The 115,343-nt window shown below is 36.5% G+C and carries 89 protein-coding genes and 1 other annotated feature (1 of these 90 running past the window's edge); of the genes, 75 read left to right on the top strand and 14 right to left on the bottom strand.

The features are described 5' to 3' along the window. Positions 1-1,899: the 3' portion of a glycosyl hydrolase family 95 catalytic domain-containing protein gene (locus tag ACTJJ9_RS03825; protein WP_145580598.1), read on the top strand. The gene continues 456 nt to the left of window position 1, outside the view; 1,899 of the gene's 2,355 nt are visible here — the last part of the coding sequence; its start codon lies beyond the left edge, outside the window; the stop codon is at positions 1,897-1,899. 33 nt (positions 1,900-1,932) lie between these two features. Then, positions 1,933-2,664 (top strand): DUF624 domain-containing protein, encoded by a 732-nt coding sequence (locus tag ACTJJ9_RS03820; RefSeq protein WP_145580597.1) that lies wholly within the window; start codon positions 1,933-1,935, stop codon positions 2,662-2,664. Positions 2,665-2,795: 131 nt separating this feature from the next. Here ACTJJ9_RS03820 and ACTJJ9_RS03815 read toward each other — a convergent pair whose 3' ends face one another. Then, positions 2,796-4,589 carry a BlaR1 family beta-lactam sensor/signal transducer gene (locus tag ACTJJ9_RS03815; RefSeq protein WP_145580596.1) on the bottom strand — a complete coding sequence of 598 codons (1,794 nt, stop codon included), beginning with the start codon at positions 4,587-4,589 and terminating at the stop codon, positions 2,796-2,798. Between the two features lies 1 nt (position 4,590). Beyond that, positions 4,591-4,977 carry a BlaI/MecI/CopY family transcriptional regulator gene (locus ACTJJ9_RS03810; protein WP_145580595.1) on the bottom strand — a complete coding sequence of 129 codons (387 nt, stop codon included), beginning with the start codon at positions 4,975-4,977 and terminating at the stop codon, positions 4,591-4,593. A 253-nt stretch (positions 4,978-5,230) separates the two neighbouring features. On the opposite strand from ACTJJ9_RS03810, the gene ACTJJ9_RS03805 reads away from it, so the two are divergent. The 15 genes from ACTJJ9_RS03805 (at position 5,231) to ACTJJ9_RS03735 (ending at position 30,547) form a co-directional block, all read left to right on the top strand. Then, entirely contained in the window at positions 5,231-7,234 is a 2,004-nt protein-coding gene (locus ACTJJ9_RS03805; RefSeq protein ID WP_222124765.1) for a penicillin-binding transpeptidase domain-containing protein, read from the top strand. A gap of 68 nt (positions 7,235-7,302) precedes the next feature. Next, a complete protein-coding gene (locus tag ACTJJ9_RS03800) occupies positions 7,303-9,363 on the top strand; it encodes a peptidoglycan D,D-transpeptidase FtsI family protein (protein ID WP_145580594.1) in 2,061 nt (686 codons plus the stop codon). Positions 9,364-9,742: 379 nt separating this feature from the next. Continuing rightward, positions 9,743-12,538 (top strand): glycoside hydrolase family 3 protein, encoded by a 2,796-nt coding sequence (locus tag ACTJJ9_RS03795; protein ID WP_145580593.1) that lies wholly within the window; start codon positions 9,743-9,745, stop codon positions 12,536-12,538. 426 nt (positions 12,539-12,964) lie between these two features. Continuing rightward, positions 12,965-14,758 (top strand): sensor histidine kinase, encoded by a 1,794-nt coding sequence (locus tag ACTJJ9_RS03790; protein ID WP_440768471.1) that lies wholly within the window; start codon positions 12,965-12,967, stop codon positions 14,756-14,758. A gap of 2 nt (positions 14,759-14,760) precedes the next feature. Further along, positions 14,761-16,275 carry a response regulator transcription factor gene (locus ACTJJ9_RS03785; RefSeq protein ID WP_186324101.1) on the top strand — a complete coding sequence of 505 codons (1,515 nt, stop codon included), beginning with the start codon at positions 14,761-14,763 and terminating at the stop codon, positions 16,273-16,275. A gap of 466 nt (positions 16,276-16,741) precedes the next feature. Further along, on the top strand, positions 16,742-17,671 hold the full coding sequence (locus ACTJJ9_RS03780; RefSeq protein ID WP_440768474.1) for an ABC transporter permease: 930 nt from the start codon (positions 16,742-16,744) through the stop codon (positions 17,669-17,671). Positions 17,672-17,687: 16 nt separating this feature from the next. Then, entirely contained in the window at positions 17,688-18,599 is a 912-nt protein-coding gene (locus tag ACTJJ9_RS03775) for a carbohydrate ABC transporter permease (protein WP_145580590.1), read from the top strand. A gap of 152 nt (positions 18,600-18,751) precedes the next feature. After that, entirely contained in the window at positions 18,752-20,422 is a 1,671-nt protein-coding gene (locus tag ACTJJ9_RS03770) for an ABC transporter substrate-binding protein (protein ID WP_145580589.1), read from the top strand. A gap of 232 nt (positions 20,423-20,654) precedes the next feature. After that, positions 20,655-21,332, top strand: coding sequence for a lysozyme inhibitor LprI family protein (locus ACTJJ9_RS03765; RefSeq protein WP_145580588.1), 678 nt, complete (start codon positions 20,655-20,657; stop codon positions 21,330-21,332). A 448-nt stretch (positions 21,333-21,780) separates the two neighbouring features. Beyond that, positions 21,781-23,583, top strand: a complete 1,803-nt coding sequence (locus ACTJJ9_RS03760; protein WP_255451775.1) for a sensor histidine kinase — start codon at positions 21,781-21,783, stop codon at positions 23,581-23,583. Position 23,584: 1 nt separating this feature from the next. Continuing rightward, positions 23,585-25,126: a response regulator transcription factor gene (locus ACTJJ9_RS03755; RefSeq protein ID WP_095298553.1), complete on the top strand. Its 1,542-nt coding sequence runs from the start codon at positions 23,585-23,587 to the stop codon at positions 25,124-25,126. 244 nt (positions 25,127-25,370) lie between these two features. Then, positions 25,371-26,342, top strand: a complete 972-nt coding sequence (locus tag ACTJJ9_RS03750) for an ABC transporter permease (RefSeq protein ID WP_095298555.1) — start codon at positions 25,371-25,373, stop codon at positions 26,340-26,342. 12 nt (positions 26,343-26,354) lie between these two features. Further along, complete coding sequence (locus ACTJJ9_RS03745) at positions 26,355-27,260, top strand: carbohydrate ABC transporter permease (protein ID WP_145580587.1); 906 nt, start codon at positions 26,355-26,357, stop codon at positions 27,258-27,260. 73 nt (positions 27,261-27,333) lie between these two features. Further along, entirely contained in the window at positions 27,334-29,010 is a 1,677-nt protein-coding gene (locus ACTJJ9_RS03740; protein ID WP_440768470.1) for an ABC transporter substrate-binding protein, read from the top strand. Between the two features lie 145 nt (positions 29,011-29,155). Continuing rightward, a complete protein-coding gene (locus ACTJJ9_RS03735; RefSeq protein ID WP_440768469.1) occupies positions 29,156-30,547 on the top strand; it encodes a glycosyl hydrolase in 1,392 nt (463 codons plus the stop codon). Between the two features lie 64 nt (positions 30,548-30,611). On the opposite strand, the gene ACTJJ9_RS03730 is transcribed toward ACTJJ9_RS03735, so the two are convergent. After that, a complete protein-coding gene (locus ACTJJ9_RS03730) occupies positions 30,612-31,463 on the bottom strand; it encodes a J domain-containing protein (RefSeq protein WP_145580585.1) in 852 nt (283 codons plus the stop codon). 453 nt (positions 31,464-31,916) lie between these two features. Between ACTJJ9_RS03730 and ACTJJ9_RS03725 the strand changes: the two genes are divergently transcribed. The 29 genes from ACTJJ9_RS03725 (at position 31,917) to ACTJJ9_RS03585 (ending at position 64,676) form a co-directional block, all read left to right on the top strand. Further along, positions 31,917-32,744, top strand: a complete 828-nt coding sequence (locus tag ACTJJ9_RS03725; protein ID WP_145580584.1) for an AraC family transcriptional regulator — start codon at positions 31,917-31,919, stop codon at positions 32,742-32,744. 121 nt (positions 32,745-32,865) lie between these two features. Further along, the gene (gene ybaK, locus ACTJJ9_RS03720; RefSeq protein WP_255451774.1) at positions 32,866-33,288 is read left to right on the top strand and encodes a Cys-tRNA(Pro) deacylase; all 423 of its coding nucleotides are present in this window, start codon (positions 32,866-32,868) and stop codon (positions 33,286-33,288) included. 514 nt (positions 33,289-33,802) lie between these two features. Next, on the top strand, positions 33,803-34,789 hold the full coding sequence (qoxA, locus tag ACTJJ9_RS03715) for a cytochrome aa3 quinol oxidase subunit II (protein WP_095298566.1): 987 nt from the start codon (positions 33,803-33,805) through the stop codon (positions 34,787-34,789). A gap of 17 nt (positions 34,790-34,806) precedes the next feature. Then, positions 34,807-36,765, top strand: a complete 1,959-nt coding sequence (gene qoxB / locus ACTJJ9_RS03710; protein WP_095298568.1) for a cytochrome aa3 quinol oxidase subunit I — start codon at positions 34,807-34,809, stop codon at positions 36,763-36,765. A gap of 4 nt (positions 36,766-36,769) precedes the next feature. Next, positions 36,770-37,387, top strand: coding sequence for a cytochrome aa3 quinol oxidase subunit III (qoxC, locus tag ACTJJ9_RS03705; RefSeq protein ID WP_095298570.1), 618 nt, complete (start codon positions 36,770-36,772; stop codon positions 37,385-37,387). Beyond that, positions 37,384-37,680 carry a cytochrome aa3 quinol oxidase subunit IV gene (gene qoxD, locus ACTJJ9_RS03700; RefSeq protein ID WP_145580583.1) on the top strand — a complete coding sequence of 99 codons (297 nt, stop codon included), beginning with the start codon at positions 37,384-37,386 and terminating at the stop codon, positions 37,678-37,680. The genes qoxC and qoxD overlap by 4 nt, the downstream gene beginning before the upstream one ends. Before the next feature lie 481 nt (positions 37,681-38,161). Beyond that, positions 38,162-39,472, top strand: a complete 1,311-nt coding sequence (locus ACTJJ9_RS03695; RefSeq protein WP_145580582.1) for an ABC transporter substrate-binding protein — start codon at positions 38,162-38,164, stop codon at positions 39,470-39,472. A 238-nt stretch (positions 39,473-39,710) separates the two neighbouring features. Then, positions 39,711-40,571, top strand: coding sequence for a carbohydrate ABC transporter permease (locus ACTJJ9_RS03690; RefSeq protein ID WP_095298604.1), 861 nt, complete (start codon positions 39,711-39,713; stop codon positions 40,569-40,571). Then, positions 40,571-41,386 (top strand): carbohydrate ABC transporter permease, encoded by an 816-nt coding sequence (locus tag ACTJJ9_RS03685; protein ID WP_095298576.1) that lies wholly within the window; start codon positions 40,571-40,573, stop codon positions 41,384-41,386. Before ACTJJ9_RS03690 ends, ACTJJ9_RS03685 begins: the two co-directional genes overlap by 1 nt. Before the next feature lie 321 nt (positions 41,387-41,707). Further along, entirely contained in the window at positions 41,708-42,733 is a 1,026-nt protein-coding gene (locus ACTJJ9_RS03680; protein WP_145580581.1) for a LacI family DNA-binding transcriptional regulator, read from the top strand. 35 nt (positions 42,734-42,768) lie between these two features. Further along, positions 42,769-44,448, top strand: coding sequence for a glycoside hydrolase family 13 protein (locus ACTJJ9_RS03675; RefSeq protein ID WP_145580580.1), 1,680 nt, complete (start codon positions 42,769-42,771; stop codon positions 44,446-44,448). Between the two features lie 172 nt (positions 44,449-44,620). Continuing rightward, positions 44,621-45,964 carry an MATE family efflux transporter gene (locus ACTJJ9_RS03670; protein ID WP_440768468.1) on the top strand — a complete coding sequence of 448 codons (1,344 nt, stop codon included), beginning with the start codon at positions 44,621-44,623 and terminating at the stop codon, positions 45,962-45,964. 151 nt (positions 45,965-46,115) lie between these two features. After that, positions 46,116-46,329: a binding site (T-box leader), on the top strand. A gap of 74 nt (positions 46,330-46,403) precedes the next feature. Beyond that, the gene (gene proB / locus ACTJJ9_RS03665) at positions 46,404-47,504 is read left to right on the top strand and encodes a glutamate 5-kinase (protein WP_145583964.1); all 1,101 of its coding nucleotides are present in this window, start codon (positions 46,404-46,406) and stop codon (positions 47,502-47,504) included. 16 nt (positions 47,505-47,520) lie between these two features. Continuing rightward, positions 47,521-48,768, top strand: a complete 1,248-nt coding sequence (locus ACTJJ9_RS03660) for a glutamate-5-semialdehyde dehydrogenase (protein WP_440768467.1) — start codon at positions 47,521-47,523, stop codon at positions 48,766-48,768. A 156-nt stretch (positions 48,769-48,924) separates the two neighbouring features. After that, entirely contained in the window at positions 48,925-49,632 is a 708-nt protein-coding gene (gene pxpB, locus ACTJJ9_RS03655; protein WP_440768466.1) for a 5-oxoprolinase subunit PxpB, read from the top strand. Positions 49,633-49,634: 2 nt separating this feature from the next. After that, entirely contained in the window at positions 49,635-50,663 is a 1,029-nt protein-coding gene (locus ACTJJ9_RS03650; RefSeq protein WP_440768465.1) for a biotin-dependent carboxyltransferase family protein, read from the top strand. Then, the gene (locus ACTJJ9_RS03645) at positions 50,650-51,405 is read left to right on the top strand and encodes a 5-oxoprolinase subunit PxpA (protein WP_440768464.1); all 756 of its coding nucleotides are present in this window, start codon (positions 50,650-50,652) and stop codon (positions 51,403-51,405) included. Before ACTJJ9_RS03650 ends, ACTJJ9_RS03645 begins: the two co-directional genes overlap by 14 nt. 69 nt (positions 51,406-51,474) lie before the next feature. Next, entirely contained in the window at positions 51,475-52,389 is a 915-nt protein-coding gene (locus tag ACTJJ9_RS03640; protein ID WP_440768463.1) for an AEC family transporter, read from the top strand. Positions 52,390-52,660: 271 nt separating this feature from the next. Further along, on the top strand, positions 52,661-54,058 hold the full coding sequence (locus tag ACTJJ9_RS03635; protein ID WP_440768462.1) for a sulfatase: 1,398 nt from the start codon (positions 52,661-52,663) through the stop codon (positions 54,056-54,058). A gap of 73 nt (positions 54,059-54,131) precedes the next feature. Next, a complete protein-coding gene (locus tag ACTJJ9_RS03630; RefSeq protein ID WP_174880975.1) occupies positions 54,132-55,631 on the top strand; it encodes an ABC transporter substrate-binding protein in 1,500 nt (499 codons plus the stop codon). A gap of 148 nt (positions 55,632-55,779) precedes the next feature. Then, on the top strand, positions 55,780-56,724 hold the full coding sequence (locus ACTJJ9_RS03625; protein WP_440768461.1) for a carbohydrate ABC transporter permease: 945 nt from the start codon (positions 55,780-55,782) through the stop codon (positions 56,722-56,724). A gap of 23 nt (positions 56,725-56,747) precedes the next feature. Continuing rightward, on the top strand, positions 56,748-57,575 hold the full coding sequence (locus tag ACTJJ9_RS03620; RefSeq protein WP_095298625.1) for a carbohydrate ABC transporter permease: 828 nt from the start codon (positions 56,748-56,750) through the stop codon (positions 57,573-57,575). Positions 57,576-57,756: 181 nt separating this feature from the next. Next, positions 57,757-58,122 carry a sensory rhodopsin transducer gene (locus ACTJJ9_RS03615; protein ID WP_440768460.1) on the top strand — a complete coding sequence of 122 codons (366 nt, stop codon included), beginning with the start codon at positions 57,757-57,759 and terminating at the stop codon, positions 58,120-58,122. 37 nt (positions 58,123-58,159) lie between these two features. Beyond that, positions 58,160-59,182, top strand: a complete 1,023-nt coding sequence (locus tag ACTJJ9_RS03610; RefSeq protein WP_440768459.1) for a Gfo/Idh/MocA family protein — start codon at positions 58,160-58,162, stop codon at positions 59,180-59,182. After that, complete coding sequence (locus ACTJJ9_RS03605; RefSeq protein WP_095298631.1) at positions 59,179-60,003, top strand: sugar phosphate isomerase/epimerase family protein; 825 nt, start codon at positions 59,179-59,181, stop codon at positions 60,001-60,003. Before ACTJJ9_RS03610 ends, ACTJJ9_RS03605 begins: the two co-directional genes overlap by 4 nt. 6 nt (positions 60,004-60,009) lie before the next feature. Beyond that, on the top strand, positions 60,010-61,395 hold the full coding sequence (locus ACTJJ9_RS03600; protein ID WP_440768458.1) for a sulfatase family protein: 1,386 nt from the start codon (positions 60,010-60,012) through the stop codon (positions 61,393-61,395). Between the two features lie 97 nt (positions 61,396-61,492). Beyond that, positions 61,493-62,491, top strand: a complete 999-nt coding sequence (locus ACTJJ9_RS03595; protein ID WP_440768457.1) for a Gfo/Idh/MocA family protein — start codon at positions 61,493-61,495, stop codon at positions 62,489-62,491. A 98-nt stretch (positions 62,492-62,589) separates the two neighbouring features. Continuing rightward, on the top strand, positions 62,590-63,501 hold the full coding sequence (locus tag ACTJJ9_RS03590; RefSeq protein WP_095298637.1) for an AraC family transcriptional regulator: 912 nt from the start codon (positions 62,590-62,592) through the stop codon (positions 63,499-63,501). A 407-nt stretch (positions 63,502-63,908) separates the two neighbouring features. Continuing rightward, on the top strand, positions 63,909-64,676 hold the full coding sequence (locus tag ACTJJ9_RS03585; RefSeq protein ID WP_440768456.1) for a MerR family transcriptional regulator: 768 nt from the start codon (positions 63,909-63,911) through the stop codon (positions 64,674-64,676). A gap of 40 nt (positions 64,677-64,716) precedes the next feature. On the opposite strand, the gene ACTJJ9_RS03580 is transcribed toward ACTJJ9_RS03585, so the two are convergent. The 3 genes from ACTJJ9_RS03580 to ACTJJ9_RS03570 all read right to left on the bottom strand — a co-directional run bounded on the left by ACTJJ9_RS03580 (position 64,717) and on the right by ACTJJ9_RS03570 (position 66,998). Next, positions 64,717-65,580: a DUF2268 domain-containing protein gene (locus ACTJJ9_RS03580; RefSeq protein WP_440768455.1), complete on the bottom strand. Its 864-nt coding sequence runs from the start codon at positions 65,578-65,580 to the stop codon at positions 64,717-64,719. 177 nt (positions 65,581-65,757) lie between these two features. Then, on the bottom strand, positions 65,758-66,552 hold the full coding sequence (locus ACTJJ9_RS03575; RefSeq protein WP_440768454.1) for a lysostaphin resistance A-like protein: 795 nt from the start codon (positions 66,550-66,552) through the stop codon (positions 65,758-65,760). 5 nt (positions 66,553-66,557) lie between these two features. Further along, the gene (locus ACTJJ9_RS03570) at positions 66,558-66,998 is read right to left on the bottom strand and encodes a hypothetical protein (RefSeq protein ID WP_095298645.1); all 441 of its coding nucleotides are present in this window, start codon (positions 66,996-66,998) and stop codon (positions 66,558-66,560) included. Between the two features lie 452 nt (positions 66,999-67,450). Between ACTJJ9_RS03570 and ACTJJ9_RS03565 the strand changes: the two genes are divergently transcribed. From ACTJJ9_RS03565 to ACTJJ9_RS03515, 11 genes are all read left to right on the top strand, one after another. After that, entirely contained in the window at positions 67,451-67,768 is a 318-nt protein-coding gene (locus ACTJJ9_RS03565; protein ID WP_095298649.1) for a hypothetical protein, read from the top strand. Beyond that, the gene (locus ACTJJ9_RS03560; protein WP_440768453.1) at positions 67,768-69,030 is read left to right on the top strand and encodes a glutathionylspermidine synthase family protein; all 1,263 of its coding nucleotides are present in this window, start codon (positions 67,768-67,770) and stop codon (positions 69,028-69,030) included. Before ACTJJ9_RS03565 ends, ACTJJ9_RS03560 begins: the two co-directional genes overlap by 1 nt. A 4-nt stretch (positions 69,031-69,034) precedes the next feature. Beyond that, positions 69,035-69,439 (top strand): DUF350 domain-containing protein, encoded by a 405-nt coding sequence (locus tag ACTJJ9_RS03555; RefSeq protein ID WP_145583927.1) that lies wholly within the window; start codon positions 69,035-69,037, stop codon positions 69,437-69,439. Between the two features lie 483 nt (positions 69,440-69,922). After that, positions 69,923-71,221 carry an ABC transporter substrate-binding protein gene (locus tag ACTJJ9_RS03550; RefSeq protein WP_440768452.1) on the top strand — a complete coding sequence of 433 codons (1,299 nt, stop codon included), beginning with the start codon at positions 69,923-69,925 and terminating at the stop codon, positions 71,219-71,221. Positions 71,222-71,291: 70 nt separating this feature from the next. Next, positions 71,292-72,266 (top strand): carbohydrate ABC transporter permease, encoded by a 975-nt coding sequence (locus tag ACTJJ9_RS03545; protein WP_095298656.1) that lies wholly within the window; start codon positions 71,292-71,294, stop codon positions 72,264-72,266. Next, positions 72,263-73,105, top strand: coding sequence for a carbohydrate ABC transporter permease (locus tag ACTJJ9_RS03540; protein WP_095298657.1), 843 nt, complete (start codon positions 72,263-72,265; stop codon positions 73,103-73,105). Before ACTJJ9_RS03545 ends, ACTJJ9_RS03540 begins: the two co-directional genes overlap by 4 nt. 524 nt (positions 73,106-73,629) lie before the next feature. Beyond that, positions 73,630-74,643, top strand: a complete 1,014-nt coding sequence (locus ACTJJ9_RS03535; protein ID WP_095298660.1) for a LacI family DNA-binding transcriptional regulator — start codon at positions 73,630-73,632, stop codon at positions 74,641-74,643. A gap of 202 nt (positions 74,644-74,845) precedes the next feature. Next, positions 74,846-76,189: a GH1 family beta-glucosidase gene (locus ACTJJ9_RS03530; protein ID WP_174880332.1), complete on the top strand. Its 1,344-nt coding sequence runs from the start codon at positions 74,846-74,848 to the stop codon at positions 76,187-76,189. Between the two features lie 306 nt (positions 76,190-76,495). Further along, positions 76,496-76,978, top strand: a complete 483-nt coding sequence (locus tag ACTJJ9_RS03525; protein WP_440768451.1) for a hypothetical protein — start codon at positions 76,496-76,498, stop codon at positions 76,976-76,978. A 487-nt stretch (positions 76,979-77,465) separates the two neighbouring features. After that, the gene (locus ACTJJ9_RS03520; protein WP_440768450.1) at positions 77,466-80,228 is read left to right on the top strand and encodes a dynamin family protein; all 2,763 of its coding nucleotides are present in this window, start codon (positions 77,466-77,468) and stop codon (positions 80,226-80,228) included. 206 nt (positions 80,229-80,434) lie between these two features. Next, positions 80,435-81,466: a SepM family pheromone-processing serine protease gene (locus tag ACTJJ9_RS03515; RefSeq protein ID WP_440768449.1), complete on the top strand. Its 1,032-nt coding sequence runs from the start codon at positions 80,435-80,437 to the stop codon at positions 81,464-81,466. Positions 81,467-81,663: 197 nt separating this feature from the next. Here the strand turns inward: ACTJJ9_RS03515 and ACTJJ9_RS03510 are convergent, their stop codons facing one another. The 4 genes from ACTJJ9_RS03510 to ACTJJ9_RS03495 form a co-directional block, all read right to left on the bottom strand. Further along, positions 81,664-82,761, bottom strand: coding sequence for a Gfo/Idh/MocA family protein (locus ACTJJ9_RS03510; RefSeq protein ID WP_145580693.1), 1,098 nt, complete (start codon positions 82,759-82,761; stop codon positions 81,664-81,666). A gap of 133 nt (positions 82,762-82,894) precedes the next feature. After that, positions 82,895-83,632, bottom strand: a complete 738-nt coding sequence (locus ACTJJ9_RS03505; RefSeq protein ID WP_145580694.1) for a ThuA domain-containing protein — start codon at positions 83,630-83,632, stop codon at positions 82,895-82,897. A 107-nt stretch (positions 83,633-83,739) separates the two neighbouring features. Continuing rightward, the gene (locus ACTJJ9_RS03500; RefSeq protein ID WP_095298673.1) at positions 83,740-84,900 is read right to left on the bottom strand and encodes a Gfo/Idh/MocA family protein; all 1,161 of its coding nucleotides are present in this window, start codon (positions 84,898-84,900) and stop codon (positions 83,740-83,742) included. A 14-nt stretch (positions 84,901-84,914) separates the two neighbouring features. Further along, positions 84,915-85,973: a LacI family DNA-binding transcriptional regulator gene (locus tag ACTJJ9_RS03495; RefSeq protein ID WP_145580695.1), complete on the bottom strand. Its 1,059-nt coding sequence runs from the start codon at positions 85,971-85,973 to the stop codon at positions 84,915-84,917. A 704-nt stretch (positions 85,974-86,677) separates the two neighbouring features. Between ACTJJ9_RS03495 and ACTJJ9_RS03490 the strand changes: the two genes are divergently transcribed. From ACTJJ9_RS03490 to ACTJJ9_RS03440, 11 genes are all read left to right on the top strand, one after another. After that, the gene (locus ACTJJ9_RS03490; protein ID WP_440768448.1) at positions 86,678-91,066 is read left to right on the top strand and encodes a fibronectin type III domain-containing protein; all 4,389 of its coding nucleotides are present in this window, start codon (positions 86,678-86,680) and stop codon (positions 91,064-91,066) included. 244 nt (positions 91,067-91,310) lie between these two features. Then, entirely contained in the window at positions 91,311-92,315 is a 1,005-nt protein-coding gene (locus ACTJJ9_RS03485; protein ID WP_440768447.1) for a LacI family DNA-binding transcriptional regulator, read from the top strand. Positions 92,316-92,575: 260 nt separating this feature from the next. Continuing rightward, the gene (locus ACTJJ9_RS03480) at positions 92,576-93,334 is read left to right on the top strand and encodes a sugar phosphate isomerase/epimerase family protein (protein ID WP_412964777.1); all 759 of its coding nucleotides are present in this window, start codon (positions 92,576-92,578) and stop codon (positions 93,332-93,334) included. 28 nt (positions 93,335-93,362) lie between these two features. Next, entirely contained in the window at positions 93,363-94,670 is a 1,308-nt protein-coding gene (locus tag ACTJJ9_RS03475) for an extracellular solute-binding protein (protein ID WP_440768446.1), read from the top strand. 223 nt (positions 94,671-94,893) lie between these two features. Next, the gene (locus ACTJJ9_RS03470) at positions 94,894-95,835 is read left to right on the top strand and encodes a carbohydrate ABC transporter permease (protein ID WP_145580698.1); all 942 of its coding nucleotides are present in this window, start codon (positions 94,894-94,896) and stop codon (positions 95,833-95,835) included. After that, positions 95,832-96,653 carry a carbohydrate ABC transporter permease gene (locus tag ACTJJ9_RS03465; RefSeq protein WP_412964779.1) on the top strand — a complete coding sequence of 274 codons (822 nt, stop codon included), beginning with the start codon at positions 95,832-95,834 and terminating at the stop codon, positions 96,651-96,653. Before ACTJJ9_RS03470 ends, ACTJJ9_RS03465 begins: the two co-directional genes overlap by 4 nt. A gap of 41 nt (positions 96,654-96,694) precedes the next feature. Beyond that, positions 96,695-97,729, top strand: coding sequence for a Gfo/Idh/MocA family protein (locus ACTJJ9_RS03460; protein WP_095298687.1), 1,035 nt, complete (start codon positions 96,695-96,697; stop codon positions 97,727-97,729). Between the two features lie 443 nt (positions 97,730-98,172). Beyond that, positions 98,173-98,865, top strand: a complete 693-nt coding sequence (locus ACTJJ9_RS03455) for a response regulator transcription factor (protein ID WP_095298689.1) — start codon at positions 98,173-98,175, stop codon at positions 98,863-98,865. After that, positions 98,843-101,056 (top strand): histidine kinase dimerization/phospho-acceptor domain-containing protein, encoded by a 2,214-nt coding sequence (locus ACTJJ9_RS03450; RefSeq protein WP_145580700.1) that lies wholly within the window; start codon positions 98,843-98,845, stop codon positions 101,054-101,056. The genes ACTJJ9_RS03455 and ACTJJ9_RS03450 overlap by 23 nt, the downstream gene beginning before the upstream one ends. Before the next feature lie 456 nt (positions 101,057-101,512). Next, on the top strand, positions 101,513-104,275 hold the full coding sequence (ppc, locus tag ACTJJ9_RS03445; protein WP_145580701.1) for a phosphoenolpyruvate carboxylase: 2,763 nt from the start codon (positions 101,513-101,515) through the stop codon (positions 104,273-104,275). A gap of 153 nt (positions 104,276-104,428) precedes the next feature. Then, complete coding sequence (locus ACTJJ9_RS03440; RefSeq protein WP_440768445.1) at positions 104,429-105,529, top strand: 5-methyltetrahydropteroyltriglutamate--homocysteine S-methyltransferase; 1,101 nt, start codon at positions 104,429-104,431, stop codon at positions 105,527-105,529. Positions 105,530-105,577: 48 nt separating this feature from the next. Here ACTJJ9_RS03440 and ACTJJ9_RS03435 read toward each other — a convergent pair whose 3' ends face one another. Next, a complete protein-coding gene (locus tag ACTJJ9_RS03435; protein ID WP_095298697.1) occupies positions 105,578-106,042 on the bottom strand; it encodes an SRPBCC family protein in 465 nt (154 codons plus the stop codon). Positions 106,043-106,310: 268 nt separating this feature from the next. Here ACTJJ9_RS03435 and ACTJJ9_RS03430 point away from each other — a divergent pair, with 268 nt between their 5' ends. After that, complete coding sequence (locus ACTJJ9_RS03430; RefSeq protein WP_440768444.1) at positions 106,311-107,270, top strand: 2-hydroxyacid dehydrogenase; 960 nt, start codon at positions 106,311-106,313, stop codon at positions 107,268-107,270. A gap of 28 nt (positions 107,271-107,298) precedes the next feature. On the opposite strand, the gene ACTJJ9_RS03425 is transcribed toward ACTJJ9_RS03430, so the two are convergent. Next, complete coding sequence (locus ACTJJ9_RS03425) at positions 107,299-107,475, bottom strand: SE1832 family protein (protein WP_170944258.1); 177 nt, start codon at positions 107,473-107,475, stop codon at positions 107,299-107,301. A gap of 231 nt (positions 107,476-107,706) precedes the next feature. On the opposite strand from ACTJJ9_RS03425, the gene ACTJJ9_RS03420 reads away from it, so the two are divergent. From ACTJJ9_RS03420 to kduI, 4 genes are all read left to right on the top strand, one after another. Continuing rightward, positions 107,707-108,342, top strand: a complete 636-nt coding sequence (locus ACTJJ9_RS03420; RefSeq protein ID WP_095298700.1) for a bifunctional 4-hydroxy-2-oxoglutarate aldolase/2-dehydro-3-deoxy-phosphogluconate aldolase — start codon at positions 107,707-107,709, stop codon at positions 108,340-108,342. A 143-nt stretch (positions 108,343-108,485) separates the two neighbouring features. Further along, the gene (locus tag ACTJJ9_RS03415) at positions 108,486-109,250 is read left to right on the top strand and encodes a DeoR/GlpR family DNA-binding transcription regulator (protein WP_095298702.1); all 765 of its coding nucleotides are present in this window, start codon (positions 108,486-108,488) and stop codon (positions 109,248-109,250) included. A 140-nt stretch (positions 109,251-109,390) separates the two neighbouring features. Continuing rightward, the gene (gene kduD / locus ACTJJ9_RS03410; RefSeq protein WP_095298704.1) at positions 109,391-110,146 is read left to right on the top strand and encodes a 2-dehydro-3-deoxy-D-gluconate 5-dehydrogenase KduD; all 756 of its coding nucleotides are present in this window, start codon (positions 109,391-109,393) and stop codon (positions 110,144-110,146) included. Between the two features lie 214 nt (positions 110,147-110,360). After that, entirely contained in the window at positions 110,361-111,191 is an 831-nt protein-coding gene (kduI, locus tag ACTJJ9_RS03405) for a 5-dehydro-4-deoxy-D-glucuronate isomerase (RefSeq protein WP_095298706.1), read from the top strand. 473 nt (positions 111,192-111,664) lie between these two features. On the opposite strand, the gene ACTJJ9_RS03400 is transcribed toward kduI, so the two are convergent. Further along, the gene (locus tag ACTJJ9_RS03400) at positions 111,665-112,153 is read right to left on the bottom strand and encodes a GyrI-like domain-containing protein (protein ID WP_095298710.1); all 489 of its coding nucleotides are present in this window, start codon (positions 112,151-112,153) and stop codon (positions 111,665-111,667) included. A 109-nt stretch (positions 112,154-112,262) separates the two neighbouring features. After that, a complete protein-coding gene (locus tag ACTJJ9_RS03395) occupies positions 112,263-113,105 on the bottom strand; it encodes a helix-turn-helix domain-containing protein (protein ID WP_145580705.1) in 843 nt (280 codons plus the stop codon). Positions 113,106-113,228: 123 nt separating this feature from the next. Between ACTJJ9_RS03395 and ACTJJ9_RS03390 the strand changes: the two genes are divergently transcribed. After that, a complete protein-coding gene (locus ACTJJ9_RS03390; protein ID WP_145580706.1) occupies positions 113,229-114,224 on the top strand; it encodes a Gfo/Idh/MocA family protein in 996 nt (331 codons plus the stop codon). A gap of 18 nt (positions 114,225-114,242) precedes the next feature. Next, complete coding sequence (locus tag ACTJJ9_RS03385) at positions 114,243-115,184, top strand: aldo/keto reductase (protein ID WP_440768443.1); 942 nt, start codon at positions 114,243-114,245, stop codon at positions 115,182-115,184. The last annotated feature ends 159 nt before the right edge of the window (positions 115,185-115,343 follow it).

Genomic DNA, 115,343 nt, shown 5'->3' with positions numbered 1-115,343 from the left:
GGACGAAATCTTTTTGCATCACGTACAGATGGAGCAATAGTGATGTCCATCGTCTCTAGTAATACTATTCCTGAGCTATGCCTATCAGTTGAAAAAATCGACCATGAATTAATTGAAGCCACCTATAGCATCGAGGATACAACAATTAAAGGGCACCACACGTATAAACATGGCAACAATGGATATGAAAGCTTTGTCGAGATTGTTTGTCACGATGGTGATATTTCAAGTAATAAGCAGGGAATAACGATTAGAAATACGAAGGAAGTTTTACTTTTTATAAAGATTATTCCATTTGAACATCTTGATAAGACTCTATTAAATTCGAAGCAGCTCTTTCCGATTGAAAAAAGCTATTTACAGCTACTTAACAGGCATAAAGAAATTCATGGTGAAATGTTTCATCGTGTTGCAATCGATTTAAACGGAGGAAATCGGCGTTATTGGAGCTCAGAAGATTTATTTGAAGAAGTTCGGAAAACGAATCAGCTATCTCTTGCGTTAGTAGAAAAAATGTTCCATGCGGGAAGATATATGTTTATTTCAAGCTCAGGGCTGCGGCCACCTAATTTGCAAGGAATTTGGACGGGAACGTGGACACCTTCCTGGTCTTCTGACTATACATTAGATACAAATCTTCAATTAGCAATGGCATCGGTGTTTAGTGGGAATATGCTCGAGGGATTCAAACCATACGTTACATTATTGGAACGGTATTTGGATGATTTTAGATACAATGCAAAAAGAATGTTTGGCTGCCGTGGGATATTATCGGGAGTTCGCGCTTCTACCAGTGGAAAACATCTTCATTGGGGTGATTCAAGCTGGGGGAACCGCGAATGTGACACCTTTTTTGGTGCCTTTTGGACATGTGGTGCAGGCTGGCTAGCACATTTTTTATATGAATATTATTTATATACTGACGACAAGGCATTTTTACAAAATCATGTCGTCCCTTTCTTAAAGGAGGTTGTGCTCTTTTATGAAGACTTCCTTTATTTTGATGAAGCAGGGAAATATGTATTTAATCCGTCATATTCTGCTGAAAATGGAATCGCTGCGAATAGTACACAGGATATTGCTGTTGCCAAAGAGGTACTAACAAATCTTATCTCAGCATGTAAGGAGCTTAACATCGACAATGAGGAAATTCCGAAATGGGAGAAAATGCTTGAGCAATTACCTCCATATTTAATTAATGAGGAGGGGGCATTAAAAGAATGGGCTGTTTGGGATCATGGTGAAAATTATAACCATAGACATTATTCTCATCTTTATCCGATCTTTCAAAGCTATGAGTTTTCAGAAGAGAAGACACCTGAGCTTTGGAAGGCATCAAAGGTTGCTTTAGAGAAGAAGCTCGAGCATTGGCTCTACAATCCCCATACTGATACATCCTCACATGGACGCATGCATGCCGGGTTATCAGCAGCAAGGTTTGGAATGGGGGACACAGTCTGGGATATTTTACGAATGATGGCAGCTGGTGGTGCAATCTATCCGAGCATGATGACTGCTCATTATGATCATTATCATGTGTTTAATGTCGATGCGAATGGGGCGATTCCTGAATTAATTCATCAGTTGCTTTTATTTTCATTCCAAGGAAGGTTGGACGTATTACCAGCATTACCGGATGCGCTAATGCAAGGGAAGATTAACGGAACTTTATGCCGCGGCCAAATTTATGTTAATGAGCTTGCATGGGATTTGCAAGAGAAAAAGAAAATTGAGCTAACGATTACGTCTAAAAAGGACCAGGAGCTTTTAGTAAGAATAAAAAGAAATGAGCGATGGAACCTTATAGCAACGGAGCAAGCTTTTAAAGCTGAGGCTGGCTGGAAAGTCTCGCTTAATAAAAATAAACAAACAACTTTAACATGGATTAAAGAGGTTTAAAGGCAAAAATTCATAGATAAAGGTGGACATCCTATGGAAATGAACGGCTTGATGGGAGGATTTTATAAATTTTCTGTTGTATTTACTCGGCTAGTATTATTAAATATCATTTGGCTCATTTTTAATTTTCCAATCGTTTATCTTGTTCTTAGTTTAGTAGGCAGTGATTTTGGTAATCTACAAACAAGTGGCATATTAATCGGAATTCTAACTCCGTTTGTATTTTTCCCTGCAACCTCTGCAATGTATGGGGTAGCTAGAAAATGGGTTATGGGTGAGGGAGATATTTCAATTGTTCGTTCCTTTATGACATATTACAAGGAAAACTATAAAAGAAGTATTCTTGGAGGAATCGTTTTTGTCTTATTTTGGAGCGGATGGATTGTGAATTATTTGTTGTTTTTCGAGCAGCAATCAACTCTTTTTATCGTCATCTTTATTGTGATAACTTCATTCTTTTTTACATGGAACGCATATTATTTTTCATACATTGTTCATTTTGAATTGAAGTTTATTCCATCTTTAAAAAACTCATTTATCCTTACAGTTGGAAATCCATTTTCAACCGTAGGAGTTGCACTTATTAGTGGTGGAATTATTTATTTAAGCTCAAGGCTTACCTTTATTCTTCCATTGTGCATTGGATCGTTAAGTGCTTATTTTACATTCTTATATTTTCATAAGGTGATTCAAAAAACGATGAAAGTGTTAGAAATGATGGATCAAAAGCTAAACTTAAGTCAACATGAAAAAGCTATAGATTAGTAACAATAAAGAGGAAAGAAAAAAGCACTGTTAACGCAGTGCTTTTTTGAGCCTTTGGAAATGAAAATTTAAGAGCAAAATGCTGCACGTCCTGCTTGAATGATGCTAGCAGTTCTTTCCGATCATAGTCTTTAGTAGCTAGATGGATAAATTCCTTCCTGTTTCAATAGGTCTAGAGCAACTTTAGTTGCGGAGCTTCCGCCTGCTTGTTTATTCCCTTTAATATGAACAGCGAAGAAATACGTATTATCAGAGGTTTCAACGTAGCCTATAAACCAACCATCTATATGTTCACCATTCACAATAGATGTTCCCGTTTTCCCTGATAAAACACGTCCGTTTGCCTTATCTAACGTGATCGAATCTTTTACCGTTTTCAGATTCTTTTCATTAAAATTAAATGTATTATGGTAAAACTTACGCAATAAATCAACCTGCTCAACAGGAGATATTTTCAACGTGCCGTCAAGCCAAAAATTAGTAACTGAACTTGTGAAGTTTTCGTTTCCATAGTCCAATTTATCAAGGAAGCTATAGACTTTCTTTTTTCCAACCTGCTTGTCAAGCGTTTGAAAATACCATGAGGTTGATCGTTCCATAGCAGTAAATAAATCCTGATCTTGATTCCATTCCTCATACTGATAAGGAGTTCCATCCCATTGCAATTTAGTATCATCTCTCGCAATAACTCCAGTTTCTAAAGCTAATAAGGCACTATAAATTTTATATGTTGAATTCGGTGTGAACCTTGTCGTACTTTCCGCTTTATTGTGGATAGTATACGTATCCTTTTTTGAATCGTATAAAACAAACCCTCCGGTAAACTCGCCAAAAAGATTAGTATAATCCTTGTAAATAACATTTGTTTTCGTAAATGCATGATGCTCCTTATTAATAGCAAGAGCCGATAAGGAAGGAATGCTCATTACGATAATCGCTAGTACAAGGATGAAAATGAGAGCACTTTTTAGTTTAAGAATTTGTGACTCTGTTTTGAAATTGACGATATTTACGATGCGCTTTTTTACTTGTTTATATGAACTGCTCATTTCTGATACAGCCAGCAAGGAAGATGATTGCTGCTGGAGGGAAGCAAATTTTAAAATGACCTCTCCATATTTATATTGTGTTTCATTGTCAAGCGATTTTAAGACAGAGTAGTCACAATGAATTTCCATCTCAGTTTTCACTTCTTTTAAAAAATACCATACAAGTGGATTAAACCAATAGACAGCTCTTAATAGACAGATAAGATAGTTTACCAGCATGTCGCGATGCTTACAATGAAACAGCTCATGAAGCAAAATACATTTCAGCTCATCAGAAGAAAGCGATGAGCTATGCTTTGGTAAAACGATATAAGGTCGGACTAATCCAAAGGTTAATGGTGAGTGAACCAATGAGGAATATCCAAGGGTAACGTTTTTCTTAAAGCGAATTTCCTGCTTACACTCTTCAAAAATGGCAGATAACGCCTTATTGTTCACTTTTTGTAGCTCTTTTTTTATGGAATGAATTTTTCGATTGCTATAAAAGAGAGCGAATAACATGGCGATTATTCCAATAACCCAGATGATTAAAAAAATAGAATCGAACATTTGGAAAGGAGATTCGTTAATTGTCAACGAAAAGTCCTGAAGCCAATTCGTATTAGTACTAGCAGCTTGAGCTGTACTTTCTGACCCAGCATATCCAGATAAACGAGAAGGGCTCGTTTTTATCCATGAAAAAAAGCTGTCTACATGAAATAGCTTAAAGGGAACAAAAGGTATAAGCAGTATGAATAAGGAAAGAACACTAATGGAATACTGTGCTCTAACTGTTATTTGGCTTTTTCCGAATTTTTTAATGAATAGGATAATGCCAAAAATGATCGACAATAGAATATTACTAATCAAAAAGAGGGTAAAGAAAGAATCGCCCATGTTATTCCTGCTTTCTGTTTTTACGTTCTTCTAAAATTTGATACAATTCATTAATTTCATCATCTGATAACTTATCATTTTCTAAAAAGTTTAAAACCATTGAATTAAGAGCACCGTTGTAAAAACGATTTAAAAAGCTTCGACTTTCTACCTCTACATAATCACTTTCGGCTACATTTGGTGTATAAACAAAAACCCGACCTTCCTTATGATGATTTAATGCTCCTTTTTTAATTAATCTAAGCAGCATCGTTTGGATTGTTTTTGGGCTCCATTTACTTTTTTTTGATAGCTTTTCAATTACTTCATTCGTATTAATTGACGGGTGCTTCCATATTACTTTCATCACTTCTAATTCTGCTTCTGAAATTTGCGGTAAATTCTTCATATCAACCATCCTAAACTTACAAATGTAATAATTTTATTATATAGGGCGGAAAACATGTAGTCAACGTCGATAATAAGCTTCTAAAGCTCTTATGACAAATTAAAACTTACAAGTGTAAGAAAAAAGTATTGACTTTAAAACTTACACGTGTAATAATTTGAAAAAATTACATATGTAAGTTTTAGAGGTGAAGAAAAGTAAACTGTAGGACAGTTTTATTTTTCCCATGTCTTGCAAATAGGAGGTACCGTTAGTGAAAAAGAATAAGCTGTTTTTCGTACTGATATTGTTACCAATTTATATTGGGTTAATGGTGGGCTGTTCAACTGAAAATAAACAAAGCGAACTGTTTGAACGCTTTTCTAATCGATTATCAGAGCAGGATTTTCAAGAGCTATATACACTATTAGCGGCTGAATCGAAAGAATATATAACAGAAGAAGAGTTTGTTGCAAGATATACAACTATTTATTCAGGGATTGAAGCCAAGAATATTCGGGTTACAAATGTGGATATCGATAGTGAAGAAAACATCATTTCTTTTTCGATAGAGATGGAAACAGTAGCAGGAAAAGTATCTTTCTCAGATTATCGGCTTCCATTACAAAAAGAGGAGGGTGAATGGAAAATTGTCTGGGATGAGAGCTTGATTTTTCCGGCTATGAAGCAAGGGGATAAGGTTAAGGTAAGTAGTTTAAAAGCAATAAGAGGCAGTATTCTCGATCGAAATGGGATACCGCTAGCTATGGATGGAGATGTCAAAACAGTTGGAATTAATCCAGCTGTATTTGATGAAAGTAATCGAGAAAAAAAGATTATGGATTTGGCGGCTATTTTAGATATTAGTAAGGAATTTATTACGAAAAAGCTAGAGGAAAACACTAATCCGAATTATTTTGTTCCAATTGTCGATCTTCTAGTACAAGACGAAAGGTTAATAAAGCTTGAGCAAAGGCGGAGTGAAGGGATTTTTGTCAATGATAAAACATCAAGAGTGTATGTAAACCAGGAAGCCTTTGGCAGACTTGTTGGCTATGTTGGAAATATCAGTGCTGAGGAATTGGAAAAGCATAAGGATAAGGGCTATAAAAATACAGCCCTTATCGGAAAAGCAGGACTTGAGCAGGTTTACGAGGATAGTTTAAGAGGAATTGATGGCATTGAAATCTATATTGAACGAAATGGCGAAAAGATCGAAACGATTGCAAAGCAAGCTCCGAAAAACGGGCAGGACATTAAGTTAACAATTGACTCTAATCTGCAATCGACGATTTATGAGCATATGGATGGTGAAAAAGGATCAGCAGCAGCTGTTCATCCTAAAACAGGAGAGGTTCTTGCCCTTGTAAGCTCACCTTCCTATAACTCGAACAGGTATACAACCTATGTAACGAGAGAAGAGCAAAAAAGACGTGAAGCAATTGAGTATAAAGATGAAGCGAACCGCTTTAGCAAGCTGTATTCACCAGGTTCTGTGTTTAAGCTAATTACTGCAGCAGAAGGGCTCGAAAAAGGAGTGATCGATCCTAATCAGCAAATATCAATTCAAGGGCGCTCATGGCAAAAGGATCGTTCCTGGGGGAACTATAGCATTACGCGTGTTAATAGTCAGTCATCTGTCAATCTAAAAAATGCCGTAAAGTACTCCGACAATATTTACTTTGCAATGAGTGCACTTCAATTAGGAAGTGAACCGTTTATATCGGGCGCGAAAAAGTTTGGCATTGGCGAGGAATTGGAAATAGGTTATCCGTTAAGCAGAAGTCAAATTTCAAACAACGGAAAACTTGATGGTGAAATTCTTCTGGCAGATTCAGGATATGGTCAGGGAGAAGTGATGGTTACATCATTAAATATTGCGCTCATCTATAGTGCTTTATCAAATGATGGCAATATTATGGCACCATCACTCATTCAACAAGAAAACAAGATTGGGGTAATTTGGAAGGAGTCTGCGATTTCGGCTAAACATCTTCCTACGTTACAGCAGGCATTTTCTGCTGTTATACAAGAATCAGGTGGAACAGCAAGTACTGCCAATATTTCTGGTGTAAGCCTAGCAGGAAAAACAGGGACAGCAGAAATCAAAGCATCCCAGGATGATGAAAACGGTAGTGAAAATGGCTGGTTCGTTGCGACAGATATCGATTCATCTACAATATCGTTGGCAATCGTCCTTGAGGATGTAAAGGAAAAAGGCGGCAGTAGTGCAGCGGTACCAGTAGGTAAGGAAGCGCTGGTGGAATACTTTAAATGAAATTTTATTAGGACCGTTATCTTTCCCAAGATACAAGCTTGAAAGGATGTTAATTGGAGGGAACACATTTGACAGAACAATCACATGGATCTGAAACTCGTAAATTAAAAAAAACAAGATTTGTACGAATCAATGTTTTCTTTTTTCTCATTTTTTTGCTTTTTATAGCGCTAATTGTTCGGTTAGGATTTGTTCAAATTGTTCAGGGGGAGGAGTTTTCAAAGGAAGCTTCAAAGACTGAGGCAGCCTATGCAACTCTCCCAGCACCTAGAGGAAAAATGGTTGACCGTTATAATCGCGTTGTTGTCGATAATCAAAGTGTTCCTGCGATTACCTATACAGTTGATAAAGCAACGAAGACTGAAGATAAAATCAACACTGCCAAAAGGCTTGCAGAATTTATTAGCTTTGAACCGGAATTTTTAAAGAAAGAGTTAAAAGAACGTGATATAAGAGATTATTGGTTAGCAACAAACGCTGAAAAGGCTAAGAAGCTTCTTTCTAAAAAGGAAATAGAGCTTGAGCCAGCACAAACCTATAAGCTCCAAGTTGAAAGAGTGCCAGAAACAGAGATAACAAAAATAAAAGAAAATTTAGAACAGCAAGAGCTTGCATATATATACAAGCGTTTCTCATCAGGATATCAATATGAACCGCAAATTGTAAAATCAACAAGCTTAACAGAAGAGGAAGTTGCAACTGTTGCTGAGCATCTGGAGGAATTACCAGGAATCGATGTAATTACTGATTGGGATCGAATTTATCCATATGGAGAGTATTTAAAGTCGATCTTTGGTGGTTTAACGACACCTGAGCAAGGTATTCTTCAATCACGAGAGGATTATTATGTAGCAAGAGGCTATGCGAGAAATGATCGTGTTGGTAAAAGTTATTTAGAGTACCAATACGAGGATTACTTAAATCCAAGGAAAGCAAAAATAGAATACATTTCTGATAACACAGGGAAGATTGTTTCGAAAAAGGTGGTTGATGAAGGACAAAGGGGTCATGATTTAAAGCTATCATTTGATATGGAGCTACAAATGGCAGTAGAAAAGATTGTAGAGGAAGAGTTAGTATTGGCGAGTGGTAGTCATAAATTAATGGACCGTGCATTTGTCGTTATGATGGATCCGTCCCAAGGTGACGTGCTGGCAATGGTAGGTAAACAGCTTGACCCGAAAAATCGCAGCAATGTCCTTGATTTTGCATATGGTGCATTTTCAACACAATATGAAGCGGGTTCAACTGTAAAAGGTGCAACAGTTCTTTCAGGCTACCAGGATGGAATGCCACATGGACAAACATTTTATGATGCACCGATTTATTTAAAAGGAACACCAGAGAAGAAATCCTTTAGTGCATATCCATTAGGATTAATGACAGATTTAACCGCATTGCAGGAATCCTCAAACGTATACATGTTCTTTGTCGCGATGAAAATTGCTGATATCACATATGTGAAAAATGGACCATTTAATGCTAGTTTAGAAGATTTTCAAAAACTAAGAAATTATTTTGCCCAATTTGGCTTAGGCGTCCAAACGGGTATTGATTTACCGCAGGAATCATCTGGCTTGCAAAACCCACCAGATGAAGCGGGGAAGCTTTTAGATATTTCGATTGGACAATTTGACACATATACTCCATTGCAATTAGCACAATATGTCTCTGTTATCGCAAACGGTGGTTCACGTATTCAGCCGCGAATTGTCACAAGCATCCATGAACCTAGTGAAGATTCAGAGCTTGGACCAATTGCTGTTAACAAAGAAGCGGAAATATTAAACAGAGTGAATAATACAGCAAGTGATATTGAGAGAGTTCGCAAAGGATTTAAGCTTGTCGTTACATCTGGGACAGCGCAAGGAAGATTTTCTCATGATGTCGCCGGAAAAACAGGGACTTCTGAGACCGCGTATTATGGAGTAAATCGAAAGTATTGGGGTGTGGAGACAAATAATTTAAACTTTGTCGGCTACTATCCATCTGCAAATCCGGAAATTGCATTTAGTGTCGTAGTTCCGTGGGCTAGTAATGATAGTGATCCGATCAATAAAAGAATCGCGAATCGAGTTGTTGAAGCTTATGTTGACTTGCAAAAAAAATATGCGACTAATCAAGATTAATATCTAGATGATTGCGATGAGCCATTCTTCCTTGATGGAGAAGAGGATTATTATACTCAAATAAAGGAAGTAAAGCGATATTGGATGAATAACTTAGAAGAGGAATTGAAGCATTAACGTTATAAATCGACAACTCAATATACTAAAATGTAGAGAACTCGCCATATTTTTTACGGTGAGTTTTTTATTTTATAAATCAATTGTTATGTCAAAATGTTTGCCATCTTTTGTTCACCTTATTCTTAATTGGTTAGGTACGGTACTTTCTTATTAAACCTGAAAAAATGACCTGATTTTTCAGCTAATTCATTAGGTTTGAAAACGCTTCAACACCTCGTAGAATAGAAGTATTCACATTACGTAGAAAAGAGGTAGATTGATGAGCTCAACGACGAAAACCTACTTATTTCAAAATCCGGCGATGCCGTTAGAGGATCGACTCGATGATTTGGTTTCACAATTAACGTTAACAGAAAAAATAAATTTAATGTGTCAATATCAAGACGAAATTCCCCGGTTAGGCATAAGTAAATATAAGCATGGGACAGAAGGTGCTCACGGAGTAGCTTGGCTTGGAAAAGCAACGATCTTCCCGCAAAATATTGGACTTGGCTGTACATGGGATGAGGAATTAATGAAGGAAATCGGACAGGTCATTGGCGATGAAGCACGAATTTACTATCAAAAGGATCCAGAAAAAAATGGTCTTACAATTTGGGCACCAACCGTTGATATGGAAAGGGATCCTAGATGGGGAAGAACGGAAGAAGCGTATGGCGAGGACCCATATCTTACTGGGAAGCTAACAACAGAATTTATTAAAGGAATCCAAGGTGATCATCCAACCTATTTAAAAGCAGCTGCAACGTTAAAGCATTTTTTAGGAAATAATAATGAAGTTGATCGTGGCGAATGCTCCGCAACCATTGATCCGAGAAATATGCGTGAATATTATTTAAAGGCTTTTGAAAGACAAATTAAAGAAGGTAAGGTTCAATCCATTATGACCGCCTACAATGCGGTAAATGGCACTTTATGTAATATGAATCCTGATGTAAATGACATTCTTAAGCAGGAATGGGGCATGGATGGCTTTGTTGTGAGTGATGCTGGGGATGTATTAGGTTCTGTAAACGATCATAAATATGTTGAGTCATATGTAGAAGCTGTCGCTTTATCGATAAAAAACGGAATTGACAGTATTACAGATGATCAAGAGATTTCCTTACGGGCAATAAAGGATGCACTTGAGCAAGGATTGCTTGATGAAGCTGATCTCGATACTGCTTTAAAAAATACATTTCGCGTCCGTTTTCGCCTTGGAGAATTTGATCCTACAGACAAAAATCCTTATGCAAACGTTCCAGAGGATAAGCTTTGCTCACCTGAAAATAGCAGGCTTTCATTACAAGCTGCAAGAAAATCGATCGTTCTACTGAAGAATGAGCAAAATGTATTGCCGTTAAAAACAAAGAAAGTGGCAGTTATCGGACCACTTGCAAATGAGGTACTTACTGATTGGTATAGTGGTACACCTCCTTATACAGTTTCACCTTTAAAAGGAATTACCAAAAAGGTGCAAGGAGACGTCATTTATACAGATGGATGTGACAGAATTAAGCTTCGTTCAGCTACAACAGGAAAATATATTCAAGTGGAAGAGCATTCTCTTCATGTAAAACTAGGTGAGCCAGCAAATAATGCCTTAAGTATCTTTACACATAAAAATTGGGGATGGGGCAGTGAAACAATCCAGTCTGAACACAACGAGAAATATGTGACAGTTGACGAGCATGGAAGATTAACCGCAAGCTCTTTAGAAGCTAAGGGCTGGTTTGTAAAAGAAGTATTCAGTATGAATGAACGAAAAAACAATCAAATTCACTTATCATCCTGGGATCAACAACCGATTGGACTTGATGAAAATGGCTACTTGAATGTTTGTGAGCAGGAGAAGGATTACTTCATTAAGGAAGTCGTTGATAGTGGAATTGAAAGAGCGGTGGAAGCAGCAAAACAAGCAGAGACTGCAGTACTTTTTGTTGGAAATAATCCGTTTATAAACGGTAAGGAATGCATTGATCGACCGAATTTAAATTTACCACCTGATCAAGAAAAGCTAATTCAGGAAGTGTTAAAGGTAAATCCTAACACAGTCGTTGTCATTGTTGGAAGCTATCCATTTTCAATTAATTGGATAAAACAAAATGTGCCAGCCGTTCTTTACTCCTCACACGGTGGCCAGGAGCATGGGCAAGCGATCGCTGATGTTTTGTTTGGCGAATATAATCCTGCAGGAAGATTAAATATGACATGGTATCAATCTGCCGGACAGCTTCCGGATATAATGGATTACGATATTATTAAGGGAGAAAGAACGTATCAATACTTTAGAGGGAATGTTTTATACCCGTTTGGACATGGATTATCATATACAAGCTTCGATTATCAACATCTCATAATAAATGATACAGATAAAGAAAAAATCAAAATTTCAGCAACGATTATGAATACAGGTGAGGTAGATGGAGAAGAAGTTATTCAAATGTATATAGGCTGTAAAACATCACGTGTTAAGCGGCCAATTAAAACATTAAAGGGCTTTAAACGTGTCTACCTTCAAAAGGGTGAAAGGAAGGAAATTACTTTTGAATTAAATCGAGAAGAGCTTGCCTTTTGGGATGTTACAAGAGAGCGCTATTGTATTGAACAAGGAATCTATTCGATCATGGTTGGAGCATCCTCTGAAGCTATTTATTTAGAGACCGAAATTGAAATCGATGGTGAAGTCATTCCACCGAGAAATATTGCCGAAAAGATAAAGGCAATAAATTACGATGATTATCATCAAATTTATTTAGATGAATGTAAGGATGGCGGTACAAGTATTCGAAATAAAAAGGATGCGGGCTGGATTGCCTTGCATCAAGTTAACTGGGATCAATCATTTCAAACCTTTACAGCTCGAGTTGCAAATGGTGGCGAAAAGGCTTGTTTAGAAGTAAGAGCTAATACAGAAGATGGTCCTGTTATTAGTAAATGTGAGATTCCACAAACGGGCGGATTCCAAGCATGGACAACTGTTGAACAATCTATTACAAAAGGAATGGATGTTAAAAATATATTTATCGTTTTTAAGGGAAGCATACAATTATGCTGGTTCCAATTCTTATAAAATAGTACGAGACTGACCGATAAATGACTGATAAACCTGATTGTTCAATGAGGGTGTATTTGTCAGGTCAGTCTCTTTTTAGTGGCAGGCTATGTAAATTTTTATTGTTGATTTTAATGCACTGGGGATTGAACAGATACATGAGTCTCCTGCATAGAGAAGCTTGTCAATGGGATAGCCCCAGGCTTTCAAATACGAGAAGGCTCTAGGCCAGGCGGGTAGACCAAGCGGGGAAAGTGAATGCTTGAAGCGGAAATCAACAACCAAGCTTAACAGTTCCTAGTAGAAAAGGTACCTTTCACTAATTATGACATGAAAATGTGTAAAATATCATACAATATCTTTTTTTAATGGAGAAGGGTATCTAAGATATAATAATATTAATACATCTATTTGAAAGCGCTTACTATAAAGGAGTCTATATTTGTGGAAAAAAATTTTGCTTCAGTAATGATGAAAACAATTAATAGTATGAAATTACGTGACAAGCTTATGGTGACATTTATTGTTGTTGTGTTTATTCCTATCATGGTTGTCGGGATATTTTTAACCTATGAATTAAGAGACAATGCGGTAAAGGATGCGATTGAACAGTCAAAAATGAATGTTGAGCGTGTAAAAAAACGAACAGCAGAGGTTTTAAATGTACCAATCTATATTTCTAATAATCTTCAATTTGATCAAAAGCTAAGTAGTCTTGCAAATGGTTCATACAACACGACCTTTGAGGTTGTTGATGCATTTCAGGAGTATCAAGCCTTTGATTATTATCTCCATTATTATCCAGAGGTTGAAAATATTAAGCTATATATAAATAATCCAACGTTAATTAGTAATTGGGAAGTCATTCCGATAAATGAACAAGTAAGAGGCTTCCATTGGTATAGTAAATCAACTGAAGATCCAGCCTATAATCGTTGGTACTATCTTGAAGATGAAACGAAGAATAATAGGCAGTATTTAAGTTTAGTAAGAAGGATTAATTTTTTAGATTATAAAACATATGGGATTTTAGTTATGACCGTCAATCAACGTCAGCTTAATATGATTCTTCAACAGGAGCCATTTCTAACGATGATAGTCGATGAAAGCAATTATATTATCTCTGCAAATCAAACAGAACTTATTGGGAAAAGCATGTATGAAATTATCGACCCTATGCATTCGATTTCCGATGAACCAACGATTATTGAGGGAGACATTGATGGAGAACCCTCACAAATAATTATTGATAGCTTACAGCCTGAAATGAGTCAAAACCATCTTAAGATCATTTCAATTGTGACGGATAAACATATCGTAAAGGATGCTAATCGCCTAAGCTTGCTTGGAATTGTCGTTACATTCGCAGGTGTCGTATTCGCGATTGTTTTAATTGCTGCTGTCTCCTGGCTGTTATCAAAGCGTTTATCAAATTTAAGCCAAAATTTAGATCGGGTCTCAAAAGGGGATTTAACTGCAAGAATTGTTGTTGATGGTGATGATGAGATCGGGCAATTGTCAAAGCAATTTAATCAGATGGTTGAAAATATTCATCAATTAATCGAGCAAGTACAGGATGCGACACAGCAACGAAATTTGCTTGAAATCAGTCAGAAGGAGATAAAGCTGAAAATGATGGCAAGTCAAATTAATCCACATTTCCTATTTAATACACTTGAGTCGATTCGCATGAAGTCGTATATGAAGGGTGAAAAGGAAATTGCTATGGTTGTTAAGCAACTAGGGAAATTGATGAGAAAAAGTCTTGAGGTAGGTGGGAATACAATTCCGTTAAGTAGTGAAATCGAAATGGTTTGCTGCTATTTAGAAATACAAAAGTTTAGGTATGAAAACCGCCTGCATTATGAATTAGCGATTGATCCACTTTCTGAAAACATCCAAATCTATCCGCTGATCATTCAACCTTTAGTTGAAAATGCTGTTATTCATGGGTTAGAGGATAAAGAGGATGGTGGAACAGTTTATATAACAACAAGCGTTTCAGACAATGAGCTGACTGTCATTGTTGAAGATAATGGCTGTGGAATAAGTCAGGAAAAGTTAACGAGCATAAAAGAAATGCTAAATAATCCTAATGAATTAGATGGAAATCGAATCGGTCTTCTTAATGTTCATAATCGATTACGGCTAACATACGGAGAGGATAGTGGCTTGAGAATTTCTAGTATTGAGGGGAAAGGAACAAAAATCCAATTTACTCTTACTGCGGGGGGATGAACATGTATAAAGTGATCATTGTAGATGATGAACCGATGATTAGAAAAGGGTTAAGAGCAATTATACCTTGGAATGAATTAGGCTTTGAGGTAGTCGATATCGCCAAAAACGGACGAGATGGCTATGAAAAATATCAACAGCATTCACCAAATTTAATGATCGTTGATATTAAAATGCCAGAAATGAATGGGATCACATTACTTGAAAAAATAAGAGAGGAAAATGAATCCATCCATTTCATTATTTTAAGTGGATATGCAGAATTTGATTATGCTAAAAAAGCAATAGGCTGTAAATGTGATGGTTTTTTATTAAAGCCATTAGATGAGGAGGAACTTATTACACATTTAAAGGGGATTTTTCAAAAGCTACAAAATGAAAAACAGCTCTATCATTTATTGAACGAGGACAAGGGAAAAATGCGTGAGGAATTCATGCGAAAGCTCGTCCACTCGAAACATAGCGATATTGGAGAAGATGTAAAGAGGCTTGCAGATTACTATCAGGTAAGTTCTGATACGTATCAAACGGCGATTCTTACTATAAACGATGAGGAAATAAGCGCAAAGGTAAAGAGCATTGTAGAAGCATCAAAGCGAGGATTTGTTATTGAAAAAAGTGAATATTTGATCCTATTGTTTCTAGAGGATTTCCTCTCAAAGCATCGAACAAATATATCTTTCCACCAGCTAATTCTATTAATAAAGGAACAGCAATTATATGCTGCGATCGGGGATGCGGTCAATCGAATCGAAGACATTCCCCATTCATATCAGTCTGCACTAGCAATATTTGAAAGGAAATTTTTCTATCCAAAAGGAAAGCTGCTATCAAGCAAGGAGCTTAAGGCTACATTCCAAGTAAATGATGAGCAAGGTACTAAAATTTCAATTGATTCATATGTTGAGCGTTTATACTATTCGATGGACATCGTTAATATGACAGCATGTGAAAAAATTACAAATGAACTTTTTGAAGAGTTAAGCCATCACGATAATAGTGAACTGGACGTGAAAAAAATAATTTTTCACATATATACAAATACAATAAATAAGCTGCTCCTTGCCAATCCGGATTTAAAATCTTTGCATTCATTTATAACGAGTGCAGGAGATCTATTTGAGATGCAAAGCATTCCATGTATAAAGCAATACTTCCTTAAGCAAATACAACAAATTCTCTCTATGCTAGATAATGGAGAGACAGATGTTACATTAAAAAAACTAATTGATTTAATCCATAAGGAATATAATCAGAGCTTACGTTTGGAAACATTAGCTGATGTGTTCAATTATAATAGCGCTTATTTAGGTAAGCTTTTTAAAAACTATACAGGGGAATATTTTAATACGTACTTAGATAAGGTAAGGATTGAAAATGGAAAAAAACTATTAGAAAAGGGCTATAAAGTATATGAAGTTGCTGAAAAGGTTGGCTATGCTAATGTCGATTATTTTCATCGGAAATTTAAAAAATATGTTGGCGTTTCACCTTCATCATTTCGCAAAGAAGGGTAAGGAGGAGTTCCACAAATGGTCTGACTTTAAACAAAATAAGATGGAAATAGAGTCTGAACCTTTGACTATAGGTCAGGCTCTTTTTCTAGGTTATGTAAAAGAATATTGTTGATTGAAACGGGTGTGTATTCTCCTGTATAGAGAATCGTGTCAAAGGGAGCCCACAGGCACTTCTGCATAGAGCCCTAAGAGCCGACCACGGAACCGAATTCTTGCAGTGGAAATAAAAACAAAGTTTCAGAGCATTTTCGGAAATGATAAAGCAGCTTTTACCTAAAGATTAAATAAGTTTCATCGTGTATATAATCGGACACACGCCTGAATATCTGATTATTAATCTATAATTTTGACCTGATTTCTCTTAAAATCTATCAGGTATTGAAGTTTGCAAAACTTAGCTATCATAAAAGTACAGATATGGAGGGGGGATAACGTGGAAGTCATAAAAGAGAAAGCGCATTCAGAGATGGTAACACCAAAGAAAAAAAGAAGCTTTTGGCAGATTTTTAAGCAGCAAAAATATTTATATTTAATGTCACTGCCCTTTGTCATATGGGTGATTGTCTTTCATTATTTTCCGCTATGGGGCTGGACAATGGCGTTTCAAAATTATCGTCCAGGCTTAACGTTTTTTGAGCAGGAATGGGTTGGCTTTGAGCATTTCATTGCTTTATTCCAGGATGAGCGGTTTTATCTCGTATTACGAAATACCCTTGCGATGAGTATTATGGGATTACTTTTAGGATTTACAGTGCCGATCCTATTTGCAGTGCTATTAAATGAAGTTAGAAAAAAAGCGTTTAAAAGCATTGTTCAAACAGTCTCTTACTTACCGCATTTTGTGTCATGGGTCGTTGTTGCAGGTATTGTAACAAAAATGCTTTCAATCGATGGTGGAGTTGTAAATCAGCTCCTTACATCAACAGGGCTAGTCGATGAACCAATTCAATTTATGACAAAGGGAGAATGGTTTTGGATAATTGTCACTTTGTCTGATTTATGGAAGGAAATGGGCTGGAACTCGATTATTTTCCTTGCAGCAATGGCCGGGATTGATCCGCAATTGTACGAAGCGGCAAAGGTTGATGGGGCAAGCAGATGGAGACAAATCTGGCATATTACACTTCCAGGTATTAGACCAACGATTTTAGTTGTCCTTATTTTATCAATCGGTCATTTAATTACGATTGGCTTTGAAAAGCAATTTTTACTCGGTAATTCAACTGTTGTTGATTACTCAGAGGTTTTAGATTTATATGCGTTAAATTACGGGATCGGTTTAGGCAGATTTTCTTACGGAACCGCGATTGGAATTTTTAATTCACTTGTCAGTATTATTCTACTTTTCCTGGCAAATGGAATTTTCAAAAGGTTTACAAATCAAAGCGTAATGTAAGGGGGGGAGTATCGACATGAAGCAAAAATCAACAATTACGGCAAAATGGGACGATCGAATCTTTGATACTTGTAATTACATTTTCCTAACTCTCGTGTTTATCGTTACGCTTTACCCTTTTTTAAATGTACTTGCAATTTCTCTAAATGATTCAACAGATACAGTACGTGGTGGGATATACATTTGGCCACGAGAGTTTACACTTGATAATTATAAAGCGATTTTTGAATATGACTACTTAGTGACTGGCTTTTTCAATTCTGTTTTAAGAACTGTCATTGGAACAGCACTTGGTGTTTTATCTTCAGCAATGGTAGCCTTTACATTAAGCAGGGCAGATTTCCAAGGGAGAAAATTTGTTTCGACTATTCTTGTTTTAACATTATATTTCTCAGGTGGACTTATCCCAGGGTATATGCTAATGAGGGAGCTTTCATTAATCAATTCATTTTGGGTATATGTCCTACCTGGAATGGTCAATGCATTTAATATCATTATTGTTCGTTCATTTATGGATGGACTGCCATATTCGTTACAGGAATCAGCAAAGATTGATGGGGCAAATGATTTCTCCATATTTTGGAGAATTGTTTTACCTTTATGTACGCCTGTATTAGCAACGATTGCTCTATTTGTTGCTGTTGGTCAATGGAATTCATGGTTTGATACGTATCTTTATAATAGTTCAAATCCAAGCTTAACAACTTTACAATATGAGCTAATGAAAATATTACAAAACACGACTATGGGTGCCGCTGATGCAAACCAATTCAGAGGAACAACAGGGGAATCAGCAGCAGCAAAGGTTTCACCTGAATCAATTAAAATGGCCATTTCAATGGTAACGATTATCCCGATATTACTCGTTTATCCGTTTGTACAACGATTTTTTGTTCAAGGGATGACATTAGGTGCTGTAAAAAGCTAAGGTTTATGTGAAACAAAGTATGAGCAGCAGAAGAGAAGGTTCTACTAGGACTAACTTAAGCTTTTCCTGAAACAGATATAAACACTTGTAATGTTTGGTTAATCCAGGTATTCCTGTTAACAATAATAAAGGTATAGAGGGGAGAAATAACAATGAAAGGGAAATACACAAGAGTCACATTAAGCATGCTGTTAGCGCTCGTATTATTTCTAGCGGGATGTAACAGCAATGAAAAAACGGTAAAAGAAGATTCGAGCAGTAATTCAGACGAGCCTGTTACATTCACATTGTTTAGTGCTGATCCACATTCTCAATGGGATAATATGGAGAGCCCAGTTAGTAAAAAGGTAATTGAAGAAACTGGTGTAACCATTAATGCAGAATTTGATGTAAGTGGTGGCGAACAAAAAATTCCGTTAATGGCTGCTAGTGGTGAATATCCAGACTTTATTCTGCCAAAAGGCTCTGCTAGTACTTTAGTTGATGCGGGGGCATTAATAGACTTAACAGATTTAATTGAAAAGCATGCGCCGAATTTAAAAAAGATATATGGAGAATATATTGATCGATTAAAATGGAGTAAGGAGGATCCATCCATTTATATCCTGCCAACTTCAGCAGTTGATCATACGTATTGGGCACCAGGAAATGGCTTTATGCTTCAGCATGATGTTGTAAGAGATTTAGGCTACCCGGAAATTAGAACAGTGAAAGATTTTGAAAACGCAATCAAGGAATATATGAAAAAACATCCAACAATTGATGGACAGCCAACGGTTGGGTTATCTTTATTGGCTGATGATTGGAGAATCCAAATTTCGACAACAAATCCAGCATTTTATGCAACAGGTGCCTCTGATGATGGTGAATTCTACATTAATCCAGAAACACATGAAGCTACGATGCATTATCGCCGTCCAGAAGAAAAGGAGTACTTTAGATGGTTAAATCATATGAATGCTGAAGGATTACTTGATCCTGAAAGCTTTGTCCAAAAGTATGACCAATATTTAGCGAAAATTTCCTCAGGGCGAGTTCTTGGACTTATCGATACTGATTGGGAAGTAGCAGATGCACAACGCGCATTAAGAGAAGCAGGTAAAGAAGAAAGAATGCATGGTATGTATCCTGTAACCTTAACTGAAGAATATAAACACCATAATTTCCAAGACACTGGCTATCTCGGTGGCTGGGGAATTGGCATTAGCGTTGATTGTGAGGATCCAGTTCGTGCTATTAAGTTCTTAGACTTTTTAGCATCTGAGGAAGGACAAATTTTACAAAACTGGGGAATTGAAGGGGAAAACTACGAAATCGTTGATGGGAAACGTGTTATTCCTGAGGAAGAGATGAATGAACGGAATAATAATGCGAACTATGTAAAAGAAACAGGTGTCGGTGTATTAAAAGGCTTTGCTCCTTATTATGGTGATGGTGTGACTGATTCGACTGGTCAAACATATACAATTGCAAGTCCTGAGCAAATTAAAGATGCCTATACACAAACGGAAAAAGAAGTATTAAAAAATTACGGAGTTGAAATGTGGAAGGATTTATATCCACAAAAAGAAGAATTCCCTGTTAAGGAATGGGGAGCTGCTTTCAATATTCCAGTTGAAGCAGGGTCAGATTTAGAGTTAGTCATGCAAAAATGCTTAGATATTGTGAAAAAACGTATCCCAGAAGCAATCCTTGCAGACCCAGATGATTTTGATAAAGTATGGGATAAATTTATGAAAGACTTAGAGAAGGCTGGAGTTGAAGATGCCGAAAAGGCTTATACTGAGCTAGTAAAAGAACGTGTTGAGCTTTGGAATAAGTAAAAGTAGAAATCAAAGAGGATAATATCTTCTCAGATTGATGAAAAAAGGCATTAGGGAATGAGCGTATTCCCTAATGCCTTTTTTATTTTGTCATGATGATTTGATGTGGTATTAAGATGAAAAAAAGACAGGAAAATTATGTTAGAATATAAAAATGGGAATAATTGCTCATTTTCCGTTAAAGAGCAGGATCATTTATTCAAAAATAGATTACAGGAAAGGTAGTATTTTAATGAAAAAAAATCAAAAGTTTTTAATCGGAATGTCAACAGCCTTATTCGTTATATTGGCTGCTTGTGGAAACTCCTCTGCTGAGTCCAGTACCACATTAGAAAAACAAAAAGAAAATGAATCAATTCAACACACTGACGATGATTCTTTTAACTCAGAATCGACAGAAACTGATTCAAAAAACGATAAAACTAAAACAAATACGTCTGATACAAAAAATAATGTTACAAACAAAGTAGATAGTAATGATACAAATGATAATGTGGATACTCCAGACAATGAAAATAAAAAAGAAGAATTACCAAAAAACAATACAGTAAGTAAAAAGGAAGAATATGTTACAAAGCTAAATGACACGAAAAAGAAAACCGACGAGATGCGAGAGAACCCGTTAGATGACTCTACATACGCTTTGAAAAAAGTGGAAGGCGATAGATACGATATTTGGGATGGTTTATTAAATGAAATTTACGGAGTACTAGGGGAACAACTTCCATCAGAAGAGATGGAACAGCTAAGAGAAGAACAACGTGAATGGATAAATTATCGTGATAAGACAGCAAAAGAGGCATCTCTAAAATATGAAGGCGGTACGGAGGAACTTCTAGAATATGTTGCAGTAGAAAATAATCTTACTGAGGAAAGATGTTTTGAATTAGTTGAAAAATATATGAAATAATTTTTTATGTTTAAAAATGTATATATAGCAATGAAAGAAATAGAGGATGATCATTTCGATTATCCTTTTTTCGAACATTCATATATAAATCGCTTCACACTAGCTTGCAAAAATGATTTTTATTCCATGATACAGGCATTATGCCATAAAAAAATAGCATTATGATATTCTTATATTCATGCAATCATGGTAATTTAATTCTTATAACAAAGAAATTGAAATGTAAAAAGGGAGAACAAAAATGTAAGGGCATACATTTTTGTTGATGTTGCGTCGATTGAATTAATTTTATAAAGGTTGATTGGAGCAAAAGCGCGAGACTCCTAAGGGATAAAAGCAATGTAGTTTACGAAAACAGCCATCTTAAAAATAAGCTTAGAATAAAGAACTTAATGAGGACAATCACATGTTGATTGGAACTTATACTTTGATTCTCTAATCCAAAGGGGTGGTAAATATAAAGCTTTATAAAGTAAAAGAAAAATTAAATGATTTAAAGCTAAGGAATAAGTTAATTCTTTCTTTTATCGTTGTTGTGTTCATTCCCGTCATCATTGTCGGGGGATTTTTAACGAATGAGCTGAGGAAGTTAGCGTTAGTTGATGCAGAGCAAGAGGCTGTAGCAAATATGGAAAGGGTGAAACAGCGAACTTTAGAAGTCTTAAAAGTCCCTGTTTATATATCAAATAATCTTTTATATGATCAGCGGTTAGGACAAATTGTTAACACCGATTATGAAGATTTATATGACGTTGTCTTATCGTACCGCGATTATAATATTTTCCAGAGCTACCGAAGCATTTATAAAAATGAAATTAGAAACATAAAATTTTATACGGAAAACGAGACATTATTAAACAATTGGCAAATTGTCCCTGTGGATGAAAATGTCGAAAATTCCGATTGGTATCGCAATGCTAAAAACGGGAAAGGGTTAATTCGTTGGGATTATATTGAAGATGATACAAGCAATGGTAATAAATATTTAAGCCTAGTTAGAAAAATAGACTTTGTTGAATATGAAAAAAGCGGTGTACTAGTTATTCAATTAAATACGAAAATGTTTAACCTCATTTTATCGCAAGAATCGCAACCAACAATGATCGTTGATGATGATAATAATATTATTAGCTCTAATCAAAAGGATTTCATTGGGAACAAGCTGCAAAATATTATCGATTCACAAGAAATATTAGCGGGTAAAACCGGAACCTTTCAAGGGATGACTCAGGACGTTTCTACACATATTTTGGTTGATTCGATTCAGCTTGATAGTAGTGTAAACCATGTACGAATTATCTCACTTATTGCGGATAAAGAGATTGGACTTAATGCAAATATGTTTGGGAAAATGGGTCTTTTCGTTGTGACGATTAGCGTATGTATCGCATTGCTATTAATCTATTATATTTCAAAATTACTTTCAAATCGCCTCATTAGGTTAAGCTCTCAGATTGGCCAAGTAGGAAATGGCAATTTTAATACACATATTTTAATAGATGGAAAAGATGAAATTGGTCAGCTGTCTAAACAACTTGATCGAATGGTGAAAAATATTAAACAGCTTTTAAATGAAGTATATGAATCAAATCGACAAAAAAACCTTCTTGAAAGAAAGCAAAGTGAAATTAAATTTAAAATGCTAGCTAGTCAAATGAATCCTCATTTTGTTTTTAATGCATTAGAGTCGATACGAATGAAGGCACATATTCGAGGAGAACAGGAAATAGCACGAGCAGTAAAGCTACTTGGAAAATTAATCAGAAACAGCATTGAAGTTGGTTCACGAAATGTGAATCTTATTAGTGAAATAGAAGTAGTCCGTTCCTATCTTGAAATTCAAAAATTCCGTCATGGTGATCGATTGAATTATTTTATCGAAATTGACCCACAAACAAAGCAAATTCCGATTCCACCCCTTATTATTCAACCGTTAGTAGAAAATGCTGTCATCCATGGTGTTGAAAAAAAAGAATCAGGCGGAAGTGTCTATGTTAAGACACTTCTATGTGAAAAGGGTCTTCTTGTTGAAGTAACAGATAACGGCATTGGGATAAGTGAAGAAAGACAGCAGGAAATTTTCAAGGCGTTAAATGAACAAGAGGAAAAAGAGGGGATGAGGATAGGGTTAAGGAACATTCATCAAAGACTACAGCTTTCTTACGGTAAAGATGCAGGGCTGCATATTGAAAGTAAAAAGCATATTGGGACAAAGATTTACTTTATAATACCGACCTTTAGGAGGAGTTAGAATGTTGAAGGTTATGATTGTTGATGATGAACCAACGACCCTTCAAGGATTAGTCACCCTAATTCCTTGGGAAATATATGGGTTTGAAGTCGTTGGAACTGCTAGAAATGGGAACGATGCTTTAAATAAATTTCAGACACTTTTACCTGATGTGATGATTGTCGATATGATGATGCCAGGTATTACAGGAATTGAGCTTATTCGTAGGATACGAGAACAGAATTCTTCGGTTGTGATCATCATTTTAAGTGGGCATGCTGAGTTTGAATTTGCCCAACAAGCGATGAAGTATAATGTGAAAGGATATTTGCTAAAGCCTATCGATGAGGATGAGTTAATCCACCATTTGCAGGAAGTAGAAAAAACGGTTGAGGAGAATGATGAATATTTAGAGTTAAAGGTAAAGATGATCCAAGAAAAAAAGGAAGCGCTCCTCCTTGATGCGATTAAAGGAATAAACAGCTTAAAGCTAAATCAATTTCTTAAACATGATATGAAGTGGAACATGTGTAAGCTCCTGCTTGTAAAACCCTATGGCGACCTATATTATCTGAACGAATTTAAAGAAACATTCATCAATTGCTTTGAACAAACGAATAGTGGATTCGTATTCATATATGATTCAAAAATTGGAATTCTTCTCAATGCTGAACATATGCTTGCAAGGCAGGAGGAGCACCTCTTTGCTAAGGTTCAAAAAATTTGTCATGAACATATGACGAATTTTACAGCAGCAATATCGGAATCATTTGATGATATGGAATGCCTTCAGGAGGTATTTGAAAAAATTGTAGCGATAGCGGAGCGTCAATTTTTTTATCTGGAAGGTGTACTATTACATGAACGATTAAAACCGATTTTTGAAATAGAAAAGGATACATGTTCTGAAGAGGAAAAGCTTAATCTTCCATTATTCGTTGATAAGTTATTGTTAGCGATGGAGGTCGGAGATAAGCAAGCGATTAATCGAATCCTTACAGAAATTGCCCAACAATTCGTAAACAGGAACGCGTCAGAAAGTGAAATGAAAACGAATTTCATTCAAATCATTTCATCATTATTAAACAAGCTTATGTATGTTTATCAGGATATTCGTGAAACGATAGGGAATGTATTATCAAAGGTTTTCGAAATTGAGAAGCAACCAAATATTAGTAAGCTATTACTGTTCGCAAATGAATTACTATCAGAAATCATTGAAAAAATGGATGTAAATAATTCGAATATTTTAGTAAAAAAAATGATTAATTTAATTGAAAGCAATTATGAAAAAAACATTAAATTAGAAACATTAGCTGAAATACTGAACTATAATCGTGGGTATTTAGGGAAAATTTTCAAAAACGAGACAGGTGTGCATTTCAACACATATTTAGATAAAGTGCGAATTGAAAATGGGAAAAAATTATTGCTACAGGGGCTTAAAGTATACCAAGTTGCAGAACGAATTGGGTTTTCAAACGTTGACTATTTTCATAGTAAATTTAAAAAATATGTAGGCATGTCCCCTTCAAAATTTCGCAAGCACCATCAAATACAATGAATAGGCTTAATCGATAAAGCAAAAGTGTCGGTGTTTTCATCTGACACTTTTTTGTTAGCGGAAAATGGTTAGCATTGGTGAATTCTAGATTTAGTGCAATGTACAGCAATTTAAATTTCTATTTTAGAAAAAGTACAATTGATTTGTAAGCGTTTTCTAAATTTTTGTATGATTTTTGGTGACAATAGTTAGGTATTTTTTAAGTAATAATTCAAATACAATAAAGTTACAAGGAGGGGGATATATGGAGTTACAAAAACAGAAAGCGTTTCCAAGTGACGCTGTTGCGACGGAAAGGATAAATAAGCGTAGCTTTTGGAAGGTGTTTGCTAGTCAGAAAATTTTATATATGATGTCGCTTCCTTTTGTTGCATTAGTATTCGTTTTTAATTACTTGCCACTTTGGGGATGGACAATGGCCTTTCAAAATTTTAGACCGGGAAAGGCATTTCTTGAGCAGGAATGGGTTGGTTTTGAGCATTTTATTCAATTATTTACCGATGAACGTTTTTATATGGCTCTGCGAAATACATTGGCGATGAGTTTATTAGGATTAATCGTTGGATTCACAGTCCCAATTATCTTTGCCATTTTACTAAATGAAGTAAGGCACTCCGTTTTTAAACGGACAGTGCAAACTGTTACGTATTTACCACACTTTGTATCATGGGTAGTTGTAGCAGGAATCGTAACAAAAGTGCTCTCTACTGATGGCGGAATTGTGAATGATATTTTACTAGGCTTAGGTATTATAGATGAACCATTTCAATTTATGGCACAGGAAACATGGTTTTGGGGGATTGTAACGGTCTCTGATTTATGGAAGGAAATGGGCTGGAATGCAATTATCTTTTTAGCCGCCATTGCAGGTCTTGATCCTCAACTATATGAGGCAGCAAAGGTAGATGGTGCCGGAAGATTGAGAAGAATTTGGCATGTGACATTACCAGGGATTAGACCGACGATTTTAGTTGTTCTTATTTTAAATATTGGACATTTAGTTAGCATTGGCTTTGAAAAGCAAATGCTATTAGGAAATTCTCTAGTTGTTGATTACTCCGAGGTGCTAGATTTGTATGCGCTTAACTATGGGATTGGCTTAGGTCAGTTCTCGTACGGTACTGCAATCGGGATTTTTAATTCGGTCGTAAGTATTACATTATTATTCCTTGCAAACGGAATATTTAAGCGTTTTTCAAATCAAAGTGTCATGTAGGAGGTTGGAAGAATGAATAGAGTCGGAACGAAACGTTTAAGTAAAGATTTATTGTTTGATTTCCTTAACTATACATTGCTGACAGTTATTATGATTGTTACGCTTTATCCCTTTTTGAATGTGCTTGCGATCTCGCTAAATGATTCAACAGATACGGTTCGAGGTGGCATTCATATTTGGCCTCGTGAATTTACATTCAATAATTATTTGGAAATTGCAAAATACGATAATCTTGTTACAGGTTTTATGAACTCTGTATTACGGACTGTTATCGGAACAGTAATTGGAGTATTTGCACAGGCGATGGTTGCATTTACATTGAGCCGTGCTGATTTTCAGGGGAGAAAATTTGTCTCAACATTCATTGTGTTAACAATGTATTTTTCAGGTGGCCTTATTCCTGGGTATATGCTGATTCGTGATTTAGGGTTAATGAATTCATTTTGGGTTTATATTCTTCCTGGGCTAGTAAGTGCGTTTAACATTATCATTATACGTTCATTTATGGATGGGATTCCTTTTTCACTTCAGGAATCAGCAAAAATGGATGGGGCTAATGATTTCACGATTTTTTATCGGATTATCTTACCGCTTTGTAAGCCAGTATTAGCAACCATTGCACTGTTTGTTGCAGTCGGACAATGGAATAGCTGGTTTGATACGTATTTATATAACAGCATGAATGAAAGTTTAACAACGTTACAGTACGAGTTAATGAAGATTCTCGATAATACAACAGTTGGCGGTAATATTGATGCAAGTCAAATGAAGCCAAACGAAGCTGAAAGCAATCATGTATCACCAGATTCAATAAAAATGGCGATTACGATGGTAACTGTTATTCCAATTATGATGGTATATCCATTCGTTCAAAGATATTTCATCCAAGGGATGACATTAGGAGCTGTTAAACAATAATCATATGTTGGTGTCTACAGCTTAGGCTGTTTATACAATAAATCAGAGCATATAAAAGGGGAGGAATTCTTAAGTGAAGCCTTTAAACAAACTATTTAGCTTTCTGGTTTTCGCGGTCCTTATGACAGTTATGGTTGCTTGTAAAGATTCGAGTGAGGATGCTTCAACAAAACCTAAAAAGACATCTGATGAAGGGACACCGATTACGTTTACGGTCTTTGACTCAGATGCAAATAATGATTGGGAGAACATGGAAAGCCCAATAGGAAAAAAGATTACTGAGGACACTGGGGTAACACTTGATCCAGAATTTGATATTGATGGCGGTCAAACAAAGATCCCATTAATGGTTGCTAGCGGTGAATATCCAGATTTGATTACTTCAAAAGGGGCAAGCCAGCTAGTTGAAGCAGGAGCATTAATCGACCTTGCGCCACTTATTGAGGAGCATGCGCCTAATATTAAAAAAATGCTTGGTGATGAAATTGACCGTTTAAAATGGAGTAAAGAAGACCCATCCATCTATGTTTTGCCAAACACGGCAATTGACCACCAACCAATGACACCAGGCTTTGCAGCACTTGTACAACATGATGTTGTAAGAGAGCTTGGTTATCCTGAAATGAAAACGTTAGAGGATTTGGAAAATGCGTTAAGAGAATATTCTAAAAAACACCCTGAGATAGATGGTCAGCCGACAATTCCATTAACGTTGCAAACAGATGGCTGGCGCTTCCAAGCCTCTACATTAAATAGCGGATTTATGTTTACTGGTGCATCTGATGATGGCGAATATTATATTGATCCTGAAACATATGAGGCGACATTACATTACCGTCGTCCAGAGGAAAAAGAGGTCTTTAAATGGTATAACCATATGAACGCAGAAGGATTATTAGATCCGGAATCATTTGTTCAAAAAGAAGATCAATGGTTAGCGAAAATGTCATCTGGACGTGTGCTAGCAACGATAGCTCCAGATTACATGATTTATGATGCGCAAAATGCCTTACGTGATGCAGGTAAACTTGAAAGAATGTACGGTTTCTACCCAATTACATTAAGTGAGGAATTCAAGCATCACGCATATCAAAGCAATGGCTTCCAGGTTGGCTGGGGAATTGGAATTACAGTTGATTGTGAAGATCCAGTTCGTGCAATTAAATTCCTTGATTATTTAGTATCAGAAGAAACACAGATTATGCTCAACTGGGGTATCGAAGGTGTTCACCATGAAGTTGTTGATGGTAAGCGTGTTATCCCTGAAGAGGAATGGGAAAAGCGGAGAAATGACAAAGATTATTTAAAGAAAACAGGTATTGGCTATAATTTCCAACGATTTGCGCCACGATATGGTGATGGTGCACTTGATTCAACAGGGCAAACCTTTACCGTGAATACCCGTGAGCTTGCGATCGAAGGGTTAACAGATGTAGAAAAAGAAGTGCTAAAAAATTATGGTGTTGAGCTTTGGAAGGACTTATATCCAAGTGCAGATGATTTTCCAGTTAAGCCTTGGGGAGCAGCTTATAACTTAGCAATTCCAGCTGGCTCAAAGCTTGAGGTAGCAAATCAACGGATGCTTGATATTACATTTAAGCGGATACCTGAAGCGATATTGGCTGATCCAAATGAATTTGATGATGTATGGAAGAAGTATATGGATGATTTAGATAAAGCAGGAGTCGAGGAAGCAGAAGAGGAATTTTCGAAAATTGTTAAAGGTACTGTCGAATTATGGAATGAGTAAGTAGATGTTTTTTAGAAAGGGTTCTATTTTGGAACCCTTTCTCAATTTATCAAATGGTGATTTGGATAAAGCTTGCAGAAGTTTGTTTCAACTAAAATGGAGAAGCAATGATAAAACAGGCCAATCTAATATAAGAGGTGAGAAAATGAGCAATATCGAGACTAGTCATAATGTAAAAATGATTTTTCAGGCAGAAGAAGGAAGTTTATCAGGTGGATATATCTCAACTTCATTATCAGGTTTTTCGGGAAAAGGCTATGTTACTGGTCTACTGAATGAAGGAGATAGTCTTGAGGTTAAAGCAGACATTCCGAATGATGGTCAATATAAGCTTTTGATTAGACTTGCTTCAATGGAAGGGGAGAAGAGAAATTTTCTTTACATTGATGGTGATTGTTATGGACAATTTATATCTGAAAAAACGGATAGCTTCGAAGAATTAGAAATATGCACGCTCTTTTTTACGAAAGGGCTACATACAATAAAAATTGTTAAAGACTGGGGTGGAGTGGATATTGATTGCTTCATGATCACGTCTACAACACCTACCAATCATTACACCCCAACATTTCAGCTAGTGAATAAAGACTCATCTGCAGGTGCAAAAAAGTTAATGAATTTCTTTCGTGAGATATATGGTCAAAAAATCATTACAGGTCAGCATACAGCTGCTGCCCATGGACCAGAATTAGATCATATTAAAAAGGTGACAGGAAAGCTGCCGGCTTTAAGAGGATTTGATTTACTAAGCTATTCCTTTATGACCGATACAGAAGAACCTACAGACCATAAATTAATCGAAATTGAAGAAAATAAAGGATCGATTGAAAGTGCGATTGAATGGTCAACAAGATTTAATGGAATCGTGACGTTTTGCTGGCATTGGTATGCACCTACTGGAGGAAAGGATAAAACGTTTTATACCGAAAATACACAATTTGACTTGAACAAAGCGCTTATTCCCGGTACTACTGAATATGAAGCATTGCTTTCAGATATGGATGAAATTGCTCTGCAGCTAAAGAAATTAAAGGATGCCAACGTACCCGTTTTATGGAGACCACTTCATGAAGCTGATGGTGGATGGTTTTGGTGGGGAGCGAGTGGCCCGGAAGCCTATAAAAGTCTTTATAAATGGATGTTTGAGCGGTTTACAAAGGAACATCAATTAAACAATTTAATTTGGGTCTGGAATGCACCGAATAAAGAATGGTACCCAGGAGATGATTATGTAGATATTGCAGGTGTTGATACATATGTTCCAAACGGTGAGTATGGACCGTTAAAATGCCCATTTGACCACCTGCAAGCACTAATAAATAATCAAAAACCAATTGCCTTAACAGAAAACGGACCGATTCCAGATCCGGAAAAGCTCATTAAAAGCCGGACACCTTGGTTATGGTATATGCCGTGGTACGGAGATTTTGTTTTTAACGGATTAAGCACTAGTGAAGAGCAGCTGAAAAAGGTGTACGATCATCCGTATTGTCTCACCCTTGAAGATTTACAAAGTGTAAGTTTAAAAGAATCATAAGTGGCAAAAAGAGGCTGGCTCCTTGAGCCATCCTCTTTCTGCTTCTCATGTAATCTAGCTCAAGTTATTTTGCTAGTTTCTTCATTAACTCTACCGCATTCTCCTTGTTTTCTGCACCCTTTTTAATAGCAGCAACAATTTGTGTTTCCTTCATATCAAATCCTTTGAAGATGCTCATGTCTTCAATGATGATTCCGTATAATTGCTCTGTTTTGTCCTCTTCAGTACTGCTAAATACAAGCTTGCTACTATCTACAGCTTCTTTTATCGAAGGATCAACCTGATCGATAGGCTGAAATACATCTGCTGCAACGAGCCGTTCATAATTAGCATAATCCATTAAGAAGATATCTGAATTGTCCTCAACAAGAGTAACGACACTTTTTTGCTGACTCGCAACATCCATTGAATCATTGACCGTTAAAGGTGAGTAGTTCAAGTTGACTGTGACTCGTTCCCAATCAGGAAATTGCGCTAAAATATTGTCAGCAACAGGCGTTGTTTCATTGCTAATATTAAAATACTCTCCTAGTAATAAGACGCGTACGTTTTCAGGTGGAAGATTTTCTAATGCTTTCTTTTCCTGGTAATTTTCAACAATTGTAAAGATGATTGAACCTAAAACTGCCAAGAGTACGAGAACACCAACGATATGAAGCTTGTAATAATAAAAGAAATGCCCTACCTTTTTTTTAAAGCTCTGTTCTTCAACAGGTGTAACCGAACCGTATTGTCTAAAGGTTTTAATTGTATTGTATGCTGTCGTTATTTCGTCCATATTTAGATCATTATTTGAAGTTTGTTCAGTTAATAGAGCGCGATTTCGTCTTACCCATACCATATATTGCTTTTCAACTTCTTCATCACTAGCAGTCTCGGAAACTCCCAATATTTTATATGCTTCGTTTATGTCCACGAAAATGCTCACTCCTTCTACCTATTGTTGTTCATGCAGTGTTGATTGTATTTAAATAGTTTGTTAAATCTATATATGTATTATATAAGGTAATTCCCAGAAAGGTAAGCGATTTCACTGATTGTTAGTCTCGCCTAGTTTTTTTGAAAATTTTTTAAAGTAAGAAATGATAAAAATTTGTACAAAGTTTTGATGTCAATGCTCATTTCCAATATGTCTTTTGCTTGCCAGTGCTGAACGAGGCGCTTGTACTCTATTTAGTTCAAACCTATCAATTATTATAACATAGGTTGTTATATAGGATGGATTATAATTAAGGAGCTGACTTACTACTAGTCCACATTAATTTCTTTTTTTTAAAGTCGTTTGCTGTATCTACAAAATGATATAGATGAAAATATGCTATTTATTGTAAAATGCAAGATAATAAAAGGGTGATTGGGGGAGCTGTAGTTGATTCAATATATTTCAAAGAGCTTACCTACAAAAGACCTGTATCTTAATCAGTTCGGATTTGAACAGTGTTCACCAGGGCATTATTTTGGACCTGCGATACGGGACTATTATTTAATTCATTACATAACAAAAGGAAAGGGAAGCTTTCGTGTCGGCGAGCATCTGTATGAATTAAAACGAGGACAGGGTTTTTTAATATGTCCAGATGCTGTAACCTTTTATCAGGCTGATAAAAAAGACCCTTGGCATTATTATTGGGTAGGGTTTAATGGTGAAAAAGCAGCTCAGTTTTTAAAGGAAGCAAATTTATCCCAAGAGAATCCCATTTTATCTTATACGAAAGATGGATTTTTCGAAGAGCAATTTGAAAAAATGTGTAAGGTAAAAAATGTTGAAAAGAATGGTGAATTAATGGGGTTAGGCTATCTGTATATCCTTTTGTCAGCATTAATTGAGTGTAATACTAAACTAGATTCGTTAAAAACATCAGGAAATAAGAAAAAGGAATATGTGAAACAAGTTCTTGATTTCATTTGTACCAACTATGCTAGTAAGATTACCGTAACAGAAATTGCTTCTGTGATTGGTTTAAATCGAAGCTACTTGAGCTCAATTTTTAAAGAAACAACACAATTAAGTATTCAGGAATATATCGTGCATTATCGAATTTCGAAGGCAAAAGAGCTGCTTGATAAGAAGGAGCTATTGATAGGTGATATTTCACGTTCAGTCGGTTACACTGACCCATTATTGTTTTCAAAAATATTTAAAAAGGTGAATGGTGTATCACCTTTGAATTATCGGAAGAAGCAGCAAAAAACATAAGTGGAGGCTACTGCTAAGTCAATAGAACGCAAAAAAACTAGAAACTTTTAGTGTTCTGAAAGGATGACGTGATATGAAAGGGAAAACGAATGCGATGAGACTGCTTGATTCAAAATAGATCATGTATGAAATCATCACATATGAGGTTGATGATGGTGAAATAAATGGGGTAGCTGTCGGAAAAAAAATAAATAAGCCAGTTGATATGGTTTATAAAACACTTGTTGCTAGATGGGACAAGTCCATTTATGTCTTTGTTATTCCAGTCGCAGAGGAGCTTGATTTAAAAAAAGCGGCAAAGGCATCTGGAGAAAAAAGGCTCGAGATGGTAGCAGTTAAGGACCTTTTAAAAGAAACAGGCTACATAAGGGGAGGCTGTTCTCCGATCGGTATGAAAAAAATATATCCGACCTATATCGATAAACGAGCAGCATTATTGGAAAAAATCATTGTAAGCGGCGGAAAAATTGGATTTCAAATCGAATTGAGCCCTAATGATTTAGTAGGTGTTGTGAATGCAAAATATGTTGATTTAATAAAATAAAATTTATAATATTTTTCAGTTGCTAAATAGGCCAAAATATACGTTTGAAATATATGCAAGAATTTGTTCAAAAAAAGTTCATTTTGATTAAGAAAATGGTTTCTTTTGGGGACAGTCCCTCATCATTATTGCGAGGGATTTGCAGTTTCGAAGGAGCCATTTTTTTATTTGGCCAATTTTCCCAAACGAAAATAAAAGAAATAGTTTGTGATCTTTTTCACATTATGGTAATATACTTTTCTGGAAGGAGATTTTTTTCATCTAATGATATTAATGGTGAAAATAAAGGAATTCGAAACCAATTAATCTTCCAAACAATAAATTCTTTTCCAAATTTGTTGAGAATTTGTGAAGAAACTTCGTCTAAATTTCGAAAATTGGTGAAAAATTGCTGAAAAATAGTTTTCAAGAGTTTCGTTTTTCTATTCATTTGTTAATATATGTAGGTGATATAAATCTTACATGAAATTTTCTATTTGTATTATGACTTGTCTTGAAAGGATGGTGAACATAGATGTTCAAAAAAATGAAGCCATTTTTTATGTTAGTTACAGGGCTATTATTTGTTATGGTTTTAAGTGGATGTAGCGAAATGGCGATATTTGACCCGAAAGGTCCAAATGCAGAAACATTACGTGACTTAATTATGCTATCAATCTACTTCATGATTGGAATTATGGTAGTTGTTTACGTCTTGTTTACCTTTGTGATTGTGAAATTTAGAGACCGTAAAGGCAGAGGGGATAAAGATTATGAACCGAACATGCACGGTAGCACAAAATTGGAAATTATCTGGACAATAATTCCGATTATTATCGTTGTTCTGCTTTCTATTCCAACTGTTAAGGCGCTTTATGAATTAAAAGAGCCACCAAAAGAAACGGCTCATATTGAACCGATCGTTATTCATGCAACATCAGCTGACTGGAAGTGGATTTTCTCTTATCCTGAGGAGAATATTGAAACAGTTAACTATGTTAATGTTCCAGAGGATCGTCCTGTTCTCTTCAAAATTACATCTGCTGATTCAATGAGTTCATTTTGGGTACCGCAAATCGGTGGTCAAGTGTATGGAATGCCAGGAATGGTAAATGAACTATACTTACAAGCAGATGAGCCAGGAACATATGAAGGACGTAACTCAAACTTTACTGGTCAAGAAATGGCAGACCATGAGTTTGAATTCCATGCTCTTAAAGAAGATGAGTATGAAGCTTGGGTGAAGGATACCCAAGAAAATGGAGAAAAATTAACAGAAGAAACATACGAAAAATTAATGATACCTGGAACAGTTGACGAAATGACATTTTCATCAACACATTTAGATTTCGTTGATCATGGAATCGATTCAGGTGTATATGCATTAAAAGTTCGTGAGAAATACGGAATCGAACAAAATAAACATGGTCATGAAGAAAAGGTTGACCTAGATGAACTAGAGCCAGTAAAAGATGTAGAAACACATACAGACGATAGTTCTAGTCATCATCATCACCACTAAGAGGGGAGGAACTGCTCATGTTTGATTTTATAAAGGATAATTTAATCCTTAATGATCCAATGCTTATCGGAGCGAACATTTCCATTGTTTTAACAATGATTGCGATAGTGTTCATTCTTACTTATTTTAAAAAGTGGAAATGGCTTTGGACAGAATGGTTAACAACAGTTGACCATAAGAAAATTGGAATTATGTACATTATCGCGGCGGTTATTATGTTATTCCGTGGTGGTGTCGATGCATTATTAATGAGAGCTCAACTAACAGTTCCTAATAATGAATTTTTAACATCACAGCACTATAATGAAATTTTTACAACACATGGTACGATCATGATTATTTTCATGGCAATGCCATTTATTATGGGATTAATGAACGTTGTTATTCCACTCCAAATTGGAGCTAGAGACGTTGCATTCCCTTATTTGAACGCACTAAGCTTTTGGGCATTTTTCTTTGGAGCGATTCTTTTTAATATTTCCTTCGTGTTCGGTGGATCACCAGATGCAGGTTGGACGAACTATGCTCCATTAGCTATTGAAGGTAGCTCAGGGCCAGGTATTAACTATTACCTACTCGGTCTGCAAATATCTGGTATCGGAACGTTACTTACAGGTATTAACTTTATCGTAACAATTATTAAAATGCGTGCTCCAGGTATGACATTAATGAGAATGCCAATGTTTACTTGGACAGGATTAATTACAGCATTTATTATCGTGTTTGCATTCCCGGTATTAACTGTTACATTAGCCTTAATGACATTTGACCGATTGTTCGGCTCACATTTCTTTACAATGGCTGATGGTGGTATGCCGATGCTTTGGGCAAACCTATTCTGGATTTGGGGACATCCTGAAGTATATATCGTTATTTTACCAGCGTTTGGTATTTTCTCTGAAATCTTTGCAACATTTGCGAAGAAAACATTATTTGGTTATAAATCAATGGTTGTTTCAATCGTATCGATTTCATTCTTAAGTATGTTAGTTTGGGTTCACCACTTCTTTACAATGGGTGGCTCTGCTGCAGTTAACTCAGTGTTCTCGATTACGACGATGGCGATTGCGATTCCAACCGGTATTAAAATCTTTAACTGGTTATTAACCCTTTATAAAGGGAAAATTGAATTTACAGTTCCGATGTTATGGTCTGTAGGGTTTATTCCGACATTCCTTATCGGAGGGGTAACAGGGGTAATGCTTGGTATGGCAGCAGCTGACTTCCAATACCATAACAGTTACTTCCTAGTAGCTCACTTCCATTACACATTAATTTGTGGTACTGTATATGCTTGTTTTGCTGGATTCGTATTCTGGTATCCAAAAATGTTCGGTCATAAATTAAACGAACGATTAGGAAAATGGGTATTCTGGTTATTCAATATCGGATTTAATGTATGTTTCTTACCACAATTCTTATTAGGTTTCGACGGTATGCCAAGACGTATTTACACATACGGACCTGAAGATGGCTGGACTGGACTAAACGTTGTATCAACAATCGGTGGTCTCTTAATGGGTGTTGCCTTTATTATTCTTGTATATAACGTATACTACAGCTTCCGTTATTCAAAACGTGAAACTTCAGGCGATCCATGGGGTGTTGGCCGTACATTAGAATGGGCAACATCATCAGCTGTTGCACCACACTATAACTTTGCGGTAACACCAGAAGTAAAAGGACTTGACGCTTTCTGGTTAATGAAACAAGAGAAAAAAGCAGGTAAGAAGGAAAAAGTTGAATATAAACCAATTCATATGCCAAGCAATGCGGGTACACCTTTTGTCATCTGTGTATTCTTCTTTATTGCAGGATTTGGTCTAGTATTCAAATTGTGGTGGATGGCAATTCTTGGCGGTATCGGAATTTTAGCATGCATGGCATTACGTTCATTACGTTCTCATAAAGAAGATGAAGGATTCTATGTCAGCGTGGAAGAAATTATACAAACAGAACAGAATAAGGAGGCGTGAGTTTATGGCACAAGTAAATAGTAATATGAGTCCTAACACGCCCTTGGAATATCAATCTAGTATTGGTAGATTGAATATATTTGGATTCTGGGTCTTCTTGGGCGCTGAAATGGCATTATTTGCAACAATCTTTGCAACATTTTTTGTACTAAATGGCAACACAGGCGGAGGTCCTCTGCCTGGTGAGCTATTCGACTTGAAGAATACAATGATCATGACATTACTTTTGTTAACAAGTAGTTTTACGAGTGGCTTAGCTATTCATGAAATGAGAAGAAACAATACAAAGTCAATGGTCATTTGGACAATTATTACATTATTGTTCGGTTTAGGATTTTTATATTTAGAAATTGAAGAGTTTGTTCACCTTGTTCATGAAGGTGCAACAATCGGTACGAATGCATACTGGTCTAGCTTTTATTTCTTAACAGGTACACATGGACTTCACGTATCTATCGGGATTTGCTGGATTACATTAATTCTTTTACAAATAAAAAGTAGAGGTTTAACACCAGATACAGCTAAAAAGGTATTTATCTCAAGTTTATACTGGCACTTTTTAGACTTTGTATGGATTTTCGTCTTTACTGGTGTATACCTATTAGGGATGGTGGGATCATGAGTAGTAAAGCAAATAATCACCATTTTCCATGGATGCAAATTATCGGATTTTTACTTTCAGTTGGCCTAACTTTCCTAGCAGTATGGGTTGGACTTGATGCAGGCTTAGCAATGAACACAATCATTGTTATCGTTTTTGTACTTGCATTTTTACAAGCTGCGATTCAGTTATTTATGTTCATGCACGTAACAGAAGGTGAAGGTGGATGGCAAGTAGGTAAAATGCTATCAGCTACATTTATTGCACTTGTTATTGTTGTCGGTTCCGTTTGGGTTATGACATCAATGCACTAATAAATATAGAATCGACTGAGAGATGACTTTCTAAAGTTACTAATAAAAGCCTCGGCTAAAGGGTATTGACCTTTAATCGAGGCTTTTTATTTTGCATTCCTCACATTATAAAGTGAAATTGTTACTTTAGACTCTTCATATAAAGCGATTAGTAGCCCTGTTCTCAAAGGGTTATTAGAGCATATCAGCTGGATAAAGAACAAGCTCTTCATCACTATATAAGAAAAAGTATCTAGAAAAATATAAAAATAATATTGTACAAACCTATTTTCTATGATATATTTTATTTGCAAGTTAAGTGCAAACGATTTCGCAAATAGTTGCACAAATGTAGACGTATACATATTAAATATAAGCGAGAATAATGTAGAAAATTCAGTTATTTTCGGGGATTAATATGTTGATCAATTCGTTTATATTGCTTGTTAGTGCAATCGTTTTCCTTGATTGATGCACAAAATAAATATACGGGGGTATTAAGATGGGTAAAAAGAAATTCTTTTTAGGGCTTTTCTCTATTTTATTTCTTGTAAGCGTTGTATTAACTGGCTGCTCTTCTTCTGATGATGCTGGTTCGGGAGATGGTGGCTCAGATGGAGATAAAGTCACATTAGATGTGTTTCAATTCAAAGTTGAGTTTAAGGATCAGTTCGAAGATGTAGCAAAGCAATATGAAGAAGCAAATCCTGGTGTGAAAATTAACATTCAAACTGTTGGTGGTGGAGAAGATTACGGTGCAGCATTAAGATCAAAATTTGCATCTGGTGATGAACCAGCAATCTTCAACATTGGTGGACCAACTGATGTTATTGACTGGGAAGATAACCTAGCTGATTTAACAAATACAAAGGCTGCAGGTGCAGCGCTTGAAGGTACACTTGATGGAGTGACAAAAGACGGTAAAGTTTTAGGATTACCATTTAACCAAGAAGGATATGGTTTAATCTACAATACAGAAATTTTTGAAAAAGCAGGGATTAATCCTGATGATATTAAAGATATGGCTTCATTAGAAGCTGCTGTAAAAACGTTAGATGAGAAAAAAGGTGACCTTGGTCTTGATGCTGTATTCGCATTACCAGCAAAAGAAACTTGGGTAACTGGTCAGCATTTAGCAAATGCATTTATTTCACCTGAATTTGATGGAAACGTAACAAAAGCATTTGAATCGAAAACAATTGGCTTTGAATATAGCGATGCAATGAAGGCATTCGTTGATTTACAAAACAAATATTCTGTACAACCTACAGTAAGCCTTGATTATTCTCAACAAGTTGAAGAATTATTCTCAACTGGTAAAGTTGCGATTATTCAACAAGGTAACTGGGTATATGGCTCTATCGCTGGCATTGATGAAGAGCTAGCTAACAGCAAGGTTGATTTCTTACCAATTCCTGTTCCAGGCTACAAAGAAGATTCTATTCCTGTTGGCGTACCAATGTACTGGGCTGTAAATAGCCAAAAGGATAAAAAGGTTGTAGAGGAAGCAAGCAAGTTTTTAGATTGGTTATATACATCTGACGAAGGAAAAGAAGTTGTAATAAACGATTTCAAATTCGTTCCTGCATATGAAGGGTATGATGCATCAAAAATTAGTGATCCATTATCAAAAGCAGTTTATGAATACTCAGAAGCTGGAAAAACAATTGGCTGGACATTCAGTGGTTATCCATTGAACTGGGCGCAAAATGTTCTTGGAGCAAATATCCAAAAATATTTACTTGAAGAAGCATCATGGGATGACATCATCAACGATTCTAAAAAGCAATGGGAAGAAGCAAGAGCCGAATAAATGTAAGTAGAAATGAGATTTGCTAGGGTCAGTCTCCTTTTAAAAAGGGACTGGCCTCTAATTAAAAAAGTGGGTCATTCCATAATGGAAGGCAAGTGATGCTATCTATTATGGAGTGCCTTACTTGTTCATCGTGCAGGGCGCTGAAAAAATAAAAATGAAAAAATTTGAACTTGAATGGTATCGTTCATTTATTGCTGAACAAGGTTCTAATTTACATCATGTGGAGGGATTATACATGCGTACTAGGGATTTGGCCTACTGGTTGTTTTTAGCTCCGGTGTTACTAGCATTATTATTAGTAATCATCGTGCCCTTATTAATAGGTGTTTATTATTCATTTACAGATTGGAATGGAATTAAAGTAGGTTCATTTGTTGGACTTGAGAATTATATCGATGCATTTAAGGATAAGGAATTTCTCGCATCTCTTTGGTTCACAGTGAAATTTTCTGTTGTATCGATAATCTTTACAAATGTAATTGGTTTAGGGTTAGCCCTTATTGTAACAACAAAAATTAAATCTAGTAAATTGTTAAGAACGGTCTTTTTTATGCCGAACTTAATTGGTGGATTAATTCTAGGGTTCATTTGGCAATTTATCTTCATTAAAGTTTTTGCTGGTCTCGGTGATATCCTTGGAATAGAGGGGTTAAAAGGCTGGTTATCTACTACTGAAACTGGTTTTTGGGGCTTAGTTATTTTAATGAGCTGGCAAATGGCAGGTTATATTATGATTATCTATATTGCCTACTTAGAAGGCCTACCAGGAGAATTATTAGAAGCTGCTGAAATTGATGGAGCGGGCCCTTTCAAAAAATTCCGTTATGTGATATTTCCATTAGTTGCTCCGGCATTTACAGTTAGTATGTTCTTAACATTATCGAATTCTTTTAAACTATATGACCAAAACCTTTCATTAACTGCAGGTGGTCCTTTTAATTCAACACAAATGGTTGCGATGGAAATTTTTAAAACAGCGTTTGGTGAAACAGAAATGGCGTTTGCACAATCTAAAGCAGTTATTTTCTTCATTATCGTTGCCGTGATTTCATTAACACAAGTGTATATCAACAAGAAACGGGAGGTTGAAATGTAATGCGGAGAAAAAGCCTTCTACCTATAGAAATTTTAGGGATAATCCTTGGATTGCTATGGTTATCACCCTTTTATTTGATGATAGTTAACTCATTTAAAACAAAAAAAGAGATTTTTACAGATGTTTTAAAATTACCTAGTGAATTTACGTTTGATAACTATATTGAAGCGTTTGAAGAGCTTGATTTTATGCATACACTAGTAAACTCTCTCATCATTACCGTTATAAGTGTTGTCATTATCGTCATCTTTTCATCAATGGCTGCATATGCGTTATCTCGTAATAAAAGCAAAACAAGTACAGTTTTATTTATGTTATTTGTTGCAGCGATGTTAATACCTTTCCAATCGGTAATGATTCCACTTATTACGGTATTCGGGCAGGCGGATATGCTAAATCGTGTGGGACTTATTTTCATGTATCTAGGCTTTGGTAGCAGCTTATCGATCTTCCTATTCCATGGGACGTTAAATGGAATTTCTAAATCATTAGATGAAGCTGCAATTATTGATGGCTGTAACAAGTTCCAAGTTTTTTGGTACATTATCTTCCCGATGCTTAAACCGATAACTGTAACGGTTGCGATTTTAAACATTATTTATATTTGGAATGACTACTTATTACCATCATTAGTTATTAACCAAGAGGGATTACAGACAATTCCTTTAAAAATGTTCTTCTTCTTTGGAGAGTATACGAAGCAATGGCACCTAGCTTTGGCAGGTTTAACAATTGCAATTATCCCAGTTATTCTCGTTTATTTCTTTGCGCAACGCGAGATTATTAAAGGGATGACAGAGGGAGCTGTTAAGTAAGTAGAAACGTATCATGCTCCATGAGCTATATAATTTCTTCTTACTAAAGAAAGAGCTATCGTAAAATATGCTTGCATCCCAAGGGGTCTCCGCTTTTCTTCTAATTGAAAAGCGGAGTTCCTGCAAATATCTAATGAAGAAGATTTTTTGAGGATACCGTTTCCAAGTATTTGTTTCTTAAGTAAAATAGAAGAATATATAACTAAAAGAAAATAAGAACTTATTGTAGATTTGTATTAATTAAATTATAAAAAAGGGGTTCTCTTTCTTATAAAGGGGCAGCTCCATAAGAGACAGCTTGAGGGTAAGGTGGTTGTTAAAATGATCGTTACAATAAAAGATGTTGCCAAAAAGGCAAATGTTGCACCTTCTACGGTGTCAAGGGTGATCGCGAATAGCCCGCGTATAAGTGAAAAAACGAAAAAGCGTGTTCGTGAAGTGATGGAGGAGCTAGGATATTATCCAAACTTTCAAGCGCGTAGTCTTGCTGCAAAAAGTACGCAATCTATTGGAGTCATTATGCCAAATTCGGCTTACCATGCATTCCAAAATCCATTCTTCCCAGAAGTATTAAGAGGAATAAGTAAAAATGCCCATGCGAATAAATATGGAATTTATTTATCAACAGGATCAACGGAAGAAGAGATTTATGCAGAAGTAACGTCTATGGTTCAAGGGAGACGTGTTGATGGTGTTATCCTCCTCTATTCACGAATCAATGATAAAACGATGAAATTTCTACAGGAAACTAATTTTCCTTTTACGGTCGTTGGGCGTCCTGATCAAAATGAAGAGCGAATTACCTTTGTTGATAACGATAACATTTTCATAACAAAGCAAGTAACAAAATATTTAATCGAGCTCGGTCATCGTCATATTGCATTTGTAGGTGGCAGCCTTGACTTTGTTGTGACAATTGACCGCCTTAATGGATATAAGCTAGCCCTTAATGAAGCAGGTATACCTTTTAATAAAGACTATATGGTACATGAAGAATTTATTAAAGATAATGGAAAAGAAGCGCTAAAATCACTTATGTCTTTAGATTCACCTCCTACTGCGCTTGTGACACAGGATGATCTTATAGCATATGAAATGATTAGTCATTTAGGAGACATGAACATTAAAGTGCCTGAAGATATTTCAATTGTTAGTTTCAATAACTTAATGCTCTCAGAACATTCAAAACCACCATTAACATCAGTTGATATTTGTATTGACCAGCTAGGTTTTGAAGCAACGAGCTGCCTTATTGAAAAAATAGAAAAGCCTGATACATTACCAAAGAGAATTACGATCCCAACGAAATTTATTGAGAGAAAATCATGTGAACGAAGACAATCATAATTTGATAAATAATTAGGTTAAAGAGAGGAATCAACATGAAGAAAGCATGGTGGAAAGAAGCCGTAGCCTATCAAGTTTATCCAAGAAGCTTTATGGATTCAAACGGTGACGGAATCGGAGATCTTCAAGGGATGATTTCCAAATTAGATTATATTAAAGAGCTCGGAATTGATGTCATTTGGATTTGTCCGATGTACAAATCTCCAAATGATGACAATGGATACGATATAAGCGATTATCAGGATATTTTAGATGAATTCGGAACAATGGCTGATTTTGATGAGCTTTTAGCTGAGGTCCATAAACGCGGGATGAAGCTAATTATCGATTTAGTGATAAATCATACGAGTGACGAGCATCCATGGTTTATTGAATCACGCTCGTCAAAGGATAATCCAAAGCGAGATTGGTATATTTGGCGGGACGGAAAGGATGGAAAAGAGCCAAATAACTGGGAAAGCATTTTTAATGGTTCGGCATGGGAATATGATGAAAAAACAGGTCAATATTATATGCACATCTTTTCAACAAAGCAGCCTGATTTAAATTGGAAGAACGAAGAGGTTCGTCATTCTTTATATCAGATGATCAATTGGTGGCTTGACAAAGGAATTGATGGATTCCGAGTCGATGCGATTAGCCATATTAATAAAGAAGAAGGCCTAAAGGATATGCCGAATGAAAAAGGTCTAAAATATGTCCCATCCTATGAAAAACATATGAACGTTGAGGGAATCCATAAATATTTAAAGGAATTAAAGGAAGAAACCTTTGTGAAATATGATATTATGACCGTTGGTGAGGCGAATGGTGTTAGCGCTGACAATGAAAAGGATTTGGATGAATGGGTCGGCGAGGAAAATGGGAAGTTCAATATGGTCTTCCAATTTGAGCATTTAACTTTATGGGATGCAAGCAAGAAAAAGAAATTAGATATAATAGAATTAAAGGATGTTTTATCGAGATGGCAAAAAGGTCTTGAAAATAAAGGGTGGAATGCATTATTCATCGAAAATCATGACCAGCCGCGAAGAGTCTCAACATGGGGAAATGATGAGGAATATTGGTATGAAAGTGCGACTGCATTAGGAGCAATGTATTTCCTTATGCAAGGAACACCGTTTATCTATCAAGGCCAGGAAATAGGTATGACAAATGTGAAATTCAATCATATTGAAGACTATAATGATGTTGCCACAAAAAATCTCTATCGTTTTAAACGTGAGGAAGGTATGTCACATAAAGAGGTTATGGAAATCATTTGGGCATCAAGCAGAGATAATTCGCGAACGCCAATGCAATGGTCTTCTGAAGTCAATGCAGGTTTTACAACTGGGACACCATGGATAGGAATAAATGAAAACTATAAAGAAATTAATGTAGCTGCTCAACAGGAAAATAACCGTTCAGTGCTGCAATTTTATAAAAATATGATTCGCTTAAAAAAGGCAAATGAAGTATTCACATATGGAACATATAATCTTATCCTTGATGATCACCCACAAATATATGCTTATACACGAACAACAGAAGATAATCAAGTTGTAGTGTTTGCAAATCTTTCAGAAACGATGGCGACTTGGGAGGAACATTTAGCTTTCCATGTTCATTCTAACGACCTTTTGTTAGCGAATTACGAAGTAGAAGACCATGATTCTGTGAATGTTTTCACATTGAAGCCATATGAAGCAAGAGTATATCGAATCAAATCATAAGAGAGAAGGATATCACTAATTTAATGTGGTATCCTTTTTTCTTTGGAAACTATTAAAACAGGTTAACCTGGCTCCGTTATCACGGATTTCTATTTATTGTAAGCATAGCAAATGCTTACAGTAAAAAAGCTATGGTAAGATGAAAAGGATTGACGTGAGGGAGTGAATAAACATGGCTCAACATGATTTTACTGAAGGGAAAGTTGGAAAGCAAATATGGTTATTTTCCCTTCCTATCATGCTAACAAACTTATTGCAAGTTTCCTATCAGTTTATCGATAGCTTATGGGTTGGTAATCTATTAGGAGCAAATGCTTTAGGGGCTATTTCTGTTTCAAGTACAATTATTTTCACGATACTATCGTTCATTATAGGAATTAATAATGCAACATTAACAATCCTATCTCAGCATAAAGGACAAGAGAATGATGAAGGATTAAAAAGCTATGTAAATGCCTTTGTTGTCGTCCTTTTATTTTTATCAATTGCGTTAGGGATAATTGGCTATTTATGTTCAGAATGGCTCGTAACAATGCTTGGGACACCAGAATCAATGATTTCTGATGCAACTGTGTATTTGCAAATCAATTTTATTGGAATCCTCTTCTTATTTGGCTATAACTTCATTGGAACGGTGATGCGTGCACTTGGTGATAGCAAAACACCAATCCGTTATGTTGCGATCGCTGTTGTATTAAATGCAATTCTTGATCCGATTTTTATTCATAGCTTTAATTTAGGAATTGATGGTGCTGCATATGCAACTGTTATCTCACAAGGAGTTGCATTTTTGTACGGGATGATTGACTCTATTAAGAGACGTCTTGTTCCCTTTACGATGCCAAAATTACCGAAAAGAAATGAAGTCTTCACAATCTTAAAGCTAGGTATTCCATCAGGTCTACAAATGACCGTGATTTCAGCTGGTGTGATGGCGATAATGGGTGTTGTCAACACGTTTGGTGATAATGTTGTAGCGGGATTTGGAGCAGCGCAACGATTAGATAGTATTATTATGCTCCCGGCGATGGCACTCGGGACGGCTGTAAATAGTATGGCAGGGCAAAATATAGGTGCGGGAAAATGGAATCGTGTCCATCAGATTGCCAAATACGGTGTCCTAATGAATTTGTTCATTATGTTTATCATTAGTTTTATAGTTGTTGGATGTGCAAAGCTTGCAATCGGTCTATTTATTGATGAGGAAGCAGCCGTTCATTTTGGGATGAGGTATTTGCAAATTATTGCCTTCTTTTATCCGTTTTTAGGTATTAATTTTATTTTAAACGGAATTGTTAGAGCTGCAGGAGCGATGCTGCAAGTTCTAGTCCTAAATCTTATTTCGTTTTGGGTATTAAGAGTCCCGTTAACTTATTTATGTTCCCTATCGTTAGGAGAGAATGGCATTGCAGTTGGAATGGGTGTCAGCTTTGTCATTAGCAGTGCTTTTGCCTATGGATATTATAAATATGGGAAATGGACGGAAATGAAAATAACTAAAATAGAGAAAGGATAATAATGTGATTAATCAGAAAAATTACTGAAAAATCATTTAACTGCCTTGACACTTGCTCTATTTATCGTCATAATAGGTGAAAATTAAGAATTGCTTAAAGATGGTATAGAAAAAGCAATAAAATCCACGTATAATAAAATTAAGAATAAACATTGAACGTATATAGAGGACTAGTAGGCGTCCCTTTTTGTTACAGAGAGTGAAGTTTAAAGCTGGAAGACTTCATACAATAAAGCCGCTGAACCTACCTCTTTTAGTCCTATGTAAACATAGGCGTTTCCCAGCGTTAATGGGTAAAGTGGGATGTTGGTAGCAACATCCAAGCAAGGTGGTACCACGGAAGCAGAGCTCCTTTCGTCCTTATTTATTAGGATGAAAGGAGCTTTTTTATATTAAGTTACATCCGTAGGTAAGAGAATGTTACGGAGGAGAAATAATCATGGAAAAGAAGCGGATCGTTGTCAAAATTGGCAGTAGCTCATTAACGAATGCGAAAGGACAAATTGACCAAGAAAAATTTTCTGATCATGTGCAGGCTGTAGCGATGCTTAGAGAAGCAGGACACGAGGTATTGCTCGTTTCATCAGGTGCAGTAGCTGCTGGCTTCGCTCGATTAGGCTATCCAACTAGACCAACAACTTTAAAAGGAAAGCAAGCTGCAGCTGCAGTTGGGCAAAGTTTACTTGTCCAATCTTATATAGACATGTTTGCTCAATATAACATTGTACCTGCGCAAATCTTGTTAACAAGGAATGACTTTTCGAAACAGGAGCGATACAAAAATGCATATGCGACAATATCGGAATTGCTGGAGCGTGGAATTTTACCGATAATAAATGAAAATGACACGGTTTCAGTTGAGGAGCTTACCTTTGGAGACAATGATATGCTTTCGGCACTCGTAAGTGGGTTAATCCACGCAGACCAGCTCATCATTCTAACAGATATTAATGGCTTGTATGATGAAAATCCACGAAAAAATCCGTTAGCAAAAAAAATTGACTACTTACCGGAAGTTACGGATGAAATGCTAAATGCCGCTGGTGGCTCAGGCTCAAAGGTAGGAACAGGTGGAATGAAATCAAAGCTGATGGCTGCTAAAACAGCGATATCATTAGGTGTTCAAGTGTTTATCGGATTAGGGAAGGGCAAGGAAAAGCTTCTTACGATTCTTCATGGTGATGGAGATGGAACATATATCGGGAAGGAAGGGCTATCTTCCATTAATAACAGTAGACAATGGATTGCATTTCATTCAGAGGTATCAGGTTGGATCTATGTTGATCAAGGAGCAGAGGAAGCGTTATTATACAAAGGAAAAAGCTTGCTTCCCGCTGGAATCTTCAATTTTACTGGAAGCTTTCAAAAAGGTGATGTCGTTGAAGTAATTGGCCCAAATGGAATTCTTGGAAAAGGTGAAGTGCTTTTCTCTGCAGAGGAATTACAAAAAATCATGGGGAAAAGAAGCGAAGAATTAAGTAAAGATGAGGTTTTATCATCGATCGTTGTTATTCATCGTAATAAATGGGTAAAAGCATAGAGGGAGGAGATCAAACATGAGTGAAGTATTAGAAAAAGGTAAAGCCGCGAAAAAAGCAAGTTTTGTAATGGTAGATATGTCAACGGAAGCAAAGAATGAAGCATTAGCTAAAATTGCAGAGCAATTACTTGTAGACAAGGAATTCATTATTCAAGAAAATCAAAAGGATCTTGAAGCAGGACGAAAAAATGGCTTATCAGAAAGTGTTCTTGATCGCATCATGCTTAATGAAAAACGGATTACAGATATGGCGGAGGCAATCCAGTTGTTAATCCAATTGAAGGATCCAGTAGGTGATACATTAGAAACGATAGAAAAGGAAAATGGCCTCCTTATTAAGAAAAATCGCGTGCCAATCGGAGTTATTGGGATGATTTATGAGGCAAGACCAAACGTAACGGTTGATGCTGCTACATTGACGTTAAAAACAGGAAATGCGGTCATTTTAAGAGGAAGCTCTTCTGCAAGCTTTTCAAACAAGGCATTAATGAAGTCTATCCATAAAGCACTAGAAGCTAGTCAGGTTCCTGTTGAGGCGATTCAATTAATTGAAGATACGAGCAGAGAAACAGCAAAGGATCTGTTTCATATGAAGGAATATCTGGATGTTTTAATTCCTCGCGGTGGAAAGAATTTAATTGACACTGTTGTAAGGGAAGCAACTGTTCCAGTACTTGAAACAGGAGCGGGGAATTGTCACGTATTTATTGACCAAACGGCAGATTATAAAATGGCCGAAAGCATTGTAATCAATGGCAAAACTCAGCGTCCATCGGTTTGTAATTCTATTGAATCACTATTAATTGAGGAAAACTGGTTTGCTCGCTATGGTAAGGAATTACTTGAAGCAATCCATGATCGTGATGTTGAAATATACGGTGATGAAGCTGTGAAAAGTCTATTTGGTGCAGCAAAACCTGCTACAGAAGAGGATTGGTACGCTGAGTATCTTGCTTTATCCATAAGTGTGAAGGTCGTAAAAACTGTTGATGAAGCAATCCAGCATATTAATAAATATGGTACAAATCATTCTGAAGCAATTATTACTGAAAATGAAGAGCATGCAAATAAGTTTTTAAATAAAGTTGATGCAGCTGCAGTTTATCATAATGCATCAACCCGTTTTACAGATGGTTCAGAGTTCGGATACGGAGCAGAGATCGGAATCAGTACCCAAAAGCTACATGCTAGAGGACCAATGGGATTAAATGCTTTAACATCAACGAAGTTTTTTGTTTATGGTAATGGGCAAATTCGTAATTAAATAGATAAATAGAGGGATTGTCTAAAAGAGCAAATGTCATCCCCACCAATCATAAAGCTATAAAAGGTTTGGTGGGGATTGACTAGCAGAGGAGGACAGCCCTTTTTTACATCTTAAAACTATCGTTTATAGTAACAGTTAGGAGGCTTTAAGACATTGGAGCATATCCGCTTTTATCCTCAAGGTGATCAAGCAATTACTGTTAGTTTTGGAGATGAAATCAATCAAGAGCTTCATGAGGAAATTATTAGCCTCACGAAGCTTTTGGATTTAGAGCCTTTTCCAGGAATGATTGAAGTCGTTCCGAGCTTTACAGCAGTAACGATTTACTACAGCCCTTTTGACGTGAAAAGGAAGTATTTGAACTTATCGATTTATGAAGACGTTGTCATGCAAATAAAGCAAAAGCTACAAAGCAAGAAGGTGTCGCGAAATGATCCACCTACAATAATAACAATCCCTGTTTGCTATGGTGGTGAATATGGACCAGATCTTACTGAAGTTGCGCGATACCATAAGCTTTCAGAGTCAGACGTAATCAGGCTTCATTCAAATCATGAATATGTTGTTTATATGGTCGGGTTTACACCAGGTTTTCCTTATTTAGGTGGCATGTCAGAGCGTCTTGCAACCCCGAGAAAACAAACGCCAAGAGTAGCGATCCCGGCAGGGAGTGTTGGGATTGGTGGAAGGCAGACAGGAATTTATCCTCTTGAAAGTCCTGGAGGCTGGCAAATCATTGGACGTACCCCGTTAAAGCTTTTTAATTATAACAGAAACGAACCAACCCTTTTAAAGGCAGGGGATATTGTTCGCTTTAAACCGATAACAGCTGAACAATATGATGAATGGGATGGTGAATGAACGTGAAGTTAAAGATTCTTGACCAAGGTTTGTTAACGACAGTTCAAGATTTAGGAAGAAATAAATTCCAACAATTTGGGGTTAGTGGTTCAGGTGTGATGGATGAAATGGCAGCAAGAATTGCCAATGTCCTAATAGGTAATAAAGAAAATGATGCTGTATTAGAATTAACGATAATTGGTCCAACCATTCAGTTTGAACATGGTTGTGTAATCGCAGTATGTGGTGCAGATCTGTCAGCAACAATTGATCATCAGCCAATTCCATTATGGAGACCTATTTATGTGAAAGAAGGTGCAATTCTTCGATTTGGACGGCCGATTCAAGGATGTAGAGTTTATTTAGCTGTTGCGGGAGGAATTGATGTTCCAATCGTTATGAATAGTCGTAGTACGTATAGTAGAGGAAGATTTGGAGGATATAAAGGACGTCCGCTGCAACGTGGGGATGTAATAAAATGCTCTCCTCATTATTCTAGCATGACAAATAAGCTACACAGTTATTTTAAAAGGAGAATCAATGCATCTTCATATATGACGGTAAACTGGACTATCCCATTTTTCTTCAGTTCATATGTAAACAACCATCATGAAATTAACTTTATAAAGGGGCCTCAATTTGCCCAGTTTACTAAAGAGGCAGTTGCCAAATTTGAATCTGCCTCCTATACAGTTTCGCCAAATTCCGATCGAATGGGCTACCGAATGCAAGGGCCTGCTTTACAGTTAGCTGCTCCACAAGATCTTTTATCAGAAGCTGTACCAAAAGGAACAATTCAAGTTCCAGAAGATGGTCAGCCAATTGTATTAATGTCTGATCGGCAAACGATTGGAGGGTACCCTAAAATCGGTTATGTTGCGACAATTTCTATGCCGTCATTAGCTCAAGTAATGCCAGGTGAAAAGCTTACATTTAAAAGAATATCAATAGAAACAGCGCAAAATGAATTAATCAAAAGAGAACGTGAATTTTTGCTTTTAAAAACGAGTCTCGCATTAAAAATAAGGGGGCTTTCTTATGCGAAAAATTGATCTTAATTGTGATATGGGAGAGAGTTTCGGGAGCTATTCATTTGGCGCCGATCATGAGCTCATCTCGTTTATTTCCTCAGCCAATATTGCCTGTGGGTTTCATGCAGGTGACCCGACAACGATGAAAAAAACAGTCAGACTTGCACTGGAGCATTCAGTGAAAATTGGTGCACACCCAGGGTTCGATGATATAAAGGGGTTTGGTCGCAGAACGATCTCGATAACACCTGAGGAGGCGTACGATATAGTTCTATATCAAATCGGAGCTCTTAATGGTTTCGTTACTGCTGAAGGTGGGAGGCTGCACCATGTTAAACCACATGGTGCACTCTACAACATGGCTGCAGTGAATAAAAAGTTAGCAGAAGCTATTGCGATGGCCATTTATAAAATAAACCGAGAGCTTATTTTGTATGGGCTATCTGGAAGTGAGCTAATTGCAGCTGGAGAAAAGTATGGCTTGAAAACAGCAAATGAAGTATTTGCAGACCGAACGTATCAAGCGGATGGTACTTTAACACCACGAAATGAAGAGGCTGCCTTAATCAACAATGAGACAACTGCTGTTGAACAGGTGTTAAAAATGATCAAAACAAATAAAGTGATGACAACAGGAGGGAAGGAAATCTCAATTCAGGCTGATACGATTTGTATTCATGGAGATAGTGAGCATGCGGTTCGGTTTGCTAAGAAAATCTATTATGCATTACAAGAGCATAAGATTAACATAAAGGCGGTTTAACAAAGCAGCTTATCTCAAACATTCGTATAATACTGAAAAAATAGATTGATAGTTAGGCATGGTGATACAGTGGAATTTATTACAGTATTAATCCCAATTTTCTTTATTTTTGGTATCGGATTTGTTGGTCAGAAGCTGATCGGATTTGATACAAAGCCATTATCGGTTATGGCGATTTATTTAATGTTGCCGTTTTTAGCCTTTCAAACGTTTTATGCAGCAGAGCTAACAATGGATTATGCAATCATGACGTTATATACAGTTGGCCTCGCTTTTTGTATCATCGTTTTCATTTACTTCATCGCCTTTATTAGAGGGTACTCGCTTAAACGCACATGCAGCATGATTTTAGCTTCTGCTTTCATGAATAATGGGAATTATGGAACACCGCTTATCTTTTTTGCTTTTGGTGAAGCAGGGTTACATTATGCCGTCATCATTATGGTCATTCAGCAATTATTAATGTGTACAGTTGGCGTATATTATGCTGCAAAAGGCTCACCTGAAGGCGGTGGCATGAAAAAGGCATTTAAGGAGGTTGTAAAAGTACCAATTGTATATGGTGCGATCCTAGGTATTACTTTTCAATTTTTACACATTCCAGTTAGTGGGTCGTTTATGGAAGCAATCGAAATGGTTGGAAATGCATCTATCCCAACGATTATGATTATTCTTGGAATGCAGCTTGCAAACATATCTGCAAAAAAAATCGAGATTGCACCTTTGTCACTGTCGTTAAGCTTACGATTATTACTATCTCCTGTCATTGCTTATGTCATTACGCTATTCCTCCCGATCGATGATTTACTAAAGCAAATTATGATTGTTTTATCGGCAATGCCAACTCCTGCAAATACTACAATGTATGCCTTGCAATATGATACAGAGCCGCAATTTGTTTCAACGGCAACTCTCTTTAGCACAGTATTAAGTTTAGTTACGTTACCTGTTGTGTTATATGTTTCAGGGGTACTGTATGGTTAGAGAGCGTTTCGTTTTTATTAGCTAAGCATAATGTAGTTAACCTCCTATTCTATAAGAAGGAGGTTTTTTTATATGCTCTTATTAAAGAAAGGAAATCGACAACAACGTTTCACAGAGCCAAATTTTATTAGAAATGAATCTATTTCATAATGGCTGAATCAACCAATAACATGACGTAATTGACCATGAATTTGCCCTCGGTTGCCTTTATGATATTAATAGGGAAATAGACAAATCAATGCTTTTAAAAGACGAAAAGGGGGGATAGCACTTGAAAATCATTATGATCTCACTTGATACATTAAGGGCAAAGCGTTTAGGCTGCTACGGGTATGAGTTATCAACAAGCCCATACATTGATCAGATTGCTAAACAAGGTGTCCTTTTTGAACAGGCCTTCGCCTCTGATATACCAACAGAGGTTGCGCATACTAGTATATTTACTGGCAAAGTAGGTCTTTCAACAGGTGTAGTATCACATGGTGCACAAACAACTTACTTACAAAAGGAATATGATTGGCTTCCAACAATTATGAGAAAGTCTGGTTTTACAACAGCAGCTGTCGATAATTTATATCATTTAAAGGAATGGTTTGCTAGAGGCTATCAATATTATATCAACACAATTGGGCAAACAAGATGGATTGATGGGAAAACAGTAAATGCATTGGCAAAGCCGTGGATTCGCGAGCATAAAGATGAGGATTTTTTTCTGTTCCTTCATTATTGGGATCCGCATACACCCTATTTACCACCTAAACAATATGTCCCGCAATTTTATCAACAAGGTCGGGATCCATATGACAAAGCAAATAAAAGTATGACACCTGCCTTTAATCATCCTGCATATCCATTTTTTAAGTATCACCATTTTGATTTGCTTGGAGATATTACTGACGCTAATTATGTAAGCGCTTTATATGATGCGGAAATTAGATATTTGGATGACATAATTAAAGAGTTAGATGATTTTCTCATACAGCAGGGGATTAAAGATGACACAATGCTTATATTATTTGGTGACCATGGTGAAAGTTTAACAGAACATGATATTTATTGGGATCATTGTGGGCTTTATGAGGCTACTGTCCATGTCCCGATCATTATTCGTTGGCCTGGAGTAGTAAAAGAAGGTTTAAGAATAAAACAGCTCGTCCAACACGTTGATTTAATGCCAACGATATTGGATGCATTGAATATTGAGCTCCCTAAAGGTATAGACGGTAAAAGTCTTTGGCCAATCATTGAAGGGAAAGCGAACAACGTTCATTCTGAAATTTATTTAAGTGAGTGTGCATGGCAAGCGTCAAGGGGAATCCGAACTGACCGATATAAATACATTGAAACATATGATCCAGGTCCTTTTACAAGACCAGCTTTTGAACTCTATGATCTATTAACTGATCCAAATGAAGAAACAAATCTTGCGGAGCTTTTACCAGATAAAATAGATAGCTTTAAAAGAAAATTAACAGCCTGGATACATTGTAAGCTTGGCGAGCGAGAGGATCCGATGAAATTGGTTCTAAGGGAAGAGGGATTACCTTTTAGAAAAAGAATAGAAAAGGTTTTATCACAATACGACTTAACCTGGGATGAGTGGAAGGCAAATCCACAGCGGGACAAAATTGATAAACATGTTAAAGAAAATCGTTTCTTACAAAAGTAGCTTCATAGAAACTTTTGGACATATTGTAAGCTTGAATTTATTCATGAAGTTTAAACTAATTGGGGGGATAAAAATGAAAGGCTTTAAGAAATTATCAATGCTTTCGCTTATCATCGTATTCATGATTTCAATGCTATCAGGTTGCATTGTACCGAGCACCTCACAAGAGAATGAAGAACAGTCTGAAGGGGAATTTAAAGGAACAATCAAAATGTATGCCGGAACGTATAGCCCAAATAGAATATTAAACGCTAATCAAAAGCCAGCGACTGTCATGAAGAAGCTTGCAGAGGAGTATGAAAAAGAAACAGGTATCAAAATTGAGTTTATTAAACCGCTGCCCGCTGATCAAGACTATATGACATGGGTTCGAACAAAGGCATCCGGTGGTCAACTTCCCGATATTATATGGAGTCAATGGTATGATGCAAATACTGCCTTAGCTAAAGGGACGTTAACAGACTTATCAAAGTATTTAGATGATCCAAATCCATATGTAGACAATAAACCTTGGAATGAGCTTCTAAATAAACAAATCATTTCAGATACAAAATCAGCTGATGGAAGCACGTATGTCATTAATGGAGATTATGTTGGGACGGCTACTTATTATAATGTAGAGGCGTTTGAAAAGGCAGGAATTGAGAAAACTCCTGAAACATGGTCTGAATTTATCGAAGCTGCCCAAAAGCTAAAGGATGCTGGATACATTCCGTTTGCATGGAATCTTGCTTCAACTCCAACAGGAACGGACCGTATCACATGGTTAACTCGTTTATTTTTCACAAACTTTTTTGCAGATGAGTATGATGAGCTTCGCTTTACAGGCAATGAGGGAATTACGAATCAGGATCAAGTTATTGCAATTAAAAAGGGGATATTTGGCTCGGAAAATGAAAAATGGATGGCGATTTGGCCAATTTTAAAGGACTTCTCCCAATATTGGCAGCCTGATTTTACTGGAGGAGACTCAAATGGACAAGGAACGATGCTTGCTTTTCTTACTGGTGAGGTTGGAATGTATTTTGATGGTTCATGGGCATCTCAGCAAATAAAATCAGCTGAACCAGACTTTGAATGGTCATCGTTTAAAAACCCATATCCAGATAAAGTGATTTCGGAATTTGCTACCGACTTTGATTCATCTGCTTCAATTGGCGGACCAAGTGCTTCCTTCCAATATGCAGTCCCTACTAAACAGGCGAATAATTCATTAACACCAGCAAAGGAAAAAGCAATTGTCGATTGGTTGATGTATTTAACAACACCAGACCATAATGAGGAAATTGTGAATGAGCTAGGCGAAAATGTTCCAACCGTTGCAGGTGCAGAACCGATAGAAGAGCTAAAAGCTTTATCAGATCTTACGAATCAGCCGTTACAAAGTGTATTTGGCGGGATCAATCTTGAAAACAAAGAGCTTGATGCGATTTATCGAGCCTTCCAAAGCTATATTTTAGGAGAAACGTCTCTAGAGGAATTTGCCAAGGTAGCTGATACGGAAATGGAAAAAACGGCTGATGCTTTAATTCAACAAAATAATTGGGATTTATCAGAATACTTGGATGAGTAAAAAACAGTGATGAATTAAAGAAGGTGACTCAAAAGGGTCTGACCCCCGTATGTAGTAAAGTAACCTTATCATTAGTCTAAAATATTGTGATTGCAGGGTTTGAACCTTTTTTTGAGCCACCCTCTTCTAGATGAAAGGAGATGTGCTTATGCCTGAAACAGTCCAACCTCTTGAAAGTGATAGAGCCATAAAAAGAAAAAAGCGAGGAAAGCTGCGTTATAACTGGAAATCTGGCTATGGAATGCTAATTCCTTCTTTTATTCTTTTAATTACATTCATGTATTATCCGGCATTAATTGCAATTGGGTTTTCTTTTACGAATTGGGATGGATTTAATCAACCGCAATTTACTGGGTTTCAAAATTATTTAACGCTATTCAAAGACAAGATTTTTTTAATATCAATGAAAAATGTTGGGATATGGACAGTTGTAAAAGTAATTGTTGAATTATTAATTCCGCTCATTGTCGCTGTTATGATTTTTCATTTAAAAAGTAAAAGAATGCAATATATTTACAGAGTGTTATTCGTCATTCCAGTTGTTGTGCCAGGAATTGTTATGTTTATGATTTGGAGCTTTATTTATGACCCTAATGTAGGTGTACTGAATACGTTACTTAAATCATTAGGTCTTGAAGGGCTGATCCAAAACTGGCTTGGAGATCCTCATATCGCCCTCTACGCGTTAATGTTTGTCGGATTTCCATTTGTTGTTCCATTTAATTTATTAATCTTTTATGCAGGATTACAATCTATTTCTGAAAGTGTATATGAATCTGCTAAGCTTGATGGGATTACAAGGGTAAGAAGATTTTTTCAAATTGAAATTCCATTGGTAATGGGGCAAGTGAAGCTAATTCTCATTTTAACCGTGATTCAATTGCTGCAAAATGTGACCTTGCCACTTGTTATGACAAATGGTGGTCCAGGTTATTCATCATATGTTCCAGGGCTATATATGTATTTCCTTGCTTTCCAGAACGGTGAATTTGGCTTAGGAATGGCTGTTTCAATGATTATCTTTGTGATTGTCCTTATTTTAACTTGGATTCAAATGAAATATATTAATCCAAGTACTGAATATAAAGCTTAGTTTAAAAAGAAAGGAGTTATAATATGCTAAAAACGATTAGGCAGGATTTGTGGAGCCATATTGTCCTTATTTTGCTGGCCTTTCTTGCATTGTATCCATTCTTCTATATGCTCATTACTTCGTTTAAAACAAATGGCCAATTTTATCGTAACTTTTTTGGCATTACGTTCCCTTTACATTTTGAAAATTATGCAACCGCCTGGGAGGCAATTGGAGAATATATCTTTAATTCAGTGTTTATTGGTATCGCCAGTGTCTTGATTATTATCGCAACATCTGCTTTAGCTGGTTACTCGTTTGCGAGATTAAGGTATAAGGGTAAGAATTTTCTTTATATGTCAGTCGTCGCATTGCTAATGATCCCAGGATTGCTAACGTTAATCCCATTATTTTTATTAATTAAAAGCTTTGGCTTGTTAGACTCATATATTGGATTAATTATTGCCTTTGCAGCAGGCGGTCAGGCATTTACTATATTTGTTTTTCGTCAATCATTTGCTTCATTACCCGAAGAGTTATTTGAGGCAGCACGTATTGATGGGTGTGGAGAGCTTCGTGTATTTTGGCAAATTGTTCTCCCGCTATCAAAGCCGATTATCGGAACGATGGCGATTTGGAATCTGCTGTCAATTTGGAATGAATATATGATGCCACTTGTGTTGATGAGTAATCCAGAAAAATTCCCAATTACAGTAGGGTTGATTCAGTTCGAAAGTCAATTCGTTTCACAAACATTATATGGTCCGATGTTTGCCGGCTACACTATTGCATCTTTACCACTGCTTATTCTTTTCTTATTTACAATGAGACTATTTATGAAGGGACTAACTTCAGGGGCAGTTAAAATATAACATGGGATGTTTTTTAAAATCCATTTTTTAAATCGACTTACAAAGCAAAAGTAAATAATATGGCGCTAAAAAGTGAAAATGGCTGAATCCACCATGAAAGTGGCAGAATGGGCGATGATGATAAGCGTGAATAAAGCTATGATTTAACTATCCTATGAAATAAGAAAAAGGGGGATGTGAATTGATAGGGAAAAGGACTTGGATTATACCAGATGGTTTTATGCAGCCGAAAAGTACTGGTAATCAAATCAGTCATGAAGCCGTCTGTGTCCTCAATTTAACAGACCAATTGGCAGAAATTCAATTAACCTTTTATTTTGAAGAACGCGAGCCAATGGAGCGTTTCTTTTCAGAATGTGGATCTGAAAGAACCCATCATATTCGCTTAGACAAACTGACCGATCAACAGGGGAAAGAGGTTCCAAGAGATGTGCCATATGCAATAAAAGTTGATAGTACAGTACCGATTATTGTTCAACATAGCAGATTAGATACTTCCCAAGAAGCACTTGCCTTATTTACAACAATGGGATTTCCAATTGAATAGAAATGAATGAAACGATAAAAAAGTGAGGGATGGATAAATGACGTTAAAAGTAGCGATTGTAGGTGTTGGAAATATAGGAAGCATTCACGCGTCTGTCTATAAGGAAAATCCGAATACAGATATCGTCGCAGTATGTGACATCGTAAAGGAAAAGGCTGACAGAGCAGCAGAAAAATTTGGTGGAGTTGCCTTTTACAGTGTAAGTGACATGCTTGCTAGTGGCTTAGCGCTCGATCTTGTAAGCGTATGCACAAAGGGGGAGGAAAATGGAGGAGAGCATTTTGCGCCAACGATGGAGCTATTAAATGCAGGGATTCCCGTCTTAGGTGAAAAGCCGATATCCAATAACATCGAGGAAGGCAAACAAATGGTTGAGCTGGCAAGCGAAAAGAAGATTCCATATGCAGTAAATCTAAATCATCGCTTTACACCTGCAGCGGAAAAGGCAAAGGCTTGGGTGGAAAGTGGCCGTCTTGGTAAGCTTCACATGATTAATATGAGGATGTGGATTAACAACCCAATTGAAACCTCACCATGGTTCCATTTGCGTGCGTTACACCCACATTCCTTTGATGTCATTCGATACTTTTGTGGTGATGTAAAGCGGGTAGGAGCTTTTATGATGAAAGGGGAAGGACGAAAGATTTGGTCAAATGCACAAATAATTCTTGAATTTGAAAATGGTGCAATCGGAAATCTGGTAGGCAGTTATGATGCAGGTGCCAGCTATGGATTAGAGCTTTGTGAAGTTGTCGGTTCAAAGGGAAGATTTGTACTAGAGGATGCATGTGAACAATTAACTTTTTACCCAAGAGCAAGCATCGAAACAGAAAGCTATCGTTATCTTGGCGGGATGAGAGCATTCCCTGAAACATTTAAAAGCCGAATTCATGCATTTATCGACCAATTAGTTACAGGTGCTTCCTATGATGAAATTGACGGATCAGGAGAGGATGCGCTTAAAGCTCAATTTATTATTGAAGCAGCTATTAAGTCATTTGAAACAGGAACGATTGTAAATGTAAAAGATGTAGAGCTTATTGCGGGAGGGGTTAAATGATGAAGCTTGGTGTAAACTCTGTATTGTTTAAAGATTTTGATTTTGCAACTGCGGCAAGACAAATCGCTTTATCTGGGTATGACGGAGTTGAAATATCAGCTATTAAAGGAATGTGTGAGCATTTAGAATTAGATCGCTGGAAGGAACAAGCTGATGACATACGTTCAATTGCTACGGAAAATCGTCTTGAAATTTTATCGATGGAAGTAGCATCACTTGATGAGGAAAGGCTAATAAAGGCATTTGAAGCAGGGGCAGAGCTTGGAATACCTATTATAAATGTGGGGCCTGGCGGGAAATCAGGAGTAGAGGGAGATCTTCAACAATCAATTGATACCCTTAATCGTTTAACAAAAATCGCAGAGACATATGGTGTAACACTTTGTGTAAAAGCTCATGTAGGAAATGCAATTTATAATACACCGACAACTTTGCAGGCAATGCGGGAAATTTCCTCTCCTGCGTTTGGGATAGATATGGATCCGAGCCATATTTATCGAGGAAATGAAAACCCTGAAGAAGAGATAACAAGAGTAATAGAAAGAGTGAAGCATATTCATATAAGAGATTGCAAAGGGAGAACAAAGGGGCCTGGCGAAATACAGAACCAAGCCTGTGGACGTGGGGATATAAATCTATTTGGGTATTGTAAAGCGTTGGTTGATGCCAATTATTCAGGACCTGTTGTTTTAGAGGTCATCGGAGCGAATCAGCATTCACTAGCAGATGTATCAATTGTCGCTGCTGAAAGCTATGGCTATCTTAATGCTTGTTTAAAAATATTAGGTGCAAGAGAAGAAAATTTTGCTGAGAAAGGATAATAAATGATGACGAAAAAACCGAATGTCATTCTTTTTGGAATTGATAGTTTAAGAAGAGATCGGATGAGCTCTTATGGGTATAGCCGCTTAACGACACCACATATTGATAAATTTGCTGAAGAGGGAGTTCTTTTTGAAAATCATTTCAGCCCAAGCATACCGACGACACCGGGATATGCTTCGATGCTAACAGGGATGGACTGCTTTGGGACAGATGTTGTCGCACTTCGACATAACGGACCGTTAGGAGAACATGTAAAAACACTCCCAGAGCTCCTCGGTGAACATGGATACAATACAACTTGTGTAGGCTTTACAGGAAATCCTTCATCACGAGGCTTTCAACAATATTTAGATTATGAAGCGTGGCAGCCTGATGAAACAGGGTGTTGTCCAAAAGCCGAAAATTTAAATGAGGTAACAATTCCTGAATTAAAACGACTTGCTGAGGAAGAAAAACCATTTTTCTTATTTTTAAGACATATGGATCCACATTCACCATATTTACCTCCTAAGCCATATGAGAGAATCTTCTATGGCGGTGATGAGTGCGATCCAGCAAATGAATCATTAAATGAGATGAAAAAATTTAAACCATTTGCTGACTTTTTAACATCATGGATTCCGGAAGGCTGTACAGATTCTGAGTATGTCGATGCCCAATATGATGGGGCAATTGCTTATATGGATGCATGTATACAAAATGTATTAACAGCTGTGAAATCACTCGGTATTGAGGACGAAACTATTATCGTCATTACCTCTGATCATGGAGAAACATTAAATGAACATCAATGCTGGTATGATCATCATAGTTTATATGAGCATAATTTAGTTGTTCCATTGATAATCAAATATCCTAATAAATTGCCTAAAGGGAAAAGAATTTCTGACATTACATTAATAAAGGATATAATGCCGACGATATTAGAGCTTCTTGAAATTAAAGCAAATATATCCTTTGATGGTCGAAATCTTATGCCGCTCATAGCAGGAAAGCCTCAAGAATTTCAGCAGGAATCAGATTTTTATATTACCGAATGCACATGGATGAGAAAGCATGGCTGGCGTACTCCTGAGTGGAAACTAATTCGAGCACTTGAGCCGGATTTTCATTTTAAACCTGAAATTGAATTGTACAATTTAATAAAGGATCCGGAGGAATTAAATAATCTTGCAGATAGTGAACCACAAATTGTTAATTTATTATTAGGTAGAATGGATGCTTATATCGCCAAACGTGAACGCGAAACAGGAAGAGTAAATCCAATGTATACGAATTTGCATTGGCACGGTCTTGAACGTGGACCATTTAGGTCATCACAGGAAGCATATGATTCGATGTATATAGGATCAATTCATACTGCACAGCAACTTCAAGAAAAGGAATAAGCTAGGATCTGCAGAATAAATAGAAAGTAATCTAAACTTAAATGCTTCGGTGATTTCTTAAATCCGAAGCATTTCGTCTAATAAAGAGGTGATGAAATTGTTAAAAGCAGTGGTTGTCGGTGTGAATCATATCGGGAAAATTCATTGTCGTTATTATCAAGAGCACAAAGATGTCCAATTAGTAGCAGTCTGTGATTTAAATGAATCTTTAGTAAAAACAGTGGCAAACGAGTTTAAAGTGAACGCTTATACAGATTTAAAAACAATGATAGCGAATGAACAAATTGACATAATTAGCATCGCGACAGGCGGTAAGGAAAATGGATCCCATCACTACGAACCAACGATGACAGCGATTGAAGCAGGTTTAAATGTATTAGTTGAGAAGCCGTTGTCAAATAGCTTACAAGAAGCGCGGGAAATGGTCGATTTTGCCCGGAATAATCATGTCAGGCTAGCCTGTAATCTAAACCACCGCTTTGTCCCGATCGCTTATCACGCGAAGAACTTAGTCGATAGCAGTCAGGTCGGAACATTGCTTTTCGTCAATATGAAGTTAACGATAGGAAACCCAAATGAATCAAGTCCATGGATTCACTTAAGAGCCCTTCATCCGCATTCAATCGATGTAATGAGGTATTTTGCAGGAGATATTCGCCGTGTTCAAGCTTTTATGACGAAGGCACCTGGACGAACGGTATGGTCAACAGCGTCGATTAATTTAGAATTCGAGTCCGGAGCTGTTGGTCATTTAACAGGTAGCTATGATATGGATAACAATCATCCAATTGAATATTGTGAGGTTGCAGGAAACAAAGGAAGGTTCGTTATTGATAATGTTTATGAAAATCTTACGTTTTATCCACATAAAAGCTCTGAAATTAAGGTTGTTCGAAACTCAGTTTTAACTGGGATGAACGGGTTCAATGAAACGTTTAAAAACCGAATTGATACGTTTATTAATGAAATTTTACATTCCGTCCCACCAGAGCAAATTTCAGGTTCAGGTATCGATGCCTTGGCAGCGCAGACTGTGATTGAAGCAGCAATCCGTTCTCAAATGGAGAATGGGGCAGTAATTGAGGTGACAAAATGAATAGGTAAAAATGTAAACCCTTACAAGTAGATGGTATGAATGTTTGAATTCCTAGAGAAGCTTTACGTATCTATCTTTTATCTAGGGGAGGAAAGGAAATGGAGACAACAAAGTATCATTGTAGTGATTATATGAAAACAAAAGAATTTCCATTTTGGATTCAACGATTTCATCACGATTCTTCAAATCTTCCACCTGAACATTCACATGAGTTCGTCGAATTGGTTTATGTTGTGAAAGGTCATGCAAATCACATATTTGAAGGCCAATCTTATACAATTAAAACGAATGATGTATTTATCATTAATCCAGGAGAAGTACACACTTTTCAAATTGAGAAGAACCAAACGATCGAAATCATAAATTGTTTATTTCTCCCTTCAATTATTAAAGATTCCTTGTTAAAGGAATTAGGTGTCTCCCAATCAATGGACTATTTTTATATTCATCCCTTTTTAGATAAGAACGAGAGGTTTCATCATTTGTTAAATCTAGATGGGAATTATTCAATTCGGTTTTTACACTTACTAGAGGGGATGATGTATGAATGTATGAAGGAAAATTCATGCTTCTCAACGTTAATTCGCCTGCAGCTCGTTGAATTACTAATTTTATTATCAAGAATTTACAATGAACGAAATTCCCGTACGGTAAGGTCGCAAATGATCGCGAATGATAGTCAGATTTTAATTCAAAGAATATGTGGGTATTTATCAAGAAACTATGATCAAAAAATCTCCATTCAAAATCTTTGTCATTTATTTAATATAAGCTCACGCCATCTAAACAGATTGTTTAAGCAGGAAACAGGCTACACAATTGTTGAAATGGTTCATAAAATAAGAATTGAAAAGGCGAAGCAATTTTTAATCGAATCAAACGACAAAGTCATAAATGTTGCATTAAAGGTCGGTTATGATGATCCTGCTTTTTTTAGTAAGCTATTTCGCAGGGTTGTAGGATGTCCTCCTGGAAAATATAAAGAAACTAAACTGGTTCATTCTAAATAGGATCCGATACATAGAGGGGTAAAATTGGTTATTAATTTTACAAAGGGCTAGACTTATAAAAAACATTGGTCGTTCTCTTTTGGAGTACCTACAACGATAAAAACACGTAATAAAGCAAGGCAATTCGCACTTGCTTTTATTATGTAATATGAAAGTGTAAGTAAAATGACAAATTAAATAGCAATTTACAATCAAAATTTTACATTGGTCATTCATTTACTATCTTTATTGGATAAAATATACAAACGATATTACAGAACTGTTTTCAAGAAATAACTAATATTACAAATGAAACAACAAGTCCGAACCCTGTTGTAGCGGAGTAGGATTATAGCGTATAATATAAATGACAAAATAAGTAAAATAATAGATAAAAAATTTTCTAAAGGAATTAGAGGATTTTCGAAATGAAAAAGCATTTTTTTACAGTTAAAGATGTTGTACGGATAACAGGTGTCACTGCTAGAACATTACATTTTTACGATAAAATAGATTTATTAAAACCAATTCGCATGTCTAATAATGGTTATCGAGCATATAGCAGAGAAGATTTGGAAAGCCTTCGGACGATTTTATTTTTAAAAGAAATGGGTATTTCTTTAAAAGAAATAACCGATATTATGCAGCTATCAAAGCAAGAACAACTACAAATTTTAGAAATGCATTATGAAACACTGCTTGCAAAACAACAACGCTTAGGTGCAATTATTAGTGCATTAGAGGAGTATGTATCAGGAAAAGATATATTTAAATTGAATATCTTTAATAACTCGTCAATTTTGCCAATTCAAGAACAATATAGCCGTGAAGCCAAAATGATATATGGTGAAACAGAGAAATACAAAGAGTATGAGAAGAATATAGAAAAGCTATCTGATAAGGAAAAAGAAAATTTATATTATGAATTTGCAAACAATATGGAAAAAGTATTTAAAAGATTAGCAGAACAAATCGATAAACATCCTTCTTCTAAGGATATACAGAAACTAATAGTAGAATGGAAAAGTTACCTAGAACAAACTATGACTTGTGATACAGAAATTTTGAAATGTATTGCTAATACCTATAAATTTGATAACAGATGGAACAACTATATCAACCAATTCAGTGATGAAGATTTGTGTGAATTTGTTTATCAGGCAATTATGTATTATTGTAAAACTAGTAGGTTGTAATAAAGCATGCTGCACAATTAGCATGCTTTATTATATTAATTTAATTTTCAAAATAGCCGGATGCCTTCATGATTTCATCGCCATCTAAAATTGTAGCCTTTTCTATTGAAATACCAGTCTTTCTAAGATATCCCTGAACTGCATGGTATCCTACAGCATAGCCTCCACAGAAAGGCATTCCAAAATCTTGAGTCTCGGGCATCATTGGGTGCTTTCCATATATATATTTACGAACTTCCATAAAGCCTCTGACGTCGAGTGACTTTGAAATTATTCCTCTTGCGGTTTCCAAATCCGCTCCTTGTACACCCGTTACCCAGGGGCCAATATATTCCTCGCCAAACATACTAGCTGCAAAGCTTTCAGCTAAGCCTTCAACAGCAAGGTATTTTCCAACTGTTACATCTGTCATAAAATCCCATTCCGCATTATGGAAAAGCACATTGTGATGAAACTCATGAGCTATACATGCATTCAGCTTTGGCAGATTTTTTTCGTTCGGATCTATCATTATTAAGATATATCCAGGTATAGACCCCATACCAGTGTAACCTTCAAACATTGCTAAGAATTCTGGGTTTCCTAAGAAGATGCCTACAACAACTTTTTCCGGTAATGGAATGCATGCTTTTTCAAAGCGAGCTGCTGCAGCTTCAATGGTCCTCTTTGCATTATTCCGTGCATCAGTCTTTTCAAGCTTTTCTAACATTTCTATCATCTTGGAGTCGCGGCCAGAAAGTTGTATACACCCCATTGCTTCAGGTGTCTTAGGCATGTGCATTATTTCAAACATTCTATTAAAAGGTTTTAGTAATACTCCGCTAAAAAATTCACTTCTCTCCCCTTCTTGCAAATTAAGCATTTCTTTATATAAATCTAATGTATCTTGTATAATTATTTCCATTAAAATCATCTCCTTATTATTCAATTGAAATTATGAAATCACTTGGAACAATTTCAATTCTAGGCTATGACGTAACGTCAATGTCAACAAGATAATTATTTATAATTGCATTTGAAAAGTAATTTTGTTTTTCCATTTTCTAAAATGAGGGAGTTTTCCTCTCAAAACCCTCCAAATTTAGATACGAAAGATAAATCCGCTAAATACCATTCCGAGATTGATTAAAAAATGCCAAATGATACTAGGAATTAGACTTTTTGAGCGCATCACAATACCCGCGAAGAAAATGCCGCCAAATGAAAAGAGGATAGATGGGATTAACGGGATGCCGATTGAAATATGCTGCAAGCCAAAGCCGATGCTTGTGATAATCAATGCAAAATAATCATCGACGCTATCTTTAAGCTGTGATAGCAAATACCCTCGCCAAATAATTTCCTCGAGAATCGCATTTATAAGTGAAAATCCAATTGCAAACAATAGAAGTCCTTTTAAAGTATTAAAATCATGCTTAATAATAAAAGGGATAAACACAATGGAATTTATTAGCATTGCCATGATGAGAAAGTACTTTATTTGTAGGCTGTGAAAGCCACTCCATATAAAAGGGAAATAAATCGTTGCATGCCAATCCGGCTTATGCAAATAGTGAAACCGATGCTTGAAAAATCGTGAGTTAATCATCAAGCAAAAGATGATGAACAGTAATAAAATTCGATTAAAAAGGATTCTTGCTTCATCACCATCAAGTAATTGTGTAAGCAACAAGGCTGCAGCTCTATAAAGGAGAAATCCAATCAAAAAAGCTGAAACGGTCGCAATTAGTTTTCGGTTCCCTTTTTTAAGATAGATGAAAATCATCATTAGGGAAAGTGGAACTATCCCCCAAAAGAATGAGTAGGAGATACACAGAATACCTACTAAAAAAACTAGCCCTAATAAAAGATTTGCTTTATCTGTAAATTTATACATTCCCATCATGTTCTCGTCATATAAAGTACATATGTAGAACGATCTTCATCTATTTCAGCAGATACTTTTTCGTATTCCTTATCATCGATCCATAAATAATCATTGCCAATAAGGGATAAAGCTTCTTCATGGGAATATAAATCATATGTATAAAGGAGTGGTGATTCCTTGTATTCTTGGTATTCTCTTACTTCTAATGTTACGTGAGAATACGTTTTTGCATCTGAAAATGAATATTCATCAGTCTCTTCCTCTACATAAATAACATAGTATTCATCCTCAAGACTTGATGATGTTTTGTGGTAGACGATATTATTTTTTATAAAATAATCACATAATCGTCTACAGAATATTTCAGATGGGTCTGTAAAATCGTAATGATATAAAGCTGGGTAGCCCTTCATCTCATCATTTAAGCGGTACTCTAATTTATAATTTTTTTTCATAATATCCTCCAAGGTTATATGTATAATTTACTTTCTGATAGGCCTTCTTAACTATTTATTGTAAATCTCTCTTTATTAAAAACGGTAAAAACGAACAAGTGATGATAGGTCGTATGGGTTCATGATGATAATAGGTCTTATCGACCATATGTGGAAAACTAATCCACATATGGAAGTTTCACTATATTTCTACTATACTACGTTTATGATGATTTTTGAGGCAGAATTTTTGAAGTGTAAATGTTTGTGTCTAGCTATGTCACTAAAGCAAAGTGTTTTCGCAGCTTTTTTTATGTTTGTCGTTTACGATGAGTATCGCAACGCTCCAAAAGGTGAGGAACGATAGAAATTACTTCTGCGTTTTACGGTGGATAATCTTGTATCTCTTTAAAAGGGCTATGCATACATATCTACTTGTTACAATAATGTGTGTTGGTAAGGAGGCAGATTGATTGAATAAGACTAATTTTTTAATTTCAGGTATACTTGCTGCTACAGTGATGACAACTGGTTGTCAGGATAAGGATTTACCACCACCTCCAGATGACAATGATTGTGATGACTGGGAATGGGAAGCAGATGAAGGTGTTTGGGAATGTGATGATGATACTTCCTCCCACTATGGACACTATTATTATGGCGGAAAATATTATTCCTCTAAAAGCAGCTTAACATCAAGCTCCTCGTATAAAAACTATAAGACTAGCAGCTCCTTTAAAGGAGGAAAATCTGGCTTTGGTTCTGGATCGAGTGGGGGCTTTGGTGGCTAATGTTGCAGTCAGTGTCGATAGAAGAGCATCGGAGGAAGCGGCAAGAAGTTTATAGCAAACTCGATTCCTTCTGGCATGATTTACATGATAGTGAATATGGGTTATTTGACATTGCTTTATTGGAAAAATCGGAAATTGAGGAAATCCGTTTAGTAACGAAAAGAGTCGGTCGGATTTTTTTTAAGGTAGGTCAATTGCTAAGAAATGTTCCTGACGAATTATTACTTCAATTAGATATTCCAAAAGATATCTTACCATTTATTCGTCATCGGGCATTACCGGTAGAAACAGTTATAGCGAGAGTTGATTTGGTGCAAACAAAACATGGTTTCAAATTGCTTGAAATAAATAGTGATACACCAACATTTGAAAAGGAAGTTTTCTATGCCAATGGGAAGTTATGTCAGGCTTTTCAAGCAGAGGATCCTAATGACGGTTTAGTTGCAAAGCTTGGCATAGAAATGCGAAAGGCGTTAGCAGAAGTTCTTCATGTTGCGAAAATAAAAAAAGAACCACATATTGTCTTTACATCTCACGATGACCATGAGGAAGACAAGTTTACGACAAAGTTTTTAATGGATGTAGCAAATGTCAAAGCAAAGTATGTCCCATTACATAAGCTAACGATCATTAGAAATGAAGGATTGTATGATGATGAAGGGAAGCGAATTGATGTCCTTTATCGGCAAACATATCCTTTAGAGCATTTAATTGAAGATGTGACAGCAGATGCAACTGAAAAAATTGGCCTCCAATTATTAGAATTAGTGATTTCAAACAAACTTCAAATGTTAAATCCTATCTCAGCGTTTCTTTTACAATCAAAGGCGATCCAAGCATTGATTTGGGGGATGATGGAAGCGAATCACCCGCTATTTACAGATGAAGAAAAACAGTGGATTACCGCTTATTTTTTGCCGACCTATCTAGAGCCTGATCCCTTCCTGCAAAACGGTAAGAAATATGTACAAAAACCGAGCTTTGGTCGAGAGGGAGATACAGTGTCCATTTTGCAAGGGAATAGGAAGCTAATGGAAGATGTTCATAAAACATATGAAACTTCCTTACCCGTTTTTCAAGAATACATTGATTTGCCATCTAAAGAGATATATACGATACATGGGAAAGAAGAAGCGAAAATATTAATCGGTAGTTTCTTAATAAATGGTGAGCCTTGTGGCATTGGTTTAAGAGCAGGCGGGCAAATTACAGATAATAATGCATATTTTTTACCAATAGGATTAAAATTGGAAAGGAACTGAGTATATGACATTTTTAAATTTATTTTTGTCGACGATTTCGTATATTGGCTTAGCATGTTTGCTATTATTCATTGGTATCATTTTATTTGAGGTTACGACGAAAAACAAAGAGTTTGAATTGATTAAAAATGGAAATAAAGCAGCAGTATATGCTTTTGGTGGAAGAATTTTAGGTCTAGCAATCGTTCTATATTCATCCATTTCCAATTCTATAAATCTCTATGATATGGTTATCTGGGGCGCCATTGCGATCGTTATTCAAATTGTCTTATTTTATTTAGCGGAATTATTAACTCCGAAGTTTAATATTACGAAAGCGATCGATGAGGACAATCAAGCAGTTGGATTATTCCTTCTGTTCCTCTCAATTGCGATTGGATTAGTTATTGCTGCATCACTTACGTATTAATTTATTTCTAATAATTTCATAGAATATGAGTGGATATGAAGGGTGACTCAAAAGGGTCTGCCCCCTCTAACAAACACTAATATATAGTAAACTAACCACATCATTAGTCTATATATATTGTTTGAGGGGTCTGAACTTTGCTTTTGAGTCATCCTTTTTTTCTGTGGAGAAAACAGTTCAATAACGTGAAAAATCACGAATTTAGTCGATGTTTACGAAACCGGTTTATTTATTTTTGTAAATACTGGTTGATTTTTCTGAAATACGAGGATATAATTTGTATTGAAAACGGTTACCCTTCCATTTTAGAGTGGAAACTTCCATCGTAAATGGAAACCGATTTCCGTAATCGTTTATAGATTCATAACTTGAGATTATATTTCTACAAAACTTAATTTCATTTATGGGGGTGCTACTTTAGCAAATTAAGCATGCGGTCAAGGATTCATTCGGATTACTTTGAAAACATAAGGGGGAGAAAAAATGAAAAGGATAAAAAAGTGGTTATCATTGGGATTGGTAGTAGTGCTTGCTTTTGCACTTGCAGCATGTAACAACAAAGAAAGCAGTGGCTCTGGAAGCGGTGGCAAAGGCTCTGATGAGCAAATTGAGTTAAACTTCTGGTCATTCGGGGCAACAGGCTATGACAAGCTAATTGAGGAATATGAAAAAGAACATCCTAACATAAAAATTAAATTCAAAACTTCTGAAACAGCCGATCATCATGATGCATTATTTACGGCATTATCAGCAGGAAGTGGTGCTCCTGATATTGCGCTTTTAGAGCTAGACCAATTAGATCGTTTCAAAGCGGCGCAAGACCGTTTCAATAACTTATATGACTTAGGTGCGAAAGATGTCCAAGACAAATACCTTGAATGGAAATGGGATGGTGGAGCAAACCTTGATGGTGACTTCTTAATCGGTCTTCCAACAGATATTGGTCCTAAAGCATTATACTATCGTACAGATGTTTTTGAAGCAGCAGGTTTACCAACTGAACCAGAAGAAGTTGAAAAGCTAATTAGTTCACCAGAAGCATTTGTTGAAGCAGCGAAAACAGTAAAAGAGAAAACTGGAAAACCATTTGTCGACACAATTGAAATGGCATATCGTGCATATTTGGATACTGCTGAAGAAGCATACTTGAACCCAGAAGGTGAACTTATCGCTGATAAAGAAGGCAGCGAAGTGAAAAAGGCTTATGATTTTGCTGCTGAATTATGGGAAAAAGGCTATGTTGGACCAGCTGAAATGTGGTCTCCTGAATGGAGCAACGGTGTGAAAAACGGTGACTTTGCGGTGGCGTTGGGTGCTGGTTGGTTTAAAGGTTGGTTAAAAGACAATGCTCCTGAAGCATCAGGAAAGTTCAGAGTAGCAAACTTACCTGAAGAATTCGCAGCAAACTGGGGAGGTTCTTACCTTTCTATACCAAAAGAAACTGAGCATGCACAGGAAGCATATGACTTCATTGAATGGTTAGTAGCACCTGAACAACAATTAAAATCATTCCAAGATGCTGGATTATTCCCATCTGCGGTTGAAGTCTATGATATGGAAGAATTCAAATCAATGGAAGATGAATTCTTTGGAGGACAAGTTTCATCTGTTGTGTTTGCAAAAGCAGCACAAGATATCCAAGGATTACCTTTCAAAGGTGAGAAATACTTCCCAGTTCATGAAGCAATTACAAATGGGTTACTGAATGTTCAAACTGGTAAAGACCCAGAAAAAGAATGGGAAGCTGGCATTAAGAAAGCAAAAGATTTATTAAGTAGATAATTAAACTCTTGGGGTATGGGTTCCTTGGTGATTCCATACCCTACTTTTGAAAAAGGAACGGGGAGTGAAAATGAACTCAATAAAGGAAAAGGAAGTTAAACAAAATCTTGCATCCGTGAAAAATACGAAACAGAAAAAACAACTTTCTGAAGAAAAGAAAGATATGATATCTGGGTATCTATATATAGCGCCATTCTTTATCATATTTGCTATTGTAGGACTTTATCCAGCTTTATTCAGTATTTATTTAGCCTTCCAAAAGTGGAATGGTCTAGCGCCAATGGAATTTGTAGGACTTGATAACTTTGTTGTTGTTTTAACCGATCCATTATTTTGGAAATCAATTTATAACACAATAATTATTGGTTTAATGGGTACTGCTCCTCAATTAGTTGTAGGGATTATTTTAGCCTACTTATTAAATTTATCGTTCCTCAAGTTTCGAAATTTCTTCAGAGTAACGATCTTCATGCCTTATATCACGTCAATGGTTGCTGTAGCCCTTATCTTTAGCGTGTTATTTAGTAATAGTGAATCTTCAATAGCGAACTATGTGATTGGCTTATTCGGCTTTGAACCTGTTAGCTGGCAAGCATCTGAGTGGGGAACAAAGATTGCCATCTCAATCATGGTATTTTGGAGATGGGTTGGTTATAACACGATTATCTATTTAGCGGGAATACAAAGTATTTCAAATGATTTATATGAGGCTGCAACAATTGATGGGGCAAATAAATTTCAACAGCTCATCCATATTACGATGCCGCTGTTAAAACCATTTATTGTTTTAAATGTGTTCTTTTCAACTGTTGGAGCACTACAACTATTTGCTGAACCAACAGTATTCTTAGGAGCGAATGCATTCTCAAGGGAAGAAGCAATGACAGTTGTTATGTACTTATATCGTGATGCATTTAGTCTTCAATCATTCGGTACTGCATCAGCTACGGCATTGATTTTATTAGTTATCATCATTATTTTCTCGGCCGTTAATACGTATCTTACTTCTGGTGCGGGTAAAAAGCGGAAGGAGGCAAAGTTATGAGTCAAGAGGTCGGAGTAAAGAAAAATTCAATAAGTCGAATTTTTATCTATTTATTCTTAACGGTATCTGCGGTCTTATCGATGTTTCCGTTTTATTGGATGTTTGTCATGGCGACAAGACCAAGTTCCGCTTATAATTCTATTCCTCCTACGATAACGCCAGGAAATTTGCTTGTAGAAAATTTTCAAAAGGTTCTTGAGCAAATAGATTTTTTCGGGGCAATGTGGAATACAATTATACTTTGTACAACAGTTACATTAGTAGTTTTGTTAATTAGCTCGTTAGCTGGATTTGCGTTTGCGAAATTCAAGTTTCCGGGGAAAAACATACTTTTCCTTTCTATTTTATTAACGCTTGTCATTCCGCCTCAATTGGGGTTAATACCACAATATTACTTAATTTCGAAAGCGGGATTATTGGATACTTTACAAGGAGTTATGGTTCTATCATTTCTTAATCCATTAGGGATTTTCTTAATGCGTCAATATGTTAGCAACTCTGTACCAGATGAGCTAATCGAAGCCGCTAAGCTTGATGGCTGCTCAAACTTTAGAATCTATCGCAGCATTGTTTTACCTATTATTCTACCAGCCTTTGCAACTTTAGGAATTATCGTCTTCACTGCTGTTTGGGGAGAATTCCTATGGCAATTTACGGTTCTCAGAGACCCAGATATGTATACGATTCAGGTTGCACTGGCATCATTAAGCACTGGTTATAAAGTGGACTTCGGTATGATTTTATCTGGTGTATTCTGGGCAACTGTACCATTGATTATTATTTTCTTATTCTTTAACAGATTGTTTATCTCAAGTATTACTGAAGGTGCAGTTAAATAGAAAAGCGGAAACGACTGGTCAGCCCCGACAAGCATAAGACGCGAAAGAAATGAAGGTGTACTTTACCTTCAATTCTTTCGTGGCTTATGACCTCGAGGGGCTAGGAGTTGGAGCTAGACAAGAAGAAAAGCGGAAACGACTGGTCAGCCCCGACAAGCGCAAGACGCGAAAGAAATGAAGGTGTACTCTACCTTCAATTCTTTCGTGGCTTATGACCTCGAGGGGCTAGGAGTTGGAGCTAGACAAGAAGAAAAGCGGAAACGACTGGTCAGCCCCGACAAGCATAAGACGCGAAAGAAATGAAGGTGTACTTTACCTTCAATTCTTTCGTGGCTTATGACCTCGAGGGGCTAGGCTCAGAAGCTAGACAAGGTAGAAAAGCGTAAGTGCCTCTAACAGCGACGTATAAACTGGTGGAATACTTCCTTACCTGATAATGACAAAAATAGAATTGAAGGAACCATGATTTATTAGTAATCTAATTTTAAATGAAAAACTATTACGAAGGCATAGAAGGGATCACAATGAATTTAACAATAAAAGATATAGCAAAAATGGCGGGTGTATCCCCAGCAACGGTTTCAAAAATTATTAATAACTATAGTGGCATAAGTGAGAAAACAAAGAAAAAGGTAATGGATATAATCGGTGAAACCGGGTACCAGCCGACCTTTTCTGCGAAAGCACTTGCTACAAAAAAGTCAAATTTGATTGGATTAATATATGCCGGCAAGGTAAATGTAGATTTTACCCATCCATTTTTTAATGAGGTTGTGACTTCATTTAAAAAGACGATTGGAAAATTAGGTTACGATATTATCATGTTTTCAAATGAACGGTTTTATCAGGATAATGGGAGCTATTTGGCAAGATGCAGGCATTTTCATGTTGACGGATGTTTGATTATCGCTGGTGAGGAAATAGAGGATGCTATCTATGAATTAGATGAAACAGACATTCCTTGTATAGGGATCGACTTAAAGCTTCATGGGCCAATGTCAAGCTATGTCATGACAGATAATATTACACTATCAAGTAAGGTGGTTCAGCATCTTTATCTTCATGCGATAAGAGATATTGGCTATATAGGTGGCAAACAAGATTCTGCGATTGCAATCTATCGCGAGCAAGGATATCTTCAAGCAATGAATTCACTTGGGCTTGAAATTAATAAAGACTGGGTACAATATGGAGATTTTCATGAAGAAAGCGGCTATGAAGCAATGAAACGAATCCTTCAATCGAAAACATATCCGGAAGCAATTTTTGCAGCATCAGATATGATGGCATTTGGAGCGATTCGTGCAATTAAGGAAAGTGGAATGCGTGTCCCACAGGATATAAGAGTTATAGGCTGTGATGATATTGATGCTTGCCGATATAGCGCACCACAGCTTACGACGATTAAACAGGATAAAGATCGCCTCGGTCGATTAGCAGCAAATATGCTAAATGATTTAATTAACGGAAAATCACAATTAAGTCCAGTGTTTATTGACTCAGAGTTAATCATAAGAGAATCATGTGGTAGTAAATAAAATTGATTTGATTAAAAAAAGGCTCTTTTTTAAAATAATGCTTCTTAAGCTACACTATGGAAAATTGATAGAAAATGTAAGAGTGACTGTTGTGGGAATCAACCAAAACGACAACTCATATAAAGCAACATAGTTTACGAAAACAATCTTAAAAATAGAGAAACGACGTTGTGATAACAGACAGAATTAGTGGGGGATTATGATGGCAATTATAAAATTTCCAAAAGAGATGAGATGGGGAGCGGCAACAGCTGCATACCAAATTGAGGGTGCGGCAAAGGAAGATGGAAGAGGGTTATCGATTTGGGATACCTTTTCACATACTCCAGGAAAAGTATTAAATGGGGATAATGGTGATGTAGCGTGTGATAGCTATCATCGCTATCATGAGGATATCCAATTAATGAAGGAACTCGGAATTGATATTTATCGATTCTCAATATCCTGGCCACGAGTTTTTCCAGCTGGAACAGGGGAGGTCAATGAAAAAGGGTTGCAATATTATCATGATTTCGTTGATGCATTAATCGAAAATGGCATCGAGCCAATGTGTACGTTATATCATTGGGATCTTCCACAGGCTCTTCAAGATACAGGTGGCTGGGCTAATCGTGAAACAATTGAGGCATTTGCAGAATATGCAGAGTTCATGTTTCAGCAGTTTAATGGAAAAATAAAAAAATGGATTACTTTAAATGAACCATGGTGTGTTTCCTTTTTATCAAACTATATAGGCGCACATGCCCCGGGAAATAAAGACTTACAATTAGCTTTGACTATTTCACATCATCTCCTTCTTGCGCATGGTAAAGCAGTCGCACGCTTTCGAAAATTAGATGTGGAAGGTGAAATTGGATATGCACCAAATATGGAATGGTATGAGCCATTCAGTTCAAAACAGGAAGATATTGATGCATGTAACCGAGCACTTGCATATTTTATTGAATGGTTTATGGACCCGGTATTTAAAGGGAGCTATCCAGAGTTTATGGTCGATTGGTTCAAGAAAAAAGGTGCGGTATTAACAATTGAAGATGGCGATATGGAGACGATTCATCAGCCAATCGACTTTTTAGGAATTAATTTTTATACAGGGTTTGTTGGACGCTATAAAGAAGGAGAAGATCTTTTTGACCTTGAAAGAATTGATATCGGGTTTGAAAAAACAGATTTCAATTGGAATATTTACCCTGAAGGATTTTATAAAGCATTAACAAAGGTGAAAGATCAATATGGAGCGATTCCAATTTATATTACTGAAAATGGAGCTTGTTATAATGACGGGGTCGAAAATGGTCGGGTGAAGGACACGAAGAGAATTGACTACTTAAAACAGCATTTAACATCATTAAAGAGAAGCATTGATGCTGGAGTCAATGTTAAAGGCTACTTAACATGGTCATTAATGGACAATTTTGAATGGGCTGAAGGGTATGACAAACGATTTGGCATTATCCACGTTGACTTTAATACATTAGAAAGAACGAAAAAAGATAGCTATTACTGGTACAAGCATATGATAAGTAACGGCTGGTTTGATATGTAAATCAAATTGGGGACAGTCCCCAATGTATTCTATTAAAGGATATTGCTCTTATTATAACTGAAGGCAATGTTAATTATTCGGGAAGCACGCTTAAAATATCTCCATTTTATATTTTGTATTAACACTAAAAAGCAAAATCACGTCTCAATAGGCGTGATTTTTTTATATTGAATTTCCTGTCAAGAAGCAATTTTTATTTTATTAGAATGGAATTGGAAGTGATTGTAAATAATAAGAAAACAGTGCCTGAGAGAAAATAGAAAGGGATGTTACATTCATAAAAGAAATACGAAAGAATAGGAAGCAATGACTATGACAAGTAAAATTGAGGCGATTTTTTGGAGTATAGCATTACCAGGTTTTGCACAAATATTAAATGGAAAGTATGCAAAAGGTTTCCTTTTTGTAATTTTAGAATTTATTGTTAATGTGAATGGCAACTTTAATTTAGCGATTATGGCCAGTTTCTTAGGGGATATGGAGCGTGCTTTTCAAGTTGTAAATTTCCAATGGCTGATGTTTTATCCTTGTTTATATATGTTTGCGATGTGGGATGCATTTAAAGATGCGGAAGGGGAAGCCTCGCCATATTCGTTTTTTCCGTTCGTTTTTGGGGCATATTTTATTACAGTCGGACTTATGTATTCACCTAAATTTAAAATAAATGGCGTTAGCTTAGGGCCGGTTTTTCTCCCCATGCTTTCACTCGTGCCAGGATTAATTATCGGCTTTATTATTTGGAGTATTTTAAATCGTATAAATAAAAATAAAAAAGCTAAATCACCCTAAAAAAACCAGTACCTTTAACGAATTGTGTATGAAGGAATTGGTTTTTTTATTTTTATTATTAATGATAAAGCGTATAATACTGAAATTAGTCTAAAATACTCTATTTTTAAATAAGATATTCGAGGATACTACAAAATATAGCAATTAAATTTTAAGGAAATAGATGAAAATACAACTCGTATTTCTGTTAAAATAAACCAAAGAGCACCTTCTTTTGATTTTGGCTGTTTTTGTAAACTTTGTTGCTTTTTATTCGTAGTCGTTTTGGTTGATTTTCGCTTCAGTGCTCGCTTTCCCCGGGGTGATGTACATCTCCGTATAAACACCTGTGGGGTCTCACCTATTCCACACATCTAAGCATAAAAATCGCCACTAAAGCTCCAATCACCCTTAACATTGTTTATAAAAACAACAATATTTTAGAATAAAGAATGATTTTGGGCTTTGGAAAACAGGCTATTATTTATATATTTGCAGGAGGAATTCCATGACAAACACAAAACAACTCATCGATAAAACCTTTTATGAGACGTTTTTAACAGATGTAGAGCAAGGAGTACCAACTGCTCAGCTGTTAGGTCAAGTATATTTTACGGAACAAAATAAAGAGGATAGCTTTGATCTATCCTTTATTCGATATGCTCAAGGGGAAATTTATTACCAATATCAAGATTATGAAGCAGCAATATTTAAGTGGGAAAATATTGATAATGAACTAAAGCCATGGGCTGACAAGAACATCGGGGATGCTTATTATCGATTAGGCCTGCTTTCGGCGGCAGAAGAAAAATATCTAGCGATTGCAACTGATGATGTACCATTGAAAATAGAGGTTGCTCTAAAATTGTTTACCCTTTATCAAGAAATCGATAAATATGAGAATGCATATGAAACGATAAAAAATGCTATTTTGCTAGACCCAGATTATCCTCAGCTTACGAAGATTGCGCGGAGCTTTTATGAGGAAAGACATGACGTGGAGAATGCAGTCACACTTGCTGTGAAGGAATCCGTTCGGACTGAGAGGGAAGAGTGGTTTTCGGTTCTGATTACATATGTAAAGGCTGGGGATACGAAGCAGTTCCAGCCCGAGTTCTTTGCAGAAGCACTTCTAACCTTTTATGAGGTTGATAAACACTCATTCGTCCAATTCGTAACTGCGTTGTGGAACAGTTATCAAAATACTGATTTCTATTTAATTTGGTTACGAACTGTGAATGATTTGTTCTATTCTGTGAAGGTAGATATCGAGGAATTTCAATGGGATGAAATGGTCGAACTCTTTGAAAATACGTTTATTGAATTAACAAAAGGTGATTATTACTTAAATGAATTACATGATGTGATTCCGAATTTAATCGCTAATTGGTTAACACTATCAAAGCCTGAAAATGGGTTATTCCCATCAGCAACAGTTTTAGCGTGGAATGAATTATTTCCTGGGACTGTGCTTCCAGATGCAGTGTATAAAGCAGAGGGAATTATTTTTGATGCGGAAAATAATGAGAGCGGGCTAGAGAAGGCGATCACTTTATTTGACACGATTTGTGAATGGGCAGAAAAGCATGCGATTGAGGTTGATTATAAGCTTCGCTGGTGGCTTGAGGAGCTTATTCATCCACAATTAAAGAATCATTTCTTACTTGCAGGAAAAGCTGGAAGCGGAAAAACAACGTTTATCCATTCATTATTAGGAGAACAGCTGTTCAAGGGGAGTACAACATCATTCGTTATTCTTCAAGACGGTGATGAGCTCCAAATGAAACGAATTACAGGAACAGATGAACAAGACATTCAAAATAGCCAATATTTACAAAACTTTATGAACAGCCAAAAAAACGAGCTGTTCCAAGTGAAACGTCCTTGTATTTTATTACATGAGCAGCAATGTGCAATCATTGATACTCCGCCGATTAATATCGATAGTGAGTCACGAAAGCTCTTGTTAGATCAATTGCTTTTAGTTGATGGGCTGCTTTATGTCATCGACAGTGCGACTTCATTATCTGAGAGAGAAGTCGATTTCTTAAGCCAAGTGAAAAACTTTGCTCCAGAACTTAAAGTGCATTTTATTTTAAATAAAGCTGATTTAATTCCTAGTGATGCCGATACACAACAGCGTATGGCAGAAATAAAAGCGACTATTGCTAGCATTTATCCGGATGCAGATGTGTTACCATATACATCACTTCACCCATTTGGAGAGCAATTTACTAGGTTGAATAGCTACCTAACAACACATTTTCCATATGATGTTAAACAAAAGCAAGTGACCCGGGCAGCAAAAGTACAAACACTTGTCCGCAATTTATTGGCAGACTTATTGCAAAAACGAGTTGATATGGAAAAAGGTTTAATAGATTTGATTCAATGGAATGAAGAATTATTAGGAAGATTAAAAGGATTTACAAATAGACTTTCAGACATCCAGCAGGAAAAAGCACAGGCTATTGCTAACTCTTATCGGGCATTAATTGACGAAGGCAAAGAAGAGCTTAAAGAGACGATACCAAAATTATTAAAAGAAGCTGCTGATTTAATTAAGGAAGAAAGTGACTTTAAACGAATTCATATCACGCTGAATGATCATATGAATGCGACTCTTAAGGAATACTTTGAGGGAATATTCCTTCCAAGCATGTGTGATAAGTTCGAAAATTGGGTAAAGGGCTCACATGATGAATTGCTTAATAGTCAATCTTATTTAATTGACATGAAAGAAAGCTTTAATGAAATTTATCAAATCGATAAGCTAAAATTAGATTGTAAATTTGCGATATTGGAAGATTGGCGTCGTGATATTAATCGGATGACAGGTCGTATCATGTATGAAAAAGAAAACATTCTTCTTAAGAAAACACCTGCACAAATGCTTTTAAAAGGCGCAGGAAAGCTTTTCGGTGCTATCAACCAAAACAAAGCGATGCTAGTAAACCAATATCGAAAATATGTTGAGCATGAAACATATGAAGATGTCATAGATTCGATTACAAATAAAGTATTTTTACCATTTTCATTATTTGAAAAAGGAATAAATCAAGATATTGCTTCATTTTTCCGGGAACCAATTCAAGAAGTAGACGATGTCATTAAGGAAATCGAAGCAGAGATTGCTAATGGAAAACATGAATTAAATGAAATGAAGGTTTCCCCACAATTCTTTTACGATCCGTTAAAGCTTTTTGAAGTGAATTTATTGCAACAGGAGTTTATGCTCCAAGCGAAAAAGGATTATAGTAGAAGTTTGTAATGAAATATGATGGAAGGGGCTGGTCGTTATAGACCAGTCCTTTTTTTAATTCGATTTTTCGATTTTAAAGGGGGAGGCGATCTTTGAATTAAAAACAACAAAATGTTAGAAAAGAGTTAAAGCTAAAGATTAATTAATTCTATTTTCAATATTTAAGGAATATAATAGTAGATATGGGTTTATTACATAATGAGGAGATTCGATTCATGATGAAGTTTTTTACAGGAAGAGCAAAACGAATTAGTATTATTTTGCTTGTTATTATCATCATTGCTTTAATTCCAACACCTTACTATTTATATCAGCCAGGTCCCATAGAAGAGCTAGAGCCAAGAGTGACAATCGAAGATGCCCATAAAAGTGAAAAGGGAAGCTTTAATTTAACCACTGTTTTATCTATAAAAGCAGTAAATCCATATGTTCTAGCATACGGACTTGTCGCACCACATACAGACATCATGAAAGAAGAGGTCGTAAAAGGTGATTTATCTGATGATGAGTATAACGATTTATTGAATTTTATGATGAAGGATTCAAAACAAAATGCATTAGTTGCTGCGTTTACAGAAGCCGGGGAAAAAGTAGATATTGATTACCATGGAATTTTTATTAGTCAAATTTTAGAAGGCGCACCTGCAAAAGACGTGCTAAAGGTCGGGGATGTGATCACACAGCTTGATGGACATAAATTCAATGAACTGGAAGAATTCACTTCCTATTTGGCCAAAAATAAACAGCCAGGAGATAAGGTTGATCTTGTTATCAAACGCGATGGGAAAGAAATTAAGGATTCGGTTGAATTAATTGCGGTGGATAAAACAAATAGAGCAGGAATAGGCGTAGCAATCGATGAGGATTTCACAGCAAATATTTCGCGAAAAGTAAAAATTGAAAGTGAAGATATCGGTGGTCCTTCTGCTGGATTAATGTTCTCACTTGAAATTTTAAACCAGCTGACAAAAGAAGATTTAACAAAGGGCTACAAAATAGCGGGAACTGGTACAATTGATCATAAAGGTAAAGTTGGACAAATTGGGGGAATTACACATAAAGTAACAGCAGCAAATGAAGAGGGTGCTGATATCTTTTTTACCCCGAAGGATTTAACAGAAACTGATAGCAATGAAAAAGATGTATTAGAGGAAGTAAAGAAAAATCATTATGATATTGACATTGTTCCTGTTGCGACATTGTCAGAAGCAGTAGACTATTTAATGAAGCTTGAAGAGAAAAAATAAATGAAAGAAAAAAATTAACAAATTAGGTTTATCTTTGTAAAAATACGGGTATTTAGTTTATAACCGTATCCCCCCAGAGATACTTTCAACCTGAAAAACCTTGAGAAACCTCCATGAACATGGGGGTTTTTTCAATTAAAAAGCGTCCAAAGCAATATATTAGAGGCTTTGAACGCTGATAAATGCTGCTTATTTATTTAATTTGTGCTTTCCTGCTCAACATTTAATGGTTCAGGTCTAACGCAAGTACTTTCCATTAGATAATGTGTGCTAGTTTCAGATGATACATGGAAGCCATGCATCGCTTCCAAAACATGATAAGCTAGCTGGCCATTGGCACGGAATGATTTCCCGTTAAGAATGGCTGTTGCCATATCTGCAACACCTAATCCTCGGCTATTTTGTGAAAAGCCATATGAAAGTGGAATTTCAGTAAACTCTTTTTCATCGCGTTTGCGAATTTTAACAGGGCCACCAAATGTATTTGGGTCTGGAACGAGCAATGTACCTTCACTTCCATAAATCTCGATTGGCGGTAGTGTTGAACCACCAAATGCATCAAAGGTTGTCGTTAATGTCCCGATGGCACCTGAGGAGAAATCAATTGTACCAGCAATATGTGTTGGTGTGTTTACTTTAATCGTTTCTCCAGCTTTTGGCTGACTTGTAATCAAACGTTCTGGGTAACTAATACGCGCAGAGCCTGAGATGCGTTTGATCGGTCCTAAAAGTGATACTAATGCTGTTAAATAATATGGTCCCATGTCAAACATTGGGCCGCCGCCGATGTCGTAATAAAATGCAGGATCTGGATGCCAATGCTCATGGCCGCGGCTAATCATAAACGCTGATGCGCCAATTGGAGTTCCGATTTCACCTTGTTCAATAAGGTGAATTGCTGTTTGGATTCCAGCGCCTAAAAATGTATCAGGAGCACTTCCTACTAAGCGGTTTTGCTTTTTCGCAGTTTCAAGAATTTGTTTCCCTTCTTCACGCGTTACAGCAAGTGGTTTCTCTGTGTATACGTGCTTTCCAGCTTCAAGTGCTTGTAAGCAAACAGCTGCATGTGCTTTCGGAATCGTTAAATTAATAATGAGGTCAATTTCTTTGTCTTGTAAAATTTCATCAACTGAGCATGCCTTAGGGATTCCGTATTTCTCTGCCTGCGAAACTGCTCGTTGTTCATCTAAATCAGCACAGGCGATGAGCTCGAGATGGTCAAAGTTTTTGCAGTTTTCCATGTAAATCGAGCTAATGTTTCCACATCCGACAATTCCAACTTTTAACGTTTTCATCTGTTTACGCTCCTTTTTTCGTGTAATAGCAGTAAATGAACCTTTTAGATGAAGCAAGTGAGAAAACTACTGCTAGGAATTTTTTATCCGTGCAAAATCTTTGATGGGAAATCTTCTGTTTGATGTCTAACTGTTAATTACTATCTCCCATACCTGTATAGGAACGACCATTTCCAATGCTACCAACACTAGCAAGATTTTTCACACGTTCCTTTCCAGAAGCAGCCCATAAGAAGCCTCGACGCATGATAAGAGATACCTCAGGCATTGCGACAATATTGGCTTGATGTCCTAATGAATTATAAAACACATGTCCATGCCCCCAGCGTTTCGTCCAAACGACTGGCATATCGACAGCTTTATTCGTTGCATGTGGTCCATCGACAACAGGGAAACGAGTTGTCGCAAGTACTTCAACGGCTGGATCAATGTGCAAATAATATTGCTCACTAACGACTTTAAAATCAGTCATGCCTTCTAATAAAGGACTAGTCGAATGCTTAATATTTACCATATATTCAACTCCATCATTTCCGGGGTGAGCGACCCAATTGCCACCAGTCATAAACTGCCAGTCTACGTTATTTCGAAATGAGTCACACATGCCTCCATGACAGCCAGCTAAGCCAACTCCATTCATGACTGCTTCAGAAATATTGAGCACGTATTTTTTATCAATTTCGCCCATAGTCCAATGAGGGACAATTAAATCCAAGGAAGCTAACTTCTCTGGATCCGCATAGGCATCTAGTGTATCAGACACCTCAACATTGAAATTCTCGTCCTCTAAGATTCCTTTGAAAATTTCTGCAACTTGCTCAGGCTGATGGCCATCCCAGCCCCCCCATACGATTAAGGCATTTTTTTTCATGTGAATTCGGCTCCTTTTTCTTATATTTCTAGCAAATTAAATTTCATAGAATGAATAAAATTAGATTTTAGTAGACTGTTTCTAAATAATATCTAAACAGAGATATCTTATACTTCTGCAATCGAAATCCATTTTCGTTTTTCGATTGATTGGTCTACTGCTTCTAATACTTCTTGACATTTCACCCCGTCACGGAAGTTAGGTACAGGTTGACGATTTTCTTTGAAAGCTGTCATTAATTCAACAACTTCATGAATAAACGTATGCTCATATCCAATCGTATGACCTGGTGGCCACCAGTTTTCAGCGAATGCATGTGCAGGATCTGTTGCTAAAACACGACGGAAGCCTTGAACATCCTCTCTGTCATCCGTGAAGTAAACTTGTAATTCGTTCATTCGTTCAAAGTCAAAAATGACGCTCCCTTTACTTCCATTAATTTCAAAGGAATTTGTGCAGCGATGTCCGGAAGCGTAGCGAGTGGCTTCAAAGCTACCTAATGCACCATTTGCAAAGCGTGCCAGAAAAAGTGTTGCATCATCAACTGTCACTTCACCCTTTTCATCACTATCATTACCTGTTGCGGATAAGCCAGTCATTTTTGTCGGAATTGGTCTTTCTTTAATAAATGTTTCGCTCATTCCAATGACTTCGGTAATATCTCCAATTAAATAGTGGGCTAAATCTATTAGATGTGCACCAAGGTCACCGTGTGAGCCCGATCCGGCAATTTCCTTTTGTAATCTCCATGCTAATGGAAAGTTAGGGTCAACGAGCCAATCTTGCAAAAACCATGCACGGAAATGATAGATTTCGCCTAATTTGCCTTCTTCAATTAATTTTTTTGCAAGCATGACAGCTGGGGCAAAGCGATAATTAAATCCAACCATATGCTTTACACCAGCTTCCTCAACTGCTGACAACATTTCTCTTGAATCCTCTAATGTAAGCGCTAACGGTTTTTCGCAAAATACATGCTTTCCAGCCTTAGCTGCGGCAATCGTAATCTCTTTATGTACATCACTAGGTGCATTAATATCAACTAAATCAATATCATCTCGATCTAATAACGTTTTCCAATCTGTTGAATATTCCTCCCAGCCAAATTGCTTTGCTGCCTGGGCTACATCCTGTTCATTACGTCCACAAATGACCTTCATTTCTGGACGCAATGTATCTGGAAAAAAGAGAGGAAGATCCTTATAAGCGTGACTATGTGCTTTACCCATAAACTTATAACCAATCATGCCAACATTAATAGATTCCATCAAATATCTCCCTTTCATAATGTATTTTTGGGGGACTGTCCCCAAAGTGTTGTTGCTCTTTCAATCAATGTGACTGGTAATTTTTCATTAATTACTTGGTGTTCTGGATTTGTGAGAAGCTCAAGGATCTTTTCTGCTGCTAGCTGCCCCATTTCAAATAGTGGAACCTTTACTGAACTAAGTGGAGGGGATGTCATTCTAGCCATTTCTGAATCATCATAGCCAACTAACGCATAATCACGACCTGCCTGATATCCGTGTGAAGATAATCCTTGCATAAGACCGATGGCCATTCTATCATTTGCAGCAAAGATAGCCTCGCTGTTTCGTAGAATTGGAGCGATCCTTTCTGCAAGCTCATAACCACTTTTTCTACTATAATTTCCTTGAAAGATAAGTTGATCCTTTCGGGCAATTCCTGCCATCTCTAAAGCGGAGGAATATCCTTGAAAACGATCACTACTATTTGAATATTCAAGCGGACCGTTAACGAAGATAATCTGCTCAAATCCTTTTTTGATCAAAGCTGAAACAGCCTCAAAGCTTCCTTGAACATGGTCTGCATCTATTGTATGAAACAAGTAGCCTGAAAATGTTTGATTTACAAGACAATATGGTAACTGTAATTCTTTAAGTTTCGATAATGCTTCGATTTCACCAGGTATATTTTTTGAGCCGAGGATGATGCATCCATCTACTTTTTGTGAGCGGAATAGCTGTACATAATCTTTTGGTTCATCTGGTGATTGGAATAGTAGTAGTAAACCATATCCCTTTTCACCAAGCTTTGCGCCAATTCCACTTAATAATTCTGAAAAATAATGAGTCGACATTAGATGGACCTTTGGTAAATACGGAACAATTACACCGATATTGTTGCTTTTTCCTTTAGCGAAGCTTTGTGCAATCGCATTTGGATAATAACCTATTTCAGCTGCTGCCTGTAATACTTTTTGTTTCGTCTCCTCACGTATAGGACCAACCTCATTAAAGACGCGAGAAACGGTTGCTTCGGATACTCCTGCTAATTTTGCGACATCTTTTCGGTTTGCTACTGGATTCACCTCTTTCATAGACTTTATTTTTGTTGCCGATCCCCTATAAAGAGATCGCTTTCAATTTTGTTCTTATTAAGTGTACAAAGAAGGTAAAGAGCAGTTATGTGTCTTATGCTTGTCGGGGCTGAACAGTCGTTTTCGCTTTTCGATGTACACGCGTACATTATCTCTGCTTTTTCATTATATGTCAACGGAGAAATTTGTAGAAGATCAATTTTTTTAGATGAAAATGATTCCTTTTTCGAATTCTATTAATTAGCGATTTTAAAGGCTATTATTGATAGCTTATCAATTTGTTTATTAGATAAATTCGTGAGACTCATAGTGGTGAAGTGTGTCAAAAAAAGAACCAAAGGGACTAACGAGGCTTCCAGACTGCATGCAAGAAGCGAACGATATAAGAGGAAATTCCTGAGCAAGACTAACAGTGCTGAAAATTAAAAAAGTGAAAACAGTGCAAGAAAGTACAAAAACGATAAATTACTTTTCTAAATATTATGAAAGTAGTTCAAACGATTTAGTTTTTAACTAGTCTCATAGAATGATTTTCTTTCAATATCTGATTTTTAAACATTTATCTCGGTTTTTTAACTATTCATCGACAAAATGAGCAAGTAACATACATTTTGAAAGCGTTTACTTGGATAGAATATGGAGGTGATAATGTTCAAATGCTTGTTCCAGGCTTTTAAAAATTTAATTAAGAAGGGATGATGGGAATGCAAGCAAAGGGGTTGCAAACGATTAGAGGATTTATTGCGATTTTCTCAAGCATTATTCTACTGCTTTCTTCGTTACCAGTTTCACAACAGAAGGCAAATGCGAAACAATCAGCACAAATAGCTCCACAGGAAATCGCTGTTGAGGATGCAACAATGTTTAAGTTTGATTTTGGTACAGAAGATAGTGCTGTTATGGAAGGATATACAAAGGTAACACCTGCTTCTGTATATTCAGCAGAGAAAAAATATGGTTTTGTTGATACAACAAAGGTGACTGCTACTGACCGTGGGACAACAGATCCATTAAAGTCTGATTTTGTTACTACGACAGAGACGCCATTTCAAGTTGACCTTCCGAATGGGGATTATACAGTTAAGGTTGTTGCTGGCGATGAATCAGAAAATACTGTCATTGGGGTAAAGGCAGAAAATATTCAAAAGGTCCAGGATACAACGATCAATGCCGGTGAATATGCGGAGCGCTCATTCGATATTGCCCTTGTCGATGGTCAGCTAACAATAGAATTGACAGGAACTGTCCCTAAATTAAACGGGATTATAATTGAAAAGCTTCCTGAGCGTACTGCTACAGAACACCCAACAGTCTATATTGCAGGGGATTCAACAGTACAAACCTATGATGAGTATTGGAAGCCTGAAGCTGGCTGGGGACAGATGATTTCACGTTACTTTAGCGATGATGTGACATTTGCGAACCATGCGATTGGCGGAAGAAGCACAAAAACATTTATTAACGAGGGCAGATTAGATGCAATTTTAAGAGAGATTAAGCCAAAGGATTATTTCCTCGTTCAGTTTGGCCACAATGATGCAACGATTAGTAGACCTGATAGGTATGCATCAGTTCCAGATTATAAAAATTTCTTAAAAACCTATGTTAATGGGGCTCGTCAACGGGGGGCAGAACCAATTTTAGTGACACCTGTTGGCAGAAGAGATTTTAATGCTGATACAGGAAAATTCAATGTAAGTTTTCCTGAATATGTTCAAGGAATGAAGGAAGTAGCAGAAGAACTTAATGTAGCACTTGTCGATTTAAGTGCGTTAAGTGTCGCATATTATGATTCAATTGGTCCAGAGGGAACGTTATCTGTATTTCTCCATACAGAACTAGGCATTTATCAAGCATTTCCAAACGGATCACAGGATAATACTCATTTCCAAGAGTATGGAGCGATTCAAATTGCAAGATTGCTTTCAGGTGGTATAAAAGATTTAAATGTATCGCTATCATCATATGTAACAGATGTACAACCACCTGCAAATGTTCCGGACAAGCCTACTGGATTGACAGCAAGTGGAGTAAGCAACGCAGGTGCAGTTTTAACTTGGAATCAAGTTGAAACTGCCGATATTTACAAGGTATACCGGAAGCTATCAACGGAAAGTGAGTATAAATTAATTGGTACATCAACAGTACCAAAAATCACTATTACAGGTCTTCAAGAAGGAAATAAATATGATCTGGTCGTAACCGCTGTCAATGGAAAAGGTGAATCCGAACACTCTGATGTCGTTACGATTAATACAAAGGAAGCAACAATAAAATTTGATTTTGGACTTGCTGGTAACCCTGTCGCTGAAGGATATACGGAGGTCAATCTTTCAACGATTTATACAGCTGAAAGAGGATATGGGATCGTCGATTCAACGAATATGATCGGACGTGACCGTGGAACTGGCGGTGATTTGCTCCGTGATTGGCTTGGTTATTTCAATGCTGGCTGGAAATTTAACGTTGATGTCGCAAATGGTCTTTATGCTGTTAAGGTCTATGTAGGTGATTTCTTAGGAAGTGCGAGAACAACAGTCAAAATCGAAGGCCAGGATTATGGACAGGTCACAGCACCGAGCAGAAATTATACGGAAAAAATTATTCCGCAAGTATCAATTAAAGATGGGCAAATGAACTTTGATTTTGGTGGTTCAACAGGAATTGTTAATGGTATTGAATTAACCCCAATTTTACTTGCACCATCTGAATTAAAAGTTGAAGAGAAAATTGTCAGCACATCGAAACCGTCTGTTACATTAACGTGGAAGGCTGTTGATGACGCAGCATCGTACAATATTTATCGCAATGTAGCAGGTTCAACAAATGTTGAAAAGGTTGGAAGTTCAACGACAAATTCATTTAAAGATGAGACGGTTGATATAGGAATGAATTATCAATATACGGTCACAACAGTGGATGGTGCAAATGTTGAAACCGTACCTTCATTGCCACTTGATGTTGCAATGATTGATGAAAACGTAAAAGTTCCAAATCCGCCGCAAAACCTTAAAGTTGGAAAAGTAAATAAAAACGATTTGACAATTAAGTGGGATAAAGTGAAGGATGCAACATCGTATAATGTATATCGAGCTAAAAGCAAGGACGGAGAATATCAATTAGTTGGTAAAACGAATAAAACGAAGTACAAAGATGAAACGGTTTTAACAACAATCCCATATTACTACAAAGTTGCAGCAGTAAATGCAGGAGGAATCTCGGAGCTTTCAAAAAGTGTAGAGACGAAGGCGGTTACCATTCTTAAAAAGCAAATGGAGGATTTAGGACGTGCACCTGTTGCGATAAAAACGGAGGATGGGGTATATGTTAGCTGGAGATTGCTAGGAGATGATCCTGATAACATTGCTTTCGATGTTTACCGTGATGGGAAAAAGCTTAATAAATCACCAATTAAAGAGAGTACTAATTTCCTAGATAAGAAGGGAAAAGCAAATTCAACCTATGAAATTCGTGCTATTGGTAAAGGAAAGGGTAAAAAGGACAAAGAAAAAGTTACAACAAAGGCAATAAGCAACAATTATTTTGATATACCACTTCAAAAGCCTGAGGATGGGGTTACACCACTTGGAGACCCATATTCTTATCGTGCTAACGATGCAAGTATTGGGGATTTAGATGGTGATGGAGAATACGAGATCGTCTTAAAATGGGACCCGACAAATTCGAAGGATAATTCACAATCAGGGTATACTGGAAATGTATATATTGATGCGTATGAGCTAGATGGAACATTAAAATGGCGGATTGATTTAGGAAAGAACATTCGTGCAGGTGCCCATTACACTCAATTTTTAGTTTATGATTTTGACGGTAATGGTAGAGCGGAAGTCGTGATGAAAACAGCTGACGGAACGATAGACGGACAAGGAAATGTCATCGGACGAGCAGATGCAGACCATCGCAATAGCTCCGGATACATTTTGCAAGGTGATGAATTTTTAACCGTATTTGACGGGAAAACAGGGAAAGCATTGCAAACAACAAATTATGAGCCGCCCCGTGGTGATGTCGCATCTTGGGGAGATAGCTACGGAAATCGTGTAGACCGTTTCCTTGCAGGGGTTGCATATCTTGACGGAGAGCGCCCAAGCATCATTATGGCGAGAGGATATTATACGAGAACAGTTCTTACCGCCTATAACTTTAGAGATGGCAAGCTGACAAAGCAATGGACATTTGATTCAGCAGATGAAGGAAATAGTGCTTATGCTGGTCAAGGATATCATTCATTGAGTGTTGCGGATGTCGATAAAGATGGTAAGGATGAAATAGTTTATGGTCAAATGGTTGTTGATGATGACGGAAAAGGAATGTATGCAACGGGCTTAGGTCATGGCGACGCACTTCATGTCAGTGATTTCATACCGAGTAGACCTGGACTTGAAGTTTATGCTGTTCAGGAAAATAAATCAGGTGAATATGGCTATGATATGAGAGATGCGGCAACTGGAGAAATCCTTTGGGGCCAAAAAACAGGAATCGATACTGGTAGAGGTGTTGCAGCTGATATTGATCCGCGATATGAGGGTGCAGAGGCATGGGCAATTTCAGGTGCGTGGAATAGTCGCACAGGCGGGCTTCATACTGCAGAAGGAGAAAAAATTTCTGATAGTATTCCAACATCAAACTTTGCAATTTGGTGGGACGGTGATCTGCTCAGAGAATTAGCTGATCATCAATATAACGATGCAATAGGTGCCGGAGTTGGAACAATTGACAAATGGGACTATGAAAATGGAAAACTAGAAAATTTATTAACTACAGAAGGAACGTTATCAAACAATGGAACGAAGGGAACTCCTGCATTACAAGCAGACTTACTTGGGGACTGGAGAGAAGAAATTATTTGGCGAACAGAAGATAGCAGCTCACTTCGAGTGTTTATGACGACTGAAGAAACCGATCATCGTATTTTCACATTAATGCATGATCCACAATACCGTGTCGCGATCGCTTGGCAAAATGTCGGTTATAATCAACCGCCACATCCTAGCTTTTTCTTAGGTGAGGGGATGAAGGAACCAGAAGCTCCTAGCATAGATGTTGTTGAAACTCCTCGTCGAAAGCAATAAGGAAATATAGTGAAATATTAAAATTTTATTCAAAAAGCACGGGGGTATACCTCGTGTTTTTCTCTTGTTTAAATTTTTTTAGAATCCGCCAAATTTCCTACCAATTTTATCTTGCAATTCCAAAATATTGTCACTATACTTATTTGTAATCGATTACATTTTGTGCTCTGAGCTTTACTGATGATCAGCTAGATGATCAATCGTGTTGACACAAAATGAGTCATCAAGAGGAGAATCAGCAATAATGGTAAAGATGAGTGATGTAGCAAAATTAGCAAATGTCTCAACTGCAACTGTATCAAGAGTACTGCGCTTTCCGGAAACGGTTAAGGAGGAGACGCGTTTGAAAGTATTAAAGGCTATTGATGAATTAGATTATCAGCCAAATATTTTAGCACGTCAACTACGAAGAAATGAAACGAATACAATCCTTGTTGTCGTACCGAATATAATGAACACCGTTTTCTTAGGGATTATTGAGGGAATTGAGGCAGAGGCTTCGAAAAATAATTATAAAGTTCTTTTAGGGAATACAAATAATGAAGTTGATAATGAATATGGATTAATCGACTTGCTTAAACAAAAACAGACTGATGGGATGATTTTGTTTTCGGCAAGAATGGAAAGGAAAAGATTGCTTGAGCTATGTGAAAACCATCCTGTTGTCTTGACGATGGACTATATTGACGGCTTAAAAATTCCATCGGTATCAATTGATAATATTAGCAGTAGTCGAAAGGCTGTACAGCATTTAATTAGTCTTGGACATACTCGAATTGCTCATATATCTGGACCTTTCAAATATGCAAGCTCGAAAGATCGATATAAAGGGTATGAGCAGGCGATGCTGCACAATGATTTAAAGATTGATAGCATGCTAGTCCAAGAGGGGCTGTTTACATTTGAATCTGGTTATAATCAAATGTTAAAGCTGCTTGCCATGGAGCATCCCCCAACAGCTATATTTGCTGCAAATGATGAAATGGCAATGGGAGTGGTTAAAGCTGCAAAGGAACGAGGTCTTAACGTTCCAAATGATTTGGCTGTAGTCGGTTTTGATAATATTAGTTTTTCATCAATTTTTGACCCAGCTTTAACGACGATTGCCCAGCCTGTATATAAAATGGGTGAGCTTTCGATGAGATTATTATTAGATCAAATCCGGGGAAACTCACAGATGAAATCACAATACATCCTAGAAAGTGACTTAGTGATAAGAGACTCATGTGGTGGAAGGGAGACAAGTTAAGCGTCCTTTCTTCGGTTGAAAATGTAATCCATTACATTTTAAGGGGGTGATAGTCAGTAAAAACGTGAAATTTTTGTAGAAATTTGTAATCGATTACAGTAATGGGGGAAAATTATGATCTATTGCTCTAATCAATTAGTAGATTACTAGCTAATTAAAATCTGCGAGTGAAGCTTTTATTGCATTGAACAATGTACATACGAAAGTTTCATTTTTGTATGGTGTAACTTAGCAAGTTCAGTATGAAAGGGGTAAATTGAATGAATGAAAATCAAATTGCACTTCAGCTTTTTACATTAAGAAATGAAACAGAAAAAGATTTTACAGGCACATTAGAAAGAGTAGCGAAACTTGGCTATAAGGGTGTTGAATTTGCGGGTTATGGTGGAATGTCGGCAAATGAATTAAAGCAAACACTTGATTACCTTGGTTTAAAAGCAGCATCAAGTCATGTTGCCCTTACATTATTAGAAACAGACTTAAATCAAGTTATTGACTTTCAACAATCGATAGGAAATCGCCACATTGTCTGCCCGTTTTTGCCACCAGAAAGACGGACTAAGGATTCGTATGTAGAACTTATTTCGCTTTTTAATGATATAGGGAGGAAGTGTAAGGAAGCGGGAATTACGTTTTCTTACCATAACCATGATTTCGAATTATTTCCATTTGAAGATGGAAGAAAGCCATTAGATTTCTTATTTGAAGAAACAAATCCTGATTGGGTCAATGCTGAGCTAGATATTTATTGGTTAACTCGAGCAGGAGAAGACCCTGTTCAATGGCTGAAAAAGCTTGAAGGAAGAACGCCACTTCTTCATTTAAAGGATATGACAACAGATGAGGAACAGTTTTTTGCGGAATTAGGAACTGGTGGAGTTGATATTGAAAGTGCAATTAAACAAGGGGATTCGCAAAATGTCGAATGGTTCATTGTTGAACAAGATATGTCAAGACGCGCACCATTAGAAAGCATTGACATCAGTATCAACTATTTAAAACAAAACATAATGAAATAATAGGAATTTTCCTATAGGGGGTAAATGTATGTTGAAAAAATTGATTTCATTATTCAGTGTTTTAGCTTTACTTTTGTTAGCGGCGTGTGGGCTTAATGGGGGAGGCTCAGCAAATCAAACGGCAACAGATAGCAAAGAAGAGAAACCATCGAGCGGGGAAAAGAAGGAGCTTGAGTTTTGGTATATCGATTCTGGGGAGAAAGAAAAAGTTTATTTAGAAGCAGTTGAACGATTTAAAGAAAAGCATCCTGATGTAGAGGTAAAAACACTTCAAATTCCTAATGATGCGTATAAACAAAAATTTTCTGTGGCAATGAGTGGAGACCAGGCTCCAGATGTATTTCATAGCTGGGGTGGTGGCTGGCTGAAAAACTTCGTAGATCAAGGTAAAGTGCTTGATTTAACAGGAGAAACGGATACAGCGCATTTTAATGAGCTAGCCTTGAAAAATTCAACTTATGACGGCAAAATCTATGGTTTGCCATTGAGTTTATCCATTGACGTTGTATTTTATAATAAAGAAATTTTTGAAAAGTATAACTTAACACCACCAAAAACATATGAAGAGTGGCTTTCGATAATCGATACATTGAATAAAAATAATGTCATTCCAATTGCCTTAGCAAACCAAACGAAATGGCCTGGTGCATACTATCTGATGAATTTTGCGAGCCGGATAGCTGGACCGGAGCTATTTAAAAGCGCTCTAAATCGAGAGGGTAAAGGATTTGATGATCCTGCTTATGTTCAAGCAGGGAAATATATTCAAGAGATGGTTGACAGAAATGCCTTTAATTCTGGCTTTAACGGTGTCCCATATGATGAGGGGCAAGGACGTCAACTCCTTTATTCAGGTCAGGCGGCAATGATGGATATGACAATTTCATTTTTAAACAATGTAAGACAGGAAGCACCAGAGTTTGAGGAAAAACTAGATTTCTTTTTATTCCCAACAGTACCTGGTGGCAAAGGTGATACGACACATGTAGGTGCAGCAACTGGACCGGTTTGGTCGGTAGCGAAAAATAGTGAACATCCTGATTTAGCAACAGAATTAGTGAAGGAGCTGACAAGTACAGAAACAGCTCAAAACTACACAGATCGAACTGGAAGTCTTACAGGAGTAAAGGATATTGAGCCAGCTGATGAATTCACAAAACGCTTTTACGACGTTGTTCAAAATGCAACACATCTACAAATGCCTTATGATCAAACACTACCTCCTGAACTAGCAGAATTGCATAAAGACACAACTCAAGCCATCTTTGGCAAAGACATGACACCAGAAGAAGCAGCCAAAAAAATGGAAGAAAAAGCAAAAGAACTGCTTGAGTAAAAGCTTGGGGGGACAGTCCCCAAAAAGACAAAAACGAAGCATTCCATCGTTTTAAACTTGGTTTTAGGGACAGTCCCCAAGCTTATGGATAGTGCATTTAATCGATGTTTTACGTAAAAGTGTATAACAATTGGGGACAGTCCCCAACAATAGCAAAACAAGGACAAAATGTCTTGTTAGTCTTGTTTTGGGGACTGTCCCCCCATCATAAGGAGGGGATGATGTGGAAACACCGGTTAAGGCTGATTTATCGAGGGGTGTAGTGGTTTCGCGTTCGAGTAGTAGGAAGAGGCTGAAGAGCTTTTTTACAATTGGGTTGTTTATTTCACCTGCGTTGATTGTTTATTCTGTGTATGTGTTGTATCCGATTATCAATACGTTGATTTACAGCTTTTATGAATGGGATGGCATGGGTGTTGGTGTTTTTGTTGGATTTGAAAATTATCTTAATCTTTTTAAGGATGCGGTTTTTCTTACAGCACTAAAAAATAATACATGGGTAGTGCTTACGTCTGTTTTTGCACAAATCCCATTAGGGTTAATTATGGCGTTAATGCTTTTTGCACCAATAAGAGGAATTAAGCTATTTAGTAGCATTTATTTCTTTCCATTTCTCATGTCAACTGTTGCCGTTGGTTTACTTTGGGTGTTAATGTTTGACCCAATTAACGGATTAATTAACCAGCTAATTAGTCTGTTTGGATTTGAGAATGTTGCGTGGTTAAGTCAAACGAATACGGCGTTATTTGCAGTATTGCTCGTTATTGTTTGGCAGTTCGCCCCGTTTTATATGATTCTCTTTAAAGCAGCAATCGTTGGAATTCCGGAGGATTTATATGAGGCGGCAGAAATTGATGGAGCAAGCCCGTTAACGAAGTTTTTCCATATTACATTACCGTTGTTGATGCCAACCATTGTTAGCTCCTCCATATTAGCTGTTGTCGGTTCATTAAAATCGTTTGATATTTTTTACATTATGACAGGTGGCGGGCCGAACCATGGGACAGAGCTACTAGGGACCTACATGTTTAAGCAAGCGTTTATTAATTTTAATATGGGCTATGCAAGTGCGATTGCGTTTATCATGTTCTTTTTATCGCTATTGGTAACAATCATTATTCAAGTAATGGATTATTATCGGAAAAAGAAAGGGGCCTATGTATGACAAGTAAAATAAAAACAATCCCACTCTATTTGTTCGCAATCTTACTATTGGTCTTCACAGGTTTCCCTTTTCTTTATATGCTATCAACCTCGTTAAAGTCGCAAAGCCATTTTTTTGAAAAGCCGTTTGCATTGTTTTCTTCCTTCAATATAGAAAACTTTCAATCTGTGTTCGAAATGGGGTTAACAAGGTATTTCTTAAATAGTGTGCTCGTATCCACCATAGCTGTTTTCGCAGTCATGCTTATTGCTTCATTAGCAAGCTATCCATTAAGTCGAATGAAATTTAAGTTTAATAAAGTCATTTTCTTACTGTTTATTTCAGGAATGATGCTACCTATCCATGCAACACTTATCCCGATTTTTAAACTATCACAAAGCATGGGTGTTTTTGATACGATATGGGCTTTATTAGGACCCTATATTGCCTTTAGCTTACCAATTTCAATCTTTATTTTAACTCAGTTTATGCAGGAAATACCAAAGTCATTAGAGGAGGCAGCGAAAATGGATGGCTGCAGTCACTTCGGGATCTTTTGGCGAGTCATCTTGCCAATGCTGACCCCTGCTCTAATGACAGTATTAATCTACAATTTTATCCATCTATGGAATGAATTCATTTTTGCGCTCGTTCTTTTATCAAGTCCGGAAAATATGACATTACCATTAGGATTACAAGATTTTAAAGGCGAGTTTTCCGTCAATATCCCTGGATTAATGGCAGCATTAACATTAGCAAGTCTACCGATTCTTGTTGTGTATTTATTTTCCCAAGAGAAGGTTGTTAAAGGTCTTGCGGGTGGAGCTGTTAAGGAATAAGAAAATAATAGGATAAAACTAAATTACTGGAGGATTAAACAATGATGAGAGTTGGCGTAATCGGTTGTGGAAGTATTGCAAGACTTAGACATTTAGTAGAATATTGGGCAAATAAAAATGCAGAGATTGTAGCTGTATGTGATATTGATTCATCACGTGCAGATGAAATGGCAGAAAAATACGGGGCAAAGGCTTTTACAAATTATGAAGAGCTGTTACAGCTTGATGAAGTTGATGCAATTAGTGTTTGCTTGCCAAATGATTTACATGCACCAGTCTCAATTGCAGCATTAAATGCAGGGAAACATGTGCTATGTGAAAAGCCGATGGCAACAACCTCTGAAGAAGCAGAGGAAATGATTCAAGTTGCTAGAAAAAATAGCAGAACTTTAATGATTGCGCATAACCAACGCTTCGTTGCATCACATCAAAAGGCAAAGCAATTAATTGAAAGTGGCGAAATTGGGAAAATCTATAGCTTTCGGACATCATTTGGTCACCGCGGTCCTGAAAAATGGAGCATTGATGGTAGGGATAGCTGGTTTTTTAACAAAGACGAGGCTGTTATTGGTGCATTGGGGGATCTCGGTGTACATAAAACAGACTTAATTCGCTATTTACTAGGTGAGGTTGCAGAGGTAGGTGCGTTTGTTGAAACAAGTGCGAAGGAAAATACAGAGGTAGATGACAACGCAGTAGCGATTTTAAAAATGGAATCAGGGGTTATTGGAACTTTGGCAGCAAGCTGGTCATATGTCACAGGTGGTGATAACTCAACAATCATTTATGGTGAAAAGGGGATATTAAGATTAGAGGATGACCCAAATTACTCACTAATCGTCCAATATACAAATGGAGAAGTTGTCAAGTATGAGTTAGATAAAATCCAAACAAACGAAGAGGGTGGACAAACAAATTCACATGTCATCGATCATTTTGTTCACTCTGTACTCCATGAAAAGGAACCATTAATAACAGGTGAGGAAGGAAAAAAATCACTTGATGTTGTACTAGCAGCTTTAGCTTCAAATGAAACGAAAAAGATAATTGATTTGCGGGCAGTTCCAGTACGTTAAGTATAAATGGTATCACTTCAAAAAATATCAAAGAACACCCCTATTGTTGGACACAATCTAACAATTGGGGGTGTATTATTTTTAGATAAATTTACTAGAGATGATAGGCTAGCCGAGACTCGTAAGTAGGTATTTTTACCGTCCGAAAAGCGAGCACTGCACGAGGAAATTTAAGTTTACGAAAACAGCCTTCTTTTCCCCCTAAAAAACATAAAAGCGGTCTTGCTTTAAAAAACCTTCACCATTCTTAAGAAATTCTTCATTTTTCCCCTATAAAGAACTTAAGAACTCTTCCTTATACTCAATAATAGTATTGCAAAAAAATGTACACGATGTCTTCATCTCTTTTTTGTGCCTAGCAAAAGGTAGAGGGAAATTTCCTTTTTTAAGAATAAAGCGCACATACTTTACATTTGATATACTTTGGAAAGGAGGTTGTATGTATGAAAGATTATGTTGTATTAGTTGTTGATGATGATAAAGAAATCCGTGATGGAATTGAAATATATTTGCGAAACGAAGGATTCATTGTGTTAAAGGCACAGGATGGACTTGAAGCAATTGACATTTTAACTGAGCAGGATGTTCATCTTATTTTATTAGATATTATGATGCCGAAATTAGATGGAATTTCAACGACATTTAAAATTCGCGAGAAAAAAAACATCCCGATCATTATGCTAAGTGCGAAAAGTGAGGATACGGATAAAATTCTCGGTCTTCAAGTAGGGGCAGATGATTATATTACGAAGCCGTTTAACCCGCTAGAGCTAATTGCACGGGTAAAATCACAGCTTCGACGCTATGTCCAGTTAGGGCCATTTGAAGGTGCGAGTAAAATAATTGATTTAAATGGGTTAACAATTGATCAATCAGCAAAAGAAGTGACTGTGAATGGTGAGCCGGTAAAGCTTACGCCAATTGAGTACAAAATTGTTGAATTGTTAATGGTGAACGCTGGTCGAGTGTTCTCTATTTCTGAAATTTATGAAAAGGTTTGGAATGAGCCAAGTTACAATGCTGAAAATACAGTAGCTGTTCATATTCGGAAAATCCGCGAAAAAATAGAAATCGACCCTAAAAATCCAAGATATTTAAAGGTGGTATGGGGCATTGGATACAAAATGGAAAAATAGATTGAATATAATAGCTTGGCTTATTTTATTCACATTTGGAATTAGCGGTGTCTTCACCTCGTTCTTTAATAATAATGAATATATGAAAACAAGTTATTTTAAAACAACAATGTATGAAGACTTTGAATCACATTTATTAGAGAATATCCAAACATTTGAAATGTACTATAAATCAAAGGAGGATACGCTCTCATCATTATCTGTCACAAATGAGGAAATTGAAGATTATCGCTACCAAAATGGTGATTTAGCAGACCAAGTCACAAGTATTGAAGAACAATATGAAATAAAAATAAATGATGCGATGGTTCAAGAAAACCAAAAAGTGATTGATTACTATACGAAGGAACGCGATAAAAAAATAGAGGATATCACAAAAAACTTTGAAAGTGATGAATATATAAAAGAGAAAATCCTTAAGGAGAAAAAGCAAAGGGTTGATGAATATTATCGGGAGCTTGAAGGCTATCGCAAAGACTATTCAACCTATAAAGAAGCATTTGCCTATTATTTAAAGGACACTGAATCAGGTGAAGTATATACAAACCTTTCAACAACAGACGAGACTAATATAGATAAGTATATAAATGATAAAAATATGTATTATGTTCACGAATACGGGGAGAAAAAGGGATATTTACATTTAAATTTCCAAGGTCTCGTTATTGGACTTGAGGATATAAATAATGAATCTGTCGGGAAATCAGCAATATTAGAAGGGAAAATTGCCCTATCCAAAAATGCTCCAAGCTCCAATGCGATTATTGCAAGCTATCAAGATTATAAAAATCAACAAAAAGCATTTTTGTTATACTCAATTTTGTCGTTACTTGCACTTGTTATTAGCATTATTATTGGAAAAAAGCAAAGTATGCTAAAGAGATTGACGCCAGATACGTGGAAGTCACTGTATCAAAAAATACCCCTTGATGTTGCGATCATTTTATTTTTTGTTACATCCTATATTGCGATCCTTTTAATTTTTGATCTTGATGTAGCTTATTATGATTTTCTAATCGTTACGATTATTTACTATTTAATCATTAAAGCAGCTTTTGTTGGCATCACCCTAATTCAAGGAGTCTATTTATATTCAAGATTAAAGAATTCTCGAATCGATAAACAATTATGGAATCACTCCTTAATTATGCAAATAGTGAATATGTTTAGAAATGCATTTCTGAATCGCCGTGTTGGAACCCAAGTATTCATTATTTTGACGATTGTCTTTTTCTTTGGAGTTGGGACATTGCTTGTCGTTGTTTTTCCCGTTTTCTTATTGATTTACGTACCAGCATTTTTCTTAGTCGCTCTCCCTTTGTTTTTTTTCATAATGAAGCGGACAGGATATTTTAATAAAATTCTCTCAAATACAAATGCATTGGCAAATGGACAATTTGAGCCTGATTTAGAAATTATCGGGAAATCAGTTTTTGCTAGTCTAGCCAGGGATATTAATATAATGAAGCATGGAGTGAAAACTTCACAAAAGGCTCAGGCGAAAAGCGAACGATTAAAAACAGAATTAATTACAAATGTTAGTCATGATTTACGAACACCGTTAACATCAATCATTACCTATTCAGAATTGTTGAAAAATCCAACCTTGTCTGTCGATGAACGGAATAGCTATATTGAAATCATTGATCGAAAGTCAAAAAGACTAAAGGTGCTAATCGATGATTTATTTGAAGCTTCAAAAATGGCAAGTGGAAATATCCAACTAACGAAAGTGAAGGTAGATATCGTTCAATTACTTCAGCAAGCATTAGCTGAATATAATGAAACGATTCAGCAATCACATTTAACTTTTCGGGTTTCACAGCCTGAAGCACCAGTATATGCTTTAGTTGATGGGCAAAAGCTTTGGCGTGTATTCGATAACTTGATTGGAAATATTATCAAGTATTCGTTAGAAAACACACGTGCTTATATTACAATTACGACCGAAAATAATAAGGTGGTCATTATCTTCAAAAATGTCTCTAGATACGAACTTAGTGAGGATACAGATGAATTGTTCGAAAGGTTTAAACGTGGGGACAAATCGCGAAACACAGACGGTTCTGGCCTAGGGCTTGCAATCGCTAAATCCATTATTGACCTCCACGAAGGAACATTAGATTTAGATGTTGATGGAGATTTATTTAAAGTGACCATTGTTTTAGATTTACTTGATGAAGAAGAATAAACCAAAAAAGGGTGACACGCATTTTTGCGTCTCATCCTTTTAAAAAAAGTGCGTTTTAAACGAAGGCTGTTTGGGAAAAGAAATAATGTTTGTAAGAATGTAAGCGTGCTCATTTGTGGTAGCACCATTGAATATAATTTCTAACACGATATCAAAATTCTTTTAGATAACTACATAAAAGTTTTCGTATTAATCGGGAATAAACTATGAAATAGAATAATAAAAAATAAAGAGTATTTACATTTTTTACTATTATATTAAAATACAAAAAAGTAAATTAATAGGAAATAATGGTAAGAATTTGAGATAATTATGTAGATAATAGATGAATTCATCTCAATTCATCTTAAATAGATATCAATTTCAACAATTTTAGATGGAATTCTGCAAAAAAAATGATATGATAGAATTATCTTACTATTTAATAGAATCACAAATTTAAGGGATGGTGACACGATGACAACTAGATATGAGACAAATGATAGTAGTCTTCCATTACGTCGGGACGTTAAATCTTTAGGACATATTCTTGGAGAGATCCTGGTTCATCATGGGGGTACGGAGCTACTAGATAAAGTTGAAAAATTACGAGTGATGGCAAAAACTCTTCGAAATAATTTTGATCAAGAGATTTATAATGAATTAAAAGAAGAAATAGTGAATTTAGACCCACCGATGCGTAAACAAGTCATTCGCGCTTTCTCAATTTATTTCCATCTTATCAATGCCGCAGAGTCAAATCACCGCATTCGTCGACGTCGCGAATACCAGCTCCAGGATAACAATATCGTTCAACCAGCATCAATTGAAAGTGCAATTTTATCTCTTAAGGATAATGAAATTGGTGTGGAAACGATTCAAAAGGTGTTAAACACTTTATCGCTAGAGCTAGTTATTACAGCACATCCGACAGAAGCAACGAAGCGTTCTGTAATTGAGATTCAAAAGAGAATTGGGAATATTTTGAAAAATCTAGATAATAACATGCTGACAAAAAGAGAGCGTAAAAAGCTTGAAGACAGTCTTTTAAACGAAGTTACGATTTTATGGCAAACAGATGAGCTGCGACATCGGAAACCAACGGTCATGGATGAGGTACGTAATGGGTTGTATTATTTCGACCAAACGTTTTTTGAAGTACTCCCAGATATTCACCAAGATCTTGAGGAAGGACTTACTGAGCAATTTCCAGGTCATAAATGGGAAGTTCCTAATTTCCTTCGTTTCGGTTCATGGATTGGTGGAGACCGTGATGGAAATCCAAATGTAACTCCAGAGGTAACGTGGGAAACTTTAGAAAAACAACGTGAGCTTGCATTGAAAAAATACCGCGAGGCATTAATTTTAGCGATGAAGCGATTTAGTCAATCGACAACACGAGTAGAGATTAGTACGGAATTAATCGAAAATGTTGAAAAGGATGAACAAATTTATTTAACAGAAGATAAAAAATGGCATGTTGAAAATGAAATCTATCGCAGAAAAATCGCTGTCATTTTAACGCGCTTAAAAGAGGTTGGCAAATCAGACATTGGCTATCGATCTGCTGAAGAGCTTCTTGAGGACTTATACATTATTCAACGAAGCGTTGCATTGCACCAACCAGCGAATCAAGACTTAAACATGCTGAAAAAGCTAATTCGCCAAGTTCAATTATTTGGCTTCCATTTAGCAACACTTGATATTCGAAATCATAGTGGCGAGCATGAAGCTGCAATAACAGAAATTCTTCGAAAAGTAAAGGTAGCGGAAAATTATTCTGAATTATCAGAAGAGGAAAAGCTTAAGACGCTTGAATCTGTATTAAAGGATCCTCGTCCGTTATTATTATTAAATGAGGATTATACGAAAGAAACACAACAAATGATTAAAGTCTTTACAACGATTAAAAAGGCACATGATACATTTGGGAAAAAATCGATCCTCGTATACTTAGTAAGCATGACACAATCAGCAAGTGATTTACTTGAAGTATTAGTACTTGCGAAAGAAGCGGGAATTTATCGCCTTCATGCAGATGGCTCAGTCGAAAGCCATTTAAATGTTGCACCACTTCTTGAAACGATTGATGACTTAGTTGCAGGCCCAGCCATTATGGAAACATTGTTTAATATGGATGTTTATCGTAATCACTTGAAAATCCATGGAGATTCTCAGGAAATTATGCTTGGATATTCTGACGGAAGTAAAGACGGTGGAACGTTAACTGCAAACTGGAAGCTGTACAAAGCACAGCTTGAAATTCACCATATGGCGAAGCGGTACAATATTGGATTGAAATTCTTCCATGGACGCGGCGGTTCACTTGGACGTGGTGGCGGTCCATTAAATAGAAGTATTTTGTCACAGCCAGCAGAAACACTTGGTGATGGCGTGAAAATTACTGAGCAAGGGGAAGTATTATCTGCTCGTTATTTATATGAAGATATTGCATATCGTAGTCTTGAACAGGCTACCTCTACGTTATTAGTAGCATCTGTTAATTTATCGGAGGATTCAGAGCAACAGCATCTCAGGGAAAAAGTTTGGGAAGAGGCGATGGAGGAAATCTCAGCGGTTTCCCTCAAAAAATATCAATCTCTTGTATTTGAGGATCCAGACTTCCTAACATATTTTACAGAAGCAACACCTTTAAACGAAGTTGGTGAATTAAACATTGGCTCACGTCCGATGAAACGGAAGGATCGGAATCGCTTTGAAGATTTACGTGCGATTCCATGGGTATTCGCTTGGACTCAAAGTCGTCAATTAATCCCTGCGTGGTATGCAGCGGGAACAGGTCTTGAAGAGTTTGCTTCAAAAAGCGAAGAAAATTTAAAGCTATTGCAGCGTATGTATCTTGAATGGCCTTTCTTCCGTTCAACAATCGATAATTTACAAATGGCGTTAATGAAGGCAGACATTACGACTGCAAAGGAATATACGTCACTTGTCAAAGATAAGACAATTGCTGAGAGAATTTTTGGTAATATTGTTGAAGAATATGAGAAAACAAAAGAAATATTATTAAAAATTTCTGGTGACGAAGAGCTGCTAGACCATACACCAAATATTAAAGAATCAGTCTATCGCAGAAATCCTTATGTAGATCCATTGAACTTCTTACAAGTTGAGCTGATTAAGGAGCTTCGTGCTCAAGAGGAGCCAAATGAGGAGTTGTTAACGGAAGTGTTGTTAACAATTAGTGGTATTGCAGCGGGATTACGTAATACTGGTTGATAAAGAGTTATATAAATCATCATTAATCGTCCACTGCAATATTGGGTGGACGATTATACATAATTTTGATGATCATTTCGCTAAAGATGAAATCTAGAAATCCATTTCATTAGCATCATATTAAGACATCTATTGGTAGAGGAGTAAGAGGATATGAATAAAATGAAAGCACCATTCCGCGCAGACCATGTAGGTAGTTTCCTAAGACCTGAGCGATTAAAAAAAGCTAGAATCGAAAAGCAAAATGGCGAGATTACAGCTGAACAATTACGGGCTATTGAAGATGAAGAAATCATTCGCCTTGTTGAAAAGCAGAAGGAAGTCGGTCTAAAGGCAGTCACAGATGGTGAATTAAGAAGAGCATGGTGGCATTTTGACTTCCTAGCAGGCCTTGATGGAGTAGAGCTCTATGAAACAGAATCTGGAATTCAATTTAATGGAGTAAAAACGAAAGCACACGGAATCAAAGTAACAGGCAAAGTAGATTTTACAAACCATCCAATGATTGAAGACTATAAATTTCTACATCAAATTGCTGGTGATCATGTAGCGAAGTTTACGATTCCAAGTCCGAATATGTTGTTTTTTAGAGGCTATATAGAGGAGGAAGCTTATCCAACTCAAGAGCAATTATTTGAGGATTTGATTGTTGCTTACCAAAAGGCAATCAAGGCATTTTATGATGCTGGCTGTCGTTATTTACAATTAGACGATACATCATGGTCTGTCTTTTTCTCTGAACAGGGAAAAGAGCAAATCAAAGCACGTGGTCAAGAGCCTGACAAGCTTCTTCAATTATTTGCTAGAGCAATTAATGAGTCTATTGCAAATAAACCAGAGGATATGGTTATCACCATGCATATTTGCAGAGGAAACTTCAAATCTACCTATGCAGCTTCTGGTGGATATGAAAATGCCTCAGAAGTAATTTTTGGCGGTTTAAATGTTGATGGACTATTCCTTGAATTTGATGATGAACGTTCAGGTGGATTTGAGCCACTTCGCCATGTAAACCGAAAGGACCTTCAGCTTGTATTGGGTCTCATTACATCAAAATTTGGTGAATTAGAAAACCCTGAAAATGTGAAGGCAAGAATAGCAGAGGCAAGTCAATATGTTGGCTTAGAACAAATTTGTTTAAGCCCTCAATGTGGTTTTGCTTCAACGGAAGAAGGAAACCTATTAACAGAGGAGCAACAATGGGACAAGGTCCGACATGTTATCGAAATTGCAAATGATGTATGGAAATCATGATTAGGTGAAAGAGAAAGCAGCAGAATGACGATCTGCTGCTTTTACTGTTTAATCATCAATCTCTTCTTCAATGAATGTTTTTAACCTTTCATATTGTTCTTCATAAATATATTTACTCGTCCAGCCTAATAACTTCGTAGCAACTTTATATAGGAAATTACTAGGAATAATGCTAGCTTCAACAATTAATCTTGTACCATGATATTCTCTTGATAATTCGTATTTAGAAATGCTTAGCCCTTCTTTTGTTTGAGAGTGCATGACGATTTTATACGGGGGCTTAAACTCTATTAAAACAGATTCGATTATCATCACTTTCTTGTCTATTTTTTGAACGGTTTTAAACTTCGTACCAGGCCTCGCTAATTCCTTATCCTCTGGAGCTTCATAAATATTTTCCACGAACAATGTATTCCAACATTTAATTTTTTCATCGTCATTGACATAATCAAAGACAACATCAATTGGTGCGTTAATAACCTCTTCATAACGATAAACTAATAATTCTTTCACTTTTAATCCCTCTATCTTCTATTTATGTCATCTGATTCTAGTTTAACTAATTCTAATTACCTATTTAACCATTAATTTCATAACATGTAAATGTCTAACAGAATAAAAAGATTTCATTTTGTGAGGTTCTGAAAAAGCGACATTTTCAGTGGCCTTCATTTTATAAATGACATTTTATTTTTAAGGAGTTTTTTATCGTGAAAAAGCAGGACTCTTTACATAAAAACTTGAAGTATAAAATACACATGAAATTTTAGGAGTGGAGAATGTGAAGCAAAAGGTAATTGTTTATCGAAAAGTACCAAATGATATTATAGAAAATTTAACATCTCAGTTTGAGGTCGTTTATTTTGAACGTTTATATGATGGGAATTATCAAGAGTTTCTCAAGGAGCTTCAAACAGCTGATGGCTTATTAGGAGCAAGCATGAAAATGAATCAAGAATTATTAGAGATGGCACCAAATTTAAAAATCATTTCAAATATATCTGTAGGATATGACAATCTTGATATGAATGAGCTCCGCAGAAGAGGAATTAAAGCGACAAATACGCCAGGTGTATTAGTTGATACGACAGCTGATACGATTTTTGGGCTACTACTTGCAACAGCAAGACGAATTCCTGAGCTTGATCATTATGTGAAAAATGGGGAGTGGTCTGGGACAATTGGCGAGAGTTTATTTGGTGTTGATGTTCATCATAAAACTCTCGGAATTATCGGAATGGGCAGTATCGGTAGAGCGATTGCAAAGCGGGGCCATTTTGGCTTTGATATGAACATTTTGTATCATAATCGTTCACGCAAGGAAGAAATTGAAAATGAATTTTCTGCAGAGTATTGTGAGCTTGCCGACTTGTTAAAGAACTCTGATTATGTTTGCTTAATGACGCCGTACACACCAGAAACCGATAAAATGATTGGAGAGCGTGAATTACGCTTAATGAAACGCTCAGCGATTTTTATAAATGGTTCAAGAGGAAAAAACGTTGATGAACAAGCCCTTATAAAGGCACTTAAAGAGCAGTGGATTTTGGCAGCTGGTCTAGATGTTTACGAACAGGAGCCAATAGCGAAGGAGAACCATTTGCTAGCCTTACCGAACGTAGTTACCTTGCCACATATCGGTTCAGCAACAAAGGAAACGAGAGATAAGATGGCAAGATTAGCAGCTGATAATTTAATTGCTGGATTAACAGGAAATGTCCCACCAAATCTAATAAAGTAAAAGGTGGGGAATTTCCTGTCCCACTTTATTACAGGCTAGCTAGCCTCGTTCGATAGGTTGTTAAATCCTTTTCGATTTCGCTTAATTTTGCCTCAAGCTTATCAATCGAATGTCCTGTCGACTCTAGCTTTTCAATATCTCCTTGAATTTTAATATATTCCAATTTTAACTCTTCTATTTTTTGATTAAGCTCTTGTTTATCCATATTAGCAGCATCCTTTCAAAGTGATCAAACTAGTTTAAGTGTATCAAATTTTTCCTAGCAGTTCATGTAATCATATGGAGGAATCATTCATTCAGCAGTAAAAGGTAGTAAATGAACAAAAAAGTACATTTTCTTGTAAAAAAATGTAGAGAAAATGATGATACCTCTATATACTATTCGGTAGAGAACGAATTTTTTTGAATTTTTAATCATAGGGTAGGGGGAAATAATATGAGTCATATTGAAATCATTCAAGAAACAGGGGTAGCCGCGGTTATTCGCGGTGCGACAAAGGATAATATTATTCAAATTGCAAAGGCGTTAAGCGATGGTGGCGTAAAAGTATTAGAGATAACCGTCGAAACACCAGGTGCATGTGCAGCCATTGAAAAAGCATCACAAGAGTGTAATGACGTGCTTGTAGGAGCTGGAACTGTACTTGATGCTGAGACAGCAAGAACGGCGATTATGTCTGGTGCGAAATTTATTTTTTCACCGACAACTAATCGAAAAACGATCGAAATGGCCAAAAGATATGGGGTTGTTAGCATCCCAGGTGCATTAACACCGACAGAAATTTTAACCGCTTACGAAAGTGGCGCAGATATGATCAAAGTATTTCCTGCAAATGTTTTCGGGCCAAGCTATATAAAAGATATTCACGGTCCTCTTCCGCAAATTCCAATCATTTCAACTGGTGGAATTACGATAGATAATGCTGGGGATTACATAAAAGCAGGTGCAGTTGGGGTCGGTGTTGGAAGCTCATTAGTAAATACGAAAAAAGAGTTAACAGAGACATACTTACAGGAAATAACAGCAACTGCTGCTAGATTTATCGATGCCGTAAGAGAAGCAAGAGGATAGTATTTAAAGCTAATTACCCGTAGGGATATTATGTCCCTATGGGTTTTTTATGCTGGAATAGTTTTTTTATGAAAAAATGTTTGTTTTTGTTCATAATTGTTCTATAATTAAAAAATCAAATTGGTTTTTACGGGGGATTTTAGATGCTTTCAGTTGAGCGGCATGAAAAAATATTGGAACAATTAGATAAAAGTAAAATTATAAAAGTATCTGAGTTAAGTAAGCTATTAGAAGTAACGGAAAAAACGATTCGCGGTGATCTTGAATTATTAGAGCAACGTGGATTTTTAAAACGGATCCACGGTGGAGCGGTTGTTGCTGATGGAGAAGGTAGAATGCTGCCGATTGCTGAGCGTCAATCTGGTTATAGTGATGTTAAGCTTGCGATTGCAAAGGAAGCTGTTAAGCTTATCAAGCCAAATGAAACGATTCTCATGGATGGAGGAAGTACAACGAGTGCAATTGCAGAATTACTCGGAGATTTCCCGATAACTGTGATTACGAATGATATTAAAATTGCTCATGTTCTTCTGAAGAAGCCAATGATTCAATTAATGGTATTAGGTGGAACGAGAATTGATAATTCTTCATCATTAATGGGCGCACAAGCTACTGAAATGCTGCAAAGAATTAGGGTGAATCGATTGTTTTTTGGTACAACAGGCATTTCGTTAGACCACGGATTAACCGTAATTAACAGTATTCATGCTGATTGGAAAAAGCAAATTATAAGCTGTGCAGATCAAGTAACACTGCTAGCAGACTCAACAAAATTTGAAAAGGTTGCACTCATTAATTTTGCCCAAATCGAAGAGGTTGATGAAATTGTTACTGATTCAGGAATAAGTTCTGACGTTTTGGCTGCTTTGGAAGGGAAGCAAGTAACATTGCATATTGCGACAGTATAATTTGATGAATAAATGGAATATTTTATTAAAAAAGATGACAAACGAACATTTTCCCGTTGTCATCTTTTTTATTTGTGATATAATCAAACCATAATGAACATAAACAAACATTATGAAACGATGTTGGAGGTGGCATGGGAATGGAATCTCTTTTTTCATTAAAGGGAAAGGTAGCATTATTAACAGGGGCAAGCAGAGGTTTAGGACAAGGTATGGCCGTTGGTTTAGCTGAGGCAGGAGCAACAGTCATTGGTGCCGGAATGAGTGACATGTCTGAAACACGAAGTAAAATTGAAGCAATTGGTGGTACTTTTCATGATGTGAAAATTGATTTATCAGAGGATAAGGCAGCTGAAAAGCTAGTTTCAGAAGCTTTAACATTAACTAACAAGATTGATATTTTAGTAAACAATGCAGGAATTATCCGCCGAGAAAATGCGGAAAACTTTACTGATGATGATTGGTTTGAAGTCATTAAAGTAAATCAGCATGCAGTTTTTCAATTATCCCGTGAGGCTGGCAGGCATATGCTTGAAAATGGATCAGGGAAAATTATTAATGTAGCCTCAATGCTTTCATTCCAAGGTGGACTTAGAGTACCAGCATATACAGCGAGCAAGCATGCTGTTGCAGGATTAACGAAATCACTTGCAAATGAGTGGGCAAGTAGAGGAATAAATGTAAACGCTATCGCTCCAGGATATATGGAAACGGATAATACTGCACAGCTCCGTTCAAATACAGAGCGCAATGAATATATCACTTCAAGAATTCCACAAGGCCGCTGGGGTACACCAGATGACCTAAAGGGAGCAGTCGTGTTTTTAGCTTCAAATGCTTCTAATTATGTCAATGGCCACATTTTATGTGTTGATGGCGGTTGGATGAGCTCTTAATCATTTGCATGTTTAAAAATAGGTATGATGCTTGAGATTTCTACTTAGCAAGATGCTTGATATGTTGCAAAATATATTAAGTTGTAAATGGATACTATCTAGCTCTAACAATTTTTACGGTAAAACAAAATTATACTTTTATGTGATAATTTTCTTATGTATATCGGGGATAAGCAAGGCGCTTGCGCTTTAAATTAGAAAGGGGAAATGAAGAATGGAAATTAGACACACAACGAATCCGACAGATTTTAAAGAGTATAAAACGGAAAGATTAAGAAGTGACTTTTTAATTGATTCTTTATTTGTAAAAGGAGAAATTAATTTAACGTATTCACACTATGATCGCGTTGTCGCTGGTGGAGCAATTCCTACAACAGAAGCGCTTAAGCTTGAAGACAAGGAAACGTTAAAAACAGAATACTTCTTAGAAAGACGTGAAGTAGGAATTATTAATATCGGTGCAGAGGGTACAGTGTTAGTTGATGGTGAAGCTTATACTTTAAATAAAAGAGATTGCCTATATGTTGGTTTAGGAAATAAAGAAGTTTTATTCGAAAGCAGCAATGCTTCTGATCCGGCAAAATTTTATATTGTATCAACACCAGCGCATAAGCAATATCCGACGAAGAAAGCTCCAATCGATGATGCAGAGCCAAATCGCTTAGGATCTGACAGTGAATCAAACAAACGAACGATTTATAAATATATCCATGCTGATGGAATTCAAAGTTGTCAATTAATGATGGGAATGACGTTGCTAGAGCCAAACAATATGTGGAACACGATGCCTGCGCATTTACATGACCGTCGAATGGAAATCTATTTATACTTCGATATGGATGAAGATGCTAGAGTATTCCACTTTATGGGTCAGCCGGATGAAACACGTCATATTGTTGTGAAAAATGAACAGGCTGTTTTATCACCACCTTGGTCTATCCATTCGGGTGTAGGAACAAGCAATTATACATTCATTTGGGCAATGGCTGGTGAAAACTATACATTTACAGATATGGATCAAGTGAAGATGGATGAATTGAAATAATAAGATTTTTAGTGTTCTTGTCCTTATTGGATGAGAACACTTTTTTATTTTGCAGTTTTAAAATAAAACTTTGTTGGTATGTCAAATCCAATATTTCTACTAACAAAAAACTTTAAATAAGCTGTGTATCTTGGAATAATTTATTCTAGTTTAGAAGTCCTAACTACATCGATAGTTTTATTTGCTGAAAAGACTGATGCGGGGATAATGACGATAATAGTGAAAAAAACAGCTAAAATGTCTGTCAAGCTGTTAAATGGTACAAAAGCATTATAAACATATTTTAGTAATGCGAAAAAAATAACAAAATATACAATTGATAGAAAGAAGAACACTAATTTTTCCATCGAAAATTCGACCTCTTTTATTAAGATTTCACCCTAATTAATTAAGGAACTATCAAACTTATGAAAACGATAAAGATAGAATCTCATATCCGTAATTCTTTGTGAATGAGGAATATGAGATATCTACTACTTCTTTTTTACAACTGGAATAAGAATATCAAAATGCGGGTCTTTAAGGTCACGACCTATTGGATAGCGTTCATGCTTGATTGGCAACGGATCATAGTATTTTTGTTCGGAATCTAGAAATGGTTCATACTCGCTTTCTTTTAGCCATTTAGAAATCGAATGGTATGTTTGTGCGATGTTTTCACCTGCTTTATGGTGAGTCAGAAAATAGGTCATTTCAGGTACATAAATTTCAACCATTCCTTCAAGGATACGTTGTTCCTCTCCCACCTCATAGACGGAATAATGAGTGAAGCCATCTTGTCTTAGATGATAAGACAAGCCTAGCAATGTCTCTGGATTGATGAGGTGTTCAAACTCTATTACTCTTTCGTTCATTGTCGAAATCATATCCTTTAATGTATGAGCCTCAGAGTAAGAACCGTCCCATTTTAAGCCAACACCACGATATCCTGGTAATGTAACAATTTCATAGTTTAGCTTCATTTTCAATGACTCCTTTTTCATGAAATTTCTTATTACCTTGCTAATTCTCCATTTTACAATATACTCCTTCTCTAAAAGAGCTTTTAATAACATTGCTGTAATTAAAAAATTATAATTTTTGCAGAAATAATTGTCGATATTCAGTTGGTGTCTTTCCTTCTTGCTCTAAAAACCGTTTATTAAAGTAGCTTATACTCGGATACCCAGCTTTCATCGCAATTTCTTTCACTGTCATTTCCTTGTTTTCTAATAACCATTGCTTGCTCTGCTGTAGACGGCATAATGTAATGAATTCCATTGGTGTCATTTGCGTGGCGCGTTTAAATAAGCGACAAAAATAATAGGTGCTAACTCCAGCCTGTTCTGCCCAATACTCTAAATCAAACGGATCACATGCCTTTTGCTGCATAAGAGGAAGGAGGGTCTGAATTCGATTATCGATTTCCTGGCGACGTTGGGCTGTTCTTGGTACAGCATTTGTGACAAATTCAATCAAAAACGTATATGTAAGAGTAGACAATCTAGATAAATGTAAAAAACTATTCTTCTCTGCCTCAAGAAGGAGCTGTTCATGGGTCTCCTCTAATCGTTGTAATTGTTGAACCGTCCAGAGCCGGTCGTGATGAAATCCCTTTTCTGTTAGAAATGGGTGAAGAACATTGCCGTAAAAGTGAACCCAGCGAATATTCCACGGATCATCCTTACTGCTATAATAGCGCTGTTCCTGCATTGGAAAGTAAAGGAACGCATCACCTCGTTTTAAGGTGAATGGCTTCCCATCAATTTCAAGAAAGCCTGTTCCTGACACGATAAAATGAATACTAAAATTATTTAACGTTCCAACCTTGCGATCAACCTGATGATCAGGCTCATTAAAATACCAGCCAATCGATTCGGGAAGAATCATATACTCATCTTCATTTAATGTAGGCAATAAATATTGTCTAATCATTTTTATCATCCTTATGAGAGCAATATTGTTTCATTTATATAACAATAAGTTTCTATTTTTATTTTAAAGATAGGCTCATATAATGACAATATAGTATTAAATCTTTTTAAGGGAGAGGGAGAAATGAAGAAGATTCATTGGGGAATTCTCGGCTGTGCGAATATTGCAAGGCGTGCTGTCATTCCTGGAATTTCCGCATCTGAAACAGGAGTCGTCTCGGCCATTGCGAGTAGAGGAAGCGAAAAAGCAAAACAATTTGCAGAGGAATTAAAGATCCCGACAGCTTATGGGAGCTATGAAGAGCTATTAGCTGATCCAACCATTGATGCAGTGTATATTCCATTGCCAAACCATTTACATAAGGAATGGACGATTCGGGCAGCTGAAGCGGGAAAGCATGTTTTATGTGAAAAGCCTTTAGCCTTGGACGCAATGGAAGCAACAAAAATGGTTGCTAGTTGTGAAAAAGCAGGTGTCGTCTTTGCTGAGGCATTTATGTATCGTTATCACCCGAGATATACGATGATTCGAGATGTCATTAGTTCGGGGGAGATTGGTGATATACGTGGTATTCATGGTACCTTTACGTTCAATAACGCAAAGGACAAGGGGAATGTACGTTATAAGCAGGAATGGGGTGGTGGTTCATTATATGATGTTGGAGTTTATCCAATCAGTGCAGCACGGATGATTCTTGGTGAGGAGCCGCAAGCTGCGACAGTACACGCCTTATTTTCCAAAGAGCATGATGAAGTAGACATGATGGCATCAGGCATTCTTGAATTTGCTAACGGTGTTGCATTAACCTTTGACTGTGGAATGTGGGCAGCATTTCGAAATACGCTAGAAATCATTGGTACAGACGGACGTATTGAAGTACCATCAGCATTTATTACCGAACAAAATGAAGCAGATAACTTTTATGTCTTTACGAATGATGGAAGAAGGGAAGTCGAGGTGCCACGATTGAATCAATATGCTTTGCAGGCGGATGCAATTGGAAGAAGTATTCTTACAGGAGAACCATTACCTTTTCCAGCAACTGATGCAATTGAAAATATGAAGGTTCTCGATGCCTGCTTAACTTCAGCAAGGGAACGAAGACGTGTTGAAATATAAAAATAGGAGGAATACGACATGAAGACAATTACGATTCCAGGGCTTAATAAGAAAGTTACGACACTTATTCAGGGTTCAGATTATTTTAGACCGAGCATTTATGAAAGGGTTTGCAGTGTGCTGGATCGATATGTTGCAATCGGTGGAAATACAATTGATACAGCACATGTTTATTGTGGTGGAGAAAGTGAAGTAGCTATCGGACAATGGATGAGGGACCGCAATAATCGTGAGGATGTTGTCATTCTTACGAAAGGTGCACATCATGATCAGAATGGTCCTCGCGTGACACCTGAGGCGATTTCTAATGATTTGTTTGAAAGCCTTGAACGTCTTGGAACAGACTATATTGATTTATATGCTCTCCATCGCGATGACCCTTCTATTCCAGTTCAGGTCATTATCGATGCTTTAAATGAGCATATCCAAGCGGGACGAATTAAGGCGATTGGTGGTTCAAATTGGACGGTTGAGCGTCTCCAGGAAGCTAATGAATATGCTGCGATGAATGGACTTGTTGGCTTCACCTTTAGCAGTCCAAATCTAAGTCTTGCAAAGGCAAAGGAACCATTTTGGTCTGGATGTGTTTCGGTTGATGAATCAGATTGCGAGTGGCATAAACAATATCAATTTCCACTGCTGTCCTGGTCCTCACAGGCACGTGGCTTTTTTACAGGTCGGTTTACACCTGAGGATCGGAGCAATGAAGATCTCGTTCGTGTTTTCTATAGTGATGAAAACTGGGAACGTCTTCGCCGAGCAGAGAAACTAGCTAAGCAAAAGGGGGTAACAACGATCCAAATCGCCCTTGCCTATGTGCTTAATCAACCATTCCCAACATGTGCTCTAATCGGTGCTCAAAATGACGAGGAACTGCTATCATGCTATGAAGGCTCCAAAATTGAATTAACACAAAAGGAATTAACCTGGCTCGAAAAGGTTGAAAACAGCGTAAAATAATTGAAAAATGGGGGACTGTCCCCCATTTTTTATTTTTATTTTGTGAAAAAGAAAACCCTAGGCTAGGCCTAGGGTTCCAAAAAGCTTTCAGCGTGGTATTAAAAAAACTCTTCCGTGGTGCTAAAATATTTTTGGTTCCCCAACCAAAATATGAGCATA

It is taken from the genome of Metabacillus sp. 22489 (assembly GCF_052044855.1).
Taxonomy (GTDB): Bacteria; Bacillota; Bacilli; order Bacillales; family Bacillaceae; genus Metabacillus; species Metabacillus niabensis.
Note: the sequence above shows the minus strand (reverse complement) of the source record. Positions and strands in the feature narration are given on the sequence as shown.

Excerpts from the sequence above, each read along its gene's own strand:
- ACTJJ9_RS03645 (WP_440768464.1), top strand. The coding sequence starts at position 50,650 with ATGCGAAAAATTGATCTTAATTGTGATATGGGAGAGAGTTTCGGGAGC.
- ACTJJ9_RS03750 (WP_095298555.1), top strand. The coding sequence starts at position 25,371 with ATGGAGTTACAAAAACAGAAAGCGTTTCCAAGTGACGCTGTTGCGACG.
- qoxC (WP_095298570.1), top strand. The coding sequence starts at position 36,770 with ATGGCACAAGTAAATAGTAATATGAGTCCTAACACGCCCTTGGAATAT.
- ACTJJ9_RS03480 (WP_412964777.1), top strand. The coding sequence starts at position 92,576 with ATGAATGAAAATCAAATTGCACTTCAGCTTTTTACATTAAGAAATGAA.
- kduD (WP_095298704.1), top strand. The coding sequence starts at position 109,391 with ATGGAATCTCTTTTTTCATTAAAGGGAAAGGTAGCATTATTAACAGGG.
- ppc (WP_145580701.1), top strand. The coding sequence starts at position 101,513 with ATGACAACTAGATATGAGACAAATGATAGTAGTCTTCCATTACGTCGG.
- ACTJJ9_RS03455 (WP_095298689.1), top strand. The coding sequence starts at position 98,173 with ATGAAAGATTATGTTGTATTAGTTGTTGATGATGATAAAGAAATCCGT.
- ACTJJ9_RS03610 (WP_440768459.1), top strand. The coding sequence starts at position 58,160 with ATGACGTTAAAAGTAGCGATTGTAGGTGTTGGAAATATAGGAAGCATT.
- ACTJJ9_RS03820 (WP_145580597.1), top strand. The coding sequence starts at position 1,933 with ATGGAAATGAACGGCTTGATGGGAGGATTTTATAAATTTTCTGTTGTA.
- ACTJJ9_RS03580 (WP_440768455.1), bottom strand. The coding sequence starts at position 65,580 with ATGGAAATAATTATACAAGATACATTAGATTTATATAAAGAAATGCTT.
- ACTJJ9_RS03660 (WP_440768467.1), top strand. The coding sequence starts at position 47,521 with ATGAGTGAAGTATTAGAAAAAGGTAAAGCCGCGAAAAAAGCAAGTTTT.
- ACTJJ9_RS03505 (WP_145580694.1), bottom strand. The coding sequence starts at position 83,632 with ATGAAAAAAAATGCCTTAATCGTATGGGGGGGCTGGGATGGCCATCAG.
- proB (WP_145583964.1), top strand. The coding sequence starts at position 46,404 with ATGGAAAAGAAGCGGATCGTTGTCAAAATTGGCAGTAGCTCATTAACG.
- ACTJJ9_RS03525 (WP_440768451.1), top strand. The coding sequence starts at position 76,496 with ATGACTATGACAAGTAAAATTGAGGCGATTTTTTGGAGTATAGCATTA.
- ACTJJ9_RS03425 (WP_170944258.1), bottom strand. The coding sequence starts at position 107,475 with ATGGATAAACAAGAGCTTAATCAAAAAATAGAAGAGTTAAAATTGGAA.
- ACTJJ9_RS03585 (WP_440768456.1), top strand. The coding sequence starts at position 63,909 with ATGAAAAAGCATTTTTTTACAGTTAAAGATGTTGTACGGATAACAGGT.
- ACTJJ9_RS03545 (WP_095298656.1), top strand. The coding sequence starts at position 71,292 with ATGAACTCAATAAAGGAAAAGGAAGTTAAACAAAATCTTGCATCCGTG.
- ACTJJ9_RS03415 (WP_095298702.1), top strand. The coding sequence starts at position 108,486 with ATGCTTTCAGTTGAGCGGCATGAAAAAATATTGGAACAATTAGATAAA.
- ACTJJ9_RS03555 (WP_145583927.1), top strand. The coding sequence starts at position 69,035 with ATGACATTTTTAAATTTATTTTTGTCGACGATTTCGTATATTGGCTTA.
- ACTJJ9_RS03630 (WP_174880975.1), top strand. The coding sequence starts at position 54,132 with ATGAAAGGCTTTAAGAAATTATCAATGCTTTCGCTTATCATCGTATTC.
- ACTJJ9_RS03590 (WP_095298637.1), top strand. The coding sequence starts at position 62,590 with ATGGAGACAACAAAGTATCATTGTAGTGATTATATGAAAACAAAAGAA.
- ACTJJ9_RS03570 (WP_095298645.1), bottom strand. The coding sequence starts at position 66,998 with ATGAAAAAAAATTATAAATTAGAGTACCGCTTAAATGATGAGATGAAG.
- ACTJJ9_RS03815 (WP_145580596.1), bottom strand. The coding sequence starts at position 4,589 with ATGGGCGATTCTTTCTTTACCCTCTTTTTGATTAGTAATATTCTATTG.
- ACTJJ9_RS03675 (WP_145580580.1), top strand. The coding sequence starts at position 42,769 with ATGAAGAAAGCATGGTGGAAAGAAGCCGTAGCCTATCAAGTTTATCCA.
- ACTJJ9_RS03395 (WP_145580705.1), bottom strand. The coding sequence starts at position 113,105 with ATGATTAGACAATATTTATTGCCTACATTAAATGAAGATGAGTATATG.
- ACTJJ9_RS03765 (WP_145580588.1), top strand. The coding sequence starts at position 20,655 with ATGAAAAAAAATCAAAAGTTTTTAATCGGAATGTCAACAGCCTTATTC.
- ACTJJ9_RS03385 (WP_440768443.1), top strand. The coding sequence starts at position 114,243 with ATGAAGACAATTACGATTCCAGGGCTTAATAAGAAAGTTACGACACTT.
- ACTJJ9_RS03515 (WP_440768449.1), top strand. The coding sequence starts at position 80,435 with ATGATGAAGTTTTTTACAGGAAGAGCAAAACGAATTAGTATTATTTTG.
- ACTJJ9_RS03685 (WP_095298576.1), top strand. The coding sequence starts at position 40,571 with ATGCGGAGAAAAAGCCTTCTACCTATAGAAATTTTAGGGATAATCCTT.
- ACTJJ9_RS03530 (WP_174880332.1), top strand. The coding sequence starts at position 74,846 with ATGGCAATTATAAAATTTCCAAAAGAGATGAGATGGGGAGCGGCAACA.
- qoxD (WP_145580583.1), top strand. The coding sequence starts at position 37,384 with ATGAGTAGTAAAGCAAATAATCACCATTTTCCATGGATGCAAATTATC.
- ACTJJ9_RS03485 (WP_440768447.1), top strand. The coding sequence starts at position 91,311 with ATGGTAAAGATGAGTGATGTAGCAAAATTAGCAAATGTCTCAACTGCA.
- ACTJJ9_RS03400 (WP_095298710.1), bottom strand. The coding sequence starts at position 112,153 with ATGAAGCTAAACTATGAAATTGTTACATTACCAGGATATCGTGGTGTT.
- ACTJJ9_RS03575 (WP_440768454.1), bottom strand. The coding sequence starts at position 66,552 with ATGTATAAATTTACAGATAAAGCAAATCTTTTATTAGGGCTAGTTTTT.
- ACTJJ9_RS03510 (WP_145580693.1), bottom strand. The coding sequence starts at position 82,761 with ATGAAAACGTTAAAAGTTGGAATTGTCGGATGTGGAAACATTAGCTCG.
- ACTJJ9_RS03625 (WP_440768461.1), top strand. The coding sequence starts at position 55,780 with ATGCCTGAAACAGTCCAACCTCTTGAAAGTGATAGAGCCATAAAAAGA.
- qoxB (WP_095298568.1), top strand. The coding sequence starts at position 34,807 with ATGTTTGATTTTATAAAGGATAATTTAATCCTTAATGATCCAATGCTT.
- ACTJJ9_RS03680 (WP_145580581.1), top strand. The coding sequence starts at position 41,708 with ATGATCGTTACAATAAAAGATGTTGCCAAAAAGGCAAATGTTGCACCT.
- ACTJJ9_RS03440 (WP_440768445.1), top strand. The coding sequence starts at position 104,429 with ATGAATAAAATGAAAGCACCATTCCGCGCAGACCATGTAGGTAGTTTC.
- ACTJJ9_RS03755 (WP_095298553.1), top strand. The coding sequence starts at position 23,585 with ATGTTGAAGGTTATGATTGTTGATGATGAACCAACGACCCTTCAAGGA.
- ACTJJ9_RS03735 (WP_440768469.1), top strand. The coding sequence starts at position 29,156 with ATGAGCAATATCGAGACTAGTCATAATGTAAAAATGATTTTTCAGGCA.
- kduI (WP_095298706.1), top strand. The coding sequence starts at position 110,361 with ATGGAAATTAGACACACAACGAATCCGACAGATTTTAAAGAGTATAAA.
- ACTJJ9_RS03770 (WP_145580589.1), top strand. The coding sequence starts at position 18,752 with ATGAAAGGGAAATACACAAGAGTCACATTAAGCATGCTGTTAGCGCTC.
- ACTJJ9_RS03600 (WP_440768458.1), top strand. The coding sequence starts at position 60,010 with ATGACGAAAAAACCGAATGTCATTCTTTTTGGAATTGATAGTTTAAGA.
- ACTJJ9_RS03475 (WP_440768446.1), top strand. The coding sequence starts at position 93,363 with ATGTTGAAAAAATTGATTTCATTATTCAGTGTTTTAGCTTTACTTTTG.
- ACTJJ9_RS03695 (WP_145580582.1), top strand. The coding sequence starts at position 38,162 with ATGGGTAAAAAGAAATTCTTTTTAGGGCTTTTCTCTATTTTATTTCTT.
- ACTJJ9_RS03390 (WP_145580706.1), top strand. The coding sequence starts at position 113,229 with ATGAAGAAGATTCATTGGGGAATTCTCGGCTGTGCGAATATTGCAAGG.
- ACTJJ9_RS03535 (WP_095298660.1), top strand. The coding sequence starts at position 73,630 with ATGAATTTAACAATAAAAGATATAGCAAAAATGGCGGGTGTATCCCCA.
- ACTJJ9_RS03605 (WP_095298631.1), top strand. The coding sequence starts at position 59,179 with ATGATGAAGCTTGGTGTAAACTCTGTATTGTTTAAAGATTTTGATTTT.
- ACTJJ9_RS03795 (WP_145580593.1), top strand. The coding sequence starts at position 9,743 with ATGAGCTCAACGACGAAAACCTACTTATTTCAAAATCCGGCGATGCCG.
- ACTJJ9_RS03690 (WP_095298604.1), top strand. The coding sequence starts at position 39,711 with ATGCGTACTAGGGATTTGGCCTACTGGTTGTTTTTAGCTCCGGTGTTA.
- ACTJJ9_RS03670 (WP_440768468.1), top strand. The coding sequence starts at position 44,621 with ATGGCTCAACATGATTTTACTGAAGGGAAAGTTGGAAAGCAAATATGG.
- ACTJJ9_RS03745 (WP_145580587.1), top strand. The coding sequence starts at position 26,355 with ATGAATAGAGTCGGAACGAAACGTTTAAGTAAAGATTTATTGTTTGAT.
- ACTJJ9_RS03520 (WP_440768450.1), top strand. The coding sequence starts at position 77,466 with ATGACAAACACAAAACAACTCATCGATAAAACCTTTTATGAGACGTTT.
- ACTJJ9_RS03495 (WP_145580695.1), bottom strand. The coding sequence starts at position 85,973 with ATGAAAGAGGTGAATCCAGTAGCAAACCGAAAAGATGTCGCAAAATTA.
- ACTJJ9_RS03785 (WP_186324101.1), top strand. The coding sequence starts at position 14,761 with ATGTATAAAGTGATCATTGTAGATGATGAACCGATGATTAGAAAAGGG.
- ACTJJ9_RS03540 (WP_095298657.1), top strand. The coding sequence starts at position 72,263 with ATGAGTCAAGAGGTCGGAGTAAAGAAAAATTCAATAAGTCGAATTTTT.
- ACTJJ9_RS03550 (WP_440768452.1), top strand. The coding sequence starts at position 69,923 with ATGAAAAGGATAAAAAAGTGGTTATCATTGGGATTGGTAGTAGTGCTT.
- ACTJJ9_RS03810 (WP_145580595.1), bottom strand. The coding sequence starts at position 4,977 with ATGAAGAATTTACCGCAAATTTCAGAAGCAGAATTAGAAGTGATGAAA.
- ybaK (WP_255451774.1), top strand. The coding sequence starts at position 32,866 with ATGTATGAAATCATCACATATGAGGTTGATGATGGTGAAATAAATGGG.
- ACTJJ9_RS03775 (WP_145580590.1), top strand. The coding sequence starts at position 17,688 with ATGAAGCAAAAATCAACAATTACGGCAAAATGGGACGATCGAATCTTT.
- ACTJJ9_RS03465 (WP_412964779.1), top strand. The coding sequence starts at position 95,832 with ATGACAAGTAAAATAAAAACAATCCCACTCTATTTGTTCGCAATCTTA.
- qoxA (WP_095298566.1), top strand. The coding sequence starts at position 33,803 with ATGTTCAAAAAAATGAAGCCATTTTTTATGTTAGTTACAGGGCTATTA.
- ACTJJ9_RS03420 (WP_095298700.1), top strand. The coding sequence starts at position 107,707 with ATGAGTCATATTGAAATCATTCAAGAAACAGGGGTAGCCGCGGTTATT.
- ACTJJ9_RS03460 (WP_095298687.1), top strand. The coding sequence starts at position 96,695 with ATGATGAGAGTTGGCGTAATCGGTTGTGGAAGTATTGCAAGACTTAGA.
- ACTJJ9_RS03490 (WP_440768448.1), top strand. The coding sequence starts at position 86,678 with ATGCAAGCAAAGGGGTTGCAAACGATTAGAGGATTTATTGCGATTTTC.
- ACTJJ9_RS03780 (WP_440768474.1), top strand. The coding sequence starts at position 16,742 with ATGGTAACACCAAAGAAAAAAAGAAGCTTTTGGCAGATTTTTAAGCAG.
- ACTJJ9_RS03560 (WP_440768453.1), top strand. The coding sequence starts at position 67,768 with ATGTTGCAGTCAGTGTCGATAGAAGAGCATCGGAGGAAGCGGCAAGAA.
- ACTJJ9_RS03620 (WP_095298625.1), top strand. The coding sequence starts at position 56,748 with ATGCTAAAAACGATTAGGCAGGATTTGTGGAGCCATATTGTCCTTATT.
- ACTJJ9_RS03500 (WP_095298673.1), bottom strand. The coding sequence starts at position 84,900 with ATGGAATCTATTAATGTTGGCATGATTGGTTATAAGTTTATGGGTAAA.